The sequence below is a fragment of the Mesorhizobium sp. AR07 genome, from assembly GCF_024746815.1.
Classification (GTDB): domain Bacteria; phylum Pseudomonadota; class Alphaproteobacteria; order Rhizobiales; family Rhizobiaceae; genus Mesorhizobium.
Window position 1 is genome coordinate 171,135 of sequence record NZ_CP080527.1, and the last position, 115,343, is coordinate 286,477.

Annotated in this window: 98 protein-coding genes and 13 pseudogenes (2 of these 111 cut by a window edge); 72 read left to right on the plus strand and 39 right to left on the minus strand. The window is 58.2% G+C overall.

Going from position 1 to position 115,343, the window contains the following annotated elements; genetic code table 11:
* From BPNPMPFG_RS35325 to glyA, 5 genes and pseudogenes are all read left to right on the plus strand, one after another.
* Window positions 1–670, plus strand: partial view of an ABC transporter permease gene (locus tag BPNPMPFG_RS35325; protein WP_258598189.1) — the 3' portion only. Its footprint begins 155 nt before the window's first position; the window shows 670 of its 825 coding nt (coding positions 156–825); the start codon falls outside the window, past its left edge; it ends in the stop codon at window positions 668–670.
* Complete coding sequence (locus BPNPMPFG_RS35330; RefSeq protein ID WP_258598190.1) at window positions 667–1,497, plus strand: ABC transporter ATP-binding protein; 831 nt, start codon at window positions 667–669, stop codon at window positions 1,495–1,497. Before BPNPMPFG_RS35325 ends, BPNPMPFG_RS35330 begins: the two co-directional genes overlap by 4 nt.
* Before the next feature lie 273 nt (window positions 1,498–1,770).
* Complete coding sequence (locus tag BPNPMPFG_RS35335) at window positions 1,771–3,219, plus strand: CYTH and CHAD domain-containing protein (protein WP_258598192.1); 1,449 nt, start codon at window positions 1,771–1,773, stop codon at window positions 3,217–3,219.
* Window positions 3,220–3,768: 549 nt separating this feature from the next.
* Window positions 3,769–4,230 carry a phasin gene (locus BPNPMPFG_RS35340; RefSeq protein ID WP_183454834.1) on the plus strand — a complete coding sequence of 154 codons (462 nt, stop codon included), beginning with the start codon at window positions 3,769–3,771 and terminating at the stop codon, window positions 4,228–4,230.
* A gap of 153 nt (window positions 4,231–4,383) precedes the next feature.
* Window positions 4,384–4,613, plus strand: a pseudogene (glyA, locus tag BPNPMPFG_RS35345) (serine hydroxymethyltransferase); the annotation flags it as partial.
* Window positions 4,614–4,654: 41 nt separating this feature from the next.
* Here glyA and BPNPMPFG_RS35350 read toward each other — a convergent pair.
* From BPNPMPFG_RS35350 to BPNPMPFG_RS35370, 5 genes are all read right to left on the minus strand, one after another.
* Window positions 4,655–5,998 (minus strand): DUF7986 domain-containing protein, encoded by a 1,344-nt coding sequence (locus BPNPMPFG_RS35350; RefSeq protein ID WP_258597717.1) that lies wholly within the window; start codon window positions 5,996–5,998, stop codon window positions 4,655–4,657.
* 71 nt (window positions 5,999–6,069) lie between these two features.
* Window positions 6,070–6,594 (minus strand): recombinase family protein, encoded by a 525-nt coding sequence (locus BPNPMPFG_RS43320; RefSeq protein WP_413776915.1) that lies wholly within the window; start codon window positions 6,592–6,594, stop codon window positions 6,070–6,072.
* Window positions 6,595–6,707: 113 nt separating this feature from the next.
* Window positions 6,708–7,583 carry a sensor histidine kinase gene (locus BPNPMPFG_RS35360; protein WP_258597719.1) on the minus strand — a complete coding sequence of 292 codons (876 nt, stop codon included), beginning with the start codon at window positions 7,581–7,583 and terminating at the stop codon, window positions 6,708–6,710.
* Window positions 7,565–8,023: a hypothetical protein gene (locus BPNPMPFG_RS35365; RefSeq protein WP_258597721.1), complete on the minus strand. Its 459-nt coding sequence runs from the start codon at window positions 8,021–8,023 to the stop codon at window positions 7,565–7,567. The genes BPNPMPFG_RS35360 and BPNPMPFG_RS35365 overlap by 19 nt, the downstream gene beginning before the upstream one ends.
* Before the next feature lie 46 nt (window positions 8,024–8,069).
* Window positions 8,070–8,753: a response regulator transcription factor gene (locus tag BPNPMPFG_RS35370; protein ID WP_258589733.1), complete on the minus strand. Its 684-nt coding sequence runs from the start codon at window positions 8,751–8,753 to the stop codon at window positions 8,070–8,072.
* 350 nt (window positions 8,754–9,103) lie between these two features.
* Here BPNPMPFG_RS35370 and BPNPMPFG_RS35375 point away from each other — a divergent pair, with 350 nt between their 5' ends.
* The 3 genes from BPNPMPFG_RS35375 (at window position 9,104) to BPNPMPFG_RS35385 (ending at window position 14,368) form a co-directional block, all read left to right on the plus strand.
* Window positions 9,104–9,784, plus strand: a complete 681-nt coding sequence (locus BPNPMPFG_RS35375; protein ID WP_258597725.1) for a response regulator transcription factor — start codon at window positions 9,104–9,106, stop codon at window positions 9,782–9,784.
* 241 nt (window positions 9,785–10,025) lie between these two features.
* Window positions 10,026–11,267, plus strand: a complete 1,242-nt coding sequence (locus BPNPMPFG_RS35380; protein ID WP_258597734.1) for an efflux RND transporter periplasmic adaptor subunit — start codon at window positions 10,026–10,028, stop codon at window positions 11,265–11,267.
* Window positions 11,267–14,368 carry an efflux RND transporter permease subunit gene (locus BPNPMPFG_RS35385; protein WP_258598208.1) on the plus strand — a complete coding sequence of 1,034 codons (3,102 nt, stop codon included), beginning with the start codon at window positions 11,267–11,269 and terminating at the stop codon, window positions 14,366–14,368. The genes BPNPMPFG_RS35380 and BPNPMPFG_RS35385 overlap by 1 nt, the downstream gene beginning before the upstream one ends.
* A gap of 488 nt (window positions 14,369–14,856) precedes the next feature.
* On the opposite strand, the gene BPNPMPFG_RS35390 is transcribed toward BPNPMPFG_RS35385, so the two are convergent.
* Together BPNPMPFG_RS35390 and BPNPMPFG_RS35395 are read right to left on the minus strand one after the other, a co-directional pair.
* Window positions 14,857–15,879 (minus strand): IS110 family RNA-guided transposase, encoded by a 1,023-nt coding sequence (locus BPNPMPFG_RS35390; protein WP_258597736.1) that lies wholly within the window; start codon window positions 15,877–15,879, stop codon window positions 14,857–14,859.
* A 508-nt stretch (window positions 15,880–16,387) separates the two neighbouring features.
* The gene (locus tag BPNPMPFG_RS35395; RefSeq protein WP_258597738.1) at window positions 16,388–16,783 is read right to left on the minus strand and encodes a hypothetical protein; all 396 of its coding nucleotides are present in this window, start codon (window positions 16,781–16,783) and stop codon (window positions 16,388–16,390) included.
* A gap of 306 nt (window positions 16,784–17,089) precedes the next feature.
* Between BPNPMPFG_RS35395 and BPNPMPFG_RS35400 the strand changes: the two genes are divergently transcribed.
* Window positions 17,090–17,530, plus strand: a complete 441-nt coding sequence (locus BPNPMPFG_RS35400) for a pseudoazurin (RefSeq protein ID WP_258597740.1) — start codon at window positions 17,090–17,092, stop codon at window positions 17,528–17,530.
* A 297-nt stretch (window positions 17,531–17,827) separates the two neighbouring features.
* On the opposite strand, the gene BPNPMPFG_RS35405 is transcribed toward BPNPMPFG_RS35400, so the two are convergent.
* A complete protein-coding gene (locus BPNPMPFG_RS35405; protein ID WP_413776911.1) occupies window positions 17,828–18,622 on the minus strand; it encodes a LysR family transcriptional regulator in 795 nt (264 codons plus the stop codon).
* Window positions 18,623–19,159: 537 nt separating this feature from the next.
* Here BPNPMPFG_RS35405 and BPNPMPFG_RS35410 point away from each other — a divergent pair.
* The 8 genes and pseudogenes from BPNPMPFG_RS35410 to BPNPMPFG_RS35445 form a co-directional block, all read left to right on the plus strand.
* A complete protein-coding gene (locus tag BPNPMPFG_RS35410; protein ID WP_413776916.1) occupies window positions 19,160–19,963 on the plus strand; it encodes an ABC transporter ATP-binding protein in 804 nt (267 codons plus the stop codon).
* A 16-nt stretch (window positions 19,964–19,979) separates the two neighbouring features.
* Window positions 19,980–20,645: an ABC transporter permease gene (locus BPNPMPFG_RS35415; protein ID WP_258597742.1), complete on the plus strand. Its 666-nt coding sequence runs from the start codon at window positions 19,980–19,982 to the stop codon at window positions 20,643–20,645.
* A gap of 10 nt (window positions 20,646–20,655) precedes the next feature.
* Window positions 20,656–21,384, plus strand: a complete 729-nt coding sequence (locus BPNPMPFG_RS35420) for an ABC transporter permease (protein WP_258597744.1) — start codon at window positions 20,656–20,658, stop codon at window positions 21,382–21,384.
* A pseudogene (locus BPNPMPFG_RS35425) lies at window positions 21,381–22,012 on the plus strand (alanine racemase); the annotation flags it as partial. The gene BPNPMPFG_RS35420 and the pseudogene BPNPMPFG_RS35425, both read left to right, overlap by 4 nt.
* A 192-nt stretch (window positions 22,013–22,204) precedes the next feature.
* Window positions 22,205–22,504 (plus strand): alanine racemase C-terminal domain-containing protein, encoded by a 300-nt coding sequence (locus tag BPNPMPFG_RS35430; RefSeq protein WP_258598211.1) that lies wholly within the window; start codon window positions 22,205–22,207, stop codon window positions 22,502–22,504.
* Between the two features lie 81 nt (window positions 22,505–22,585).
* The gene (locus BPNPMPFG_RS35435) at window positions 22,586–23,395 is read left to right on the plus strand and encodes a transporter substrate-binding domain-containing protein (RefSeq protein ID WP_413776917.1); all 810 of its coding nucleotides are present in this window, start codon (window positions 22,586–22,588) and stop codon (window positions 23,393–23,395) included.
* 101 nt (window positions 23,396–23,496) lie between these two features.
* A complete protein-coding gene (locus tag BPNPMPFG_RS35440) occupies window positions 23,497–24,693 on the plus strand; it encodes a CapA family protein (RefSeq protein ID WP_258597748.1) in 1,197 nt (398 codons plus the stop codon).
* A 168-nt stretch (window positions 24,694–24,861) separates the two neighbouring features.
* Window positions 24,862–25,524: pseudogene (locus BPNPMPFG_RS35445) on the plus strand (transposase); the annotation flags it as partial.
* Here BPNPMPFG_RS35445 and BPNPMPFG_RS35450 read toward each other — a convergent pair.
* From BPNPMPFG_RS35450 to BPNPMPFG_RS35470, 5 genes are all read right to left on the minus strand, one after another.
* On the minus strand, window positions 25,439–25,807 hold the full coding sequence (locus BPNPMPFG_RS35450) for a DUF4158 domain-containing protein (RefSeq protein ID WP_258598212.1): 369 nt from the start codon (window positions 25,805–25,807) through the stop codon (window positions 25,439–25,441). The pseudogene BPNPMPFG_RS35445 and the gene BPNPMPFG_RS35450 overlap by 86 nt on opposite strands.
* Window positions 25,808–26,163: 356 nt before the next feature.
* A complete protein-coding gene (locus tag BPNPMPFG_RS35455) occupies window positions 26,164–27,195 on the minus strand; it encodes an IS110 family RNA-guided transposase (protein WP_258597750.1) in 1,032 nt (343 codons plus the stop codon).
* A 94-nt stretch (window positions 27,196–27,289) separates the two neighbouring features.
* Window positions 27,290–27,613 (minus strand): NIPSNAP family protein, encoded by a 324-nt coding sequence (locus BPNPMPFG_RS35460; RefSeq protein WP_258597752.1) that lies wholly within the window; start codon window positions 27,611–27,613, stop codon window positions 27,290–27,292.
* A gap of 7 nt (window positions 27,614–27,620) precedes the next feature.
* Window positions 27,621–28,622 carry a 4-hydroxyproline epimerase gene (locus BPNPMPFG_RS35465; protein WP_258597758.1) on the minus strand — a complete coding sequence of 334 codons (1,002 nt, stop codon included), beginning with the start codon at window positions 28,620–28,622 and terminating at the stop codon, window positions 27,621–27,623.
* Between the two features lie 14 nt (window positions 28,623–28,636).
* Window positions 28,637–28,837: an NAD(P)/FAD-dependent oxidoreductase gene (locus tag BPNPMPFG_RS35470; RefSeq protein WP_258597761.1), complete on the minus strand. Its 201-nt coding sequence runs from the start codon at window positions 28,835–28,837 to the stop codon at window positions 28,637–28,639.
* A 352-nt stretch (window positions 28,838–29,189) separates the two neighbouring features.
* Between BPNPMPFG_RS35470 and BPNPMPFG_RS35475 the strand changes: the two are divergent.
* The 9 genes and pseudogenes from BPNPMPFG_RS35475 to BPNPMPFG_RS35515 all read left to right on the plus strand — a co-directional run.
* Window positions 29,190–29,495 (plus strand): annotated as a pseudogene (locus BPNPMPFG_RS35475) (DDE-type integrase/transposase/recombinase); the annotation flags it as partial.
* Window positions 29,496–29,782: 287 nt separating this feature from the next.
* On the plus strand, window positions 29,783–31,045 hold the full coding sequence (locus tag BPNPMPFG_RS35480; RefSeq protein ID WP_258597763.1) for an ATP-grasp domain-containing protein: 1,263 nt from the start codon (window positions 29,783–29,785) through the stop codon (window positions 31,043–31,045).
* 235 nt (window positions 31,046–31,280) lie between these two features.
* Window positions 31,281–32,288 (plus strand): hypothetical protein, encoded by a 1,008-nt coding sequence (locus tag BPNPMPFG_RS35485; RefSeq protein WP_258597764.1) that lies wholly within the window; start codon window positions 31,281–31,283, stop codon window positions 32,286–32,288.
* Window positions 32,289–32,503: 215 nt separating this feature from the next.
* A pseudogene (locus BPNPMPFG_RS35490) lies at window positions 32,504–32,649 on the plus strand (IS6 family transposase); the annotation flags it as partial.
* Between the two features lie 227 nt (window positions 32,650–32,876).
* Entirely contained in the window at window positions 32,877–34,094 is a 1,218-nt protein-coding gene (locus tag BPNPMPFG_RS35495) for an ATP-grasp domain-containing protein (protein ID WP_258597766.1), read from the plus strand.
* A 42-nt stretch (window positions 34,095–34,136) separates the two neighbouring features.
* Window positions 34,137–34,943, plus strand: a complete 807-nt coding sequence (locus tag BPNPMPFG_RS35500) for an SDR family NAD(P)-dependent oxidoreductase (protein WP_258597768.1) — start codon at window positions 34,137–34,139, stop codon at window positions 34,941–34,943.
* Window positions 34,944–34,988: 45 nt separating this feature from the next.
* A complete protein-coding gene (locus BPNPMPFG_RS35505) occupies window positions 34,989–36,011 on the plus strand; it encodes a hydroxymethylglutaryl-CoA lyase-like TIM-barrel protein (RefSeq protein ID WP_258597770.1) in 1,023 nt (340 codons plus the stop codon).
* A gap of 347 nt (window positions 36,012–36,358) precedes the next feature.
* Window positions 36,359–38,236, plus strand: a complete 1,878-nt coding sequence (locus tag BPNPMPFG_RS35510; RefSeq protein WP_258597772.1) for an HAD-IA family hydrolase — start codon at window positions 36,359–36,361, stop codon at window positions 38,234–38,236.
* 302 nt (window positions 38,237–38,538) lie between these two features.
* Window positions 38,539–39,369 (plus strand): pyrroline-5-carboxylate reductase, encoded by an 831-nt coding sequence (locus BPNPMPFG_RS35515; RefSeq protein ID WP_258597774.1) that lies wholly within the window; start codon window positions 38,539–38,541, stop codon window positions 39,367–39,369.
* Here BPNPMPFG_RS35515 and BPNPMPFG_RS35520 read toward each other — a convergent pair.
* Window positions 39,341–39,622, minus strand: a pseudogene (locus BPNPMPFG_RS35520) (cupin domain-containing protein); the annotation flags it as partial. The gene BPNPMPFG_RS35515 and the pseudogene BPNPMPFG_RS35520 sit on opposite strands and share 29 nt — an antisense overlap.
* A gap of 218 nt (window positions 39,623–39,840) precedes the next feature.
* Entirely contained in the window at window positions 39,841–41,274 is a 1,434-nt protein-coding gene (locus BPNPMPFG_RS35525) for an aminotransferase-like domain-containing protein (protein WP_258597775.1), read from the minus strand.
* A 339-nt stretch (window positions 41,275–41,613) separates the two neighbouring features.
* Between BPNPMPFG_RS35525 and BPNPMPFG_RS35530 the strand changes: the two genes are divergently transcribed.
* From BPNPMPFG_RS35530 to BPNPMPFG_RS35585, 12 genes are all read left to right on the plus strand, one after another.
* Window positions 41,614–42,831 (plus strand): NAD(P)/FAD-dependent oxidoreductase, encoded by a 1,218-nt coding sequence (locus BPNPMPFG_RS35530; RefSeq protein WP_258597776.1) that lies wholly within the window; start codon window positions 41,614–41,616, stop codon window positions 42,829–42,831.
* Window positions 42,832–42,852: 21 nt separating this feature from the next.
* A complete protein-coding gene (locus BPNPMPFG_RS35535; RefSeq protein ID WP_258597777.1) occupies window positions 42,853–43,209 on the plus strand; it encodes a non-heme iron oxygenase ferredoxin subunit in 357 nt (118 codons plus the stop codon).
* A 785-nt stretch (window positions 43,210–43,994) separates the two neighbouring features.
* Window positions 43,995–45,446 (plus strand): aldehyde dehydrogenase family protein, encoded by a 1,452-nt coding sequence (locus BPNPMPFG_RS35540; RefSeq protein ID WP_258597782.1) that lies wholly within the window; start codon window positions 43,995–43,997, stop codon window positions 45,444–45,446.
* A gap of 310 nt (window positions 45,447–45,756) precedes the next feature.
* Complete coding sequence (locus tag BPNPMPFG_RS35545; RefSeq protein ID WP_258597787.1) at window positions 45,757–47,784, plus strand: CocE/NonD family hydrolase; 2,028 nt, start codon at window positions 45,757–45,759, stop codon at window positions 47,782–47,784.
* Window positions 47,785–48,378: 594 nt separating this feature from the next.
* Window positions 48,379–48,792: a Rieske (2Fe-2S) protein gene (locus BPNPMPFG_RS35550; protein WP_258597789.1), complete on the plus strand. Its 414-nt coding sequence runs from the start codon at window positions 48,379–48,381 to the stop codon at window positions 48,790–48,792.
* 24 nt (window positions 48,793–48,816) lie between these two features.
* Window positions 48,817–49,923 carry an amidohydrolase family protein gene (locus BPNPMPFG_RS35555; protein ID WP_258597791.1) on the plus strand — a complete coding sequence of 369 codons (1,107 nt, stop codon included), beginning with the start codon at window positions 48,817–48,819 and terminating at the stop codon, window positions 49,921–49,923.
* Window positions 49,920–51,023 (plus strand): amidohydrolase family protein, encoded by a 1,104-nt coding sequence (locus BPNPMPFG_RS35560; RefSeq protein ID WP_258597794.1) that lies wholly within the window; start codon window positions 49,920–49,922, stop codon window positions 51,021–51,023. The genes BPNPMPFG_RS35555 and BPNPMPFG_RS35560 overlap by 4 nt, the downstream gene beginning before the upstream one ends.
* Before the next feature lie 390 nt (window positions 51,024–51,413).
* On the plus strand, window positions 51,414–53,282 hold the full coding sequence (locus BPNPMPFG_RS35565) for an ABC transporter ATP-binding protein (RefSeq protein ID WP_258597796.1): 1,869 nt from the start codon (window positions 51,414–51,416) through the stop codon (window positions 53,280–53,282).
* A gap of 11 nt (window positions 53,283–53,293) precedes the next feature.
* Window positions 53,294–54,895, plus strand: coding sequence for an ABC transporter substrate-binding protein (locus tag BPNPMPFG_RS35570; protein WP_258597798.1), 1,602 nt, complete (start codon window positions 53,294–53,296; stop codon window positions 54,893–54,895).
* Between the two features lie 30 nt (window positions 54,896–54,925).
* The gene (locus tag BPNPMPFG_RS35575) at window positions 54,926–55,870 is read left to right on the plus strand and encodes an ABC transporter permease (protein ID WP_258597803.1); all 945 of its coding nucleotides are present in this window, start codon (window positions 54,926–54,928) and stop codon (window positions 55,868–55,870) included.
* A 13-nt stretch (window positions 55,871–55,883) separates the two neighbouring features.
* Entirely contained in the window at window positions 55,884–56,726 is an 843-nt protein-coding gene (locus BPNPMPFG_RS35580) for an ABC transporter permease (RefSeq protein ID WP_258597805.1), read from the plus strand.
* 368 nt (window positions 56,727–57,094) lie between these two features.
* On the plus strand, window positions 57,095–58,525 hold the full coding sequence (locus BPNPMPFG_RS35585) for a M20 family metallopeptidase (RefSeq protein WP_258597811.1): 1,431 nt from the start codon (window positions 57,095–57,097) through the stop codon (window positions 58,523–58,525).
* A 202-nt stretch (window positions 58,526–58,727) separates the two neighbouring features.
* Here the strand turns inward: BPNPMPFG_RS35585 and BPNPMPFG_RS42970 are convergent, their stop codons facing one another.
* Window positions 58,728–59,069, minus strand: a complete 342-nt coding sequence (locus tag BPNPMPFG_RS42970) for a hypothetical protein (RefSeq protein WP_319946023.1) — start codon at window positions 59,067–59,069, stop codon at window positions 58,728–58,730.
* A 362-nt stretch (window positions 59,070–59,431) separates the two neighbouring features.
* Here BPNPMPFG_RS42970 and BPNPMPFG_RS35595 point away from each other — a divergent pair.
* The 9 genes and pseudogenes from BPNPMPFG_RS35595 to BPNPMPFG_RS35635 all read left to right on the plus strand — a co-directional run bounded on the left by BPNPMPFG_RS35595 (window position 59,432) and on the right by BPNPMPFG_RS35635 (window position 69,352).
* Window positions 59,432–59,846 (plus strand): annotated as a pseudogene (locus BPNPMPFG_RS35595) (Rieske (2Fe-2S) protein).
* Between the two features lie 24 nt (window positions 59,847–59,870).
* Entirely contained in the window at window positions 59,871–60,977 is a 1,107-nt protein-coding gene (locus tag BPNPMPFG_RS35600) for an amidohydrolase family protein (RefSeq protein WP_258597818.1), read from the plus strand.
* Window positions 60,974–62,080 carry an amidohydrolase family protein gene (locus BPNPMPFG_RS35605; RefSeq protein ID WP_258597819.1) on the plus strand — a complete coding sequence of 369 codons (1,107 nt, stop codon included), beginning with the start codon at window positions 60,974–60,976 and terminating at the stop codon, window positions 62,078–62,080. The genes BPNPMPFG_RS35600 and BPNPMPFG_RS35605 overlap by 4 nt, the downstream gene beginning before the upstream one ends.
* Before the next feature lie 242 nt (window positions 62,081–62,322).
* A complete protein-coding gene (locus BPNPMPFG_RS35610; protein WP_258597826.1) occupies window positions 62,323–63,906 on the plus strand; it encodes an ABC transporter substrate-binding protein in 1,584 nt (527 codons plus the stop codon).
* Between the two features lie 12 nt (window positions 63,907–63,918).
* Complete coding sequence (locus BPNPMPFG_RS35615; protein ID WP_258597827.1) at window positions 63,919–64,869, plus strand: ABC transporter permease; 951 nt, start codon at window positions 63,919–63,921, stop codon at window positions 64,867–64,869.
* A gap of 8 nt (window positions 64,870–64,877) precedes the next feature.
* On the plus strand, window positions 64,878–65,696 hold the full coding sequence (locus BPNPMPFG_RS35620) for an ABC transporter permease (protein ID WP_258597828.1): 819 nt from the start codon (window positions 64,878–64,880) through the stop codon (window positions 65,694–65,696).
* Window positions 65,696–67,351, plus strand: coding sequence for an ABC transporter ATP-binding protein (locus tag BPNPMPFG_RS35625; protein WP_258597829.1), 1,656 nt, complete (start codon window positions 65,696–65,698; stop codon window positions 67,349–67,351). Before BPNPMPFG_RS35620 ends, BPNPMPFG_RS35625 begins: the two co-directional genes overlap by 1 nt.
* 434 nt (window positions 67,352–67,785) lie before the next feature.
* Window positions 67,786–68,559 carry an HpcH/HpaI aldolase family protein gene (locus BPNPMPFG_RS35630; protein WP_258597830.1) on the plus strand — a complete coding sequence of 258 codons (774 nt, stop codon included), beginning with the start codon at window positions 67,786–67,788 and terminating at the stop codon, window positions 68,557–68,559.
* Between the two features lie 127 nt (window positions 68,560–68,686).
* On the plus strand, window positions 68,687–69,352 hold the full coding sequence (locus BPNPMPFG_RS35635; RefSeq protein WP_258597832.1) for an RraA family protein: 666 nt from the start codon (window positions 68,687–68,689) through the stop codon (window positions 69,350–69,352).
* A gap of 441 nt (window positions 69,353–69,793) precedes the next feature.
* Here the strand turns inward: BPNPMPFG_RS35635 and BPNPMPFG_RS35640 are convergent, their stop codons facing one another.
* Window positions 69,794–70,744 carry a GlxA family transcriptional regulator gene (locus BPNPMPFG_RS35640; RefSeq protein WP_258597837.1) on the minus strand — a complete coding sequence of 317 codons (951 nt, stop codon included), beginning with the start codon at window positions 70,742–70,744 and terminating at the stop codon, window positions 69,794–69,796.
* A gap of 90 nt (window positions 70,745–70,834) precedes the next feature.
* On the opposite strand from BPNPMPFG_RS35640, the gene BPNPMPFG_RS35645 reads away from it, so the two are divergent.
* From BPNPMPFG_RS35645 to purU (BPNPMPFG_RS35665), 5 genes and pseudogenes are all read left to right on the plus strand, one after another.
* Complete coding sequence (locus BPNPMPFG_RS35645) at window positions 70,835–72,085, plus strand: sarcosine oxidase subunit beta family protein (RefSeq protein WP_258598216.1); 1,251 nt, start codon at window positions 70,835–70,837, stop codon at window positions 72,083–72,085.
* A 22-nt stretch (window positions 72,086–72,107) separates the two neighbouring features.
* The gene (locus tag BPNPMPFG_RS35650; RefSeq protein WP_258597839.1) at window positions 72,108–72,398 is read left to right on the plus strand and encodes a sarcosine oxidase subunit delta; all 291 of its coding nucleotides are present in this window, start codon (window positions 72,108–72,110) and stop codon (window positions 72,396–72,398) included.
* Window positions 72,395–75,358, plus strand: coding sequence for a sarcosine oxidase subunit alpha (locus BPNPMPFG_RS35655; RefSeq protein WP_258597841.1), 2,964 nt, complete (start codon window positions 72,395–72,397; stop codon window positions 75,356–75,358). Before BPNPMPFG_RS35650 ends, BPNPMPFG_RS35655 begins: the two co-directional genes overlap by 4 nt.
* A complete protein-coding gene (locus tag BPNPMPFG_RS35660; protein WP_258597842.1) occupies window positions 75,351–75,875 on the plus strand; it encodes a sarcosine oxidase subunit gamma in 525 nt (174 codons plus the stop codon). Before BPNPMPFG_RS35655 ends, BPNPMPFG_RS35660 begins: the two co-directional genes overlap by 8 nt.
* 61 nt (window positions 75,876–75,936) lie before the next feature.
* Window positions 75,937–76,823: pseudogene (gene purU / locus BPNPMPFG_RS35665) on the plus strand (formyltetrahydrofolate deformylase).
* A gap of 46 nt (window positions 76,824–76,869) precedes the next feature.
* Here the strand turns inward: purU (BPNPMPFG_RS35665) and BPNPMPFG_RS35670 are convergent.
* Window positions 76,870–77,061 carry a hypothetical protein gene (locus tag BPNPMPFG_RS35670; protein WP_258597843.1) on the minus strand — a complete coding sequence of 64 codons (192 nt, stop codon included), beginning with the start codon at window positions 77,059–77,061 and terminating at the stop codon, window positions 76,870–76,872.
* 113 nt (window positions 77,062–77,174) lie between these two features.
* Here BPNPMPFG_RS35670 and BPNPMPFG_RS35675 point away from each other — a divergent pair, with 113 nt between their 5' ends.
* The 3 genes and pseudogenes from BPNPMPFG_RS35675 to BPNPMPFG_RS35685 form a co-directional block, all read left to right on the plus strand.
* Window positions 77,175–77,399 (plus strand): hypothetical protein, encoded by a 225-nt coding sequence (locus BPNPMPFG_RS35675; RefSeq protein WP_413776912.1) that lies wholly within the window; start codon window positions 77,175–77,177, stop codon window positions 77,397–77,399.
* A 522-nt stretch (window positions 77,400–77,921) separates the two neighbouring features.
* Window positions 77,922–79,172, plus strand: coding sequence for a group II intron reverse transcriptase/maturase (gene ltrA, locus BPNPMPFG_RS35680; RefSeq protein ID WP_258597844.1), 1,251 nt, complete (start codon window positions 77,922–77,924; stop codon window positions 79,170–79,172).
* A 73-nt stretch (window positions 79,173–79,245) separates the two neighbouring features.
* A pseudogene (locus BPNPMPFG_RS35685) lies at window positions 79,246–79,519 on the plus strand (DDE-type integrase/transposase/recombinase); the annotation flags it as partial.
* 136 nt (window positions 79,520–79,655) lie between these two features.
* Here BPNPMPFG_RS35685 and BPNPMPFG_RS35690 read toward each other — a convergent pair.
* Both BPNPMPFG_RS35690 and BPNPMPFG_RS35695 read right to left on the minus strand, forming a co-directional pair.
* Window positions 79,656–80,351 carry a GntR family transcriptional regulator gene (locus tag BPNPMPFG_RS35690; protein WP_258597845.1) on the minus strand — a complete coding sequence of 232 codons (696 nt, stop codon included), beginning with the start codon at window positions 80,349–80,351 and terminating at the stop codon, window positions 79,656–79,658.
* Window positions 80,351–81,124 (minus strand): maleate cis-trans isomerase family protein, encoded by a 774-nt coding sequence (locus BPNPMPFG_RS35695; RefSeq protein ID WP_258597847.1) that lies wholly within the window; start codon window positions 81,122–81,124, stop codon window positions 80,351–80,353. The genes BPNPMPFG_RS35690 and BPNPMPFG_RS35695 overlap by 1 nt, the downstream gene beginning before the upstream one ends.
* Window positions 81,125–81,286: 162 nt before the next feature.
* Here BPNPMPFG_RS35695 and BPNPMPFG_RS35700 point away from each other — a divergent pair, with 162 nt between their 5' ends.
* From BPNPMPFG_RS35700 to BPNPMPFG_RS35730, 7 genes are all read left to right on the plus strand, one after another.
* A complete protein-coding gene (locus BPNPMPFG_RS35700; RefSeq protein ID WP_258597848.1) occupies window positions 81,287–82,432 on the plus strand; it encodes a M24 family metallopeptidase in 1,146 nt (381 codons plus the stop codon).
* Between the two features lie 9 nt (window positions 82,433–82,441).
* The gene (locus BPNPMPFG_RS35705; protein WP_258597850.1) at window positions 82,442–82,654 is read left to right on the plus strand and encodes a hypothetical protein; all 213 of its coding nucleotides are present in this window, start codon (window positions 82,442–82,444) and stop codon (window positions 82,652–82,654) included.
* Window positions 82,647–83,987 carry an amidase gene (locus tag BPNPMPFG_RS35710; protein ID WP_258597852.1) on the plus strand — a complete coding sequence of 447 codons (1,341 nt, stop codon included), beginning with the start codon at window positions 82,647–82,649 and terminating at the stop codon, window positions 83,985–83,987. The genes BPNPMPFG_RS35705 and BPNPMPFG_RS35710 overlap by 8 nt, the downstream gene beginning before the upstream one ends.
* Before the next feature lie 59 nt (window positions 83,988–84,046).
* Window positions 84,047–85,120 (plus strand): ABC transporter substrate-binding protein, encoded by a 1,074-nt coding sequence (locus BPNPMPFG_RS35715; protein ID WP_258597854.1) that lies wholly within the window; start codon window positions 84,047–84,049, stop codon window positions 85,118–85,120.
* 103 nt (window positions 85,121–85,223) lie between these two features.
* Window positions 85,224–86,333: an ABC transporter ATP-binding protein gene (locus tag BPNPMPFG_RS35720; protein WP_258597856.1), complete on the plus strand. Its 1,110-nt coding sequence runs from the start codon at window positions 85,224–85,226 to the stop codon at window positions 86,331–86,333.
* A complete protein-coding gene (locus BPNPMPFG_RS35725) occupies window positions 86,326–87,576 on the plus strand; it encodes an ABC transporter permease (protein ID WP_258597857.1) in 1,251 nt (416 codons plus the stop codon). Before BPNPMPFG_RS35720 ends, BPNPMPFG_RS35725 begins: the two co-directional genes overlap by 8 nt.
* A 10-nt stretch (window positions 87,577–87,586) precedes the next feature.
* Window positions 87,587–88,426, plus strand: coding sequence for an ABC transporter permease (locus BPNPMPFG_RS35730; RefSeq protein WP_258597858.1), 840 nt, complete (start codon window positions 87,587–87,589; stop codon window positions 88,424–88,426).
* A 690-nt stretch (window positions 88,427–89,116) separates the two neighbouring features.
* Here BPNPMPFG_RS35730 and BPNPMPFG_RS35735 read toward each other — a convergent pair.
* Window positions 89,117–89,797, minus strand: coding sequence for a hypothetical protein (locus BPNPMPFG_RS35735; protein ID WP_258597859.1), 681 nt, complete (start codon window positions 89,795–89,797; stop codon window positions 89,117–89,119).
* Between the two features lie 206 nt (window positions 89,798–90,003).
* A pseudogene (locus BPNPMPFG_RS35740) lies at window positions 90,004–90,105 on the minus strand (DDE-type integrase/transposase/recombinase); the annotation flags it as partial.
* A 21-nt stretch (window positions 90,106–90,126) separates the two neighbouring features.
* Here BPNPMPFG_RS35740 and BPNPMPFG_RS42975 point away from each other — a divergent pair.
* Window positions 90,127–90,523 (plus strand): annotated as a pseudogene (locus tag BPNPMPFG_RS42975) (LysR substrate-binding domain-containing protein); the annotation flags it as partial.
* On the opposite strand, the pseudogene BPNPMPFG_RS35745 reads toward BPNPMPFG_RS42975, so the two are convergent.
* Window positions 90,520–90,738: pseudogene (locus BPNPMPFG_RS35745) on the minus strand (IS6 family transposase); the annotation flags it as partial. The pseudogenes BPNPMPFG_RS42975 and BPNPMPFG_RS35745 sit on opposite strands and share 4 nt — an antisense overlap.
* 45 nt (window positions 90,739–90,783) lie before the next feature.
* Between BPNPMPFG_RS35745 and BPNPMPFG_RS35750 the strand changes: the two are divergent.
* Window positions 90,784–90,945: pseudogene (locus BPNPMPFG_RS35750) on the plus strand (ISKra4 family transposase); the annotation flags it as partial.
* 388 nt (window positions 90,946–91,333) lie between these two features.
* Here the strand turns inward: BPNPMPFG_RS35750 and BPNPMPFG_RS35755 are convergent.
* From BPNPMPFG_RS35755 to BPNPMPFG_RS35815, 13 genes are all read right to left on the minus strand, one after another.
* Window positions 91,334–92,041: a GntR family transcriptional regulator gene (locus BPNPMPFG_RS35755; protein ID WP_258597860.1), complete on the minus strand. Its 708-nt coding sequence runs from the start codon at window positions 92,039–92,041 to the stop codon at window positions 91,334–91,336.
* A 631-nt stretch (window positions 92,042–92,672) separates the two neighbouring features.
* The gene (locus tag BPNPMPFG_RS35760; RefSeq protein ID WP_258597861.1) at window positions 92,673–93,680 is read right to left on the minus strand and encodes an isopenicillin N synthase family dioxygenase; all 1,008 of its coding nucleotides are present in this window, start codon (window positions 93,678–93,680) and stop codon (window positions 92,673–92,675) included.
* A gap of 410 nt (window positions 93,681–94,090) precedes the next feature.
* Window positions 94,091–94,945, minus strand: a complete 855-nt coding sequence (locus BPNPMPFG_RS35765; protein ID WP_258597862.1) for a hypothetical protein — start codon at window positions 94,943–94,945, stop codon at window positions 94,091–94,093.
* Between the two features lie 671 nt (window positions 94,946–95,616).
* Complete coding sequence (purU, locus tag BPNPMPFG_RS35770; protein ID WP_258597863.1) at window positions 95,617–96,501, minus strand: formyltetrahydrofolate deformylase; 885 nt, start codon at window positions 96,499–96,501, stop codon at window positions 95,617–95,619.
* 156 nt (window positions 96,502–96,657) lie between these two features.
* Window positions 96,658–97,623 (minus strand): threonine/serine dehydratase family protein, encoded by a 966-nt coding sequence (locus BPNPMPFG_RS35775; RefSeq protein WP_258597864.1) that lies wholly within the window; start codon window positions 97,621–97,623, stop codon window positions 96,658–96,660.
* A gap of 90 nt (window positions 97,624–97,713) precedes the next feature.
* A complete protein-coding gene (locus BPNPMPFG_RS35780) occupies window positions 97,714–98,838 on the minus strand; it encodes a threonine aldolase family protein (RefSeq protein ID WP_258597865.1) in 1,125 nt (374 codons plus the stop codon).
* Entirely contained in the window at window positions 98,787–99,395 is a 609-nt protein-coding gene (locus tag BPNPMPFG_RS35785; protein WP_258597866.1) for a sarcosine oxidase subunit gamma family protein, read from the minus strand. Before BPNPMPFG_RS35785 ends, BPNPMPFG_RS35780 begins: the two co-directional genes overlap by 52 nt.
* A gap of 1 nt (window position 99,396) precedes the next feature.
* Window positions 99,397–102,282 (minus strand): 2Fe-2S iron-sulfur cluster-binding protein, encoded by a 2,886-nt coding sequence (locus BPNPMPFG_RS35790; RefSeq protein ID WP_258597867.1) that lies wholly within the window; start codon window positions 102,280–102,282, stop codon window positions 99,397–99,399.
* Window positions 102,279–102,554 (minus strand): sarcosine oxidase subunit delta, encoded by a 276-nt coding sequence (locus BPNPMPFG_RS35795; protein WP_258597868.1) that lies wholly within the window; start codon window positions 102,552–102,554, stop codon window positions 102,279–102,281. Before BPNPMPFG_RS35795 ends, BPNPMPFG_RS35790 begins: the two co-directional genes overlap by 4 nt.
* Before the next feature lie 11 nt (window positions 102,555–102,565).
* Entirely contained in the window at window positions 102,566–103,804 is a 1,239-nt protein-coding gene (locus tag BPNPMPFG_RS35800; RefSeq protein ID WP_258597869.1) for an FAD-dependent oxidoreductase, read from the minus strand.
* Between the two features lie 167 nt (window positions 103,805–103,971).
* Window positions 103,972–105,378 carry an amidase gene (locus BPNPMPFG_RS35805; protein WP_258597870.1) on the minus strand — a complete coding sequence of 469 codons (1,407 nt, stop codon included), beginning with the start codon at window positions 105,376–105,378 and terminating at the stop codon, window positions 103,972–103,974.
* A complete protein-coding gene (locus tag BPNPMPFG_RS35810) occupies window positions 105,371–105,586 on the minus strand; it encodes a hypothetical protein (protein ID WP_258597871.1) in 216 nt (71 codons plus the stop codon). Before BPNPMPFG_RS35810 ends, BPNPMPFG_RS35805 begins: the two co-directional genes overlap by 8 nt.
* A gap of 69 nt (window positions 105,587–105,655) precedes the next feature.
* Window positions 105,656–106,813, minus strand: coding sequence for a M24 family metallopeptidase (locus BPNPMPFG_RS35815; protein WP_258597872.1), 1,158 nt, complete (start codon window positions 106,811–106,813; stop codon window positions 105,656–105,658).
* A gap of 227 nt (window positions 106,814–107,040) precedes the next feature.
* On the opposite strand from BPNPMPFG_RS35815, the gene ehuB reads away from it, so the two are divergent.
* From ehuB to BPNPMPFG_RS43325, 8 genes are all read left to right on the plus strand, one after another.
* On the plus strand, window positions 107,041–107,880 hold the full coding sequence (ehuB, locus tag BPNPMPFG_RS35820; protein WP_258597873.1) for an ectoine/hydroxyectoine ABC transporter substrate-binding protein EhuB: 840 nt from the start codon (window positions 107,041–107,043) through the stop codon (window positions 107,878–107,880).
* Between the two features lie 60 nt (window positions 107,881–107,940).
* Window positions 107,941–108,606 carry an ectoine/hydroxyectoine ABC transporter permease subunit EhuC gene (gene ehuC, locus BPNPMPFG_RS35825; protein WP_258597874.1) on the plus strand — a complete coding sequence of 222 codons (666 nt, stop codon included), beginning with the start codon at window positions 107,941–107,943 and terminating at the stop codon, window positions 108,604–108,606.
* A gap of 3 nt (window positions 108,607–108,609) precedes the next feature.
* Window positions 108,610–109,275 (plus strand): ectoine/hydroxyectoine ABC transporter permease subunit EhuD, encoded by a 666-nt coding sequence (gene ehuD / locus BPNPMPFG_RS35830; RefSeq protein ID WP_258598217.1) that lies wholly within the window; start codon window positions 108,610–108,612, stop codon window positions 109,273–109,275.
* Window positions 109,275–110,090 (plus strand): ectoine/hydroxyectoine ABC transporter ATP-binding protein EhuA, encoded by an 816-nt coding sequence (gene ehuA, locus BPNPMPFG_RS35835; protein WP_319946030.1) that lies wholly within the window; start codon window positions 109,275–109,277, stop codon window positions 110,088–110,090. Before ehuD ends, ehuA begins: the two co-directional genes overlap by 1 nt.
* 14 nt (window positions 110,091–110,104) lie before the next feature.
* The gene (locus BPNPMPFG_RS35840; protein ID WP_258597875.1) at window positions 110,105–110,908 is read left to right on the plus strand and encodes an aspartate dehydrogenase; all 804 of its coding nucleotides are present in this window, start codon (window positions 110,105–110,107) and stop codon (window positions 110,906–110,908) included.
* Window positions 110,909–110,942: 34 nt separating this feature from the next.
* Window positions 110,943–111,680, plus strand: a complete 738-nt coding sequence (locus tag BPNPMPFG_RS35845) for a GntR family transcriptional regulator (RefSeq protein WP_258597876.1) — start codon at window positions 110,943–110,945, stop codon at window positions 111,678–111,680.
* Between the two features lie 223 nt (window positions 111,681–111,903).
* Window positions 111,904–112,725, plus strand: coding sequence for an NAD(P)-binding domain-containing protein (locus tag BPNPMPFG_RS35850; protein WP_258597877.1), 822 nt, complete (start codon window positions 111,904–111,906; stop codon window positions 112,723–112,725).
* 182 nt (window positions 112,726–112,907) lie between these two features.
* Window positions 112,908–113,165: a LysR family transcriptional regulator gene (locus BPNPMPFG_RS43325; protein ID WP_413776918.1), complete on the plus strand. Its 258-nt coding sequence runs from the start codon at window positions 112,908–112,910 to the stop codon at window positions 113,163–113,165.
* Between the two features lie 304 nt (window positions 113,166–113,469).
* Here BPNPMPFG_RS43325 and BPNPMPFG_RS35855 read toward each other — a convergent pair whose 3' ends face one another.
* The 3 genes from BPNPMPFG_RS35855 to BPNPMPFG_RS35865 all read right to left on the minus strand — a co-directional run.
* Window positions 113,470–114,339: an IS3 family transposase gene (locus BPNPMPFG_RS35855; RefSeq protein ID WP_258597878.1), complete on the minus strand. Its 870-nt coding sequence runs from the start codon at window positions 114,337–114,339 to the stop codon at window positions 113,470–113,472.
* Entirely contained in the window at window positions 114,336–114,755 is a 420-nt protein-coding gene (locus BPNPMPFG_RS35860; protein WP_258597879.1) for a helix-turn-helix domain-containing protein, read from the minus strand. The genes BPNPMPFG_RS35855 and BPNPMPFG_RS35860 overlap by 4 nt, the downstream gene beginning before the upstream one ends.
* Window positions 114,756–115,213: 458 nt before the next feature.
* Window positions 115,214–115,343 carry the final stretch of an IS91 family transposase gene (locus BPNPMPFG_RS35865; RefSeq protein ID WP_258597880.1) on the minus strand. 1,058 nt of this gene lie beyond the right edge of the window, so 130 of the gene's 1,188 nt are visible here — the last part of the coding sequence; its start codon lies off the right edge, out of view; the stop codon is at window positions 115,214–115,216.

Genomic DNA, 115,343 nt, shown 5'->3' on the forward strand with positions numbered 1-115,343 from the left:
TGACCCGCGTTTTCTACCGCCACTGGAAGAGGTGGTGGCCCGCGGCGTTGCAGAGTTCAGCCACGGTGGCCTCGGCTTCAATCTACTGGCGAGCCTGGAGCGCGACCTGATCGGTTTCGCGTGTGGCAGTGTGGCCGGGATCGTGCTTGGTCTGGCGATCGGATTTTCCCGCCTCGTCGAACGCCTGCTCGGGCCGGTGCTGCTGGTACACCGCCAGATCGCCCTCTTCGCTTGGGTGCCCCTCATCTCGATGTGGTTCGGCGGAGGCGAGACCGGAAAGGTCGTCTTCATCGCGCTGGCAGCGTTCCAGCCGACCTTGATCAACACGTGGCAGGGCGTGTCCGGCATCCCGCGCAGCTATCGCGAGCTTGCCGACGTGCTGACCTTCGGCTGGTTCGACTTCGCCCGGATCATCGCCATTCCGGGTGCGCTGCCGCAAATCTTCACGGGCCTTCATGCCGCTTTGATCTACGCCTGGACCGCGACGGTGGGGGCCGAGCTTCTGCTCAACATCGCACCAGGTATCGGCGGGCGCATGAACGAGGGCCAGCAGCTGTTCCACATGGATCTATTGCTGCTGTACGTACTCCTCCTCGGTGGCGTCGGCGTGGTCTTCAATGTCATCGCCGGCTCCCTGGAGCACCGCTTTCTGCACTGGAGGAACCCATGAGCGGCCCTGTCGCCATTTCTGAGCGGGGACGTGGGCAAAGCCACGCTTTGGAGATTATTGACGTCAGCAAGAGGTTCAGTGTCGCCGGCCATCAGGTCCAGGCTCTATCCCATATTCATCTTGCAGTCGACGAGGGCGAGTTCGTCAGCATCGTGGGATCCTCCGGTTGCGGCAAATCCACCTTGCTGCGGCTCGTGCTTGGCCTCGACACTGACTATGACGGCGACATCCGGGTCGATGGGCGCAGGGTGGAACGGCCGGGTCTCGACCGCTCGATCGTTTTCCAGGAGCACAGGCTTTTGCCCTGGCTCAATGTCGAGGCTAATGTCGCGGCTGCGCTGCGTCAAAGCCGATTAAGCGCTGCCGAACGTAGCGAACTGGTTCGCGACCATCTGCATCTCGTCGGCCTCGATCAATTCGCCAAAGCGTATCCCGCCCAATTGTCGGGCGGCATGGCGCAACGTGTGGCGATCGCCCGCGCGCTTGTTACCAAGCCGCGCTTTCTGCTCCTCGACGAGCCTCTGGGAGCCCTCGACGCGCTGACCCGGCTGCGCTTGCAGGACGAGCTTCAAAGGATCGTCCGGCATGAGAGCACGACCGCCGTGCTCGTCACGCACGACGTCGATGAAGCAGTCTATCTCGGAGATCGGATCGTCATCATGCATCCCCAACCTGGGCGGATCGCCACGATTCTGCCAGTGACCGACACAGTGTCGCGCGACCGCTCCGATCCGAATTTCATTCGGCTTCGCGACGAGGTGTTATCCTGGCTTGGCGTGTCGCGGATTGGAAACGATGCTGACGCCGAAGCTCGCCGCAGCGCCTGACCGCCGACATGGCTTAAAGTCATGTCCGCGCTCGATGAGCCACCACGCGGCTCGCCTCCTTCTTTTCTTTGGTAGCCATCTCTGTGTCCTTTCCTGCTTCATCGGATGAACGAGGACTGAGAAGTGTGGTTCCGGCTCGCGGATTGTCTGCCGGCTTGAGGTCCGGCCGCTTTTGGTCGAGGCGGGCGGTTGATTGTGACAGTCTCGTGACGCACCATGCGGGTTGGCGTTCCTTCGATTGCCGTGAAGCGACGCTGCGCCGAGGACATCATCATGCAGGAAACGGAACTGAAGCTCGAGCTTTCGCGGTCGGGTGCGGGGTCGCTCCTGAAGAAAAATCCGTTCGGATCCTCGCCCACCATTCTTCAGCAGAGATCCATCTATTTCGACACCCCCGGATGGGATCTGTCCAAGCGCGGCCTGTCGCTTCGCATTCGGCAATCGGGAAATGAACGGATACAAACCGTCAGAGCCGGCGATGGCGCCGAGGTCGGATCGTTCACACGCGAGCAATGGGAGCGACCGGTCGCCGGCGATACACCGATACTTGACGATCCGCAGATCCGAGACCTGCTTGCAGGGGCTGGCCCAAAAGTGGCGCCCCTGTTCGAGGTTCACGTCAAACGGCATCGTTGGAATGTGATGGATGGCGACGCCACGATCGAAGTCGCTTTGGATCTTGGCAAGGTCGTTGCAGCCGATCGCGAGGCCCCGCTCTGCGAGATCGAGTTGGAGAAGAAGGCGGGCCCACCGACAGCGCTGTATGCCCTCGCCCGGAAAGTCGCCCTGATCACGCCGGCGCATCTCGGGGTGCTGAGCAAAGCGGAACGGGGCTATCGTCTGCTTGGCTCGGCGCCCGGTGCTGTGAAAGCGGCTTCGACCCCGCTCACGTCCAAGACGAGCGCGGCAACGGCTTTCGCGCACATCGCCGCGGCCTGTCTCAGACAGTTTCGCCTCAATGAAACGGCGCTGGCCTGGCCCCGCGATGCCGAGGCCGTGCATCAGGCTCGCGTGTCGCTGCGACGGCTGCGCTCCCTTTGCTCGATCTGCAAGTCGCTGTTCGACGACAGCCGTTTCGACCACCTGCGAGAAGAATTGACATGGCTCGCCTCGGAATTTGGCGATGCGCGCAATATCGACGTGATGATCGACCGCGCTTCGAGCGAGGCTCTTTCAAGCCGTCTTCAAGACGCGCGCGACGACGCCTATGCGGCGGTCGAAGCATCGCTCTCCTCGGTGCGCGCCCGCTCCTTGCTGATCGATGCCGCCGAGTGGATTTCCGTCAGGGACTGGCGAACCCAATCGGACGAAATGTTATACGAGCAGTCGTCAAGGGATTTCGCCTCCGGTGTATTTGATAAACTTTGGAAAAAGGTGGCGAAGGGCGGCAACAATCTCATCGATGCCGATGACGAAACCCGCCATAAAGTGCGCATCGCGGCAAAGAAACTGCGCTACGCGGCGGAGTTCTTCGAGCCGCTTTACCAGAGCAAGGCGGAAGCCAAACGCCATCGACGGTTCATCATGGTGATGGAGGACCTGCAGGATCAGCTCGGTGGCCTCAACGATCTCGCCACCGCCCCCGATATGCTGGCAGGCCTGGAGCTTTCGGACGTGGCTGGTGCGAAGGATCTCTTCAGCGCCGAAGACAAGGCCAAGTTTCTTGTGGGCGCCGCGGAAGCGCACGACGCCTTTGTCAACACAAGGCGCTTCTGGCGTTGAGGCAGCATGCAGGACCACAGGGAGCGATAAGCACCTTGGTGATCGGCAGATTCGACGTCAACTAACAAACAATGCCTGATCCCATATGGTGTCGGGATACCTTCATGCATTGGCTTTGCTGGTTGACGGCGCGGCGGTGTTGGTCTTTCCGCAGGCGCTGCCAACGTTCCGGGCAGCCGGCGTCACGACGTTGAATTGACGAACGCGACATGGCGCCACCGCAAGCGCGCCGGAAGGTGCCCGTGGCGCCTTCTAGTGACTTAAAGAGAAGGCCAGCTGTATCGGTCGAGCGTCCGAAACACCGTAACACCGAGCGATGTGGAAGGAAGCGCGAATAATATAAAAAAGCTCCGAGCTTCGCGTGCTGTAATAGGTCGGCTGATTAAAAGCCCTGAGCCTGCCGGCAGCCTTCATTGGCGACCCCTATTGGCGCAACGCCGGCGCAGCCCGCTCGCAAAATTCATGTGGGCTTCATAAATCCGTTGCGACGACTCCGTACGTGAAGGGGACGGCTTTGTTTTGAGGCCGCCCTGGAACAGGATGGAAAAAATGTCCAAGCTCCCCGGCAAGACCGAAACGATCGAAAACGTCGAATTCCCTGCCTTCGACCCATCCAAGGCTACCGAGCAAGTTCACGCTGTTGTCGACCAGGGCCTTGAGCAGTCGAAGCAGGCATTTTCCAAATTGAGTTCGGACGCCGAAACGACACAAAGGGCTTTTCAGTCGACCTTTGAAACGGCCAAGACCACCGGCAACGAGGTGTCCCTGAAGATGCTTGACGCTCTGCGAGCCAATGCCGAAGCCGGCTTCACGCACCTTGAAGCACTAGTTGCCGTGAAGTCGCCGTCCGAGTTCATCGAACTGCAGACCGCTTTCCTGCGCAAACAGGTCGAAAAGTCCGCAGAGCAGGCCAAGGGCCTCCAGGTCGTGATGATGAGGGCTAGCGAGGACATGTCCAAGCCGATCAGGGATGCCTTTGAGAAAGCGTTGAAGGAACGCAAGGCTGCCTGATTGCTTAAGGCAACCGAGACCGAAGCTCAGTATCTCGTCTATTAGGGACCTGATGCCGGTGCTGTTCAATTGGTCGGGCGGCTTTATCTGCCCGACCGCATAGAAGTGAGAGCCGTCACAGATTTCAGGCTCGCCCGCCTCAGGCTGTCTATCGCGCTTTTGAGCCCCGGTGACGAGGTCATGGGCTTGCCCATTCCGGAAGGGGGCCATCTGACTCACGGTTGGGCATCAACTTTTCGGGACCGATCATCAGTGCGTCTCCTATGGGATGCACGAAAAGACGCAGCAATGACTATGACCGCGAGCGCGAGACGGCTACGCGGGAACGGCCGAAGCTCATTTGGGTCGGCCGAACTGCTTATCCGCTTGTCTTTGACTACGCATGGGCCTCAGTACATTACGGGACACAGATATAGAGTAGCGGTTACTGGCGAAGATCGAAGACGCCAAGTTCGTGCCACATCCATTCGAAACTATATGTGGCCATCGGGTCCACCGGATCGGGTTGCCTTGAGGACTGGTTTTCGAGATATTTGAGCCACTCGGCGACTTTTTGGCGGCCGGCTGCTGATTTTGCAGCCTGACGTGGCGTCTTGTTGCCGAGCATGCCGACCGGCTGATCAAGGGTATCACGATATTGGCGGTCCAGGAACTGATGGACGACCTGCTCGGCGATTTCGGGCGGTATATCGGATGTGGCGCGTGCCTGAATGCGGGAAGGAGGATCAGCCATCATCTGCTCAACGGTGCGGATTTCGGTGAGGGGCGTTCGGACGAGATCACCCAGAGCTTGCCGGATCAGGGCTGCTCCCTTCTCCGCGCGCTCTGCTGAATTTGTCGCCAGGTGCAGGAAGCGTCCCTTCATCTCGACATTTCCCAGCACGCGAGAACCGTTATCCATCGTGGTGTCGAGAGAAAGCGTGCCGCCGAGTCTCCCCTTGGATTTCTCTTCTAGCCAGTTCCAGGATTTTGCGTTTTCCTGCGACATGCCGGGAATGGCGTTCATCTGCAAGGCAATGTCCTTCTGCGCTACCCCTGCTGCCAGCGGAAACCTGACATCGTGGAATACGAGATCGTCACCGTCCGCATTCTGGACTGACGGCATCCCCATCGTCCGCTCAAACGTGTCGAACAGCCATGAAAGAGTGAACATAGAGGCCGCTGCCTGCAGGTCTTCATCGCTGATGGCCGGCAGCTTCTTCGCATTCTTTTTGCCGAACAGCCGGCGCAGGCCATCGAACAGCGCGTCGGCGGCCTGCGGTGTGAACGGTAACAATCCCCCTGCAAAGACATTCTTACCCACCACGGGCACGATGCGAGCGGCGATCCTGTCCCACTGCTTCAGCGTTTTCGTGGCCGTCCCCTCGCTAACGGCGATCGGCTCGCCGCCGCGAATAAGGTCGCGCGCCATGAGCGACTTCCCCGGGACCACCTCGCTGACTTCGTACAAGCTCATGATGGAGGTTCGCAGCGCTTTGATATAGGCCTTCGATTGGGCGGTTTCCTTCCAGCCGCGACGCTTGAGATATACATCGACAATGTTGCCGCCCTGGACCTCGAAGTCCTGGGTCAGGAAATCCTCGAAGGCGCAGCCCCACAGCGTCATGGCCCAATCGTCGCCGAGGATTTCGGCGACGTCCTCGAATTCCATGTCTCCTGCATCGAGGGCCGGCCCGAAATGATCCTCAAACACCTCCTCGAAATACTTGCGCCATTCATCGCGGGCGAGGAATTTCATCAGACCCTTGAGGTCATGACTGGTCGGCATGGAGGATCTCCAGTTTATGGCGGTGTTCGGCGACGATACGTGAGACAGTCGGTCCGCTCACGTCGTAAAGTCTAGCCATTTCGGCGCAGCTTTTGCGGCCCGACAAGACACTTTCGGCGATTTCCAGGCGTTTTTTCGGATCGACTGCGCCGTCCCCCGATCCTGCCTTCGGCTCGTGCCTTGGCGAGAGCGGTCGTGGTCCTTTCCCGGATCATGGCACGTTCGAATTCCGTGAAGGAGCCGACCATCTGCGTCATCATGCGACCTGCGGTCGTGTCGATCGCCCCGCTGAGTGACCAGAACCCGGCACCTTCACTTGTGATCTTGTCCATCAGATGAACGGGGTCTTTTAGCGAACGCGACAGACGATCCAGTTTCCAGACGACGACCGTATGCCATCGCGCAAGTGATCGAGCACACGCTGCAGCTCGAGCCGGTCCCCAGCGCCCGCCCGATGCCTTCTGTTCGAGCCCCGTCATCTGCGACAGGACCTGGGGTATGCCATTGGGACAACGAAAGGACCTAATGGATCCTGATGCGCAATTCGCTTGGTATCGATCAGCCCGGTCACGGTACCGCGACGCCACGCCGACCATCTGCACGAAAAGATCGCTGAAACGGGGGCCGAAATCGCGTCACTACGTCCTGGTTCGGCAACCGAACAACCGGCTGTTTTTGGATGCGCTACAGCGCTCAGCGAAGCAGGCTCTCAATTCTCGACTATGTGCGACAGCGTCTCGGATCGGTTGCGGGTCAAGGCTATCCGGCAACCGGGTGGTCCTTCGATCACCATATCCATGTCATGTAAGCGCGCGATCGCCGCCACCAGACTGAGGCCGAGGCCGTTGCCGGGTTCGTGACGGCTCGGCTCCGCGCGGTAGAACCGCTTCAGAACTATGGTTCGGTCGGCCTCGGAAATACCGGGGCCGGTGTCGCTGACAGAGACGATGTCGGCCGCGCCGCTGCGGGCAAACCGGACCTCGACGGAGCCGCCTGCCGGCGTGAATTTAATCGCATTGTCGATCAGGTTGGCGAAAGCCTCGAAGAGCAGGCTCGGGTCACCGCGCGAGGGTCTGGCGGGCTCGCCCTCGAAATAGGATCTGAGCGTGATGTTCTTGTCCTCGGCCAGCGGCTCGTAGAACTCGACGGCATCGGTGACGATGGCGCCAAGGTCGACGTCGATGAAACCGGCCCGCCGCGCGCCGTCCTCGATTTCGGAAATGCGCAACAGCGCGCCGAAGGTCTTCAAGATGCCTTGCGTTTCGGCAATCGCCTCGTCGACGCTTTCGGCATAGTCGGCAGTGGATGACGACCGTCTTCGCGAACGGTCGAGACCGGCAAGCAGGCGGGTCAGCGGCGTGCGCATTTCATGGGCGATGTTGTCGCAGACGCCTTTCACCTCGTTCATCAGCCGCTGCAATTCGTCCAACATCTCGTTGACCACGGCGACAAGCCGCCCCACGTCTCCGCTGCCTCGCGTCGGCAGGCGGCCGGAGAGGTCGCCCTTGACGATGCTGCGGGTCGCCTTGGTGATGTCGTCCAGTTGCCGGACGGCACCGGCGCCGATCAGGATCGCTCCAACCAATCCAGAACCGTCGTCACGCCGCCGGCGAGCAACATTGCGCCGAGCAGGACGTCGCCGAATTCGTTCAATTCGTCGACGCTTTGCGCAACTAGTAGGGTTTGGCCTGTCGGCAATCGCCAGGTCAGCCCGCGAAAGGGCGCCATGGGAAGATGGCTTCCGTGGCCGAACTCGAACGGGGCGGTGGCATTGTCATGTCCGGCGGGGAAGGGTAGCGGGTTGCCGGCGAGGACCTTGCCGGTCGCATCGTAAAGGGTAATCGGCCGCTCGGTGGTGGCGTCGTCGCGCTGGCGGTTATCCAGCCTCTGTGCCAGCGCGGTCGCATCCAGACGCGATAGCACCTTGCCCTCGCGCTGCACCCATTCGTCGACCCTGTTCGAGAGAAAGCCTTTCACCTCCCATGAGATGAAGGCGAAAAGTGTCAGCGACGCCAGGCCGAACAAAGCCAGGAACGCGATCGCTAGCCTGAAGCTGGTTGTCCTGGAGAGCTCAACCAGCCGCATTGAGGACGTAACCCGAGCCGCGCACCGTCTGGATGACCGACGGCTCGCCGGCCGTGTCGATCTTGCGCCGCAGCTTGCTGACATGCACATCGATGAGATTGGTTGGCTCGTCGTAGCGGTAGTGCCATATCTCCTCGAACAACATGGTGCGCGTCACCACCTGTCCGGCATTGCGGACAAGATATTCCAGGAGCCGGTATTCCCTCGGCAACAGGTCGACGAGCTGGCCGTGACGGCGAACGGTGTGCGTCAGAAGGTCCACCTCCAGCGGGCCGGCCCGCAGCACGGATTCGGTTATCGGTGCATTGCGCCGGCGAAGCAGGACATCCAGCCTTGCCGTCAGCTCAAGGAAATCGAAAGGCTTGGTCAAATAGTCATCGCCGCCGGCCTTCAGTCCGCGAACGCGTTCGTCGACGGCCGTCAAGGCGCTGAGGATCAGCACCGGCGCATGGATGCCGGCTGCACGCAGCGCCGCCAGGACGCCCAGTCCGTCGAGGTCGCCTGGCAGCATGCGATCGAGAACGATGGCATCGTAGGGATCGCTGATCGCTTTCACCAGACCATCACGACCGGTGAAAGCTGTCCGTGTCTCATATCCATAGTCGACAAGCGCCGCCTCGATCTCGCGCGAGGTCTGCACATCGTCCTCTATCACCAGTATGGTTGTCACACTGCACTCCGACGCCGGGCAAGATCATGCCGCTGCTTGCATTTGGTATTCCTGTATTCCTTTAGACGCATCCGACCTAGATCGGTTTCGCGCCAACATTAAATCGGATTCATGTTTGCTTCCGGAAAGCCCAGCGGAAGCTCCACAGCGGCGGCGAACTGGCGAGCCTTGGCGAAACTGAACAAATCTGGTCATGGTGGCCTCTCGCTCCTATGTTTTGCGGGAGATGGGTGCGTTTGGCGTCAGCCTGATCCTGCGAAACTCGGTTTCTCCATACAGATCCTGTGATCCGGCAATTTCGCCATATCATGAGAGCGGGTTAATCTTCCGGCGGCGAGAATGGCGGTCCGATGCGTATCCTGATTGTCGAAGACGATGAAAAGACGGCGAGTTACCTGAAGCGCGGTCTTTCGGAAGCCGGCCATGTCGTCGACCGCGCCCGCGACGGCGCCACGGGCCTGGCCATGGCGCTGGAAGACATCTACGACGTTCTGGTCCTCGACAGGATGCTTCCGCAGATGGACGGCATCGAATTGGTCAAAGGCATCCGGGCCCACGGCAACCAGGTGCCGGCGTTGATGTTGAGCGCCCGCGCCAGCACGCAAGACAGGATCGAAGGCTTGCAGGCGGGATGCGACGACTACATCGCCAAGCCCTATGCCTTCGCGGAGATCCTGGCGCGGCTCGACGCGCTGGCAAGGCGCGTCCAGCCGACACGGCGGCAGGCGGTGCTGAAGGTCGGCGAGCTGGAGCTTGATCTGCTTGGCCGGCGCGCGGTGCGCGGCGCACGCCACATCGATCTCCAGTACCGGGAATTCCTGTTGCTGGAGCTGCTGATGCGCCACGCCGGCCAGATCGTGACGCGTTCGATGCTGCTCGAAACGGCATGGCCCTATGATTTCGAACCGCGCGGCAACGTCGTCGACATGCATATCCACCGCTTGCGCGGCAAGGTGGATGAGGGGTTCGCCGCCCCGCTGATCCACACGGTGCAGGGCTCGGGCTACGTTCTCAGTCCGCAGCGGCCCTAGCGTATTTTCCTACCTGAACGATATTTCATGTTCGGGCGAACGGCCCGACATGAACGCGACCCCATGGTGATTGTGCAATGCAGCATTTGCGCTGCGCTGCCTGTCGAGAAGCGGAACATCGGCCCGAAAATTCTCTCCAGTTCGAAGTGTTGCTCCCCGCATTTGATACGGGCACGTCCTCGAAACAGAGAATGCCATCCGCCTCTTCGCCGCAACGGCAGCCGAACCCATGGAGACCCCTGTGCGCGACGACCCTGAAAACCAAGACAACCAGACGGATGCCGGCCTGCCGACAGACAGTCGGACGACGGGCAGTCTGGCTTCCACTTCCGGTACTGTACGGTGGCTGGCGATCGGCGCCATCCTCATCGTGGCGGCGGGTGCCGGAGCCCTGACGCTTCGCCAGGGGGACACCGCGCCGCTTGCCAAGATCGCCGCCGCGCCGATTCCGGTCACCGCCGCCATTGCCTCTGTACGCGACCTGCCGATCGCGCGCACCGGGCTCGGCACCGTGCTTCCGCTGAACCAGGTCGACGTCAAGGCCAGGGTCGACGGACAGATACAGCGCATCTTCTTCAGCGAGGGACAGGAGGTGAAGGCGGGCGATATCCTTGCCCAGATCGATCCGCGGGCCTATGCCGCGCTGCTCGCGCAGGCGCAGGCCACTTTGCAGAAGGATGTCGCGCAGCTCGCCAATGCGCGCGCCGATGAAGCGCGGGCGACGAAGCTCACCCAGTCCGGGGCCGGCACCACGCAGGCGGCCGATACGGCCCGCGCCCAGGTTGCGGTCATGCAGGCGACGGTTGATGGCGATCAGGCCGCGGTCGATACCGCCAAGCTCAATCTCGACTATGCTACGATCACCGCGCCGATCTCCGGGCGTGTAGGCCTGAAGCAGGCCAATGAAGGGTCGCTGGTGCATGCCAATGATGCCGTGGGTATCGTCACCATCACCCAGATGCAACCGATCTCCGTGCAGTTCTCGCTGCCCCAGGACCAGTTGCCCGACCTTCAGTCCGGTCAGTCCGCTGGCTTGATTCCGGTTGCCGCCGACACTAGGGACGGTTCCACGAAGATCGCTGACGGCAGGCTGACGGCCATCGACAGCCAGATCGACGCGACGACCGGCATGATCAAGCTGAAAGCTGAATTCGACAACAACGACAAGGCGCTCTGGCCGGGGGCACTGGTGACGGTTCAGGTCGGTGTGCGTACCGAGCATAACGCCGTCGTGCTGCCTTCCGCCGCGGTGCAGAGCGGCCAGAGCGGCCCCTATGTCTTCGTCGTCAAGCCGGACAACACCGTTACCATCGCCAAGGTGACCACAGGCGATGTGGTCGGCGACGTCACCATGCTGACCTCCGGCGCGGTGGCCGGCGACAACATTGTGGTGTCGGGCCAGTCCCGCCTGACCGAGGGGACGAGCGTGAAGGTGACGCAGGCCGACGACCCGTCCCAGAAGGTGGCGCTGGAGACGAAATGATGAGCATCTCGGAACTCTTCATCCGGCGCCGTGTCGGCACCTGCCTGCTGGCGCTCGGCGTCCTGATGCTGGGCGCGGTGGCTTATTTTAGCCTGCCGGTGGCGCCGTTGCCGCAGATCGACTTCCCGACGATCGAGGTTGAGGCGCAAGTTCCGGGCGCCAGCGCCGACACGATGGCGAACACGGTTGCGACACCGCTGGAAAACTCGCTGTCGAGCGTTTCCGGCGTGACCCAGATGACATCGTCCAGTGCGTCGGGCCGCACCACGATCGTCATGCAGTTCGACCTGACGCGCGACATCAATGCCGCAGCGCAGGATGTGCAAGCGGCGATCTCGGCGACCAGCGGCTTGCTGCCCAAGAGCATGACCAGCCCGCCGACATACCACAAGGTCAATCCGGCGGAGGCGACGCTGCTGACGCTTTCGCTGAGTTCCGACATCATGGCGACGACCGAGCTCGACCACTATGCCGAGGACGTCATCGCCCAGCAGCTGTCGCAGATGACGGGCGTTGGCCTCGTCGACTTTCACGGGCCGCAACGCCCATCAGTGCGCATCCGGCTAGATCCTGACAAGGTCGCCGCGCGCGGCCTGACGCTGGAGGACGTGCGCACCGTCATCGGCCAGCAGACGGTCAATGCGCCCAAAGGCTCGCTCAGCGGCGATGGGCGCACCGTCGTGCTCGGCGCCACCGATCAGCTTGTCGATGTGCCGGCCTATCAGGGAATGGTGGTGGCCTATCGCAACGGCGCACCGATCCTGCTTGGCGACCTCGGCACGGTACTCACCGCGCCCCAGGATACGCACCAGGCGGCCTGGCTGCAGGGCACGCGCTCGGTAATGATCGATATCCACAAGCAGGCCGGCTTCAATGTGCTGAGCACCATCCAGTCGATCAAGGACCGACTGCCGGCGCTGTCACAAAGCCTGCCGGCATCGGTCAAGCTGACGGTGGTGGGCGACCGCACCCAGATCATCCAGGCATCCCTCGCCGATGTGCAATACACGATGCTCATTACCATCGCGCTGGTGGTCGGCGTGATCTTTGTGTTCCTGCGCAATTTCTGGGCGACGGTGATTCCGAGCATCACGATTCCGCTGTCGCTGTTCGGCACGTTCTGCGTGATGTATCTGCTCGGCTACAGCCTGGACAACCTCTCGCTGATGGGCCTGGTCATCGCGGTGGGTTTCGTGGTCGACGACGCCATCGTCGTCATCGAGAACATCACCCGCCATCTCGAAATGGGCAAGTCGAAGATCACGGCGGCGATAGACGGCGCACGCGAGGTAACCTTCACCATCATCTCGATGACCATCTCACTGATTGCCGTCTTCATCCCCATCCTGTTGATGAGGGGTGTGGTCGGCCGCCTGTTCCGCGAATTCGCGGTGACGGTTAGCATCGCCATCCTGATATCGGGCCTGGTTTCGCTGACCGTGACGCCGATGCTGTGCGCCTGGCTGATCAAACCTGACCACGACCGGCAGCATGGACCGTTCTATCGATGGTCGGAGCGGGGATTCCAGGCCGTGACCAACGGCTATGCGCGTTGCCTGGACGTCGTGCTGGCGCATCGCGCACTGATGCTGCTGGTCACGGTGGGCACGCTGGCGCTGACGCTGTGGCTCTACACGATCACACCGAAGGGATTCCTGCCCGAGCAGGATACTGGATACATCCAGGGGCAGGCACAGGCGGCCACCGACATTTCCTTCGAGGCGATGTCGACGAAGATGCAACAGCTCGGCGCCATCGTGCAGAAGGATCCCGATGTCGACAACGTCGGCTTCTGGATCAACCCCAGCCCGTCGGTCAGCGTTGGACAGATCCAGGTCAACCTCAAGCCTTTTGGACAACGCAAGGCCAGCGCCAGGCAGGTGATGGCACGACTCAAGTCGGCCGCGGCCAACATCGAGGGCCTGACGCTGAACATGCTGATCCGCCAGGACATCCAGATCGGTGGGCGCCAGGGCGCGGCGCAATACCAATACACGCTGCAAAGCGGCGACACCGCCGAGCTCGACAAATGGGCGGCGACCATGAAAAAGGCGATTGCGGCGCTGCCTGGCCTGCTCGACGTGTCGTCGGACGCGCGGCCGGCGGCGACCAGCGCGACGCTCGATATCGACCGCCCGACGGCGGCGCGGCTCGGCGTCAGCGTGCAGGCGATCGACGACGTCCTCTATGACGCCTTCGGCCAGCGGCAGGTCGCCACGCTGTTCACGCAGGTCAGCCAGTACCATGTGGTGCTGGAGCTCGATCCGAGCTTCCAGCTCAACACGGATGCGCTGAGCCGCCTGTATGTCCGCTCCTCAACAACGCAGAAGCTGATCCCGTTGAGCATGCTGGCGAGTGTGAAGAACGGCGTCCTGCCGGTGACGGTGAACCACCAGGGCTCGCTACCGGCGACGACGCTGTCGTTCAACCTGGCGCCCGGCGTGTCGCTCAGCGATGCGGTGACGGCGATCCACGCCGCCGAGATCAATGCTGGAATGCCGGTCAGCGTCACCGGTTCCTTCCAGGGCACCGCGCAGGCCTTCCAGGATTCGCTGGCCAGCCAGCCCTGGTTGATCCTGGCGGCGGTGATCGCCGTCTATATCGTGCTCGGTGTCCTCTACGAGAGCGCGATCCACCCGTTGACCATCATTTCGACGCTGCCGTCGGCGGGGCTTGGCGCCTTGCTGGCGCTGCTGCTGTTCGGGCAGGACCTGTCGATCATGGGCATGATCGGCATCATCCTGTTGATCGGCATCGTCAAGAAGAATGCGATCATGATGATCGACTTCGCGCTGGAGGCGGAGCGCGAGGAGGGACTCAGTCCGACCGAATCGATCCGGCAGGCATGTCTGATGCGCTTCCGGCCGATCATGATGACGACACTGGCCGCGCTGCTTGGCACCTTGCCGCTGGCGCTAGGCCATGGACCCGGCGCCGAACTTCGCGTGCCTCTGGGAATAGCGATCGTCGGCGGACTGGTAATCTCGCAGATACTGACCCTGTTCACGACACCGGTCATCTACCTGATCTTCGACCGGTTCACTGGTCAGCGAAGAAAGCCGGCGGTTAAGGCTGCGCCAATTCAAATCGCCCTCGAATGACGCCGGGCACGATGTGGCTGCATGTTGCACGGTTGAATCGAAAGAGCCCCAATTGGGGTTGGGTTGCTTTGCGATGGCCAGCTTGAAGCCGGCAAACTGCGATCGGTGTGGGCCTTTCCCGCGCCGACAAAAACCTCGCCAGCCGACGGTTTCGGAATTGTGACAGCCGGCGCGCCGCCTGCTGAGGCTGCCCAAAGGCACCATGAAAGGGCCAAGCTATCCCGACGACACATTGCTGATTCATATGTGGACGCCCCTATGGCAAGGGCTTTTTATCGGGACGGGTGTGATCGGTTGCTTTCATATGTCCGGCCTGTTTGTGCGGCGCTGTGATTGCCGCTGGCCATGATGGAAATCCGCCGGTGAGGTCCCTGATCAAGTTGGCGCGCTTATAAAGCGCATTGAATCAGACGGGTTGGTTTCACCATTGGCTCGATCGTTACACATCATCGACTGCCGTTACCAATTCGGATTGCCTGGGCCTGTGCTCAAGCTGTCAGTTCATAGGGCCGGTAGGTTTCCTTTCGTGTCAGCACGACCCATGCGATCCGGGCGAGCTTGTTGGCCAGCGCGACGGAGACGAGCCTGAACGGCTTTTTCTCCATTAGCTTTCTGATCCAGTTCGCCATGGGCGTTGGCTTGTCCTTTATGTGGCGGATTACGGCGGTGGCGCCGACGACGAGCAAGCGGCGCAAGTACCGGTCTCCCTGCTTGGAGATGCCGCCGAGCCGGGTCTTGCCGCCGGTGGAATGCTGCTGCGGCGTCAGGCCGAGCCAGGCAGCGAACTGCCTGCCCGATCGGAACTGATCGGGATCGGTGACGGTGGCAGCGAGAGCCGTGGCCGTGATCACGCCGAGGCCGGGGATCCCGGCGAGCCGGCGACTGGCCTCGCTTTCGGTGTGCCAGGCGATGAGCTGCCGATCCAGCGCCGCGACCTCATCGTTGAGCGCCATGATCTGGCGGACAAGAATCCCCAGAGAAGTGCGGGCATAAGCTGGCAAAGCGTCATCGTCGGACAGTGCTTGTTCGGCCAGCTTCGCCAGATTGGCGATGCCGGGATTGGCGATAAGACCGAGTTCGGCTAGATGTGCGCGCAAGGCATTGGCGATCATGGTGCGTTGTCGAACGAGCAACGACCGGGCGCGATGGGCCATGAGAACGCTCTGCTGCTCGACCGTCTTCACCGGCACGAACCGCATCGTCGGACGCTGTACGGCTTCGCAGATCGCTTCGGCGTCGAGTGCATCGCTCTTGCCGCGCTTGACATAGGCCTTCACGTAAGACGGTGGGATGAGCCGAACCTCGTGCCCCATGGCGGCGAGGGTGCGAGCCCAGTAATGCGCCGTTCCGCACGCCTCCACCCCGATAAGACAGGGCGAAAGCTTCGAGAAGAACGGCAACATCTGTTTGCGGTGCAGACGCTTCACCAAAATCGTCGCGCCGCTCTCATCAACGCCGTGCGCTTGAAACACGCTCTTCGCCAAATCCAGCCCAATCGTCGTAATCGTCATCGTAAACGCTCCTCTTCCTGCTTCGTGTCCGGTCAGCAGCATAGCGGCTGCCGGTCGGTGCAGGGGCGTCCACATCATCAAGCTGCCGGCACGGGTCAAGGTCTCGCAGTAGTACGCGACGTTTCCGCAAACGACGCCTTGGCGTCGGGAAAAATAGTCATCGCGATCGACAATTCCGTGCCTACCCAAGATGGGTATTACGCCATCGCCCCCACCGAAAAAGCGCGTATTGCGAAGGCTAAGAGCTTTCGCGACTGGATTTTGAGTGAGGCAAGCGAGACGCAGAGACGTTTGAGTGTTTGAAGGCGGCCGCCAAGGCGAAGAAAAATCAGAGCTGCACGATCACCGTAAAAGTGGGGGGGTAGTGCAGACCGGTTGGAACCTGATCCGAAAAAAATGGGCGCGGCGACCAATGCTTACTGACGGATCGAGGCCGGCACGCCGGCATCGCAGATCGGCGCTGTTGGCGCGGCGGTGTCATCACCATGCGCCATAGACCTGCGGTGCTCTACCTTCCCGGGCCGGTGTGCTCACCGTACCGATGTTCCCGACTCTCGCATCGCGCTCGGGCAGCGCGCTGGCCGGCTCGCATCACTAGCCTCGCCATCCAGTAGGGGAAGCTTCCCTGACATTCGTCACGATGCGATGGGGCAACTTCCTCAGCCCTGCTCGGATTTGATTGATCCCGCGGCAAGGCCAGGGAAACGTGGCGACAAATCCGGCCAAACGGCGTTCGGCCAAACCGAGACCACGCAGTCGACCGCGGCAATTGCGCTCGCTGGATAAGTCGGTCTGCTGGGCGCCGCGGCGACGGCGGATATGCGTCTTCGCTAATGTAGTGGGCGATGACATGACGGCCGTCGGGTGCGATCCGCACGACGCGAACATGCCCTGTAAGCACCACATAGACTGAGCGCGCCTCGGACTCCGGCTCGAAGATCGGCGACTCCTTCGCAAACCGTACGGACCGGGGGTCTTGAGAACGCTGTCGAGTTCCGCGGAGTTTAGGCCCCCGAACAGCGACAGTCGCGCGATAACCGAGCGGTCAAGCGGCAAACTTAGCTCCTCGCTGCCTCATGACTCCACGGCGGCCGCCAGGCGGCCCAGCTATATTTCGCGCACCAGCTGCGCCAGCGCAAATCGCTAGCCCGCGCCTTGGCTAGAAAGTTGCAGCGGTCGAAGCCGTGACGCACTCAAGAAAGGACTTTCAATGAAACTTCGCCTGATTACCGCCGCCGCCGCCCTGCTCGCTCTTGCCGGCGCCGCAAATGCCGAGGAACACATTGTCCAGTTGCTGACAAAGGGAGACAAGGGTTCCATGGTCTTCCAGCCCAATTTCATCAAAGCGGCAGCGGGCGACGCGGTCAAGTTTGTGCCTGGCGACAAGACCCACAATGTCGAAACCATCCAGGGAATGATCCCCGACGGCGCCCAGGAGTTCAAGGGCAAGGTTGGTGAAACGATCACCGTGACCCTGACGCAAGAGGGCGTCTACGGCGTGAAATGCAATCCGCATTACGGCATGGGCATGGTGGCGCTGATCGTCTTCGGCAAGCCCGTGAATCTCGACGCGGCGCAGACCGTCAAGCAGGTCGGCAAGGCCAAGACCGTATTCCCTGACCTGTTCAGCCAGGTGACGAAGGCGAACTGATCCCAGCCGAAGGCCGGACGACCGAGAGGTCCGTCCGGCCTTCGCCAAAGCCGGAAGGCTCCGGGGATCCATCGGTCTTTTCAGCACCGCATCCTTTCCACCCTTGACATCGGGGCGACCGAGAGTTTGTCAGGGCCAGAAAAGAAGGTCCGCCTACTGCCGATAGGCCGGAAAAACCGCGACGACAGCCAGCTTCAACTTCGGAAAATGCGTAGCAGGGTGTCGCCTCCAGGCACGGGATACTTCCCAGATCGGCCACGTCAACCTCTCCGAGGCGTCCTCGCTTCGGTTTGCCCGTTATGCGGGATCCCGCAGCGCATCGGCGAGCCGTTCCCTTGCCAGCCGCAGTTGGCCGCTTAACTGGCGCCCCCGCTGCCAGAACACGACGTAGTGATAAATTGCGCTGGGCTCAAAAGGCCGGAATCGGAGGCCAAAGAGCGCGCATTCCTTCGCGACGACACTGTTTGTCACCGAAATCCCAACACCGGCCGCAATGAATGCAGCCTCGTGCCCGTTGGCGTCCACCTCGACGGCGATGTTCGGCTCGACGCCCATGTAGCGCAGCGCGTTCAAATCCATCTGGTGAGTATTCTGCCGGGGCTCGATATCGATCAGTGGCTCGCCCCGCAAATCTTCCGGCGTGACCAGGTCCTTTTCGGCTAACCGATGCCCCGCCGGAAAGAGACAGACATTGGTCGCGGTTGTGACGGGCATCCAGTCAAAGAGTCTCTCGTCGAGGGGCAGACGCGAGACCCCCAGATCAGCGCGCCCGTTGAGTACATGCTCCGCGACGTCCTGGTAACTGCCTGACTTGACGTGGAAGACACAGGATCGGTCATGGACACGGATCTGCCTGACAGCCCGCGGGACAAGGGTGAAGCAAAAGATGTCTGGCGCCGCGATGCCGATTGCATGACCCTCAATCCCCTTGAGCGCCGCGATCGACTTTCCAACCCTGTCGAGGCTTAAAAACGTCCCGTCGATCTCGCGAAGCAGCTCCCAGGCCTGCGCCGTGGCGACCAGCCGGTTTCCCTCGCGCCGAAACAGCGGCACACCAAGCGCCGTCTCCAATTGCGCGACCTGTTGGCTCACCGCCGATTGGGTGACGCGAAGGACCTTGGCGGCCTGACGTTTCGCACGACCTCCCGGAAAATCTGCAGCTGGCGGAGCGTTACACCCGTGTTCGCAATCTCCACCAAGTCTGGCCTCCGTTGGTCGTCTCTGCCGGCGCCTTTACGTCTATTGCCGTGACCCGGAGCAAGCGAAGACAACTTATCATGCGGCGGCGTGACCTGTTGAGCAAGCACGAATAATGGGCCGAAAACGCGCATTTTCTGCGTAAGCCCCTCATTAGCTATATTAGCTCAGCTGATAAGAAAAGAATCTGACTTATAAATTGACCGGCCCGCCTCCCTGGCCGATTGTTGTGGCAGATCAGGGTCAAGCCTGGTCGCCGGCTGAGACGAGCTCTCGGGCGTCGCGTCGCCATTGCCGGGTTTCAACGCAGATGGGGGATGATGAATGATGCGACCTTGGTCGGCAGCAGTGCGAAGCTTTTTGCCCAGTTCCGGGAAGGCCCGATTGCCGAACCGGTTGGCGCGCATCGCATGTACGGCGGAAGACCTTTCGTTGGCACCCCCCGATCCCGATAAGTCAGGCTGCGATGACGTGGCGGCTCTCAGGGTAGAAGGACTTGAAAAATCGTTCGGCAATTACCCCGTTCTACGCGGCGTTACGCTCACCGCCCACCGGCACGAGGTCATCTGCATCCTGGGGAGCAGCGGCTCCGGCAAGAGCACGCTGTTGCGCTGCCTCAACCTGCTCGACGTGCCGGACCGCGGGCGCATGTGGGCCTTGGGTGAGCGGTTGAAGCTTCGCGAGGCGGTAAACGGCCGTGGCGGCACCATTCTTGACCAACGCCAGCTTCAACGGGTCAGGGCATCCCTCGGGATGGTTTTTCAGAGCTTCAACTTGTGGCCGCACAGAACGATCCTTGAGAATGTAGCGGAAGGCCCAACGCACGTCCTGCGACAGCCACGGCGGGAAGCGATCGGGGTCGCGGAGCACTATCTCGCACAGGTCGGCCTTGCGGACAGGCGCCATCACTATCCGCGCCACCTTTCGGGCGGGCAGCAGCAACGCGCTGGGATCGCCCGGGCTCTCGCCATGGAGCCTGCCGTCATGTTGTTCGACGAGCCAACCTCGGCGCTTGATCCAGAGTTGACCGGCGAGGTGCTCAAGGTCATCCGGTCGCTGGCCGAGGAGGGGCGCACCATGCTCCTGGTAACCCATGAGATCGCCTTCGCCAGGGAGGTCTCTACGCGCGCGGCGTTCATGCATGACGGCAAAATCGAGGAAGAGGGCCCATCGCAGCGGCTATTCCTTGACCCCGCTTCCGAACGGCTCCGCCGGTTCCTTCAATCGCATTATTGATGGGGCGACCTGCGTCATGAACGGCTTCGCCATACAATTCCTGCACGGACTCAGCATGACCATGCTGGCTGCAGCCATCAGCGGTGCCCTCGGAACGGCCGTGGGCCTCGCCGGCGCCGCGTCGAAGCTGTCAGCTTATCGGATTCCGATGTGGCTGGCCGAAATCTATACGACCGTTATCAGGGGCGTGCCCGAACTGCTTGTGATCCTCCTCATTTATTTCGGGGGAACGGCGGCGATCACCTTCATGATCGGCCGATATGTCGAAATCAGCGCCCTCTCGGCAGGTGTCATCGCGCTGACCGTCATTTTTGGCGCCTACTCCACCGAGATATTCCGTGGCGCGATCTTGAGTATCCCACATGGACAACGGGAGGCCGCATCATCGATCGGCCTGAAATCTTGGCAGATTTGGTTACTCGTGATCTTGCCGCAGATGGTGCGCGTGGCATTGCCGGCCTTCTGCAACCTCTGGATCTCACTCCTCAAAGACACAGCGCTGATTTCTGTGGTCGGCCTGACAGACATTATGCGTGTCGCCTTCGTCGGTGCGGGCTCCATGCGTGCGCCACTGACGTTCTATCTGGCCGCCTCCGCGCTCTACCTGTTGCTCACGAGCCTCTCGCTGTTGGCATTCAGAATGCTCGAGCAACACTTCGTTGTACCAGGCCAGTTGCGCTGAGGGAATCCAGATGCATCTCGACATCTTCCTCCAGAGTATCGCGACACTGGCGAACGCAGCGTTCCTTACGATAGCGCTGACGGTTCCGTCGCTGATGATCGGGTTCGTCATCTCCGTGCCCTTGGCCTTCATGCGGGCATCTGACAGTCGATATCTTTCGTCGGCCATACTGACCTACACCTACGTGTTCCGCGGTACGCCGTTGCTGGTGCAGCTCTTTCTTATCTATTACGGCCTCGGCCAGATCGAAATGATCCGCCACAGCCCGCTCTGGGTGTTGTTGCGCGACCCCTTCTGGTGCGCGCTGCTCGCGTTCTCGCTGAACAGCGCCGCCTACACGACGGAACTCTTCCGGGGCGCAATCAAGGCGGTACCGCGCGGATTGGTCGAAGCTGCGGAAGCCATCGGCATGTCGCGTTTGCAGCGGGCCCGGCTCACCGTGTTTCCAATCGCGTTCCGTGCCGCATTGCCGTCCTATACGAACGAGGTGATCGGCTTGCTGAAAGCCAGTTCCCTGGCCAGCACGGTGACGCTTCTCGAAATCACCGGTGTAGCGCGCCGGCTCGTTTCCGAAACTTTCGCGCCCTATGAAATATTTCTCGCCGCCGGCGTGATCTATCTCGCTCTCACATACCTCGTAACCTCGGTCTTCCGCCTACTGGAGAGGTACCTCGCAGGCGCTGAGCCGAAGGTAGCGCGAAACACGGCGATGCTCTCGTTGCGGCGGGTTTCGCCATGACGAATGCCACGTCCCTGTTAGCGTCCGCAGCCGCAGCGTCGTGTTGGCGGGAGATCAGCCTGTCGGCGATCGTCCACAACTATCGCGCCGTCAGGTCGGCCGTGGGACCCGCCGTCAAGATCTTTGCTTGTCTCAAAAACGATGCGTATGGGTGTGGCGCCGCCGAGGTCGCGGCTGTACTGGCGGCCGAGGGGGTGGACGGATTCGGCGTTGCCTCCGCGCGAGACGCCCATCGCGTCCGCTCGCGGGCTCCCCGAACGCCAATTCTGCTCTATCCTGGCATAAGTCCCCAATGGGCCAGCGACGTCTCGGAGCAGGACCTCACAATCACCCTTTCGAGCATATCCGAGCTGGAGGCCTGGGCGCGACATCCGAAATTTTGTCCGCATTCGTCAAGGTCGACCTCGGTTTCTGGCGCGCGGGCGCACTTCCGGCCGAGGTAGAAGGATTGCTCGATAGGGCCGCCGCTACATCCAATATCGACATCAAGGGCATATACGCGCATTTGAACGAACTTCCAGGCACCGGGCCAACAGCTAGTGAGCAGTGGAGCCGCCTGAAGAACCTCTTGGCAACCATCACCCGGCGACCCGCTATCGTCATGTTGTCCAGCAGCGACGGTGTGCTGCGCCACCCCGAGATGGATCTCGACGCGGTCGACCCCGGGGCAATGTTGTTCGGCATCGCCGACACTGCGAGGGCGGTACGCCCACTCACCCTCAGGCCAGCCCTTCACGCGATTAAGGCCCGGCTCGTCTCCGTCAAACAGGCTGATGCCAGCATTGGCCCTGCACCTGATCTGCCTGGTTATAGCCCCGAAATGCGGATCGGTGTGCTTGGCATCGGCTGGGGACACGGGCTGCCGAGGGATTTGCCGTTTGGCGCCAGCGCGATCATCCGTGGGAAGCGGGTCCCGCTGCTTGCTCCCCTGCACCTGGAGCATGTGCGTGTCGATCTGACCCGCGTCCCGGACGCGGCCCTCGGCGACGAGGCGGTCCTGCTCGGATCAGCCGGTGGCGAACACATCGATCTGGCCGAACTGGCCACGCATTGGCGCACCGACAGCGTCGGCATCTGCTGCGGGCTGCAGCCGGACCTGGTGCGTGTCTATGCGCCCTGAACCCATCAACGGACAACTCAACCAAAAAAGGGGAATCAAACCATGCCTAAACATCTTTTGCGGATCGCCCTCGCCGCGGTCATGCTGTCGACGATAAGCGCGCACGCCGGCACTCGAACCGCGATTACGATCGCCTCCGAGGGTGCGTCTCCGCCATGGGACTCGATCGATGCCAATGGCCAACTCGTCGGCTACGACATCGACGTTGGCAAGGAATTGTGCCGCCGCATGAACATCGAATGCAAATTTGTGGCGCAGGATTGGGACGGGATCATCCCTGCGCTCACCGTTGGAAAGTACGACGCGATTATTTCCGGGATGTCCATCACCAAAAAACGGAAGAAGACCATAGCCTTCTCGGAGCCTTACGCTATCGGCACCAACCAGATTGTCATGCGTCGGGATCTGAACTTGCCGCCAACAGACATAAAGTTGAAGCTCGACCTCACGGGAATGGACGCTGGCAAACAAGCGATCCTTGACCAGCTCAAGGAAGCCTTGACCGGGAAAACCCTTGGTGTGCTGCGCTCCTCCAATTCCGAGGCAGTCTTGACCGACCTGTTTGGCAAGGTGGCGACGATCCGGAGCTACGACTCCCTGGAGAACCTGAAGCTTGATCTCGCCGCCGACCGGATCGACGGTGGGTTGGCGGATTACTCCAACTGGAAGCTGTTTCTGGACAGCCCGGACGGCCAGAACGCATCTTTCTATGGTCCGCAACTCTTTGGGGGGACGTGGGGACCCGGTATCGGCATCGGCATCAGAAAGGACGATGGCGACCTGGTGGAGGCATTCGACAAGGCGATTGTCGGCGCGGTCAATGACGGCACGTTGAAGAAGCTCAGCCTGCAATGGTTCGGCTTCGACCTCTCTCCACCCCCGACGCGTTGAATGACGTGGCGTAAGTTCTCCGAATTGCGGCATGGCGGAGGAACGGGATTCGCCTTGCTGTCGCCCCATGCTTGCCCATGCCGAAAAGAAGTTCGCAAAAAATGACATCGCCCTTCACCGTCGCAATGACCGGCCAATCCCTGATTCACCACGATATCCGTGCGTCGCCCGACAGCGGCTTCCACGATATTGTGCAGATGTTGAAAACTGCCGATGTCGCCTTCACCAATCTGGAGACGACCGTAACGGGACGCCACCCTGGCTGGCCGATGAAGGGATCGTTTTTCGGCTGTTCCGATCCGTTTGTCCTCGACGTTCTGAAGGATATGGGCTTCAGCACTCTCTCCCTGGCGAACAACCACGCATTTGATTTAGGTCCAGGTGGGGTCCTGTCCACTCTCGAGGAGGTGGAGGCCCGCGGGTTTCTGTACGCCCGCACAGGCCGTGACCGTGCCATCGCGATGACATCTCGTTCGAAGAAGTTGGGAGCGAGGACGGTCGCATTGGCCGCCATGGACGCCGGGCCTGGACCAACGACAATGTATGCCGACGACGCAGCTTCGGGCAGACCCGCTCGGCCGGGCGTTAACAGGCTAGAGGTTCGCCGGCTCTTCACTGTTGATCCTGAAAAGTTCGACATGCTGACCGCTATACAGTCGACATTCAAGAGCGGCGGGTTAGAGAGGGCAAACTATTACCAACCAGACGATCCACCAGTCGTGAGCGACTCTCGCGACATCGACTTCTACGGGACGGTGTTCCGACGGTCGGCGCAGAACCGGCGGCACATTCTTGTTGACCAAACCAGTGCGTCCAGTCAGCTTGCCACGATAAACGAGGCCGCCCGCCGTGGCGAGTTCGTCATAGCCTATCTGCACCACCACCACTGGGAGCCCGACTGGCGCGAAGTCCCCGAGTGGGTGAGGGTATTCGCCAGAAGGTGCGTCGATGCAGGTGCGCGGATATTTGCCTGCCATGGCGCGCCCGTGCTGCAGCCGGTTGAGATTTACAAATCGGCGCCACTGTTTTTTGGGCTCGGCAATTTCATCTTTCACGTTCCAGAGCACGAAGCTGAGTGGAACTCGGCCGACGTCTGGAAAAGCGTGGTGGCCCTGTGCTCCTTCAATGAAGACGGAGCACTCTGTGGCATGTCACTGGACCCGATCATCCTGGGTGGAGAGAAACCCCTTGAGACGGGGCTACCTCACACGAGGCGCGTGCCGGTACTCGCCAGGAGCGAGATGGGCCGCTCGATCATCGAGGATCTTGCCCGGCGGTCGGCGTCATATGGCACGTAGATCGAAGCGGACCGCTGGTCGGGAAGGCTAGTCCTTTAAGCGCTACTAGGCGGGATTCGATTTCGTGCCCCAAAATCGTAGGCGGCCTTTATCAACCAAAGACAGCGACAGGTTTGTGATCAAGGCCTTCCCACGCGATTCTGAGGATGTGATCTGAAGGAGATGGGAATGTCTGAAACGATGCTCGCAGCGCTTTCCAGCATCCGGACCGTTGAAGAAATGATCGCGGCCTTCCGGGATGAGCAGCATTGCCGTCGGTTGCTGGAAAGCATGGTGTGGCCGGATGGCCGGATCTGCCCCGCCTGCGGATACAAACGCTCGATTGCGCTTGCCGGTCGCGATACCGGCAAGCGGCGCGCCCGACCAGGTCTTTATCAATGTTCCAGCGGCGATTGCCGGTTGCAGTTCACGGTGACGACACACACGCCTCTGCACTCCACGAAGCTTCCCTTGCGTTTTTGGCTGAAGGCAATGTGGCTGTTACTGCAATCCGACAAGGGCTTGTCGTCGGTGCGCCTGGCCGAGGCGCTCGGGGTGAGCCAGCCAACCTGGCGGATGGAACATGCACTGCGTCTCCATGGTGGCGCGGGAGAACATGCTCGCCGGCACGGTGGAGATCGACTATTTCCATCTCGGTGGAAGGCCCAGAAAGAATCCCGACGACCCGCCTCCGGGCCGCGGCCGGAAAGGCCAGGCGAATACGGACAAACGCCAGTCATGGCAATGCTGCAGCGGCCGACTGACGTCATGCCTGGCACTCTGGCCGGTGACGCGCGTGCGGCCCCCACGCAAGTGCGGCTCGATCCGCCCGCTTCATCCGGTGAAAACCAAGATGGCGCAAAATCTCGGCGCAATGGCGCCGCCCTGAACGCCCCGAAAAATCATACTGGCAGAGATCTATCTTGCGGACGCCAAGCCGCTCGGCCAGATACGAAACCGCCTCGTCGGGAGCCTCAGCCGCCGCAGTGGCGAAATATCCGTACGCGGCGAAGAACTTCAGTTGAACCGCCAGTCCAAGCCTCGACCCGGCCGGCTTGACGTTCAAAAAGTCGATGTCGGCAAAAGAGAGGCTCCACTGCCCGGTCAACACCTCGAGCGAAACACGCAAACCCATACATCCACTCCCTCTGCCAAGAGTGAATTCTCAAGCGACGACGCCATACCGGTCAATCCGTTCCGGCAACGTTCCACAACTTGGCCAAAATCGCATATGTGGAACGGCCCGCTTGGCAAGATCTTTCGTCGTGCATTTCCCAAATAAGGACGGTGCGGTCATATGTCCGGCCTATTTTCAGGCCTTTCAGCCATGGCCACGATGAGGTCCGCGGAGCAAATCGCCTAATCAGCTTCTCGCGCTGTAACGCGCTTGCGATTTTGCGGTCTGATTTGCTTCGGGATGTCGTCCCGTTGGGTCATCACAATTGGCACCTTGCCTCTCTCTCCGACTGGTTGGCCGGAAAGTTCGTATGCCTAAGCCTGGACGATCATCTTCGCTTCCCGATAGGTATCGCCACGAACGAGAAGAGCCCAGATGATGCGCGCGATCTTGTTTGCGAGTGCGACAGCGACAACCTTGAACGGGCGGCGCAACATCATGGCCGCTATCCATTGTGATGCCTGGAGGCCACGACGAGCGAGCTTGAGGATCGACGTCGCTCCAGCGACAAGTAGCGTTCGCAGTTGCTGGTTTCCACGCTTTGAGATCGAACCGATCCGTTCTTTTCCTCCGCTGGAATGCGCGCGTGGAGTCAACCCAATCCAGGCAGCGAAATCTCGACCGGTTCGGAAGCCAGCGGGATCCGGTACAACTGCTCGAATGGTCGCGGCAATGATCGGCCCCACGCCGGGAATCGCTGTCAGGCGTCGAGCGCTGTCGTCTTTTCTAACCGCATCAAGGATTTTTCGATCAAGCCTTTCAATGCGTGCCGTCACGGTCTCGATTTGCTCGACGAGCTCTTCCAAAGCCATTCGCGCTTCACCCGGCAATCTCAGGTCACTCTCGTCGCGCACAATGGCGGCGAGGCTAATGATTCCGACCAGACCGGTCGCCCTGACAATGCCCAGTTCGGCAAGATGAGCTCTCAAAGCATTGATTGCTTGAGTACGCTGACGGATGAGCAAATCTCGTGCTTTGAGCACCATTCCGGCCGCCTGCTCGTCCTGTGTTTTTGCCGGCACGTAGCGCATGGTCGGTCGGGTGACTGCCTCGCAAATTGCCTCGGCGTCTGCGGCGTCAGTTTTATTGCGTTTGACGTAGGCCTTCACGTATGCGGGTGGCATCATCCGAACCGTGTGCCCCAGGGCCTGAATTTCCCGAGCCCAATAATGCGCGCTACCACAGGCTTCCATCCCTACGAGGCAAGGCTGCAATGTGCGAAAGAAGTCCAGCACCTGCGATCGACGCAGTGCGCGACGTACGATCACGACTCCTTCTTCGGCTATGCCATGAACCTGAAAAACGGATTTGGCCAGATCGAGCCCGACTGTGGTAATCTTCTTCATGGAGCGGTCCTTCTTTGTGGCGTTTCAACACGACCACGTTAGGCATTTGATGCCGTTTGAGAAGGGCCGTTCCACCTCATCAGCTTCGGGCCGATTAAGCCTTCATCGCTACACCATCGGCGATATTGCAGCTTAAGGATGGCGTATCGACTTGACGATCGATCATGCCTTTGATTCTATCGAGATATCCCTGCCAACCAGGATGCGCGAGCATTCTGGCTCGTTTTTCTTCCCGCTCGCCTTTGTTCCGTAGCGCCAAAACGCTGACGTGATTCAATTCGCCAATATCGCACACGAAATGTCCTACGAACCCTCCGAGAATCTCTTTCTGGATAGCAAGGTCGAGTTTTTTGCATGTCTCGATGAACTCGGCAGTGCGACCTGGGCGGATACGGTAGTCGCGTTCTTCGAGGATCATGGCTTCCTTACTTTACCTGAAACCCGAAGGCGAGTGGGTCGCGCTCATCGACGAGAATGGTATTATAACCGGTGACACGCGCCCATCCGCCGATGCTCGGAAGAATGGCAGGACGTCCTGCAACTTCCGCCACATTCTCCACACGACCATGGAATAGCGTGCCGATGAAAGACTCGTGGACAAACGTTTCGCCGACGTTCAGCAACCCCTTTGCAACACGCTGTGCCATACGAGACGAGGTGCCGGTGCCACAGGGCGAGCGGTCGATACCGCGTTCACCGAAAAACACGGCGTTGCGTGCATTTGCTTCCGGGTGCTTGGCCTTGTCAGCCCACATGACATGGCTCACCCCAGAAATCAGATCGTCCTCTGGATGCACCGGCCCCACGGCATCCTGTACCAATTTGCGGACAACCGGGCTATTCTTGAGGATATCGTCGGCCGTCATGCTGTCGAGACCGGTCCAGTTCTTCTGAGGTTCCACAATGGCATAGAAGTTGCCGCCGTAGGAGACGTCCACAATAAGTTCTCCAATGCCTGGAACGTCGATTTTTGCGTCACTTGCATGAAGATAGGCCGGCACATTGTAGATGCGGACCTCATCAATGAAACGACCGTTTCGTGTGTACTCTACCTCGACGCGACCGGCGGGCACCTCAAGCGCCAGCCGTCCTTCGGTCTTCGGCACCACGAAACCCTGTTCCAGTGCGGCGGTTACCGTACCGATGGTGCCATGGCCGCACATGGGAAGGCAGCCGGAAACCTCGATGAACAGCACACCGATATCGCAATCCTCACGTGACGAGGGATAGAGAATGGAGCCCGACATGACATCATGGCCGCGAGGCTCGAACATCAACGCCTGGCGCACCCAGTCATGGTCGCGCAGGAATATCTGACGCTTTTCGGCCATGCTGACGTTGGGCAGTATAGGAGCTCCGCCGGCAACAACGCGAACGGGGCTGCCACATGTATGGGCATCGATGCATATGAAGATATGGGGATTCATGATTTTCCTCCAGATCAGGAAAAACGGCTGACGGAAAAGGGTGTAAGATTGATCGTTGGCGCTCTTTCGGCAACCATGTCCGCGACTAGCCGCCCGGCCGTCGGCCCAAGCGTTAGACCACAATGACTGTGACCATAGGCGTGGATGACGTCATTGCGAGGCGCCGAGAAACTGATCACCGGAAGTGTGTCGGGAGTCGTTGGACGATGCCCCATCCATCGTGTGCCCTCTGTTGATAAAGATCCGGGTGTAGCGCGACAATTACGGAGGCCGGTCGGCGGCGACTATGATGGCCAATAGGGGGCCGCGCCGAGTTGTGGATTTTGCTATCACGCGTCGGCGGGGTGTGGCAACTGGCCAGCATAGAATTGCCCTGAGTGTAATTATTGCTGAGCGTGGCGGTAAGGCGGTTCGGTCTGGCCACAAAGGGTGCCTTTGATAATTGTCGCCAGCGACAATTATGATGGCCGGTCGTGCGGTGCCTCGGGCGGATAATTGTTGCTGGGGCTTTCCATGGCGGAGATGCGGGCGACAGCGGAGCGCTTGCGGCAGCTTTCGCCGTTCATCTCGAAGGCCGCCAGGCGCCTGCTGACGCGACTTCTGAAGAAGCAGGGCCTGCCGCCAAAGCGTATGATTCACCGAACCAATTGCGCTCCTACGGGGCGGCCCAACGCCGGGTCATGCCGAACGTGGAACACCAACGGGGCGGAGAACTCTCACCTGCCGTTCCGAAAACGGGAGCGAACGCGACAGGGTTTCCGGTCGGTCGGCGCATTGCAGCATTCCGTGTCGATTTTCTCCGCCCCATCGCAGACCAACCGCTCAGATGCACAAATTCGAACCCATCGACCCCAGGCAATAGCCGCGTGGTAACCGTGAGTACACGGCCTGCCTGAAAAGCGCGGCGTTGGCCTCACGCGACCACATTTCAAACAGCGTCACAACGCCCTGTCCGGCTTTGCAAAGACGCACAAAAAAGTTTGAAGGCACCCGTTGCAACAAAACCTGCAACAAAACTCGAAAAAAATTCGCAGAGTCTTAACGCCGCAAACTCGTTGACGATGGTAGCCTCGGGGCGAGGTCTGAGGTCAAGCGCGGCTACAAAGATGCCGACAATCTTCAGACCGCCGCACGGCACGCACCGAAGGAGTCCACAGCCAATGGCAAGAGCGCTGATCCTGATTGGAGGCACGATAATGGGCTCGGGTCTGCTATACCTCCAGGCTGCTCAGCGTCTTGGCCTTCAGCCAATTGCCCTTTCGGACGATCCAACTCGGTATGACCATTTCGCGGCGAAAGAGGTTGAGTCAATCCGTGTAGATACAGACGATCTGGATGCGCTGATCCGTGAATGTTCCCGGCTGCGAGCGACTTATGACATCGCTGGCATAACGGGCGCTGCCGATTCGTTTTGTGCGATAGCCAGCAAGCTCTGTCGGCACTTCAATCTACCTGGACCAAATCCGGGAGCTATTGAACAATGCCTCGATAAGTACACTCAACGTCAACTTCTCGCGGCCTCAGGCGTTCCGATGCCTGCTTATCGCTTGGCGGCCAATGCGGCGGAAGTAAGGGATTCTGCCGCAGAAATCGGGCTGCCGGTGATAGTTAAGCCTGCGGTGGGCCACAGCAGCGTCGGTGTCCGATTGTGCCGCACTGCCGATGAGATAGTCGAACATACGACCCATCTGTTGGGCGGGAAGCACATATGGCGCTCTTCGCCTAGGATATTGGTCGAAGAATTCGCGCAAGGCCCCTATTATACCGCTGAGATAATGGGGAATGAGGTCGTTGCAATTGGCACCGGTGACTTCGGCTGCCCGCCGCATTTCGTTTGTCGTGAGTTCACCTTTCCGGCCCTGCTGACTGATGACGAGCATGAGCGTATCGTAGATGTTTCGCTGAGCTGTTTGCGCGCTCTCGAACTTGGCTGGGGGCCAACAAACATTGAATTCCGGTGGACGAAGCGTGGCCCGGTCGTTATTGAAGTCAATCCGCGCCTTGCTGGCTCGCCCTTTCCTCAACTCGTTCGGCTGGCTTACGGTGTCGATCTCATCACCGAGCACATAAACCTTATTATCGGCAATGAATGGAATTTGCGCAGAAGGGATTCGCACATTGCGGCCGCGCGGCACCTGATTGCTGATCGCGATGGCACCCTTGATTGGATCGATGGGGACAGCCAAGCGGCCGCAGTATCAGGTGTTGCTGAGGTCAAGTTCTATGTTGAACCCAAGACGCCGATTGTCAGAAAAGGCGATTATCGAGACTGTATGGGACATGTCATCGCCGCTTCATCCAGTCGTCCTCGCACCGAGGCGATACTTCAGCGTGCCGTGGACTTGATCGGTTGGTCGATCATACCATTTCCGATCATTGACAAACAAAACCAATGTGCGGCCCCTCACCTTCCGGGCTCATGAAAAGAAAGCGGTTAACGGAAAAGCATCATCATCACGATACCGCGCGAGTATGAGACGGGGACGAAGGCGGGTAATCTGGCCCTGCAAGCGCGGGTCTCGGAGCCGACGCTTTACAATTGACAGCCGACCGTGAGAGTTCAGTGGCAGGCACGAGTCATTGCCAAAGCTGAACCAGTTGCCAATCGTGATGTTAGCGACAGTCCTTCAATGAATGAATATGCCCCGCTGCAGGTAGATGGCTGCCCGATTGGTACCCGTCAGGTTGTCGAGTACGCGCCACGGTGATGTTCCTTTTGATGTGCAGAACATCGCTTTTATGGCCTCTCCTCAGCCTGGCACGATTTTTGAACCGCCTCTCGTGGGTGAGATTGTGATCATTGGAGCGAAGAAGGGAAGCAGCATGTCAGGTCAGGCAGCACGTGCAGAGCGCGGCAGAATTCAGGGGGCGAAGCACGATTTCACGGCAAGCTACAATGGCAGATGGCCGCACGCCTATTTTCGGGCTTGTTTGGCCGTGGACTATATGCTTCCAGATCGGGCCAAGCCGATCTTCGAAAGGATCTTCGCCGATTATCGACGCATTCGAAACAAGACTAAGTTGAAGATAATCGATGTCGGTTGCTCGTATGGTGTCAACGCCGCCTTGCTGCGAACCGATCTCGACCTCGATGATCTGTATGCTGCCTATCTGGAACCCAGCGGATCGCTGTCGCGCGAAGAGGAGATCGAGCATCGCGCCTTTTTTCGCAATCAGGGTCTCCGTGACGACATCCAGTTCGTCGGCGTGGATCCATCGTTCCGCGCTGTTCGCTATGCGCTGGATCTGGGCCTGTTGGAGGCTGGCGTCGCGGCTGATCTGGAAACTCGTGACTTAACGATCAAGGAACGTAGCGCACTCGCGGATGCCGACATCCTTATCAGCACAGGCTGCGTGGGCTACGCTACCGAGCGAACCTTTGCACGCGTGTATGAGGCGTCGGCGACGTCACGCCCGTGGGTCGTCGCCTTCGTAATGCACCGCTTCAGTTATGACGACATCGCGGCGGCCCTTCGGGCTTTCTCGTTGGAAACTCGGCCCTTAGAACGGTTCAGACAGCGCCAGAGCCGCTTCTCCACGTCGAAGGAACTGCGGGCGATCCTGAAGGCTATGGCCAAACTCGGCATAGAGGATCGCCTAGAGCGCACGACGGGCTACATCTATGCGTCCTGCTACATTTCCGCACCCCCAGGTGAAGCGCTCTGACCGTTGTCATGGACGGACACATCTCTAGGAGAAAGCGAGTTGCTCGCTGCAGCGCAACGATCAGGTTGTCGCGCACCTTCTCCCAGATTGGTGCGCGGACGACGATGATGCTGGCCTCGAGCAATGGATCGCCGATGACACCGGCGCAAGCGTAGCATAACCGGGTCTCGGCGACACAGTCGAATTCTCGTTCAGCGAGCAGCGACCTGCCCTCGCGCATCAAACGCCGCATCCGGTCAATGCTCGGCTTCAAATCACAGCATCTGCCGCGATCATCCTAAACGGCATCGAAATGGTTCACATGATGCGTAAGCAACGGGCGAGGTTCGCCTTGAATCTGAACCCATCCCTGGCCGGGCAGTCCAAATCCTTGCCGCGTGATTGGCCTCGTGTCAGACCTTTCTACAATCCCATTCAGCCGTTGCAACAAAACCTGCAACAAAACTCGAAAAAAATTCGCAGAGTCTTAACGCCGCAAACTCGTTGACGATGGTAGCCTCGGGGCGAGGTCTGAGGTCAAGCGCGGCTACAAAGATGCCGACAATCTTCAGACCGCCGCACGGCACGCACCGAAGGAGTCCACAGCCAATGGCAAGAGCGCTGATCCTGATTGGAGGCACGATAATGGGCTCGGGTCTGCTATACCTCCAGGCTGCTCAGCGTCTTGGCCTTCAGCCAATTGCCCTTTCGGACGATCCAACTCGGTATGACCATTTCGCGGCGAAAGAGGTTGAGTCAATCCGTGTAGATACAGACGATCTGGATGCGCTGATCCGCGAATGTTCCCGGCTCCGAGCGACCTATGACATTGCTGGCATAACGGGTGCTGCGGATTCGTTCTATGCGACAGCCAGCAAGCTCTGTCGGCACTTCAATCTACCTGGACCAAATCCGGAAGCTATTGAACAATGTCTCGATAAGCACACTCAACGTCAACTTCTCGCGGCCTCAGGCGTTCCGATGCCTGCTTATCGCTTGGCGGCCAACGCGGCGGAGGTAAAGGATTCTGCCGCGGAAATCGGGCTGCCGGTGATAGTTAAGCCTGCGGTGGGCAGCAACAGCGAGGGTGTCCGATTATGCCGCAACGTCGATGAATTGGCCGAACATACGACCTATTTGTTGGGCAGGAAGCACATATGGCGGTCGCCGAAGATACTGGTCGAAGAATTCGCACAAGGACCCTATTATGCTGCTGAGATAATGGGAAATGAGGTCATTGGGATTGGCGCCGGTGACTTCGGCCCTCCACCGTATTTCGTCTATCGTGAGTTCACCTTTCCGGCCCTGCTGAGCGATGACGAGCATGAGCGTATCGCCGATGTTTCGCTGAGCTGTTTGCGAGCACTCGGCCTTGGCTGGGGGCCAACGGGCATTGAATTCCGGTGGACGAAGCGTGGCCCGGTCGTCATTGAAGTCAATCCGCGGCTTCATGGCTCGCCCACTCCACAAATGGTTCATCTGGCTTACGGTGTCGATCTCATCACCGAGCACATCAAGCTTGTCATCGGCGGCAAATGCGATTTGCGCAGAAGGCATTCGCACTTTGCGGCCACGCGGATTCTAGTTGCTGATCGCGATGGCAAGCTTGATTGGATCGATGGGGACCGTCAAGCGGCCGCAGTATCAGGTGTTGCCGAGGTCAAGTTCTATGTTGAACCCAAGGCGCAGATTGTCAGAAAAGGCGATTTTCGAGACTGTATGGGACATGTCGTCGCCGCTTCATCCAGTTTTCCTCGCACCGAGGCGATACTTCAGCATGCCGTCGACTTGATCAGTTGGTCGATCACACCATTTCCGCCCACTTGATCTAAACTAAACCAAGATAATGGCTAGAGCGGGTAATCTATTATGTCCGATACAAATCGTAATTCTGCAATTGGCGCAGAAGGATACCAGGAGCTCTTCGGAGTCGATAGCAAGGTAGTCTGCATTTCAGGGTCGAGCCGCGGTCTAGGGAAGTCGCTCGCCACCTGCTTTGGGCGGTTGGGTGCGAAGATAGTCCTTTCCTCGCACAATATTGAAGAGCTGACCGAAGCGGAGGCCGAACTTGCGGGCCAAGGAATCAACGTGACGGCTATCCGCGCTGATGTGCGGTCGCACGACGATTGCAAGGCACTGATCAGTGGCACCGTCGACCGGTTTGGGCAGATCGATGTGATGGTCTGCAATGCAGGTACCGACATCATTAAGCCAGCGCATTCATATGAAGAGCCGGAATGGGACGAAATCGTCGATACCAATCTGCGTGGCTATTACTATTGTGCCAAGTTTGCCGCCCAAGCAATGCTGGATCAGGGCGGCGGCAGCATCATCATGACTTCCTCGGTCGCCAGTTCGCTCGGCATACCGGGCCTGGCTGTCTATGCTGCGAGCAAGGGTGGCGTCAATCAACTGACGCGCACCATGGCGGTAGAATGGGCCAATAAGGGTATTCGTGTAAACGCCGTCGCACCCGGATTCATCAACAACTTCATGGATGGGGTGCATCCTAATCTCGATAGCCCTTATCAGCGCCGCGCAATGGAACTCACTCCGATGCGACGCCGCGGTAATTTGTCCGAATATTTCGGGCCTTATATTTTCCTCGCGAGCCCGGCTGCATCGTTCGTAACAGGCGAGATTCTCTATGTCGATGGGGGCTACGCAGCGAGCTGATGCAGGATGCTTCGATGTCGTGGCGGTATTTGGAGGGGCTGGGCAATGTTAAACACAATACCAGACGAATTGAACTTCCTAGATTGCACCTTGCGCGACGGTGGCTACTACACAGGTTGGGACTTCGCGCCGGAACTGGTATCGGACTATATTTCTACTATCAACACTCTCCCGGTGGGCATGGTCGAGCTGGGGCTCGCCGGAAAGCCTGAGAGCCACGGATATTTCGCCAGTGTGACGAGCTCTAAGGCCGAAGAGGTGGCTGCTGGTCTCCTGGTCAAGGCATGCGTGATGATCGATGCCAAGGATGTGCTTGCGAGCGAACTGCCTATACCCCTTGCCGTGATCCGCCTGACAGAAGGACTAGTGCCAGGCCATATCACCACCGTCCGCGTGGCGGTGCATTACAGCAACTTGGCTGCCTGCCGGAACGCTTTCGCTGAGTTGTCTCGGAAGGGCTTCCGTGTGTTTGTGAATCTTATGCAGATCGATGCGGCAAATGCTGCAGAAGTTGAGATGTGCCTGAAGGAGGTAAAGCAGATCGACACCATCGACGTGCTATATATTGCCGATTCCTTTGGCTCTATGAAGCCGACCCGCGTTCAGGAATTAATCAGCCGGTTTGCAGACCGAATTGAGCCTGACATTGGATTCCACGGCCATGACAACCGCGGATATGCGCTGGTCAATTCAGTGGCCGCCGCGATGGCCGGAGCGACCTGGATTGACTGCACCATGGGGGGAATGGGCCGGGGCGCAGGAAATACGGCTAGTGAGCAGCTCCTACCGCTTCTCACTCGCCTCGAAACATCCAAGGAACGGGCACTCCTCGAGCACGTCTTGCGTCACTTCGATCCGCTTCGCAAACGGTATGGCTGGGGCAGCGGCGCGGCGTATCAATTCGCGGGCTCAAACTTCATCCATCCGTCCTACGTTCAAAAGCTTTGTGAAGGCGGGGCTTTGTCTGACGCCGCAATTATCAGGCGCCTTTCCGACCTTCGCGCCGATGAACGGATGAGTTTTTCCGATGACAAGCTGTCGGCGCTGATGGCGCAGGACATCGCCTGATCGAAGACATCTCTGTCGAGGTGCCTCTTTTTCCCAACTTGGAGGAAGCCATGACTCTGCCAAATGCGGTAGTGAAACCATCGGTCCTCCCGTCCGATCCACGGTTTTCATCAGGCCCTTGCCGTAAACATCCCGGTTGGAGCGTGCACCCAACTATGCTGCGCTATGTTGGACGAAGTCACCGGAGCTCCGAGGGAGCAGGAAGGCTGCGAGAGGTAATCAGGCGCATGGCCTCTTTGCTAGCGCTGCCTGATAGCTGGCTCTGCGGAATCGTGCCCGGCTCAGGCACTGGGGCCTGCAGCATGGCCTTACAAAATCTACTCGGCCCGTCTCCAGTCGAGACATTCTTGTCAGACAACTTCTCGCAGTATTGGGCAAATGAGATCGATACGTTAGGGCTTGCCCCCCAAAATCGGCACATTTGTGCTTACGGAGATTTTCCGAACACGAGCAGGATCGATCCCAATCACGACATTGTTCTAGTGCTAAACGGCACCAACAGCGGCGTCTGTCCACCGGATCTTGACTGGATTCTTCCTGACCGTGCCGGGCTTGTGATCGCAGATGCCGTCTCGGCGGCTTTTACGAGGCCCATCGACTACGATCGGATCGATGTTCTGTGCTGGTCATGGCAGAAGGCGCTTGGGGGCGAAGGCGGCCATGGCATGATCGCACTCTCGCCTCGGGCCCAGGCACGGCTGAAGGTCGGCGGACGTAAGCCTGTAGCCAGGCTCATGAGACTGCACAACGCCGACGGATCTGTAAACAAGGCGTTCTTTGGCGGCCGGACGATCTCGACCCCCAGCATGTTCGCCGTCGCGGATATCCACTCTGCGCTCGACTGGGCCGAAGCGTGCGGCGGACTACCAGGGCTTCTGAAAAGGGTTGCCAATAATTATGCTGTGATGGACGACTGGGTGAACTCTACTGCCTGGATTGATTGGACTTGCACCAATCCCGCAGCACGCTCCACCTGTTCAATTACTCTTCGGCTTGTGCGAGAGCACGCTGCCGGCGAGAAAGAGGACGACGGCAAAATCGTGGCGGAGATGATCCGTCTACTCGAAGCCGAAGGCGCGGCTTTTGACATTTGGAGCTACGGTGACGCGCCGCCGGGATTTCGGATATGGGCGGGCCCGACGATCGAGGCAGATGACTTGGCGATCTTATGCAAGTGGCTGGCCTGGGCGTATAGCGAGACGTGCGCGGCCAGCATACCGCCCGAAGCGAGGGTCGTGCGTCACGGCTACTTTCCGCCCTCTAAGGCGCGCGCGGTTCAGCCAAGCACGGAATCGGCTTGTCCTCAAACCGCGGCCCTCGAAAGCCCACCTCCCCAGACACTGGCAGATTGCTATGACGCGATACTTTTCGACGCGACGGGGGTCCTGATCAGCCAAAATGACGCCCTGCCTGGCGCTGCTGATATCTTGGCCAGACTTGATACGTCCGGTCAGCCATACTACATCGTGACGAATATCAGCAGTGGATCGGACGAAACGATATTAGCACGTCTCCGCGGCGCGGGACTTCCGATTCCGGCGGTCGACCGTATCGTGTCAGCGGGAGGTGTTGCGCGGCATCGCGTACTCGAAGAGCTGGCGGCCGGGCGGTTAGTTTCGTATGTGGGCAGTGCACAGGCCGCGCATGACATCTTCGGCAAGCATCCAAATCTTCATTGCGCTGACACGGTCGAGACATTCGACACGCTCGTAGTGCTCGATGACGAAGGTTTCGATTTTAAACGAGGGGCCGATCACATCCTTTCCACTTTTCGACGCAGACTGATCGAGACGGGCGAAATGCCCCGTATTATAGCGGCAAACGCGGACATCATTTATCCTAGCAAAAACGGCACACTCGTCTTTGGACCAGGCATAATAGGGCCAATGCTTCAAGCTGGACTAGCGCCCTTCGGTGCTCCTCCAATCTCGGTAGAGATAATGGGCAAGCCAGGAAGAGCGATTTTCGAAGAGTGCATCGCTCGGGCCGGTACCGACCGTCTTTTGATGGTTGGCGATCAGGTTGATACCGATATCAAGGGCGCAAAGGCGGCTGGGCTCGACGCACTTCTCGTAACCACTGGCCTCAACAGCTGCGGCGAGTTGCGTCAAGACGAGAACGGCGCTGCCGATTTCGTCGCAAAGAACCTCAATCAAATTTTCGACGGCAGTTTGTCTCCACACCTTCGATCGGCGATGCATTCCAGCAGAACAAATCAGGTTTGAGCAGCTTGGAGCGAGAAGCGCGGATTGGAAGACGTGCATCTGCGCAGTGATAGGGCTGCGGCTCATTTTTTGGGGCGGCAACACGCGCCCTCTAATGAGCGCGCGGGTTGCTGTTCCAGCGAGGAGGAGATTCAGGATGCAGAGGCAATCGAGCGCTCCATGCCGGATGGAAGGAAAGTGATGACTAAGAAAGAGGCCGTTCGCAACAACATCAGCATACGCGCCAGTTCCAGGCGAACTTCCCGCGCGAAAACTATGCGACCGAGGTCACCCTCGGCCTTTTTTTGGCGGGGGACTAGGCCATGACTGGTCGGAAAGTCGGTTTCATCGGTACAGGCACCATCACCGATGCCATCGTGCGAGGATTGCTCCGGGAACCGGCGGCTCTGTCGCGCGTCCTGGTCTCCCCACGCAACGCCGAGGTCGCCGCGAAACTCGCCACGGATTTCTCATCGGTAACGGTTGCAGCCGACAATCACTCAATCGTCAAAGGCTGCGACACTGTTGTTCTCGCGGTTCGCCCTCAGATCGCGAAGGATGTCGTCCGCTCCCTCCCCTTTCGAAATGGCCAAACCGTGATCAGCGTGATGGCTGCGACTGACCGAGCTACACTCATCGACTGGATCGGCTCGAATGTGCGCCTGACGCAGGCTATTCCCCTCCCCTTCGTCGCCGAGCGCAGAGGCATCACCGCAGTCTATCCACGGGATCCCGAGACAGCGGCGATCTTCAAGGTGCTGGGCGGCGTGGTGCAATGTGACTCAGGCAAGGAGTACGAGTTGCTTGCCGCCGCCAGTTCCCTGATGGCAACCTATTTCGGTATCATGCATGGGGCATCCGAATGGCTGGCCTGGAAGGGGCTGTCCAGAGACAAGGCGAGATCCTATCTCGCGCCCCTATTCACCGAACTATCGAGAGTCGCCCTGGATGCACCCTCCGGAGTTCCCTTCGCCGAACTCAGTCGCGCATTCGCGACCAGAGGCGGACTGAACGAACAAGTCCTTGGCGACTTTGAAAAACATGGCGGAGCCGATGCACTGAAGACGGCGCTCGATCACGTACTCGCCAGGATCGAAAAAGGCTTCCCACCGGAGCACGTCAAACTTAAAAGGTCGGCCGCGTGCACGCAATGATCACCTCGCATCGGGCTGCGCCAGCGTCAAGGCGACCCGACAACACGATGCCGCCTTCCTCACCTTCGTCCAGGAGCGGCACCTTGCCGATGTCGGCGCCAGGTTGATAGCATTCCTTCAGATATGCAGGTATACAGGCTCCTGCCAAAGAGGCTCTCGCCGACCTGGCCGTAGGAGATCGGCCGCTTGCGATTTCGACCTTCGACCAGCTCGGAATTCCATCCAATGCCCTCTTGAGCGCGCTCACTGAAGGGCCCCCATATCGAATAGTTGTCGAACTTAGCACTGCCAATGAACAGCTTCGGCAAGGCAAGAGCGAACAGCATCTCAGACTCTATAATTTGCTTCTGCTCGGCACGTCTTTTATCGACCGGTTAACCACGATAACTCCAACCTCCGACGGCGCGCCGTGAAAGATGGTCGAGGATCCACGTGACTGCACAGCCTCAAACGATTCAATCTGATGGAGCATCACCGGCCAGCCGACCTGTGCATCATCTCACCCAATTTCGCCAGATAAGTTTCGCTCTGAGTGGTCCACGGGAACGAGAAGTTAAGCGCAACGAAGTTTCGGAAGGACGCCTCGATCGAGAAGATAGGGCCTGGGAGGAAACTGAAGTCGGATTCTATCGCCTGAAGCAAAGCGCCAGTAGCATCGAAGGTGACTGGACCTCGTACCCAGCACATAAACCCGCCGGCGGGAGGCGATACAACACATTCACTGGGAAAATGTTCTGCGATTAGCTCGAGACCCCGTTGCATCCTCGCTGCAAGTGTGCTGCGCAATCGCCTCAAATGTCGGTCCTGACTACGGATTGCCAGAAACGTGGCGATCGCGCGCTGGACAATACCGTCACCGCTGTTCAGTCCGTGTGTATACTGGTGTGTCATCAAACGCCGTGTGTGGGTGCCGGCAATGATCCAACCCAATCCATACGCTGGCGGGAGCGAGGCCATGAAACTCCCGAATTGCACCACGATATCGGACGGATCGTGTTGTTTAAACGAAGGCTGCCTGCTGCCATGGTAGTTCAAGTCGCTGAACATGTCATTTTCAAGGATAAGCACTTGGTGTTGGCGGGCAATTTCCACGACACGGCGCATGGTTTGCTCGGAATAGGTCACGCCTGTGGGATAATGATGGGAGCCCATAAGCAATGCTACGCGAACGGAATTCGAGCGGACAAGATGCAGGAATTGTTCGGGATTAATGCCAGAGCGCGGGTGGGAGTAAATTTCCACCACGGAGAGGCTCTTACGGTTCAATCCGGCCAGCATTGGAAAATAAGAAGGACTTTCGACAAGGACTACGTCTCCTGGCTTGGTAAATGCATTGAGGCACATGTCGAAGCACGACATGCCCGTGTTACCGACGATTATCTCCCCGTGTGCTACGACGCATCCTCGCTTTGATACGCGGCGCGAAATTTCGTGTCGCAACTGCACGTCGCCTTGTGGTGAATCGCACCCAACAAGCCTAGTCTCGCCTTGCCGCAAGAGCTGGCGCAAAAGCCGGTCTATTTCGCTGCGGTCGAATAAGTCCGGACTTGGGTAGAAGCTGCCGAATGCGCCAAGCTCATTTGAATAACAAATATGTAGCAAAGCCTCAGGCAGATTTTTAACAGTCTCTCCATCGCCATCGTGGCCCCCTGAGCCTGTGACTGGCGCGGGCAAACCGACGACATAGAAACCTGACCGCGGCCGGGCCTCGCAAACACCCTCAGCCTCCAGGAGCTCGTACGCATGATGCACCGTCATCGGGCTGTAACCGGTATCCTCGCTTAACTGCCGGACAGACGGCAGGCGATCACCGACCCTCAGAGTCCCCGTGCGAATGCGGCGCTTTATGAGGTCAACGACAAATTCGTAGCGGCGCATGGCCGATGTCTGGGTACCATGGGTCATAGGATTGGACTTCCTATCGCAACTGGCACCTGCTGTGTCTGCACAAGAAAGCCGTTCCACCGTTAGACGAACAATGGGTCGCAGTCAGATTGTTGCAGCACTTGAGCCTTCTGCACCGCCATAGACCCATCAATATCAATCCTTTCTGACCGTTAAAATGCACAAAAGCCACCAATTCCGCGGAGCACAGTTTCTGGCGAGGACGCGCTTCGAGGTTTGGAAACTGGGCCGTCTGTGCTGAACGAATTCGCAGGAATTTGACACTAGCGCGCCTCCATATTTTTGTTTCTTTTTGTCATGTTGGTAACGTTCAAAGTCGCGAGGCGCTGAGGAAGGTTTATGGAAACGGTCGTTATCATCGGAGGAGGACTAGCAGGACATCGTGCTGCCACAACGCTCGCCGAGCTATGTCCTGAGCAGCGCACGGTCCTGATTCATAGCGAAAGCGGGACACCCTATGACAGGCCGCCGCTCTCCAAGGACTTTCTCTTGGGGGGCAAGAGGCCGACTCTGAAAGGGTCTGACCTGTATGCAGACCGTGTCGTTTTGCGGGATGGGACGAAGGCCACCCTAGTCGACCCTCTTCGACGCATCGTCCATACTGATATCGGTGAACCGGAACACTACGACAAGCTGTTGATCGCAACGGGATCTCGAGCACGGCTCTTCGAGAACTCCAGTGTGGACCCGGCACAAATTCATTATTTGCGCACTGAACCAGACGCTTTGCGATTACGCGCGGCTCTTGTGCCTGGCCGGCGGCTGGCAGTTGTAGGCGGTGGTTTTATCGGGCTGGAGGTATCAGGGATGGCTCGCCGCTTGGGCTGTCAAACAACGGTCATTGAGTTAGCGCCACGACTGCTGCCGCGCAGCGCCTCACTCTCTTTGTCAGAATGGGTCGCGACGCGTCACACGAGCGAAGGTGGTGAGTTCCGTTTGAACTGTGCGAATCTGCGTATGTCGAATAATTCAAAGGGCGAGGTCGTTCTGACTTGGAATGGAGGGTCGGTCGTTGCTGACATGGTCCTTATTGGCATCGGGATTGGGCCTAATGCGCAAATCGCCGCTGACGCTGGCATCGACACCGCTGACGGGATCGTTGTGAACGCTCGCTGCGAAACGTCCGTTCCGGGAATATATGCTGCCGGGGAAGTGACGAACTATCCTGTGCCCGCGCTTGGCCGGCGGCTACGCAGTGAGAGCTGGACCGTGGCCGGCGATCAGGCCGTCGTGGCCGCACAAGTTATGTGCGGTCTGGATGCACAGTATCAGGACCTACCTTGGTTCTGGTCCGATCAGTGCGGCGTAACCATCCAGTCACTCGGGCTGCCAGCGCTCGCGACGCGCCTGTATCGCATCGGAGACGTCGCGAGCGAACGGTGGCTGGAGATTGGCGCCGATGACCAGGGACGTTTTGTCAGTGCCGTGGGGGTCAACCCCGGTCGTGACATGATGCAGCTCCGGCGAGACGCAAAGGCTGGCAGGCCTATATCGCCTGATATAATGAGCCGAGCCGAGGAAGTCGATCCGTCCGATATATACCTCGCAACTGGCTAATCGTGGCAATCGGAGTGAACTGTGACAACAGTAGAAAAGAACATAGGTACAGCGCCGCAGAACTATGAATGGATCGTTCTTTGCGCCATTTCCGATCTTCAAGACGAGGCCGTAACGCCGTTCGAGATCGACGATAACAAAATTGCCATCTACTTGATCGGCGGCAAAGTACACGCGACCGACAACGTTTGTTCACACGCATTCGCTCTCCTTTCTGATGGCTGGCTGGAGGGGACTCTTATCGAGTGCCCTTTGCATGGTGCTCAATTTGAGATCACCTCCGGGGAAGTGGTTCAAGGCCCGGCTGACTGCCCAATCACCGTGTTCAAGACGAAGGTGGAAGACGGCCAGGTCCTGGTGCGACTTCCCGTAGAGTGAACAAAGCAGTTTCTGCTTAAGCTTTCTGCAGCAAGAACATCATTACTGGCGACCAAACAGGCCGCCAGCGACCTCGCGCCGACGACAATTTTTCAGTGTGAACAAAGGACCATGAAACTATCGGCGAGGCATTGAACCCTCTCGTGCGACGGCACGGTCCAAGATACGCAGCGGTGAGCAGAGCGGGGCGTCAGGGCCGACTGTGCGCGCGGGTTTCGGGCAAGCCGGCATGCCGTTGCGGACAAGCTCTCGGGCCGCGTCGGAGCCAGCCATTATTCTCAACGAAGAATGCGTCATTACTGTCGAGTTCGGCACAGTTGTGGAGATGGACGCTCGGATTTGGCGCGCGGGGCTTGTTGGACTCCGGCGGCTCGCTGGACGAAAGCAAAGAAAGATTGGCGCAGACACGCCCCTCGCATCGCTCTGTGTATCAGGCTGCCGTCGTCACTAAGGCACCTGATGGTGGCGTTGTGCTGGTGCAATTTGCCGTCATCTGCATCTAGAAATGCGGAGCTTGGCGCTTACTTTCCCTGGCGGAGCGAGTCAGCGAGACAAACTGGATCCAGAGAACCCGAGCCAGGACAAATCAGAAAGATCGTGGAAGATATTATTGTTATCCGAAGCATTGCCGCGGGGTCACGCTGCTGCCTCCGAGGTTCAGCCATGTGCGCCCAGGCTCCGATACTCAATTTCACCGCAGCAAAGACAGGCACCCTCACCGGTGAAATATTAAGTACTCCGCCAACATCAAGATTGAACAGCGTGTCGAGTAGGGAAAGAATTCGATGAGCGATGCAAGCAGCACGTTTGAAAGCTATGAGAGTGATAGCCATATGGCGGATTCAAGAAATTTCTACTCACTGGTTGACGGCTCTCTTGTCCGTGACGGCCTGAAATTCAACGTCATAAACCCGGCGACGCAAGGCACTGTCGGAACCGCAATAGTACCCGGAGCGAAAGTTCTGCAGCAGGCGATCGACGCTGCTGACCGGGCTTTTGTGACTTGGCGGGCCGAACGCTGGACGGTGCGCAGTGGCCTCCTCCTTGCTCTGGCGGACGTTATCCGGAAGAACGTTGAAGAACTTGCACGCCTTCTGACCCTGGAGCAGGGAAAACCGCTCCAGCAAGCTCGAAACGAAACCATTTCGTGCGCCGAATTTCTTGAGCACTGTTCAGGCCTGGAGTTGCGGCCTATCGTACTGAATAATAAGCCGGAGGCATACGCGGAGCAATTCTTTGTACCGTACGGTATCGTCGCAGGAATAGTTCCGTGGAATTTTCCACTTGAGGCTGCAATATCCAAAATCGGGCCAGCAATCATTACAGGAAATTCCATAATCATTAAGCCGGCACCGACCACTCCATTAACGACCCTGCGCTTCGGTGAACTTATTAGGGATGTTGTTCCGGCAGGGCTTATTCAGATCATCGCGGACGATGGATCCCTTGGTCCACAGCTCGTAAGCCACCCCAGTATTGCAAAAATTTCTTTTACGGGATCCACCGCATCCGGCAAAGCAGTCATGACGTCTGCTGCTCAAGGCTTAAAGCGTCTCTCTTTGGAATTGGGTGGCAATGATCCGGCAATCGTGTTCGACGACGTCGACCGGAAGAGTGTAGCGCAAGCCATTTTCAACGCGGCATTTCTCAATAGTGGACAGGTCTGTACTGCAATCAAGCGGGTTTACGTTCATGCGGCTATTGCAGATCGATTCTGCGAATGCCTGGCTGCTCTGGCGCGGAATGCAGTTGTGGGCGACGGTTTGGACGACAATGTCACCGTAGGTCCTCTGCAGAATAAAGCCCAGTTCGATAAAGTTCTTCAATACTTGGACGAAGCGGAGAAAGTCGGCCGCATTGTCGCGGGGGGGAAAGCGCCAGCTCTTGCCGGCTATTTCATCAACCCTACCATCGTGACGGACATCTCCGACGAAGCCTCGCTCGTCAAAGATGAGCAGTTCGGCCCGATTCTTCCAGTCCTGACATTTACGGATGTCGATGACGTTGTGCGCCGGGCCAACGCCACGCCTTATGGTCTTACTGCTTCCGTATGGTCGGCCGACAGAGATCGAGCGGCGCGGATCGCTCGGCGGTTGGACTTCGGAACAATATGGGTGAACAAGCATCTGGAGTTCAATTTAGATTATCCGTTCAGTCCTTGTAAGGAATCCGGCTTTGGGACCGAAGGAGGTATCGAGGGATTGAAGGAATATGCTCAGCCTCGCCTGCTGAGCTGACATATTGGGACCATATTGTGGATCGATGGCGCGAACGACGGTGGTTCCGGCCCAAATTGGCGCAGATATCAATCCGTTCAGTGGCGCCAATGTCTGAACCGGTGCTGCTTAGACACCACCGATGCTGGATTTTAAAGCCATCACTGTTCTTGACGCTCGATGTGTCAAGATTGTCTCGCGTCGTCCTCCGGGGTGCGAGTTCCACGGCCGCTACCCGTTTGCAAGAGACCTGCGCAACGCAGGCGCCTGCACCGTTGCTCGGATCGAATAACCCGAGACAACTGCCACAAGTTAAGAAGAGATCCGTCCAATGAAAGATATCCGCGTGGTCACCGATTTCCCGCGCAAGGTTCGTGAGATCGAGAACCTGTGGATCCCGATGCCAGATGGCGTTAAACTCGCTGCCCGCATCTGGCTCCCCGAAGACGCCGAGGCCGATCCGGTCCCTGCCATCCTCGAATACCTGCCCTACCGCAAACGCGACGGAACCGTGGAGCGCGATGCACTTACGCATCCCTATTTCGCCGGTCATGGCTACGCCGGCGTACGTGTCGACATGCGTGGCACCGGCGACAGCGAAGGCGTTTGCAAGGGTGAATATTTGAAGCAGGAACAGGACGACTGCGTGGCGGTAATAGAGTGGCTGGCGAAGCAAGCCTGGTGCTCCGGCGCGGTTGGCATGATCGGCATTAGCTGGGGCGGCTTCAACGGGCTCCAGGTCGCCGCCCGCCGCCCGCCGGCGCTCAAAACCTTGATCTCACTGTGCTCTACCGACGACCGCTATAATGACGACATCCATTATCTCGGCGGCGCGCAGATGTGCGACAATCTGGACTGGGGCACTACCGCCTGGGCGATCGCCATGACGCCGCCCGACCCACTGATCGTCGGCGACCGCTGGCGCCAGCTTTGGGAAGGCCGCCTCAACGGCAACGGCATTTGGATGCAGGACTGGTTCGAGCACCAGCGCCGCGACGAGTTCTACAAGCACGGGTCGATCTGCGAGGGTTATTCCGATGTCGAGATCCCCGTTTACCTCGTCGGTGGCTGGGCCGACAGCTATCCGAACCCGATCTTCCGCATGCTCGAAAGCCTGCCTGGCATCCGGAAAGGCCTGATTGGTCCTTGGGGTCACAAATATCCACATTTCGCCATGCCAGGACCGCGCATCGGCTTTCTCAAGGAATGCCTGCGCTGGTGGGACCAATATCTCAAGGGCATCGACACCGGCATTACCCACGAACCGATGCTGCGTGCCTGGATGCAGGACCCGTGTCCGCCAGCCGCTATTTATGATGAGCGGCCAGGCCGCTGGGTTGCAGAGCCGTCATGGCCGGCACCCGGTCTAGGCGAGCGCTCGTTGGCCCTTTCGCCGGGGCTCCTTGCCGAGGGCGCCGGCAGCGACGACGTGCTGAGAATCTGTTCGCCTTCGACGGCGGGGCTCTCCTCGGGCGCATGGTGCGGCTACGGCGTGGATCCGACCTTGCCGGTCGATCAGCGCATGGAAGCCGGCAACGCACTCGTCTTCGAAACGAAGCCTTTGGAAGAAGCCGTGGAGATTCTCGGCTTTCCTGAATTCGAGGTCACGCTCGCCGCGGACAAGCCGGTTGCTCTGATCTCGGCGACGTTGTCGCTGGTGCTCGAGGACGGCGCGGCATTACGCGTCAGCTACGGCATTCTCAACCTCACGCATAGGCATGACGACCTCGAACTGCAGCCGATGAAGCCGGGCGAGACCGAGATTGTGCGCATCAAATTGCGTTGCTGTGGCCAGCGGTTCGAGAAGGGTCAGCGTATCCGCCTTGCCGTCGCAACGGGGCATTGGCCAATTGTCTTCCCGGGGCCGGAGAAGGCGACGCTGTCGATCCATTGCGCCGGCAGCAGGCTGATCCTGCCTGTGCGCAAGCCGCAGCCACTGGATGCAGCACTTGCGGCGTTTGACCGACCGGAGAGCGCAATGCCGATGCTGCAGGAAGTGATCAAGGAGGGTGAGCCTTTCCGGCGCGAGGTGACAACCAACCAGATCACCGGGGAAGCCACTTACACCGTCGTCAGCGACGGCGGAAGCGTGCGTCATCCACACGCCGGCATCACTCTGTCAGCCAGGCAGACAAACGTCTTCGTCGTCCATCCGGACGATCCGAATTCGGCACGGGGAACCGTGACCTGGGAGAAGTGCTACGCCCGAGGCGATTGGGACGCCAGAGTTATTGTTTCTGCAACGATGCACGCGCTGCGTCATGTCTGGCGCATGGAAACTCATCTCGTCGCGCGTTCCGGCGACGAGACCATTGTTGACCGCGAAGAGGTCAAGGAGTTTCCCCGCGATCTGAACTGAGAAGATGAACCCGGCGGCCTCGCCGCAGATCGAATCAGGTGTTAGTTTCGGCCGATTCCATAGTCATCTGCGCGTCAGAGTACGTCTTCATGAGGACTACGCGACGAATTCTATCGCGCAATCAATGCTAGAAACCGAAGAAGAGTGCACCGGGCGCGGCGCCCGTAGACGCGCCCGCCGGCGTCGGCGGCTTCGTCGCTGGATTTAGATCCCGGTCGAGGCCCATCAGCAGCGTGTCGGCTGCCGCACCAGCCGCTTCGGTGGGCGCTGCGAACGTAGCCACCGCGCAGAGCGGCCCAAGCGAGCAACACTGATCCCGATGCCGCGGCCTCGGTTGGTCTCAACTCAGATGTCCGACCTTTGCCACGACCACCCGATTCTTCAGCGGCATCCGCCTCCGATGACATCAGCGGTCGCCGTAACCGGACCTCCTCAGGCAGTCGTGGCTGCGCGCGCGTCTTCAGGTTCGGTTCTGCTTTCGCCCTGTGGTGGTGCATTTTGATCCAATCTGTCTATTCCGCAGATGGAGCGAGGTTATTAGGTTTAACATGGCTTCTCGGATCAGTTCCGTCTCGCTTTTGCCAGGGAGGAAAAATGGCTAAGCACGTGGTGGGCAAGGCAGAGGATGTCGGCCCGGGCATGCGCAAGGTCTTCGAGGTGCGTGGCCGGCCGATCGTCATCTTCAATGTCGATGGCGACTACTTCGCCCTCCTCAATCGTTGCCCTCACCAGAGCGCTGAACTGTCGATGGGCTTGATCTCAGGTATTGCAACGGCAGATGAGCCCGGACATGTCCAGTGTTCGCGTCGCGGGGAGTTCATCCGCTGCCCTTGGCACGGCTGGGAATTTGATATTCGCACCGGTCAGTCATGGTGTGATCCGGGGCGAATATCAGTGAAACAATACCCGGTATCGATAGCTGCGGGAGCGGAATTGGTCGAGGGTCCGTATAAAGCGGAAACCTTCCCTGTGAGTATCGAAGACTCATACTTGGTCGTCGATCTCTGAACGATCGACCCGATCCATCGTGAGATGGCAGAGTTTCTTGGAAGCGAGGCATTTATGCTCCACAAGCCGACATCGGTAATCGATTGCGATATTCATCCCGCAGTGCCGGGAAACGATGCTCTGATCCCCTATATGGACGAGTATTGGCAGGAACAATTTATCAGCCGCGCGATCGGCGAGATGGATCTGGCTAGCTATCCGCCGAGCGTACCGCTGTCATGTCGCCCGGACTGGCGGCAAGATGGTGAAAAGCCGGGCGTCAGCCTCGATCGCTGCCGGGAACAGGCGCTCGATAAATTCAATTGCGAGATCGCAATCTGTAATCCGCTCTATGGCGGTCAAGTCGCGGCAAGCGGTTTGATGGGAGCAGAAGTATGCACCGCGACCAACAAATGGTTGGCTCGGGAGTGGCTGGATGCTGAGCCCCGTTTGCGCGGTTCGATCGTCGTGGGCTCGCAGCTTCCCGAGCGGGCTGCGGAGGAAATCCATAGATGTGCCTCCGACAAAAGGTTCGTTCAGGTCCTGTTGCTGGCCGGCAACGAGATGCTTCTGGGCCGGAGCCATTTTTGGCCGATCTATGAAGCGGCCCAAAAGCATGGGCTGCCTGTCGGCATCCATGCCGGGACGATGTATCGCTATCCCACGGCGAGCGGCGGCATGGGGTGGCCGTCGACCTACCTCCAGGACTATGCCAGCGGAACTCACATTTTCGCGGCGCAGCTCCAGAGCCTGATCATGGAGGGCGTATTCGCCAAGTTTCCGGACCTCACCTTCGTGATGATCGAGGCGGGCATCAGTTGGGTGCCCAGTTTTATCTGGAAGAGCAAGAAGGACTGGCATGGTACCCGCGGCGAGGTCCCGTGGGTGAAGCGCTCTCCCGCAGTGGAAATCCGGGATCGTGTCCGGTTTACAATCCAGCCATTCGATACGTCGAAGGATCCGGTGCACGTCGAGAAGCTGATAGAGCATCTCGGCTCCGAAGACATGCTGCTCTTCTCTTCCGACTACCCGCATTGGCAGTTCGACGGAGATGATCCGATGCCACCCGGTTTTCCAGCGCGGCTTCGCCAGAAGATTGCACAGGAGAACCCGCTGCGGACATACCCACGGCTGAAGGAGACGGTATCATGAACGATACGATAGCCAGCCCGAAGCAGCCGGTGCGTTCCACATCTTCGGTAGGCATTGCCGATTGCGATATCCATCCGGCGCTCAAAGACCGCTATGGCCTCCATCCGTATCTTTCCAAGCGATGGCGCGATCATCTCGATCAGTATGGAGAGTTGGGATTCGAGGCGTTTGCCAGCGGCTACAACTATGACGGATCCAATCCAATGTCGTGCCGTCGTGACGCCTGGCCGGATGGCGGGCTACCCGGTTCGGACCTGGCGCTCATGAGGAAGCAGCACCTCGATCCCAACAATGTCGTCTTCGGTGTGCTCCAACCCATGGTAGGGCTGCCCAATGGCGGGCGCAATCTCGATCTCAGCAACGCGTTGTCCACGGCGATCAACGATTGGCAGATCACCGAGTTCGTCGAGCCAGAGGACCGGCTGAGAGCATCCGTTGTGGTCGTTCCAGACGATGTCGTTGCCTCGGTCGCAGAAATCGAAAAGCGGGCTCTGGATGCGCGATTTGTCCAGGTGGAGATATTCGCAGGGACAACCGAACCATTGGGCCACCGGCGCTACAGGCCTATCCTGGAAGCCGCGGGTCATCATGGCTTTCCGATAGGCATGCACATCGGAGGCCGAGCCGGCGCACGGACTGCCAGCGGCTGGCCGTCCTACTACTGTGAGGACCATTTGGATCTCACCTTCGCTGCGCAGTCGCAGATTATGAGTCTCATTCTCGATGGCGTGTTCGATCAGCTGCCATCTCTCAAGGTGGTCATCGTCGAGTGCGGCTGTACCTGGTCGATCGGACTTGGACACCGGCTCGACATGTTGTGGCGGCGCATGGGCTCGGAAGTGGCGAGCCTGAAGCACCCGCCTTCGCAGTATCTTCGCAAGCATTTCTACTTTTCCACACAGCCGGTGGAAGAGCCGGACAATCCCGAGGAACTGAACTACCTGTTTGATCAGATCGGCTGGGACAAGCTGCTGTATGCAAGCGACTATCCCCACTGGGACTTTGACGACCCCCGCTATGCCTTCAAGGCTCGGATATCCGAGGAACACAAGGCGCTGCTGTTTCGAGAGAACGCCAGAAACGTTTACCGGGGCCTGTAACGCGAACCCGAATATCAGCATGCGCATAATGCGCCAGGCACTACGCCAAGATACAGCAGCGTAGCCACTTCATACGTGGCCCACAGGAAGGATTTCGATGGCTGGGCAACCGACGGCGCAACGGACTGGTCCTGACGAGACGTGTTGTCCTGTTTCACGCGAACGGAGACTTGAGAGGGCCGACGAGAAAGCGAACTGCGCGGCGGACACGGACCGATCCGTGCGGCCCGACAAACTGGATCTGTTGAGCCTGCTCAACGAAGCGGAAGATTTCTGGGCCAGAACCTTGTCCGGTCTTCAGCGAAAATTGGTCGTAGGTCTTGGGGTGGTATCGTGGTTTCCGACCTGGTAGATTTGTGCAAGCCTGAGTCAAGAGTGCGTAGACACGGGATGACCCAGCCGGTCCTTTCGGTTTCGCAGTTGGTGACCTCCTTCCGTGTCGGAGGGCGCTGGGCGCCCGTCGTGGACGGTATATCGTTTGACATCGGCGCAAGAGAGACAGTCGCCGTCGTGGGCGAATCCGGCTCAGGAAAGAGCGTGACGGCTCTCTCGATCATGCGGCTCAACTCGCCAGCGTCGAGCAGGGTCAAAGGGTCGATCAAGCTTGACGGGCAGGAGCTGCTCACACTGCCGGAAGCCGAGATGCGGCGTATCCGCGGCAACGACATTGCCATGATTTTTCAGGAGCCGATGACCTCGCTGAACCCGGTACTCACAATCGGGTTCCAAATAGCGGAATCGCTGATTCTGCACCGCAGCCTGTCGCGATCCGAGGCTGAGTTGGAAACGATTAGGCTGTTGGAGAAGGTACGGATCCCGGCGGCTAAGTCGCGCTTCCACGAATATCCACACCACTTCTCGGGCGGCATGCGCCAACGCGTGATGATTGCGATGGCGTTGGCCGGCAAGCCAAAGCTGCTGATTGCCGATGAGCCGACGACGGCGCTGGACGTGACGATCCAGGCGCAAATCCTGGAGCTGATCAAGGAGCTGCAGAAAGAGGAGGCCATGTCCGTCCTCTTCATCACGCACGACATGGGCGTCGTCGCCGAGATCGCCAACCGCACGGTGGTCATGTATAATGGCCAGGTGGTCGAGGCTGCGCCGACCGAGGAGATCTTCAAACGCCCCGAACACCCCTACACGCGTTCGCTGCTTGCAGCCGTCCCAAAGCTTGGCTCGATGAAGGGCCGAAGGCGGCCAATGCGTTTCCCTATTGTCGACCGCACGACTGGCCAATCCGACGTGCCGGCCGAGGTGCCGGATACCGTAAAGGAGGCGGAGCGCCCGGTGCTGGAGGTTGCGGGCTTGACGAAGCGCTTCGAAATCCGGTCGGGCATGTTTTCTTCGGTCAAAGGCCGGGTCTACGCGGTCGAGAATGTCTCCTTCAGCGTCAAGAGCGGCGAAACCTTGGCACTGGTCGGCGAATCAGGCTGTGGTAAATCGACGACTGGCCGGACGGTGATGCGGTTGACCGAGGCCCTCTCGGGGTCGATTTTGCTCGATGGTGTTGACCTTGTAAAACTTGGTCAATCCGAGTTGCGCAAGCAGCGTAATCGCATTCAGATGATCTTCCAGGATCCGTTCGCATCGCTCAATCCGCGCATGGATGTCGGCACAGCGATCATCGAACCGCTGCTGATCAACAATCTCGCCAGCCGTTCGGAAGCACGCGATAAGGTCGCCGACCTCCTGCAGCGGGTGGGTCTTTCGCCTGACATAGTCAACCGCTTTCCGCATGAGTTCTCGGGTGGCCAGCGCCAGCGCATCTGTATTGCGCGTGCGCTTGCACTCGAACCGCGGCTCATCGTGGCGGACGAAGCCGTCTCGGCACTGGATGTTTCTGTGAAGGCGCAAGTCGTCAACCTTATGCTGGATCTTCAGGCCCGCATGGGCCTTGCCTATCTTTTCATTTCGCACGACATGGCAGTGGTCGAACGTGTTAGCCACCGCGTGGCTGTGATGTATCTCGGCGAGATCGTCGAGATCGGCCCGCGCGAGGCGATTTTTCAGAATCCGCAGCATCCGTATACCAAACGGCTGCTTGCGGCAGTGCCGATCGCAGATCCGGCACGGCGCCTGCAGAAACGCCCGGTCTCAAATGACGAAATCAAGAGTCCGGTCCGGCCTGCGGACTACGTCCCACCTGTGCGCCAGTATCGTGAAGTCTCGCCTGGCCACGCAGTCATGATTTGGGGCGAGGAATGGGAGCAGGAGAACCTAATGGGCACTACAGCCTATTGGTCTTTAAACAACTAGAGGGAACGAAAATGAAGATCAAACTTATTACATGGACGTCCAGAACAACTGCAGTGCGTCGGTTAGTAACAACTGCCGCTGTCGGCGTTTTATCCGTCGGTGCGGCGAATGCGGACACGCTGCGCGTAATAGAGGGAAGCGCCCTGAAAATTGTTGACCCCATTGTGACAACATCGGGGGACACACAGATGCACGGATATCTCATTTACGATAAATTGTTCGAATTCGACAGCAGCGGCACACCTCGTCCCCAAATGGCCGACAAAGTTGAAGTGAGCTCAGACAAGAAGACCTACACAATCACGCTTCGCGACGGCCTGAAATTCTCCGACGGAGCTCCAATCACCACTGACGACGTGATCCAGTCATTGAAGCGCTGGGAGTCTCAGGATGTGGTTGGTGGACTCCTCGGATCCCGGACCAAGGAGATGGTCAAGGTCGACGATCTGACGTTTCGGATTGAGCTTAGCGAGTCGTTCGACGTTCCCTCGGCGCTTGCCAATACTGAGGGTAATGTCCCTTTCATAATGCCCAAGCGGGTCGCCTCCCTGCCACCCACAGAACAACTCACCGATACAACCGGTTCTGGTCCGTATAAGTTCGATTACTCCACCTGGAAGCCGGGGCAAACACCCGTTTACACCAAGAACCCCTTCTACAATTCGCGGAACGACCCACCGAGCTTCTATTGGGGTAAGAAAGAGGCAACTTTCGATAAGATCGAAGTTTCTTACATTCCTGACCCAAACACCGCAATGGCGGCGATGCTGACCGGCAAACAAGATATCTGGATAAATCCTGCGATCGACAACGCTTTGGCGCTGCGAAAAGATCCGAAGCTCGTGGTCTCGAAAGGTTATTTCGTGCAGAGCCTTTTTGTGGTGAATCACGAGGTGCCACCGTTCAACAACATAAAGGCGACTGAGGCTCTTACCTACCTGATCGACCAAAAGGAGGTCATGCAGATCTCTGTGGGTGACCCGCAATTCTGGCATCCCTGCTACGCTTATCTCACCTGCGAGGGAAAGTATGGCGACGAGTCCGCCTATAGCGGTCACCGGGGTGCTGCGGACCTTGACAAGGCTAAGGAGCTCTTCAAAGAAGCCGGTTACGATGGAAAGCCGATTGTGATCTTCGATCTAACCGATTGGGCAGAGGCCCACGCGAGATCGTTGTACTTGGCGCAGCAGTTGAGAAAGAGTGGCGTCCAAGTAGACCTTCAAGCAATGGACTGGGCTACCGTGACGTCGCGCCGCACGTCGAAAGCGCCTGCTTCGGAAGGCGGGTGGAACCTGTTCCCTACCTACATGGAAGTGGGACCTGCCAGTTCTCCTATCACCCATCTGATGCTAGCTGCGAACTGCGATAAGGCTTGGTTTGGTTGGCCTTGCGACGAAAAACTCGAGAAACTGAGAACTGCCTTCGCCAGCACAGTCGACGAGAGTGAGAAAAAGAAAATTACTTTTGACCTCCAAGCCCGCGCGTCAGTCTATTTTCCCTTTGTCATGACGGGAGAGTACGGCATTCCGAATGTTTATGGAGCCGACCTTGAAGGGTTCAATGCCGAGGCACCTTATGCCTATTTCTGGAATATCCGGCGGAAGGGCCAGTAGCGCAACGCGTCTACGGTTTGTGAGGTAAGTATGATCAGGTATCTCATCACCAGGGTCCTTTCCGTCATTCCGGTGGTGGGGATCGTGACCGCCATAGTTTTCGGTCTGACGTATCTGAGCCCTGGAGATGCCGCGGCCATGCTGGCGGGCGACTACGCGACGCCCGCCCAGATCGCCGCTATTCGGGAGAGACTTCATCTCGGTGATCCTCTGGTGGTCCAGTATCTTCATTGGTTGGCGAATATCATCCGGGGAAACTTGGGAAACTCGCTTTTTTCTAAACAGCCGGTATTGAATCTCATTCTGTCGCGAGTAGAACCAACGATTATTCTCGCAACCGCAGCAACTGTGGTTCAAATAACCGTCTCGCTGCCGTTGGGATTGTTGGCAGCACAAAAGAGGGGGGGCATCGCCGATCGCTTAGTATCACTGTTCGGGGTTGCCGGGACAGCGATACCCCCCTTTCTGATCGGGTATGTGCTGATATACACGTTCGGTGTGTACTATGGGTCAATGCCGGTCTCCGGGTTCCCAGGATTCGACAGCGGTGTGACGGAAGTCTTGCGGCATGTGCTTCTCCCCGCAACCATGTTGGGATTTGCGCAAACGGCACTCATCACTCGAATCACAAGAGCGAGCGCGATCGAAGTGCTGAATCAGGACTTTATTCGTGTCGCGCGAGCGAAAGGGCTCGACGAGTTCACGATCCTCGTTCGACACTGCCTTAGGCTGATCGCCGTACCTCTGGTCACCGTAGTTGGAATGTCGTTCGCCGGAATGCTTGGTGGTGTGGTCATAACAGAGGCGGTCTTCGCAATTCCCGGGGTCGGCAGCCTCCTCGTGGAGGCCATCCAGCACCGGGATGTTCCGGTCATTCAGGGGGTCCTGCTGATAAGTGCGTGTGTGTATGTCATGGTAAATCTGCTGGTGGACCTGTCGTACCCCTTAATGGACCCGAGAATTAAATATACTTGAGGAGTTAGGCCGTATGACGTTTTCCCTGTTGTGGCCGCATATGACGCGCCTGCCGGCGTCGGTGCGTGTCGCCGTGATTTTCATGCTTGTGGTTGTACTCGTGTCGTATCTCGGTCCTGTATTAGCCAATCTTGATCCCTTGTCGATAAGTCCGGAGTTGAGACTCAATCCGCCCAGTAGCGCCCATTTGCTGGGCACCGATATGTTCGGGCGGGACATCTTCACGCGTGTGCTTTACGGCGGGCGGGTCTCGCTCGCAATTGGACTGGCCACTGCGGTTCTGGCGACAACAGCCGGAACAATCTTGGGTCTTGTGGCAGGTGCCGGACAGGCATCAGACAAGATCTTGATGAGGGTGATGGACGGCATCATGGCGATACCGGGGATTCTGCTCGCCATTGCCTTGGCAACGATCTTCGGTGGCGGGATCTCGACCGTAATCCTGGCTTTGGCGATACCGGAAGTGCCCGGTGTTGCAAGATTGGTTAGAAGCTTAACGCTGACGCTCCGGGAGCAGGTCTTCATAGAGGCGGCTCGGTCATACGGCGCTAGTCCTCGGCGGCTATTATTCAAGTACATTTTGCCGAACGCGTTGGCCCCAATCACCGTGCAGGCGACATATATCTGTGGCCTGGCTATTCTTTATGAAGCCTATCTGAGCTTTGTGGGTGTTGGGGTTCCTCCTGAGCACCCGAGTTGGGGCAATATCGTCGCCGAAGGCCGGTCGTTTGCTCTGATCGCACCTTACCTAATATTGTATCCAAGCCTAGTAATTGTGGCTGTAGTATTGGCTATCAATTTGATTGGTGATGGCCTGCGTGACATGCTCGACCCTCGCTTCGCGCTACCCGACTAGGTCGTTGCGCAAGATCGCCGGCCGCCGCTCGTCGAGTGGTATATGAGGATCGAAGGGCCAAACGGCCGAGGATATTTAGAACCTCGACGCAAATCGATTGCAACTTGCTGGCGTGTCCCACCTGCGCGCTTAGCTGACAGGGTATTGAATCATGGCGACGAGCTATCAGTCTCCATCGAAAGTTAACGTGACCACACCGGTTGGGGACATTCCCAATCTCTAAAATGCACTGCGTGCTAGAACGGCCTACTCTTCGCCCGCGTACCTCGGCGAGGTCGCCGGAAAGCCCGAGAAATGCCCAAGAATTTAAACGCTTCCGGATACGGCCATCCGAACAGTTAGCCATGACCTCAAGGGACATAGAAATTATGCAAAACGATCCTCTTAGCCTTGATGAAATCGTCCGCCGCGTGAATGCGAAAGCCGCCGACTACTGCGCCTTAAGTGACCGCATCTGGGCGATGCCAGAATTAGCATTTGAGGAGCATCGCTCGGTTGCAGAGCACATCGCTATGCTCGAGCGCGAAGGTTTTCGCATCACCAGGAATGTCGGTGGCATCGCTACCGCCTTCATCGCCGAGTTCGGCAAGGGCAGCCCCATCATTGGCATCCTCGGCGAATACGATGCGCTTCCCGATCTTGCTCAAGTCTCGAGTGCAACAGAACCCAGCTCGACCGAGGGTGGACCAGGTCATGGCTGCGGGCACAATCTTCTCGGCGCTGGCTCAGCGCTTGCAGCAGTTGCATTAAAGGGTGCGCTCGCAGCCGAACGTATTGAAGGTAGAGTGCGCTTTTACGGCTGCCCGGCAGAAGAAGCTGGAGGGGGTAAGGCCTTTATGGCTCGAGCCGGCGCTTTTAACGATCTTGATGTTGCCTTCTGCTGGCACCCAGCAGTGGTGAACGAAGTTTTAACAAAATCCTGCAACGCTGCAAAGTGGGCTCGTTTCTCCTTTACCGGTCGCGCGGCGCACGCGGCGTCGGATCCACATTTGGGGCGCAGCGCGCTCGACGCAGTCGAGTTAATGAATGTTGGCGTCAACTACATGCGCGAGCACATGCCCTCAAACGCTCGCGTTCACTATGCCATTACAAACGCCGGCGGTGAGTTCCCTAACGTCGTGCAGGCGTATGCCGAGTCCTCGTATTCTATTCGTTCTCCGAACTGGCAAGATGCTGAGCGGGTGTTCGCGCGCGTGCAAAAGATTGCAGAGGGTGCTGCGCTTATGACCGAGACATCTGTTAAGATGCAAATCACTGGCGGCTACTCCAACCTTTTGCCCAACAAAGCGCTGTATGATGTCATGTATGAGAACATGCGCCGTGTCGGCCCACCCTCCTTTGACAGAGCTGACTATGAGTTCGCCGAGGAGCTTCGCAAGATGGCGCTGACGGATGAAGGCGCGCTGGCCAGCGTCGCGGGGCGCGATGTCTCGTTGAAGGACAAGGTCCTCCACGACAGCCTCCTTCCGTTGGGGACAGACCAATTCGAGATGGGATCGACAGATGTGGGCGACGTCAGCTGGATCGTGCCCACTGCACAGTGTCAGACAGCCTGTTTCGCCATTGGCACGTCCTTCCACAGTTGGCAGCTCGTCACCCAAGGCGATATGCCTGCCGCCCACAAGGGGATGATATTGGCTGCCAAGGTCATGGCTTCTACGGCGGCAGATTGCATCCGCAATCCAGAAATCATCGCTCGTGCAAAGGCGGAGTTGAAGCAACAAACGGGGGGGCGCCCATACCTCTGCCCAATACCATTGGACGTCACACCCAGTGATTTGCGTGGGAAGGCGCTATAAAGCGCCGCTCCCAACTCGCTGACGCGCGAAAGCATGGCAGGCTCGCTTCGCTTGTATGACCCATCCGGTCAAGCCTCACCGGAGTCGTACCTCCGCTTTTATTCCGTGAAAGGCTAATAGGTTCGGCATGCGACCGATCAGTCCGTAGCCAGCCGGTAACCGGTAAACACCGCAGAGGTTTTGGCTTGACCGGGAATAATGATCAGTCGGTTTGATCGCGATGCGATGAGTCCGGCAACTGCTCGATGCCGAAGTCGGTGAAAGCAATCGTCTTTTCGTCACCCGGACCATAGACGCAGATTAATCTGGATTCGGGCTTCATCTCGCCGGCGATATCCGAGAGCCATTTTTCGTCTTCGCCCAGCTCCGCGGCAACGCGGGCGATCGTGGTGACGCGGTATACTTTATTGATGAGCATATCAGGTGGCCGGGGCGTCGAGCCCCTCGCGGCGCCAGTTCCAAGAGAAGAGTTTGTCGATCTGCCGACGTAGCACTCGGGTACGAAGTCCTCTTTTTCACCGAGCATTTCGGCCGAATATTTCACGTATCCCAGGTCAGCGCTTTCCGTCCCTGTCGCCCAATTTGCCTGGAGAGACTTACACCCCGCCACCGCGCAGAACTTCTGATCCCGATGCCGCGGCCTCGGTTGGTCTCAACTCAGATGTCCGACCTTTGCCACGACCACCCGATTCTTCAGCGGCATCCGCCTCCGATGACATCAGCGGTCGCCGTAACCGGACCTCCTCAGGCAGTCGTGGCTGCGCGCGCGTCTTCAGGTTCGGTTCTGCTTTCGCCCTGTGGTGGTGCATTTTGATCCAATCTGTCTATTCCGCAGATGGAGCGAGGTTATTAGGTTTAACATGGCTTCTCGGATCAGTTCCGTCTCGCTTTTGCCAGGGAGGAAAAATGGCTAAGCACGTGGTGGGCAAGGCAGAGGATGTCGGCCCGGGCATGCGCAAGGTCTTCGAGGTGCGTGGCCGGCCGATCGTCATCTTCAATGTCGATGGCGACTACTTCGCCCTCCTCAATCGTTGCCCTCACCAGAGCGCTGAACTGTCGATGGGCTTGATCTCAGGTATTGCAACGGCAGATGAGCCCGGACATGTCCAGTGTTCGCGTCGCGGGGAGTTCATCCGCTGCCCTTGGCACGGCTGGGGAATTTGATATTCGCACCGGTCAGTCATGGTGTGATCCGGGGCGAATATCAGTGAAACAATACCCGGTATCGATAGCTGCGGGAGCGGAATTGGTCGAGGGTCCGTATAAAGCGGAAACCTTCCCTGTGAGTATCGAAGACTCATACTTGGTCGTCGATCTCTGAACGATCGACCCGATCCATCGTGAGATGGCAGAGTTTCTTGGAAGCGAGGCATTTATGCTCCACAAGCCGACATCGGTAATCGATTGCGATATTCATCCCGCAGTGCCGGGAAACGATGCTCTGATCCCCTATATGGACGAGTATTGGCAGGAACAATTTATCAGCCGCGCGATCGGCGAGATGGATCTGGCTAGCTATCCGCCGAGCGTACCGCTGTCATGTCGCCCGGACTGGCGGCAAGATGGTGAAAAGCCGGGCGTCAGCCTCGATCGCTGCCGGGAACAGGCGCTCGATAAATTCAATTGCGAGATCGCAATCTGTAATCCGCTCTATGGCGGTCAAGTCGCGGCAAGCGGTTTGATGGGAGCAGAAGTATGCACCGCGACCAACAAATGGTTGGCTCGGGAGTGGCTGGATGCTGAGCCCCGTTTGCGCGGTTCGATCGTCGTGGGCTCGCAGCTTCCCGAGCGGGCTGCGGAGGAAATCCATAGATGTGCCTCCGACAAAAGGTTCGTTCAGGTCCTGTTGCTGGCCGGCAACGAGATGCTTCTGGGCCGGAGCCATTTTTGGCCGATCTATGAAGCGGCCCAAAAGCATGGGCTGCCTGTCGGCATCCATGCCGGGACGATGTATCGCTATCCCACGGCGAGCGGCGGCATGGGGTGGCCGTCGACCTACCTCCAGGACTATGCCAGCGGAACTCACATTTTCGCGGCGCAGCTCCAGAGCCTGATCATGGAGGGCGTATTCGCCAAGTTTCCGGACCTCACCTTCGTGATGATCGAGGCGGGCATCGGTTGGTTGCCGAGTTTTATCTGGCGGATTACGAAGTACTGGCGTGGTACTCGCGGCGAGGTTCCGTGGGTGAAGCGCTCTCCCGCAGTGGAAATCCGGGATCGTGTCCGGTTTACAATCCAGCCATTCGATACGTCGAAGGATCCGGTGCACGTCGAGAAGCTGATAGAGCATCTCGGCTCCGAAGACATGCTGCTCTTCTCTTCCGACTACCCGCATTGGCAGTTCGACGGAGATGATCCGATGCCACCCGGTTTTCCAGCGCGGCTTCGCCAGAAGATTGCACAGGAGAACCCGCTGCGGACATACCCACGGCTGAAGGAGACGGTATCATGAACGATACGATAGCCAGCCCGAAGCAGCCGGTGCGTTCCACATCTTCGGTAGGCATTGCCGATTGCGATATCCATCCGGCGCTCAAAGACCGCTATGGCCTCCATCCGTATCTTTCCAAGCGATGGCGCGATCATCTCGATCAGTATGGAGAGTTGGGATTTGAGGTGTTTGCCGACAGTATTACCTATAACGGCTACACTAATAACGGATACCGTAGCGATGCCTTGCCGCCGGGTGGCGGGCCGCCCGGTTCGGACCTTGCGTTCCTTAGGAGGCAGCACCTCGATCCGAACAATGTCGTCTTCGGCGTTCTACAGCCCATGGTGGCGCTGGGCAATGGTGGTCGCAATCTCGATCTCAGCAACGCGTTGTCCACGGCGATCAACGATTGGCAGATCGCCGAATTCGTCGAGCCGGAGGACCGGCTGAGGGCATCCGTCCTGGTCGTTCCGGACGATGCCGTTTCCGCGATCACAGAAATCGAAAAGCGGGCTCTGGATGCGCGATTTGTTCAGGTGGAGATATTCACCGGGACAACCGAGCCATTGGGGCACCGGCGCTACAGGCCCATCCTGGAAGCCGCGGCTCATCATGGCTTTCCGATAGGCATGCACATCGGAGGCCGAGTCGGCGCACGGACTGCCAGCGGCTGGCCGTCCTACTACTGTGAGAGCCATATAGACCTCACCTTCGCAGCACAGACGCAGATTATGAGTCTCATTCTTGATGGCGTGTTCGATCAGTTGCCAACTCTCAAGGTAATCATTGTCGAGTGCGGTTGTGCCTGGTCGATCGAACTTGGACACCGGCTAGATATGTTGTGGCAGCGGATGGGCTCGGAGGTGCCGACCCTGAAACACCCGCCTTCCCACTATCTTCGCAAGCATTTCTACTTCTCAACACAGCCGGTAGAAGAACCAGACAATCCGGAGGAACTGAACTACCTGTTTGATCAGATCGGCTGGGACAAGCTGCTGTATGCAAGCGACTATCCCCACTGGGACTTCGACGACCCCCGCTATGCCTTCAAGGCTCGGATATCCGAGGAACACAAGGCGATGCTGTTTCGGGAGAACGCCAGAAACGTTTACCGCATCCTCTGAGACGCAGCCCCGGGGAAGCGTTTGAGATCGGCGTGAGAGAGAGCCCTCATCGTCGGTGAATCCGATCAAAACGAAAAGAAACGTCGCCGATGGCGGAAATCTTTGGAGCAGCTTCACTCTGGGGCCTGAAAGGCCTCTGTCAAAGAATGGACCGGTCCTATGAATCGCATAATAGCGGCAATTGGGCGTTTCATGTGGTTAGCAGTGAATAAACAAGAAATCACAAAGAAAGGGGAATTAAGATGAATGATGAGATTCGGTTTCTAAGTGAACGTGTCGCGAAAGGTAAGCTATCCCGCCGTGACTTTTTAGGTCGTGCAGCGGCGCTCGGCGTCAGTGCAGTTCTGGCCAACAACCTGCTTGCTGATGCCGCAAGGGCGGAGGGGCCCGTCAAGGGCGGTATGCTCAAGGCCGGAATAATGGGTGGACAGGCGACGGATAATCTCGATCCAGCGGCCCTAACAAATGATGTCCAGTTTATCTTCAGCCGCGCGTGGGGCGAACAACTCGTTGAGCTGGACGCAAATCAAGTACTTCAGCCGGTACTTGCCGAGGAATGGGGCGCATCAAAAGACGCCAAGGTCTGGACGTTTAAGATACGCAAGGGCGTGCAGTTTCATAATGGCAAGGAGATGACGCCCGCCGATGTGCTCGCAACAATGGAACGCCACTCCGACGCTAACTCGAAGTCGATTATGCTCGCCTTCATGCAGGGGATCGACAAAATCGCCGTCGACGGCCAAAACCTTGTCTTCAGCCTAAAAGAAAGCAATGCCGACTTCCCATCCATTATGAACGATGTCCACTTGATGATTCAGCCAGATGGCGGCAAGGACAACCCGAACGCAGGCATCGGTACGGGTCCGTACAAGGTCACGGTAAACGAAGCTGGTGTTCGACTTGGCGGGGAGAGGTTCGCCGGTTACTGGCGCGATGATCGCGGCTTTGCCGACCAGATCGAAATTATCGTCATCAATGACGCGACCGCGCGCACTTCCGCTCTGCAGAGCGGGCAGGTTGACATGATTAACCGGGTCGATCCGAAGGTGGTTGAACTCCTCAAGCGCTTCCCTGATATCAGCGTCCGCAACGTTGGTGGCCGTGGCCACTCCTATTTTGTTTGCCAGCTCGACGCGGCCCCCTTCAACAACAACGACCTGCGGCTCGCGCTTAAATATGCCATTGACCGCGAAGAGATGGTCCAAAGGATCCTCGGGGGCTACGGCTCCGTCGGCAATGACACGTATGTAAACAAGTTCTGTCCACTTTTCACCGAAATAGAGCAACGCAAATACGATTCGGACAAAGCTGCCTTTCATTACAGGAAGTCCGGACACTCGGGATCGCTGCTCCTTCATACATCCGATGGTGCGTTCACGGGCGCGGTGGATGCAGCTCAGCTATTTCAGCAAAGCGCGGCTAAAGCGGGGATCACCATCGACGTTAAACGCGAACCGGCCGACGGCTACTGGACAAACGTGTGGCAAAAGCAGCCGTTCGTGGCATCTTCTAGTCCGGGCCGTCCGACTCAAGACATGGTGTATTCTCTCTTCCTCCAGTCTAAAGCGGTATGGAACGAAACTCACTTCTTCAACGAGAAGTTCGACCAGATGATTGTCCAGGCACGTGGCGAACTCGATGCCGATAAGCGCAAGAAGCTTTATGCCGATATGGGCCAGATCATTCACGACGAAGGCGGCCTGATCATCCCGATGTTCAGTGATTACATCGACGCCACGGGCTCGCGTGTCGGGGGCTGGGCTAAGAATGGCAACGATCGATTCATGAATGGCTACGCGCTGACCAAGTGCTGGCTGCAGGCCTGAGGCCCTGAGACGATGGTTCTCAAGCTTATTGCCCAGCGCGTCGCGCTGGGCATCCTCCTGCTGCTCGCCGTTTCGGTCCTCATTTTTGTTGGCACGAATCTTCTGCCCGGCGACGTCGCGCAATCCATTCTCGGCCAGTCGGCGACGCCACTGGCGCTCGCCAATCTTCGCGAGCAGCTGGGGCTGAACGACCCGGCCTACGTCAGATATTGCCGCTGGCTTTTCGGAATGCTGCAAGGCGACTTAGGCGCTGCTCTCACCAGTGGGCTCGATATCGCCACTTCCATCAAGGAGCGGCTGTGGAACACGCTATTCCTGGCCTTCTGGGCAGCGATTGTCTCCGTCCCGCTCGCGATTGTGTTCGGGCTGACGGCAGTACGGTATCGCGACGGCCTCATCGATAAACTGATCACCGGCGTGGCACTCGCCTCGACATCGGTGCCGGAATTCTTCATTGGCTATCTGTTGGTGTATTTCTTGGCAGTGAAGTTCCAGATCTTCCCTGGCATTTCGATGGTCTATGAGGGCATGCCCTTTCTCGATAAGATGAAGGCAATCGCGCTGCCCTGCACGACACTCACGCTGGGCATCCTGGCCCATATGATGCGTATGACGCGGGCGGCGATCCTCAACGTCATGCAGTCCGCCTATATCGAGACGGCCGAACTGAAAGGACTCACCGCCTTCGAGATCATCCGCAGGCACGCTTTCCCCAATGCCATCGCCCCGATCATCAATGTGATCATGCTCAACCTCGCCTATCTCGTGGTGGGCGTGGTGGTGATCGAGGTAATCTTCGTCTATCCCGGCATGGGCCAGTATCTGGTCGACCATGTCGCCAAGCGCGACGTGCCGGTCGTGCAGGCCGTTGGGCTGATCTTCGCCGCCGTTTATATCTCCCTCAATGTCGTGGCCGACGTGGCATCCATTCTCGCCAATCCGCGCCTCAGGCATCCGAGGTAAGGAGCACCATGATAAGACATATTCCCATCGTCGCCCTGATCGGTCTTGTTACCACCACCCTCTTCTTCCTCGTCGCGATCTTTGCACAGTGGATCGCCCCCTACGGCCTCGGCGACATCGCCGGCGGAGTTTGGGAGCCGATATCGGCGAAATTTCTCTTCGGCACCGACAATCTTGGCCGCGACCTACTCTCGCGCATGATCTATGGCGCCCAGACGACGATTCTGATCGCGGTGCTGGCTACACTGCTTTCCTTCTCGATGGGCGCAATACTCGGTTTCACCGCTGCGGTGGTCGGCGGCTGGTTCGATATGTTGATGTCCCGTTTCGTCGACCTGCTGATGGCGATCCCGACGCTGATCTTCGGTCTCGTGGTGCTCTCCGCGCTGCCGTCCAATGTCGTGACGCTGATCCTGGTCATGGGCGTTCTCGACTCAACCCGGGTCTTTCGCCTGTCGCGGGCGGTGGCGGTCGACCTCAATGCGATGGATTTTGTAGAGGCTGCGAAGCTGCGGGGTGAAGGCAAATGGTGGGTGATCTTCGCCGAAATCCTGCCCAATGCTCTGTCGCCGCTGGTCTCCGAATTGGGCCTGCGCTTCATCTATGCGGTTCTGTTCCTGTCGACACTGTCCTTCCTCGGCCTTGGCGTGCAGCCGCCGGATGCCGACTGGGGCGGCATGGTCAAGGAAAACAAGGACGGCATCGTCTTCGGCATAGGAGCAGCACTCATCCCGGCGGCGGCGATCGCCATGCTGGCGATTTCGGTCAATCTCGTCGCGGACTGGGTGCTCAACCGTACGACAAGCCTTAAGGGAGGACGCGGGTGATGGCCGACAGCAAAGCAAAGCCTGGCCTGCTGCTCGACATCCGCAATCTGCGCATCGAGGCTACCGTCTACCCGCCCGGCGAGCTGCCGAAGAACATCGTACTGGTGCATGACGTCTCGCTGACACTCGAGAAGGGCAAGGTGCTCGGCCTGATCGGCGAATCCGGCGCCGGCAAGTCGACCATCGGCCTGTCGTCGATGGGCTATGGCCGCGGCGGGGTGCGCATCACGTGTGGCGAGGTGATCCTAAACGGCCGCGATATCCTCAAGGGCGGCAAGGAAGGCTTCCGCAAATTGCGCGGCCGCGAGGTCTGCTATGTCGCGCAATCTGCGGCGGCGGCCTTCAATCCCGCCCGGCGGTTGATGGACCAGGTGGTGGAAAGCTCGCTCAAGCACGGCTTAGCCAACCGCGCCGAAGCCGAACGTCGGGCGGTGGCACTGTTCCGCAAGCTCAGCCTTCCCGACCCGGAAAATATCGGCCGGCGCTATCCGCACCAGGTGTCGGGCGGGCAACTGCAGCGCGTGATGACGGCCATGGCGCTCTGTCCGGAGCCGGACCTCATCATTTTCGACGAGCCGACCACTGCGCTCGACGTCACGACCCAGATCGACGTGCTCGCCGCGATCAAGGAAGCGATCCGCGCCACGAGTGTTGCAGCTCTTTACATTACCCATGACCTCGCCGTTGTCGCTCAGGTAGCCGACGACATCATGGTGTTGCGTCACGGCAAGATGGTCGAGAAGGGCACGACTCACCAGATCATCAAGGAGCCGAAGCAGGACTATACGCAGGCGTTGGTTTCGGTGCATCACATCGACCATCAGGAGAAGCAGCCGACGCCGAAGCCGGTCCTGTCGGTGAAGAATGTCACGGCGGCTTATGGCAACGGCATCGTCAAGGTGCTGAAGAATGTCTCGCTCGACATCCATCCCGGCCAGACATTGGCGGTCGTGGGCGAATCCGGTTCCGGCAAGTCGACGCTTGCGCGCGCCATCACCGGCCTCCTGTCGCCTTCGGCGGGCGAGATCACCTTCGATGGGCGCACGCCCTCGAACCAGCTTGCCGACCGGACGAAGGAAGATCTGCAGCAATTGCAGATGATCTACCAGATGGCCGACGTGGCCATGAACCCGCGCCATACGGTCGGCACGATCATCGGCCGGCCGCTGACATTCTATTTTGGCCTCCGAGGCGAGAAACGGGACCGGCGGGTGAAAGAGTTGCTCGAAGAGATCGAAATGGGCAATGGCTTCATCGATCGCTATCCGGCCGAACTCTCCGGCGGTCAGAAGCAGCGCGTCTGCATCGCCCGGGCGCTGGCGGCCAAGCCCAAGCTCATCATCTGCGATGAGGTAACTTCGGCCCTCGACCCGTTGGTGGCCAACGGCATCCTGAAGCTGTTGCTTAATCTCCAGCAGATCGAGCAGGTGGCTTACCTCTTCATCACCCACGATCTCGCGACGGTGAAGTCGATCGCCGATTCCATCGCCGTCATGTATCGCGGCGAGGTCGTGCGCTATGGGGCAAAGAGCCAGGTGCTGACGCCGCCGTTCGACGACTATACCGATCTCTTGCTGTCGTCGGTGCCGGAGATGGAACTTGGCTGGCTGGAGAAGGCAGTTGCCGGGCGAAAGATGGCGAGCGCGGGGTATTAGCGATGTGAGTCATCGCGAGACCGTCAGTTCAATGAGGTTCTTCTGCCCCGGTGGCTCCTATCACCAGCAAGCTTGCTTGCGCCTTCGTGGCGGCCTGTCTATCGAATTTGCACGCGTCACAATGCCGGTCGGAGGCCACAGACACAAGTCGGCGCGCCTGAAAACATATTGCGCGGCCTATGCAGCGGGCGGCTGATCTTGAAGACGGGCATTCTCGCGGCGGTGTGATAGCCAACTTCTTGGCAAACTGTATATTTTGGGTAACTAACAAACCTGCCATCGTCGCTTGGGAATTCGATTGCGCAGTAGCGCAAATTTATGGCTCCCTCCGACTCTAAGGTAAGCTTCCTTCCCTGCTTGGAACGAAGGCGTTCCGGGTGGGGCGGTTGCCGCTAAACGCAGTCACGGTTCAGGCTACGCAAAGGATTGTTAAAATGGCAGGACACGCATTCGCCGAAACCATTAGGTCGGGAAAACCGCAAATTGGAGGCTGGATGCAGATTCCACACGTGATGGTCGCAGAGACACTTGCACAGACAAACCTAGATTTTCTATTGGTCGACGGTGAGCATTCACCTATCCCACCAAACTCACTTTTAGAAATCCTTCCTGCGACCGAACGATACGGAATGCCTGTAATGTATAGAGTCGCTTGGAACAGGATTGAACTTATAAAAGCGGCGCTAGATCATGGTGCGAACGGCATCATGGTACCAATGGTAAATTCGGGTGCCGAAGCCATCGATGCTGTCTCGTCCGCAAAATATCCTCCTGCAGGAAAGCGCGGGTCTGGAGCGTGGCGAGCATCAAATTATTACCAAAATGATTCAGAGTATCGGAAAAATGCGAACTCTAGCCTGGCTGTGGTACTCCAAATAGAGACACGAGAGGCTCTCAACAATCTTGATGACATAGCCTCGACACCTGGTGTTGACGCGCTCTTCATCGGTCCGGCAGACCTTGCTCTTTCGTTTGGCATGGAACCAGGAAGGCTCGCACCTGAGTTGATGGATGCCTGCCAGGCAGTCGCGGATGCCGCTAAGAAGTATGGTATCGCATCGGGTATTGACGTGGCATCCATAGACTATTTGCCCCGACTCCGACAAATGGGCCTCAGCTTGTTCACCTACGGATCGGACCTCGATTTTGTTTTGCAGGGCGGCCGCGCTGTGGCGAAAGATTTCCATCACGTCTTTCTCACTAAGTAAACTGTTCATTTAACCGATAAAGCCGATGGGTGATCCGATCGCTGTCCGCGTTTCAGTTCAGCGAACGCTTCTCCCGTCCAACTATCCTTAAAGGCCCACCCGCACACTGCCTGAATAGGAAATCTATATGACTGATTACCGCATTAATCCCATGCCAGAACCCTTGTGGCCCGAACTCGTTCTAAAGCTGCAACTGGTCCAAACAGCGACTGTCGGCCATTTTCGCCAGTGGGGCTTTATGGATCGTCGAATCCGACCGCTTCTTCGCGGTAGACGCGTTGCTGGTGTTGCAGTTACTGTGGCAATTCCCGGACCGGATTCGACGCTACTTGGTCATGCGCTAGGACTTCTTCGTCCAGGCGATTTTGTGGTAGTGGACCGCCTTGGAGATGATAGGTATGCCTGCTGGGGCGGAGGGGTCACCGCTTCGGCCAAGGCAGCCGGCGCAGTAGGCGCCATCGTCGACGGTCCATGCACGGACTTACTGGAAATCGAAGAAGCGGATTTCCCGATGTGGTGCCGCGGACTTTCGTCGATCACCGCCGGGTGGTACAACCTTGGCGGGACGATGAACCATCCCGTTGCTTGCGGGAATGTTCCCGTTCTTGCCGGCGACGTTATCCTCGCGGACGAGGAGGGAGTGGTCATATTGCCTCGCGAAGAGGCCAACGAGATCGCCGATTCAGCTATCGCCCTCCAGGATTTGGAAGAGGCTGCGCGACTAGAGATGCCGGCTGGGGAAACATCAGAAGCGACTAAAATGGTGCTTAAAGCAATTAACAAGCAATCCTAGAAGAGATGTGGGCGATGAGCACCGGCATCGCTCAAGGCGCTTGAGAAGGCCGGCTGGTCGATCGAGCGCCGAGTGCCAGCTCGAACCCGCCGCCCACGGCAGCGCGCTTTCTCTCCTGTGTGACGCTGGAAAGGGTCCGGGCGCCTTCCGGCGCAACGTGGAAATGACTGCGGCATCTTGGTCAATGGCCTGGTTGTGGCCGCCTACCAAGCGATGCGCGGCGTTGCGTTCATTGACAGGACAGCGATCTCGCGAGCCATCCAGCCGCCCCAATAATCCCTATTCGTCTTGGAATTGTCACGCTGATCACGTGTTACCCTTTCAATTTTGACCACAAACAGCAGAGGCGGGACTGGTCTTCCAGTGCTCGATTCCAAGCACACACGAAACTTCGGGATTTATCTGGCGGCAGCTTGATCCAGCGTTCTAACGAAATCGAAGTCAAGCCCGGTCCTTTTTCGGGCTTCGTCCAAACAATCCAGAATAGCAGCGAGAAAGGTGAGCCGCACTCGAAAAACCGGTGGCGAATGCGATTTCAGAAATTGATAAGGGGCTCTGCTGCAATAGGCGGCGCGCATGGGTCAGGCGAAATTTCCGATACGCGTCGGAGTAGCTAGCGTTAAGATGCTCGGAGAACAGACGGTCGAGGTGGCGCTTGCTGACGCCGGCATAGACCGCCATCTGGGAACGGTCCAATGGTTGCTCGATGGCAGCTTCCATCTTCTCCAGCATGTTCAACAGTACCGGGTGGCTCACCCCAAAGCGTTCAGCGGTGGAGGCCCGTTGTGGCGCCAATGGCTCCGCAACCGCTGTGTGGAGGTACCAATCACTTACGCGGCGAGCAAAATCCGCTCCCATCCGCTCGGAGATAAGGGCATGCATCATATCCAGAGGCGCAACCCCACCTCCGCAGCTAATGCGGTTTCCGTCGAGCACAAATCTGGCCTGGCGTGGACTGAGCTGAGGAAACGCTTCAACAATTGCCGCTGCATGCTCCCAATGGACGGTAAAGTCCCGGCCATCGAGCAAGCCGGCAGCGGCCAAAAGATAAGGTCCGCCTGAAATTCCGCCGATGCGAACCCCGTTGCGAGACAACCGGCGCAGGGCTGCGGAAAGCGCGGGCGAGCCTTGGCTCGCTGGATTTCCACCAGCGCAGACGAAGATGATGTTCAGCACAGAACGATCCAGCCGCTGGCAGGGGATGATGGCGCCGGAAGAGCTGACCACAGCTGTTCCGTCAACCGAGATGGGTCTCACGTCGTAGAGTGCTTGGCCGGCAAGAAGATTTGCAGCGCGCAGCGGCTCCGTCGCAGACGCATACGACATGAGTGAAAAGCCTGGCAGCAATAAGAACCCAATTATTTGCGTAACCCGGCTGGTTTGGTCAATCATGGCTCTCCCATGTCATTTTTTGGCTCTTCCAAGATAAGAATAATCTCCGTGACCAGATATACAAGATGAAATGACATGGAACCAAATCCTATGCGCTACTCTGCACTTTCCATCTTTTTCAACGGACTTCGCGGCAACAAAGGCTGGACTCTCGCCTGGCGCCAGCCCGAGCCCAAGCCGCGTTACGACGTGATCATCGTCGGTGGCGGCGGACACGGTCTTGCCACGGCTTACTATCTCGCCAAGGAGTTCGGCATCACCAACGTCGCGGTGCTGGAGAAGGCCTATATCGGCTCCGGCAATGTCGGCCGCAACACCACCATCATCCGCTCCAACTACCTACTGCCCGGTAACAATCCCTTCTATGAACTGTCCATGAAGCTGTGGGAAGGGCTGGAGCAGGATTTCAACTTCAACGCCATGGTCTCGCAGCGCGGGGTACTCAACCTCTTCCACTCGGACGCCCAGCGCGATGCTTACACAAGGCGCGGCAACGCCATGCGCCTGCACGGCGTCGACGCCGACCTGCTCGACCGTGCCGCGGTGCGAAAGGTGCTGCCCTTCCTCGATTACGACAATGCTCGTTTCCCGATCCAAGGCGGCCTGTTGCAGAAGCGCGGCGGCACCGTGCGCCACGATGCGGTCGCCTGGGGCTATGCGCGCGGCGCCGACAGTCGCGGCGTCGATATCATCCAGGGCTGCGAAGTGACCAGCATCCGCCGCGAGAACGGCCGCGTCACCGGGGTAGAGACCTCGCGCGGCTTCATCGGCTGCGGCAAGCTGGCGCTGGCGGCGGCCGGCAATTCGTCTGAGGTCGCCCGCATGGCGGATCTGAAGCTGCCGCTGGAAAGTCATGTGCTGCAGGCTTTCGTTTCGGAGGGGCTGAAACCGTTCATCGACGGCGTCGTCACCTTCGGCGCCGGTCATTTCTACGTGTCGCAGTCCGACAAGGGCGGCCTCGTCTTCGGCGGCGACATCGACGGCTACAATTCCTATGCTCAGCGCGGCAACCTGGCGACGGTCGAGCACGTTGCGGAGGCCGGCAAGGCGATGATACCGGCGCTGTCGCGGGTCAGGGTGCTGCGCTCCTGGGGCGGCATCATGGACATGTCGATGGACGGATCGCCGATCATCGACCGCACGCCAATCGACAACCTCTATCTGAATGCCGGCTGGTGCTATGGCGGCTTCAAGGCGACGCCTGCCTCGGGCTTCTGCTTTGCCCATTTGCTGGCGCGCGGCACGCCGCAGGAAACGGCGACGGCTTTCCGCCTCGACCGCTTCCGGCGCGGTTACCTCATCGACGAAAAGGGCCAGGGCGCCCAGCCCAACCTTCACTGAACTTGGATCAAGGACATTTGAAATGGCAAGTCTCCTGCCCTGCCCGCATTGCGGGCCTCGACCAAAAGAGGAATTCACCATCAAGGGCGCAGCGCTTGCGCGCCCGGTGGCCAATGCCGGCGCTGATGCCTGGTTCGACTATGTTTATCTGCGCGACAATCCCCGCGGCGCCTACGAGGAATACTGGCACCATACCTCCGGCTGCCGCCGCTGGCTGGTCGTCGCGCGCGACACCGTGACCCATGAAATCGCCGCTTGCCGCGACGCTGCATGCGTCGAGCAAACCGTCGTCCGGCAAGGAGCTGGCGCATGACCTCCTACCGTTTGCCCAAGGGCGGATTGATTGACCGCTCCAAGCCCTTGTCGTTCACCTTCGACGGCAAGTCGATGCAGGGGCTCGACGGTGACAGCCTGGCCTCGGCACTGCTGGCCAACGGCTGCCGCCTCATCGGCCGCAGTTTCAAATATCACCGGCCGCGCGGCATCCTGACGGCCGGGGCTGCCGAGCCGAACGCATTGATGACCATCGGCAGTGGCGGCCGCACAGAGCCCAATACCCGAGCCACCATGCAGGAGCTCTATGCCGGTCTGGAAGCAAAAAGCCAGAACCGCTGGCCGTCGCTTAACCTCGACATCGGCGCGCTGAACAGCCTGTTGTCGCCCTTCCTCGGCGCTGGCTTCTACTACAAGACCTTCATGTGGCCCGCCCCCTTCTGGGAAAAGGTCTACGAGCCCTTCATCCGCAAGGCGGCGGGTCTCGGCAAGGCGGCCTACGAGGCCGATCCCGACGTCTATGACAAAAGCTGGGCCCATTGCGACCTGCTCGTTATTGGCGCCGGAGCGGCCGGCCTGGCCGCAGCACTGTCGGCCGGCCGCGCCGGCGTCAGCGTCATTCTGCTCGACGAACATCCGCGTGCCGGTGGCGCGCTTCTTAGCGAGACCGCAACAGTCGATGGCCGGCCGGCCGCCGAGTTTGCCAGCGGCTGCGTCGCAGAACTTGAATCCCTGCCGAATGTCACCTTGCTCGCCCGCACCACCGCCTTCGGCTGGTATGACGGCAATGTCTTCGGCGCCGTCGAGCGGGTGCAGAAGCATGTTGCCCAGCCGAAGCCCAACATGCCGGTGGAGCGCCTCTGGCGTATCGCCACCAAGCGCGCGGTACTGGCGACGGGGGCGGAAGAGCGGCCGCTGGTGTTCGGCGGCAATGACATTCCGGGTGTGATGATGGCAGGAGCGATGCGCCATTACCTCAACCGCTATGCGGTTGCCCCCGGTAAGACGACGGCGATCTTCACCACCAATGACAGCGGCTATGCGCTCGCCCGCGACCTCGAAGCGCAAGGTATCCAGCTAGCGGCCATCATCGATAGCCGCGAGAACGGCGGCAGTTTCTATGCTGGCAAGGCGCGCCTCATCAGGGGTGCCGTGGTAACGGATGCCAAGGGCGGCAAGACGCTGAGCGCAATCGATATCCGCGCGAACGGCGGCAGCGAAATCCTCGCTGTCGATGCACTCGCCATGGCCGGCGGGTTCAGCCCGATCATCCATCTTGCCTGCCACCGCGGCGGCAAGCCAGCCTGGTCGGACGAACACGCGGCCTTCCTCGCCCCCGGTAATCTCAAGGGGCTCATTCTCGCTGGGGCCGTCAGCGCTGCAGGCGGTCTTGCCGCCTGCCTAGCCGACGGCGCGCAAAAGGGCGCTGCCATGGCGGCGGAGCTTGGGTTCACGGCGGCAGCCGCCGATTTCGGCACGGTCGAAGACGATATCGTCGTTCCACCAGCCAGGCCCCTGTGGTCGATCGCGGGCGCCAAGGGCAAGGCCTTCGTCGATTACCAGAACGACGTGCACCGCAAGGATCTCGGCCTTGCCGTCAGCGAAGGCTACGGCCATGTCGAGCTTGCCAAGCGCTACACCACCAACGGCATGGCGACCGACCAGGGCAAGCTATCCAACGTCAATGCCATCGGCCTGCTGGCCGAGACGCGCGGCATCTCGCCGGCCGATGTTGGCACGACAACGTTCCGGCCGTTCTACACGCCGGTCTCCTTCGGCGCGCTGACAGGCCCGTATCACGGCCACCATTTTCAGCCGGTGCGCAAATCGCCGCTGCACGGCTGGGCAGAAAAGCACGGCGCCGTCTTCGTCGAGACCGGTCTTTGGTACCGCTCCTCTTGGTTCCCCCGTGCGGGCGAGCGGTCTTGGCGCGACAGTGTTGACCGCGAAGTGCTGAACGTACGCCGCAATGCCGGAATCTGCGACGTCTCCATGCTCGGCAAGATCGAGGTCTGCGGGGCAGACGCAGCCGAATTCCTCAACCGCGTCTATTCCAACGCCTTTCTGAAGCTGCCCGTCGGCAAGGCCCGCTACGGCCTGATGCTGCGCGAGGACGGCATGATCTACGACGATGGCACGACCAGCCGACTGGAGGAAAACCGCTTCTTCATGACGACGACCACGGCCTACGCCGCCGGTGTCCTGACCCACCTGGAATTCTGCGCCCAGGTGCTGTGGCCCGATCTCGACGTGCGCCTCGCCTCGGTTACCGACCAGTGGGCGCAGATGGCAATCGCCGGTCCGAAAGCCCGCACCATCCTGGAGAAGATCGTCGATGACGACGTCTCCGACGCGGCCTTCCCCTTCCTCGCAGCAAAAGAGGTCTCGCTGTTTGCTGGCCAGTTGCATGCCCGTCTATTCCGCATCTCGTTTTCGGGCGAACTCGCCTATGAGCTTGCGGTGCCGGCCGGCTACGGCGAAAGCGTCGCCGACGCGCTGATGGACGCCGGCATGTCCGACGCCATCATGCCTTATGGCGTCGAGGCGCTCGGCGTGATGCGCATCGAAAAGGGCCACGTCACCCACAATGAGATCAACGGCACCGTCGTACCGGCCGATCTCGGCTTTGCGAAAATGGTCTCGGGCGCAAAGTCCGATTTCATAGGCAAGGCGATGGTGGATCGCGAAGGCCTCGCCGCTGCCGACCGGCCGCGCCTGGTCGGCGTCATGCCGCTCGATGCGAAGCAAACCTTTAGCACCGGTTCTCACATCCTGGCCAAGGATGCCGTGGCGACGCTCGAAAACGACCAGGGCTATATCACCTCTAGCGCCTATTCACCCCATGTCGGCTCCACCATCGGTCTTGCGCTTGTCAAGCACGGACCGGAACGGCACGGCGAGGAAGTGGTGGTATGGAACGGCCTGCGAGGCGAGTTCACCGCCGCGCGACTGTGCAATCCGGTTTTCGTCGATCCGCAGAACGAGAGGCTACATGTCTGATTTCCGCCCGATCCTTCGCCCGGTGCTTGCCGCCAAGACCGCCATCTCCTCCGCTCACGTCAAACTCTCGGCCCTGCCGGAAGGCGCGATCGTGCATGTGCTTGGCCAACCCGGCGAACAGGACATGGCATCCTTTTTGAGCGGTCTCGACAAGGGCGCCGTCCGCAACGTTTCGCCCGGACAATGGTTCATCGTCGGCAATGAGCCGATGATGCACTGGGATATGAAAGCCCTGTTAGAGACGCTTGAACCGCGTGCCACCGGAATTGACCAGAGCGGTGGCCGCGTCCGTATCCGCATCGAAGGCAGTCACGCCGCGCGCGTCCTGTCAAAGGGCACGGCCGTCGACCTTTCCGCCGGCTCCTTTCCCATCGGGCAATCGGCAACGACCCTGATCGGTCACATTGCGGTGCATCTCACTCGCATCTTGCAAGACGATTTCGAGCTGATGGTACTCAGAGGTTTCGCAGAGAGCCTTTGGGACGATCTTATAAGGATGAGCGCTGAATATCGATAGTTCAGGCTGGCGCCAGCGCTGCAAGGGTTGCGGTTGGCTTGCCGCTAATGAGGGAGTAGCTATGCCTAGCAACTTGATTTTGACCGTAAAATGTAAGTCCACGCGCGGGATCGTCGCAGCGATCTCAACCTTCTTGGCGGATAGCGGCTGCAACATCGTCGATAGCTGGCAGTTCGACGACCTCGATACGAGCAAATTCTTCACCCGCATCAGCTTCATTTCCGAAGAAGGCGCCACGCTGCCGGCCCTGAAGGAAGGCTTCGCGCCGATCGCCGAGAAGTTCGGCATGGAGGTGCAAATTCATGATGGCGCCAGCCGCATGAAGGTTCTCCTGATGGTTTGCGCTTCGGTCATTGCCTCAACGACCTGCTCTACCGCTGGAAAATCGGCGCGCTGCCAATCGACATTGTCGGCGTCATCTCCAACCACTTCGACTACCAGAAGGTCGTGGCCAACCACGATATCCCCTTCCACCACATCAAGGTGACCAAGGAGAACAAGCCACAGGCCGAAGCACAGATCATGGCGGTGGTTGAACAGACTGGCACCGAGCTGATCGTTCTCGCCCGCTACATGCAGATCCTGTCGGACGAGATGTCTCAGAAGATGTCCGGCAAGATCATCAACATCCACCACTCCTTCCTGCCAAGCTTCAAGGGCGCCAACCCCTACAAGCAAGCCTATGAGCGCGGCGTCAAGCTGATTGGCGCGACGGCGCACTACGTCACCGCCGATCTCGACGAAGGTCCAATCATCGAGCAGGACATCGCCCGTATCACCCATGCCCAGAGCGCAGAGGACTATGTCTCGATCGGCCGTGATGTTGAAAGCCAGGTTTTAGCCAGAGCTATACACGCGCACATTCACCATAGGACGTTCATCAACGGCAACAGGACCATCGTGTTTCCGGCCAGCCCAGGTTCTTATGCCTCCGAGCGGATGGGCTAAGCATGGGCACGGTCGACAAAGGTTGCTGCTTCCGTACACGACAGGGTCAAGTCAAGTTGGCCCACACTTGGGGAAAGCTTTCGAACCAATCAGGTCTGCGCGCACGGTTCACGATTAAGTAGGCTCCGGGAAACACGATGTCCAATGTCCTGATCGACCAGATATTGAACTTGTAGCCCGGGCGGATTTCGAGCGTCGGCTGGACATCGATGTTCTTGGAGATCGTCCGCTCGGCCACGCGCCCGAAAGTTTCCTCGAAGGATCGCCTTGCCGAATTTTCGGCAGTGTTTTCGGTGCTCTCACATTGATTGAGCGGTAAGGAAATTTGAGATAGCAGCGCGCTTGTGACCCGTGAGCGCACCGACCTATACGAACCACCTCTATCCGATCGAAATCGTAGCGCGTGCTGTCTGGCTCTCCTTCCGCTTCAATCTGAGCCTGCGCGAGGAAATGCGCCGATGGTGCCGAAAGCACGGCCCTGATTATGCGCGCCGCATACGCCGCGAGGCGCCGACGAAGACGATGTCTGGCACCTCGACGAAGGTGCGCCACGAAGGCGCGAAGGAGGAGCTATGATTTAGGCACTTCCCAAGCAGCCATGCTGCACAGGAGATGAGGGCTGGCCCCTCGAAGCCGGCTTGCAGGAGCGGGTTTCAAACCACCTCAAGCTGCTGTCGTAAAGAGCGATGGTGGTGAGCGTTGAGGAAAAGGCCGGACTTGATCCGGTCAGGTAAGATGCAAGGAGACGAGCGTGAGCGAACCGCTGACGACGTGTCGAAAAGTGCATAGATGGCGTCAAAACCGGGTGGGCTTCGTTAACCCGGGAGAAGTCTGGGAGATACCTGTCTACTGCCCAGATGGCGTCCGGCATGAAGGCGGCGTGACCTTGCTTCAGGCTCTTGTGTGGAACGTGGGAACCTGTCGCCCCGATGCGAAGGGAGACATCCAAGTGGAAGCACCATGAGGATCCGAGTACCGATGCGGGGCACAGGGACGGAGTTGCGTGTAGTAGTGAAGAAGGTGCTGTAATGGCGTTGGAGCGAAGGCGCAACACTGTCCAGCTTTATCGAAAGGTCAACCGTCATGCGGGAGGAGCCTTTGGGTAAAGCAAAGCCGTTCGATATTCCTAAACGGGCTGTTTGGGAGGCTTATCAACGGGTAAAGGCGAACCGGGGTGCAGCCGGGGTCGATGATCAGTCGATCGAAGATTTTGAGCGGGATGTGAAGAACAACCTGTTCAAGCTCTGGAACCGATTGTCATCTGGCAGCTACTTTCCGCCGCCAGTCAAACGGGTCGCGATCAAAAAGCGGCAAGGTGGTACAAGGCCGTTGGGCATTCCCACGGTCTCAGACCGGATTGCGCAAGGGGTGGTGAAGGCATACCTGGAACCGGAACTGGAAAGACATTTCCATCCCGATTCCTATGGGTATAGGCCCGGCAAGTCGGCACTCGAGGCCGTGGGTATGGCAAGGCAGAGATGCTGGCGCCATGACTGGGTTCTCGATCTCGACATTCAGGCCTTCTTCGACACCATTCCACACGACCTGTTGCTACGGGCGGTGCGAAAGCACACCGACTGCACGTGGGTGTTGTTGTACATTGAACGGTGGCTGACGGCTCCCGTGCAACTGGAGAACGGCACTTTGGAACCTCGGGAGAGGGGAACTCCGCAGGGGTCAGTTATCTCACCCTTGCTGGCGAACCTCTTTTTGCACTATGCGTTCGATCGGTGGATGGCCAAACACCATCCTGAGATTCCGTTTGAACGCTTTGCCGATGATGCCGTTTGTCATTGCAGCAGCGAGCGTCAGGCCCAAAAGTTGCAAACGGATCTTGAGCAACGGTTTGCTGAATGCGGACTGAAGTTACATCCAAACAAGACACAGATCGTGTATTGCAAGGATAACGTTCGGCGGGGGCATTGCCCCAATCAGAAGTTCGACTTTCTCGGCTACACCTTTCGACCGAGACTGGCAATGAACCGATGGGGCAAGACCTTCGTCAATTTCAGTCCGGGTATCAGCAACCGAGCCGCGAAAGCCATCCGTCAGACAATGCGGGACTGGCAGCTTGACCGCCGTATCGACAAGCGCATCAATGATCTGGCCAAGATGTTCAATCCGATCCTTCGTGGTTGGATGAACTACTATGGTCGTTACCACAAATCGGCACTTTCCCGAGCATTGATGCACCTCGATCTGCGCCTGGCACGCTGGGCCATGTCGAAATATCGACGCCTGAGACGCCATCGTCGGCGTGCGCGGTACTGGGTCCAGGACGTAAGGCGTCGGGAGCCAGCGCTGTTTGCACATTGGCGATTGCTGTATCGGGCAACGGCTGGACGGTAGGAGCCGGATGAGTGGAGACGCTCACGTCCGGATCTGTGAGAGCCTGGGGGTGAAATTCCCCCGGGCCACTCGACTGGTGGTGCGCATCAACGGTCAGAAATGCTGGTTGTGGAGAGCGGTTGATCAGGACGGATATGCGCTCGACGAGATTGTCCAGACGCGCCGCACGGGAGCGAACGCAACAGGGTTTCCGCTCGATCGGCACATTGCAGCATTTCGCGTCGATCTTCTCCGCCGTCCGAAACCTCTTCGTCCAACCGCAGACCAACCGCTCCGCAGCACAAATTCGAACCCATCGACGCCAGGCAATGGCCGCGTGGGAAGCCGTGAATGCACGACCTGCCTGAAAAGCGCGGGGTCGGCCTCACGCGGCCACATTTCACACAACGTGACAACTGCCTGCGGGGTAGATGGCCGCAGACTGGGGCGGGGGAACACAGATCCCGCGCGGATTGACGTGACGGATGACGGACGGGATCCTAGTTAGCCGGTGGAGATGTATCTCGCGACGCGCGATAGGCCGTATGAGATGAAGTTTCTCTGCACGAATCCGACCGCTCTCAGATCTCCAGCACGCAACGCACGGCAGTGTTCATCAACTTCCTCCTTGAGGAACCTGACTTCATCCTCCCACATTCTATCTACCAAGCTGTACCACACACGTGACGCCTGAAAGTACAGCCGGTCGTGGCTCTCCCTCATCGCGGAATTGTTGATCAGCGCATTGACCGCGAAATGAAGCTCGTGGTTGATCTGCCAGAATTGCTCAAAATCCCTTGACTGAAGAAGGGCTTCCACCCGCGGGACAAGCGCCTCGACCTCCTCAAGTGCTTTGGGGGTTCGGTCCGGTCTGCTGAAATCGCCGATCATTTCACTCAGTCTTAGACGGAAAGCGTAGACATCCTTGAATTCTTTAAAATCCACTCCGGTGACTGTCGTACCGACGCCATTCTTGGTTTCAACGAGACCTTCGTAGTCAAGACGCTGCAACGCCTGCCGGACCGGTGTACGACTGACATTGAACTCCGCAGCCAATTCTGTCTCGACAAGCAGTTCTCCCGGCCGATATTGCAACAGGCAGATCCGGTCTCGAAGAACACGATGGATCTCGATTGACTGGCCCCTGGGAGGCGCAGCTCGTGGCGCCTCTCGCTTAAATGCTGTCGCGGCTTTAGACATCAGTTCTCTTTGAAAAGTCGGCCATATTTGTCGCTCCGGTCATTCACCCCCGCCAACCGCAAGCAATCCCACATCATCGCCTGGTTGCTAGTGATCACCGGCTTACCCGATTCTGCTTCAAGTGCCTGGATAATGTCCACCGAGCGAAGGGCGCCGCAACTGATAAAAATGGCATCGGAATCTGCCCGATCGACCTGCTTCGCGAATTCGTAGATGTAGTCAGGGGTCACCCGCACCATGTCTTCATCATTTTCAATGTTCAAACCCTGGATATTCAGGATCTCAAATCCCCGTTCTTCCATATAAACCCGCTCGATCTCGTTGACTGGATCGACATACGGGGTCGCTATGGTGATCTTCCTCGCATTCACGGCCTTCAGGGCGCGCATGACGCCTGAGATTATAGACGTCGGCTTGGCGCCGGGTGCACCGCGGGTGAGCTCGGCGAACACGTTGTCTTCGCCGATCACGACGCTTCCAGAAGTGCATGCGTAGCAAATGACGTCGAGTTGCACCTCCGGAACGATCAGAGCAGCAGCGTCACCGATCCCCGAAGCCATGGCAGACAAAGTTTCGACGGCCACCTTATTTGCCATCGGGGCTCTCTGGAAGTGAACGCCGACCCCATTCGGAGCCAGGTTGAACATGTCCTCTTCGATGGTCTGCTCCATTGCCAGAAGAACGAAACCCAGCTTGGCCTTGTGATGGCGTCCCGCGTCGAACCGGATGACTCCGCGACCGAGTGAATTTTCTAATTGTCCAGTCTGTTGCATTTGCCGTCTGCTCCCATAGCGTTTTCTTACCTGTACACAGCCAATGCAAATGCGCAAGATTTGTTACCAAAAAAAACACCAATGCAACACCATTGACAGATATTTAACACCAATTTAACATTCGGAAATCCAACCTGCATACAGCTTGAGAGGCCCGAGACCATGAGACCAGGCAAGCAACGGACCGAGAAACTGAAGAAGGCGCTCCGGGCGGGCGGCTTCGAAAGCGCCATTCTGACCAACCCGGATTCCATCGCCTACTTCGGCGAGTATCTGGACTACCTCGGCATAGACTTCGGTCGCCCTACCTTGATGACGGTTCCTGTCGACGGCGAGCCGACCATTGTCACTCCCCTGATGGAGTCGGAGATGTGCGGACGGATGAGCTGGGTGGCTGATATCCGTCCATGGAGCGACGGCATCAACGACGAGTGGCGCAGCGTCCTCAAGTCGGCGGTCGAAGGAAAGGCGCGCCGAGTTGCAATCGAGAAGCGGTCCATCCCGGCGCTCGTGGCCAATGATCTGCTCCCCATGCTTCATGGAGCCGAAGTCGGCGATGCCGGACCTGTCATCTCGGAGATCCGGATGATCAAGTCGGCCGATGAGATCGGAATTATGCGCAAGGCCGGCGAAGTTGCCGTCGCGATGGTGAAAGGCGCGCGCGAAGTCATCGCCGAGGGCGTGCCGGAGTACGAGGTCGCGCTGGCAGTCATCGCAGCGGGCACCAGGAAGGCAGCGTCATTCCTCGATGATAAGACGGATCGCTTCGTCTCTCCCACCATCTACAATCTTCAGATCCTTCAGTCGGGCACCGACGTGTGCCTGGTACACCGACGTTCGTCGGTTCGTGAAATCCGGAAGGGAGATCCAGTTTATCTCTGCTTCTGCGGGATCGCCAACTTCCGCAACTACAAGCTCGGCTTCGACCGCGAATTCTTCGTCGGCGGAGCGACAGACGAGCAGGCACGCGTCTATGAGACTGCCGTGGCCGCTCAGCAGGCGGCGCTCGCGGCAATCAAGCCGGGCATCGCATGCGAGGAAATCAACGCCGCTGCAGAAGCAGTCTACACGGAGGCAGGCTTCGCGGCTGGATATCGTACCGGTCGTTCGGTCGGTCAGTCATTCCTGGAATCCCCAGAACTCAAGCGCGGAGAGAAGCGTCTGCTCGAAGCCGGCATGACCTTCGCGGTCGACGGGGGAATCACGATCGAAGGAAGCTTCGGCGGCCGCATTGGCGACTCGATCGTGGTGACCGATACCGGATTTGAGTACCTGACGAACTATCCGCGTGAACTCGCAGTCGTTTGAGGTAGGTCAATGAGCCGGCCCACTTTTGCGACATTGAAAGCCATGAACGCCGAATTCTTCGGCAGCCGCTGGGACGAGAAGGACGTGGAGCAGCTTGTCGCGCCAACATTCGGCGTCGTCTCCAGCTTCGAAAAGGTCATTTCGGACCTTCAGCGCATTGTCAGTAAAGATCTGGGCCAGGTGTCCCCCGATGACCACTGCTCGGGGCTCACCAATGACTAACAGGAAATCCGTCAAACAGATCGCGGCAGAAATTCGGAGCGGCCGCTCGGTTGTCGAAGTCGTCGAGGAGAGCTTGGCTGCTGCCGAACGGCTGAACCCCGAGCATCGCAGCTTCATAACAATCATGCGAGATCCCGCACTCTCGCAAGCGGCAAAAGCAGACGCCAGAAGAAAAGACGGCAAGAACGGCGGGCTGCTCGACGGCGTGCCGTTTGCGGTAAAGGACATGTTCCAGACCGCCGGCGTTCTCACGACGGGCGGTAGTGCAGTGCTTAAGCACAACGTGCCTGACACATCGGCTCTGGTCGTCACGCGTCTGGAGGAGGCTGGCTCTGTACTGATCGGCAAGGCGAACCAGCACGAGTTCGCGTATGGCGCGACGGGGGAGAACGGCTGGAGCGGTACGACACGCAATCCGTTCGATACCACCCGGTTGGCCGGAGGATCTAGCGGAGGGTCGGCGGCCGCGGTTGCGGCTGGGATCGTGCCCTACGCCCTGGGAACGGACACTGGCGGGTCGGTCCGCGTTCCAGCCGCACTTTGTGGAGTAGTTGGTTTCAAACCCAGCTTCGGGCGCATGAGCCTTCAAGGCGTTATTCCATACTGCTGGTCTCTCGATCATGCCGGGATCTTCGCCAATAACGTCGAAGACGTGGCCCTCGTTCTCGATCAGACGACAGCTATTGGTCACGCGGCGGTACCCCGGAACTTGAAGGTCGGAATCGTAAAGGGTTGGGCCGAAAGAAGTGACGCGCCCGTCCGACAGGCCTTCCTCACAGCCAAATCGGCCCTCGAACAAATGGGGGCCTCGTTCACGGAAATCGAACTCCCGGATCAAGCGGAAGCAAGAACAGTTTCGCTGACGATACAGTTGGCAGAGACGCTGGCCTATCATGGCCCCAACCTCGTTCGTGCGCGCTCATCGTTCGGGGAGGACATGCTGAGCGGGATGGCGCTCGGACAGTTCCTTTCGGCAGAAAGCTACATCCAGTGCAAGCGCATGCTTGAGGTCTACAACCGGGCATTCTCAGAGACGATGAGCACCCTGGACGTTCTCCTGACGCCGGGCTGCCCGATTACGGCCCCAAAAGTTGGTGCGGTGCATGTCGAGGTGGGAGGTGACAGCCTGCCCGTAGGGAACGCGCTGACACTGTTCACGTCGTTCTTCAACCTCGTGGGGACACCAGCTATCGCGCTCCCCGTCCACGCGGAGAGATCCTACCTTCCTGTGTCAGCGCAGCTAGTCGGCGGACGCAATCGCGACTCCGAGCTTCTGGCGGTAGCACACGCTTTTGAGGAAACACTTCGAGGAACAAACAAGATCGCGGCCTAGCCGCTTCCGAATTCAATCGAGCCGGCGAGAAGATCGGTCAATCCAGAGGAGTAACAAGAATGAATAAGTTTCTTTATCTAGTGGCAGGCACTGCGATTGCTAGCATCTTTACCGTATCTTCCACAGCCTTCGCGGCGGACCAACTGGTCGTCGCGTCGTTCGGCGGTGCCTATACGGCCAGCCAATCGAAGGCTTTTATTGAGCCGTACATGGCCGAGAAAGGCGCGAAGGTACTCACCGCCGATTATAACGGCGGTCTCGCAGAACTTCGATCCCAGGTTCAATCCGGCAACGGCGCCTGGGATGTGATCGACCTCGAGCTTCAGGATGCGCTCAGAGCTTGCGATGACGGCCTCATCGAAAAGATCGACGCATCCCAGCTTGCTCCGGCTGCCGATGGAACCGCCGCTAAGGACGACTTCCTGCCAGGCACCCTGATGGATTGCGGCGTCGGAACTATCATGTGGTCGAACATCATCGCCTACGACAAGACCAAGTTCCCGAACGGCGGTCCCAAGACCATTGCAGACTTCTTCGATCTTGCGAAGTTTCCGGGCAAGCGCGGCCTGAGCAACAAGCCGAATGTCAATCTCGAGTGGGCGCTCATGGCCGACGGCGTGCCGAACGACAAGGTTTACGAAACGCTCGCGACCAAAGAAGGTCTCGATAGGGCGTTTGCCAAGCTCGACTCCATCAAGAAGGACGTCGTGTTCTGGGGGGCACATGCTCAGGCACCGCAGCTTCTCGCTGACGGCGAAGTCGTCATGACCGCGGCCGCGAATGGCCGTATCTACGACGCAATCTCGAAGGAGAACAAGCCATTCGAGATCGTTTGGGATGGGCAGATCTGGAACCTTGACGTCTGGGCGATCTCGAAGGCCAGCAAGAACAAGGACGCGGCTCTGGACTTTGTGAAGTTCTCGACGACAGGCCAGCGCCTTGCCGACGTGACGAAGTATATCAGCTACGGCCCGGTCAGAAAATCTTCGCAGTCGTTGATCCCTGAGGCGATCCGGACCAGCCTGCCGACGTACGAAGCCAACTTCAAGACGTCTCTTGCGAACGATCTCGAGTTCTGGGCAGATCATCAGGACGAGATCAACCAGCGCTGGGCGACTTGGATGGCGAAGTAATTCGTTCGCGAATTGCTTTCCCGCTGAGATGGTCGGAGCGTTGCTCCGGCCATCGGATCTGACGCGGTGGCTGCGCCAGTACCACGAGCCAGAACGAGAGATCATGAATAGCGACACCAGAGCGTTCGTGAATTTCCACGAAGTGCAAAAAAGCTACGACGGCTCTTCCCTCGTCGTGCAGTCCCTTTCCCTTGCTATAGCAAAGGGAGAATTTCTCACGATGCTAGGCCCATCAGGGTCGGGGAAGACAACGTCGCTAATGATGCTTGCAGGTTTCGAGCGGCCCACCGGCGGCAAGATCACCGTAGCAGGCCGGGACCTAACGAACGTTCCTCCTCACCGGAGGGATATCGGCATGGTCTTTCAAAACTATGCTTTGTTTCCTCACATGACAATCGAGGAGAACGTGGCGTTCCCCCTTGTGGCGCGCAAGATGCCGAAGCCGGAGATTGCATCCCGCGTAAGCGGCGCGCTGGAACGGATCCGCATGGGCGCATTGGCGCACCGTCGCCCCGCCCAGCTTTCGGGTGGACAGCAGCAGAGAGTGGCCCTTGCCCGCGCTCTGGTGTTCGAGCCTTCGCTTGTGCTGATGGATGAACCCCTGGGCGCGCTCGACAAGCAGCTTCGCGAACACATGCAGATGGAGATCAAGCATCTGCACGAGGAGCTCGGCCTTACCGTGGTGTATGTCACGCATAACCAGGACGAAGCCTTGGCTATGTCCGACCGCGTGGCGGTATTCAACAACGGCATTATTGAGCAGGTCGGCCCTGCCCGCGCGATTTATGAATCCCCTGAAACGGCATTCGTCTCGTCATTCGTGGGTGAGAATAACCACCTGAGCGGCGTGATCTCTTCGGCTGCTCGCAACGTGTGCGTCGTGACGGTCGGAAAAGTCGACATGCAATGCGTAGCCGTCGGATCCTTGAAGCGGGGTGATAGCGCGGTGGTCTCGCTTCGTCCTGAGCGCGTGTCGTTGGTACATGATGGTGCGGTTTTCGCCAACACCGCCAAAGCTATCGCAAAGGAAGTGGTCTACTTCGGAGATCATCTGCGCCTGTCGTGTCAGCTCGAAGACGGGCAGACCGTGACGATGAAACAGCCGAACAGGGACGGGATCGCACAAATCTCCGTCGGTCAGGCCGTGCTGCTCGGTTGGCAAGCAACCGACGCGCGGACCTTTTCATCCGATGGAGTGCCTGGCCATGGCTGATGGGGCTGCGGCTGTCTTCGTGACACCTAAAGAAATCGCCCGGCAGGTCGCGCGTTCTCGACGGAGCGAAACGCGGAAGGGCCTTCTCCTTCTGGCGCCTGCGTTGCTGTTCCTGTTCTTCACCTTTCTCCTTCCGCTCGGCTACATTTTCCGCTTGAGCGTTTACGATCCGACCATTCACGATGGACTGCCTCGGACCGTAGAGGCACTTCAGAACTGGAGTGGACGCGGTGCCCCCGACGAGCAGACGTTTCAGGCTCTCGCACACGATCTGATCGAAGCCCGGCAGGCGGATACAGTCGGCTCCATAGCCAATCGACTGAACGTCGAGGCCGCTGGGCTTCGTAGTGCTCTCACAAGAACGGCGCGGCGCCTCGGGCAGAACCCTCCCACCGATCACTATTCAGAATGGTTCTTACGAGCGGATCCTGTGTGGGGTGAACAATCGACCTGGCAGGCCATCAATCAGTTGCGTAGCTCTGTGAGCGCCAACTATTACCTGGCAGCGGTGGATCTCCGCCGGAGCGCGTCAGGCGCCGTCGAACGCGTTCCTGAAGAGAACCGTATCCACACCACGCTCTTCGCGAGAACCTTTCTCGTTGCGTTTTCAGTGACAGCACTCTGCATCCTTCTTGGCTATCCCGTGGCCTATCTGATCGCGACGTCGTCGAAGCTTCTCGGCTCGATTATGATTGTCTTCGTCCTTTTGCCATTCTGGACATCCCTGCTTGTTCGTACCACCGGCTGGATCGTGCTTTTGCAATCTCAGGGCGTTCTAAACGACCTGCTCGTTTACCTCGGGGTCATCTCGGACGAGCACAGGGTGAGGATGATCTACAACCTTGCCGGCACCCTGATCGCCATGACGCACATCCTTCTGCCCTTCTTCATCCTCCCGCTTTACAGCGTGATGGTTTCAATATCTCCGATGTACATGCGTGCTGCCCAATCGCTGGGTGCCCATCGGTTCTACGCCTTCTGGAAGGTCTACTTTCCAAACACACTGCCGGGCGTTGGCTCAGGGGCCCTTCTCGTCTTTATCCTTGCCGTTGGATACTACATCACGCCCGCTCTTGTCGGCGGACAATCCGGTCAGATGATCTCCAACATAATCGCGTTCCATGTTCAGTCGTCGCTTAACTGGGGTCTAGCCGCGGCTCTGGGCATGATACTCCTGTCCGTCGTCCTGGTCCTCTACGCCGTCTACCACCGATATTTCGGCGCCAACCGACTGGTGACCTGAGGAACGCGATATGAACAGCTACACCATTGAGATAGTTTGGTCGGTTCTCTTCCGCGTCATTTGCTGGGCGATCCTGATCTTTCTCATTACGCCGATATTCATCATCGTGCCGCTCTCCTTCAATGCGGAGCCCTACTTCACATTCACCAACGGTATGCTGCACTTTCAGTCGGACGCGTTCTCGATGCGATGGTACGAAGCATTCATTTCAGATGCAGGCTGGATAGTCGCCGTCCGCAACAGCTTCTTCGTCGGGACTCTTTCGACGCTTCTAGCGACGGCGCTTGGTACCCTTGCTGCTTTGGGGCTCAACAAGCACCTTCCCATGCGCAGCCTGCTCGTGAGCCTTCTCCTGGCCCCGATGATCGTCCCGATTGTGGTGCTGGCTACCGGAACCTATTTTGTCTTTGCCAAGGTAGGTCTCGTTGACAGCTATCTCGGGCTGGTGCTCGCTCATTCTACCTTGGGACTGCCGTTCGTCGTCGTGACAGTGCTGGCCAGCCTCTCGAACTTCGATCAGGGCCTCGTGCGTGCAGGTCTCATTTCGGGAGCGCATCCGACGATGGTCTTTCGTCGCGTCACACTGCCCCTTATCGCACCGGGCGTCCTTTCCGGCGCGGCGCTGGCCTTCGTGACATCGTTCGACGAAGCCGTGATCACGCTCTTCCTGTCCCCAAGTCCGGGATACTACACGGTTCCCCGCAAAATGTGGTCCGGGTTGCGTGAACAGATCAGCCCCACCATCCTGGCCGTCGCCACCACCTGGATCGTTCTCTCGTTGGTGCTGATGATCCTGATGGGAATGCTGCGGCGCCAGTCCGCCAAGCGCTCGGCGAAACCAGTTCGGTAGCTGAACAGAAGAAGCTCCGGCCCGCTCCTGGGACAGGAATTCATGAACGATTACGTTGGGGACGAGCCGCTATTCATCCTGTCGGCAACAAACGAAGTGGGTGTCGCAGGTTCAAGTTGGCAGGCTGATGCACTCCGTGCGGTGCCCAAAAGAGTTGGCGAGATCCACCATTCTGTGGGAAGTCATCCCTTCCACGGCCAAGGTGAAAGTTGCCCTGAGCCAATGAGCAATCCTTCCAGAATTTGCCGAGTACTTCGCTGTTGCGCGTCCTCTCGCCCCGCACGCTCTGACCCCTCCTTGCTCGCATCCGGGAGGGTGTCCCCGATGACACGATCCGCGCGGAGCGCATGTAGACCTTTGGTTTTCGGATCGAGCGATGCGCCGGGCACCGTCACAAGATCTTCGGCCGCCGCTGTGGCACCGCTTAACTCGGCGACCAGATCGCCCCTTGTATGTTCCAATGTCATGGCTCGAAAAAGTCAATGTACATCGGCCTATTGCAAGGTTCGTTGGCGCATCGCTTACCGCTGATGCGCGGGAGCGCGATTAGCACCGCTTACGGCGACTACGCCCGGCTTTCCGCACCTTCCCGCGGCGGCCGTCCAAGATTAAATAGGCCAACGGTTTGCTCGCTGAAAGGTGACGTGTTGCGGCGGTCAATTTTCACCGGGAGATGCCTGTTGGCAGGGCTCAGACCAATTCGCCCGGCGGTGCAGAAACGTGGCAGGATGCGTAAATATAGCCAGTCGTGCGCTCCAAGCAATCCTCCATGCCGAGCTTGGTCATCGCGGTTAGGATAGCCCGCCGTTCCTTCACTGTCGAGAAGCGGCGCTGGCGCTGTCTGAAGCGGTCTACAAGCCTGGTTTCCAGTCCGAAATCCCGAAGGGCCATTGCGATATTGTCATAGCTGAAGGGATGCATTGCCAAGGCAACGACCCACGGGCGACACGTTGCAGACGCATCATATACTCGTGCAAATGTTGGCTCTGTGGCGTAACCCACACAGCCTGTACTGATGACGACATCCGCACCCGCGAGATCGCAGCGTTCCTCGACCGTCAAGTCACGGGTTTCCAGATCAGCCATGATACCGGCTTTCAGCAGGCCCAGAACTCGCGCATAGCGAACAGCCCGGAACGACGGGTCCACGCCGACGAACTGGATGTCGTCTCGGAGGCCGCGATTGCGAAAGAAGGCACGATGCTCGATCTCGTGTCGGCGCGAGAGCGATCCGCTAGGTCTCAGATAGGCAGCATACAGATCGTCGAGACTGAGATCGGTGCGGAGTAAGGCGGCGTTAATGCCATAGGAGAAACCGACGTCGATAATCTTCAATCTGGTTTTCTTTTCGAACGCGTCGATAATCGGCAAATATCCTTTCGAAAACCGGCTTGGCCCGATCGGGGATCACATTCTCTAAGGACAGATGCGCGCGAAAATAAGCGTGCGGCCGCCTGGAATTATAGGCTGCCGCGAAATCATGCTTCGCCCCCTGAATGTTGGCGCGCCCTGCACCCGATAGCGCCATCGTGCCCCTCACTGCCCAGTCGCTCCAGGGCCTTCCGGGAGAAGCGCTAGGCTGCCGGCAGGTCGCGATGTTCGCTGAAGAAGAACTCGACCGTGTCGCCGACGCCGTCGACGGCACGATAGAGATACATCCATTGGCCGCGTATCTTGATGGATGGATGTCTCGTCCATGTGCGCAATCGCACCCGTCGATCGCGGTTGACGTCACCATCGACCAGAGCAGCAATCTGCGCCGGCGCATGGATGACCGCGCCCTCGACATCACGCTGCTCACCAGCTCCTTTAAGACCGGTACACTCGGTGCCGAGGTCCTGCTCACCGAGCCGAGCCAAGGGCGGCTGCGCACATCTGCGCGAGCCGCTACCGGTGTCGCTGTGGGAAGAAGGCTGCGCCTGGCGGGCTGGCGCCCTGGAGGCGCTTGGCCGCGAGGGCCGCAACTGCCGCATTGCCTATATCAGTGCACACACGGCCGGCCAGCGCGCCGCGATCATGGCGGATCTTGCAGTCGCGCCGCTTCCGAAATCGTTCCTCGGCAGCGACATGGTCGAGCTGTGCCCGAAGGACGGCATGTGCCACTTGCCGGTGACGGCGCGCTTGCGCCCGTTGAAGCGCTCCATAAGCTGGGGCGAGAAGTGAACGACCCAACGGTGCACAGTCGAATGGTCGACGTTCAGGCCGCGTTCGGCCATCATCTCCTCCAGATCGCGCAGGATGAGATCGTAGGCCAGATACCAGCGCGCGCACAGCAAGATCACTGATCGGTCGAAATGACGGCCTTTGAACATAGCAAGCGAGCCCAAGATAGGGGTTGCCATTCCGTTTGCGACAGGGAAGAAGTCCGCTCGCTCGCCGAGATGATCGCGCCGGCGAGCGAGCATGTCCTCGACTGGTTCCATATCACCATGCGCATGACGGTCCTTCGTCAGTTCGCTCAAGGGCTCGAAAACCACGACGGGCAGGCCGGACAGGACCTGCTTGAAACCCCGCGCAGGAGCCCGCCGATCAGCAGGCCGCCTGAACTTCACGCAACGCCATCATAGAGCCCGCCGAGCCCACGCGCGTGTGCCAATCGTGCGGCCTTGGTCGTATGCGTACGGCGCGACCGAGCCTTTCTGCTCTTCTTGGCACTGACCGGCGCCCGGGTCTCCGAAGCCACCGGCGTCAACGCAAACGACCCTCCCAGCCAAGGGATGTTACCGCGGAAAACTCCACTTTCGAACGATCCAGTTTTCAGGGATCGGAGCAACCAAGGCGACGCACGATGGCGCTTCTTCTGCTCCACATACGCTTGGTCATTCTTTCGATAGGCGCGAGAAACCAGTCCCGATTCAGTGGTGATTGACAGTACCTGAAGCCACGGCCTTTCATGCGGTGGAGAATTCACTCCCTATCGCTATCCATAGCATCTAATTGCGATAGAACTATTGCCAGATGCGCCTTGTGAATGGTCGCGACCAGCCGCACATCCCGCAAATCAAGTGCGGCGCGGATCATACGAAGCTCAGTCAGCAAATCACTAACCTGTCGCGCGAAATCCATACGTTCGAGCAATTGGAACCAAAATTGTGTCGACTGAAAAAACAAAATGTCACTAAGATTCCTAAGGGGTGCGTTGCTGCTCAGGCCATGGAGGATACCATGCAGGCGAATGATAATGTCGGCGAAGTGCCGCTTATTTCGCTGAGGAAGAAGCGCACGGCAAGATTCCTCTAGTTCGTCGAACTCTCGAAGAATTTCGCTAGTAATAGGAAGCGCTGTGGACTCCGCCATAGCATCCATCAGCCGCATTCGGACGACATATATGTCGCGGATCGAGCTTAGGTCGGTGGACGTAACCTCGGTTCCGGTCCCGTGCTGGCTTACTATAAGGCCCTCGTATTCGAGGCGCTGCAAGACGGTACGCATAGGCGTGCGGCTGACTCCGAATTCAGCCGCGAGCTCCCGCTCGTTCAACCGGCTGCCGGGCTGGTAGTCAAGAAGACAGATGCGGTACCGCAGTGCATGATAAATATCGGTCTTTGTCATTCGGCCGCTGTTCTGGCTCTGATCGGCAAATTCAGGAGCTTCTGTAACGTTGTAGCTGGTCAAACAGTTATCTCCGAAATAAAAGCGCAAACTAGGTCCGAGTTCGTAACACTGCAGCGCTACCGAGCGTGACGGATTCGGTTTTCATTAGGCCTGGCAACATAAAAGCTGATGTGGCTGGCGCAGTTCCTCGCTCGGAACGGCGATGACCTTCTTCCGTAAACCGCTTTCTCTTCACCAGTCCGTCCTTCAATCGAGGTCGAACACTCAATTTAGTTTCAGTCGAAGGAACTACCCATGGCAGGTTAGGCCATCCGCCCGTCATCCCGAATGGAAGGATCATGGGCAACGAGATCCGCTGAATCCTCGCTGACGTCACCTAGCTCTGCTATAACGTGCCGCAGAGTCGATACTTCGAGTCTTCACCAGCGGCTAGAAACGCCGCATCACCCCAGCCATCAAGCGTCAGGTGCACCTCGGCTCCGCCATCGCGCCCGAGATCGGCCACATCAAAAACCGAGCACCGCATGGGCCGCAACTGCCTCGCCGGGCAGCAGAGCGACGTACTCAAGGCATCCTCGCCGTCGCCGGCTGCAACTTGACCATATACGCAGCTGGTTCAGCCAGTAGTGTTTTGTGGCTTCTCGTCGCCGCCATGCAAGGTCTGCCGATAAAGCTCGAAGCCCGCTCCTTCTCATTGTTCGAGGCCGACCCTTTCCAGATGTGGAAAGGTCTTTGCGAACCGTCCGAATTTATGCGCTCCGCAGGTGACGGGTAAATAGCGCGAGGGATTCGATGGAGACACGTACCGCTCAAGCGGCTCGACCACAGTATCATAATCTGCGTCGATAAAGAACGGAATCGAATAACGCTGGCGCCCGGACGTGTTCACCACCCGATGAAAGTTGGCAATGTACAGTTCGTTGGTTAGTATTTGCAAAAGCTCGCCGATGTTGATGACGAAAGTCCCGGCAACAGGCGCTCCTTCAACCCAGACCCCTTCACGATTCATCACCTGGAGTCCTCCGACACTGTCCTGAGCAAGTATCGTGAGACTGCCGTAATCGACGTGCGCGCCAATACCAATAACTTTCTCCTCCACCCGTCCGGATTGCGGCGGGTAGCGAAGCAAACGTTGATAAGTGATCGGATCCGTCACCCTGGAGTCAAAAAAATCCCGGGGTAAGTCGAGGCTCAGCGCGACTCCTCTTAGAAGTTTTGTCGCGAGATCCTTCATTGCCTGGTGAAACGCAAATACAGTCTCACGAAACCCGGGCAGCGCCGACGGCCACTGGTTCGGACCGAAGAAGGGGCGCTCAAGAGTAGATCGTTCAGGGCCGATGTCAAAACACTCCTTCAAATCCTTGGTGTTCATTGGATCTGTGTTTTCACCAAAAAACTCCACGTAACCGCGCAAAGCAACTCCCGAATTGCCCATATGAAGTTTCATCTTCTCTTCAAGCGGCTGGTCGAAGAACGCACGGGCCTGGGCGAACGTGCCGTCCACCAATTGTGCCGACACCCCGTGGTTTTTCACGTACATAAAGCCAACGTTTTCGAATGCCCAGCGGATGTCCTTTGCTACGCCCAGAGCGCCGCTGTCATCAAGAAGGGGTCCTACATCGACAATAGGTATTTTGTCGAAGGATTGGCGCTGCGCACGAAACCTGTCGTCGAGGCCCAAAAGATCGGATTTGGTCATAGACATTCTCCCGTTTTTTTGAGGAGGTACGAACACCGTTTGCAGCGCAAAAGTCGCGCCATATCAAAAAGTTCTTTGATTTGAATTGGTTGCCTTTACCGGTCCATTTCTGAGTGCATGAAGGGCACCAATTGTAGGGCTTCTGACAATAGAGAAGCCAATTGGATTTGCGGAAGGCACCAGCGGTCTTAGGCACAGAGTGCGAAGAGAACCCAGTCAGTCTTCAGCCGATCCGCAAGCACACAGGTGGAGACGTTCGTGAGCCGATGTCTGCAGGCCGCTTTTTACGTCGGTCCCGCTGGTTGCCACGCGATAAGTAGGCCCGGTATGCCCAGCCTGCGCAAGGAGGGCGGCCCGCACGGCAGCGGCGGCCCTGGCGCTTGAGCGCCTTGCGTCGACACCGCGTGGCCTCACTGTGATTTCGCCGCGCTGATCAAAGTTCGACCGTAGAGTACTTCGCCGGGCGGTGCAGAGATGTAGCACGATGCGTAAACATAGCCCGTCGTGCGCTCCAAGCGATCCTCTATGCCGAGCTCGGCCATAGCAGTCAGGATCGCCTGCCGTTCCGTGGTTGTGGAGAAGCGGCGCTGGCGTTGTCTGAACCGGTCTACGAGCCTCGTTTCCAACGCAAATTCCCTGAGTGTGGTAGCGATGTCGTCGTAGCTGAAGGGGTGCATTGCAAACACCACGACCCACGGGCGTGATGCCGCCGACGCTTTGTATACACGTGCAAAGGTTCGCTCAGTAGCGTAGCCCACACAGCCTGTGCTGATGATGATGTCTGCGTCCGCTAGGGCGCAACGTTCCTTCACCGTTAAGTCCCGGGCTTCTAGATCAGCCGGGATGCCACCCTCCAGAAGGCCTTGGTTGCGGGCATAGCGGACAGCGCGGAACGACGGGTCCACGCCGACAAATCGGATATCATCACGAAGGCCGCAACTGTGAAAGAACGCGCTATGCTCGATGTCGAGTCGGCGTGAAAGCGATCCGCTGGATCCCAGATACTCAGCATACAAATCGTCGAGATCGAGATCGCTGCGCAGCAAAGCAGCGTTGACGCCGTAGGAGCAACCGATATCAACGATCTTCAGCTCGGTCTTGTTGCGCAGGCGTCGATAATCGGCGAAGATCCTTTCGAAGACGGGCTTGGCCCGATCTGGAATTGTATAGTCTAAGGCTAGATGCGCACGAAAATAGGCATGCGGCCACTTGCGGTTATACGCTCCGGAGAAGTCGTGCTTCACCCACTGGACGCTGCTGCGCATTACACTCGCCATCATTGTTGTCCTTTTCACTGCCCCTGTTCTCTTTGGGACCACAGGCGACGGCTTCCCGAGTTCGACAGACGCAGCGAGCGAATTCGATCGCGGTCACGCCGCGGCATGAACCTGCCGGCAGCTGTTGCCGTGTCGCAAAGGGTAGCATCAACATTCGTGCCAATTGCATGAAGAGCCATAGAATTGATTTTCCGCATGCCCTTCAAGGACCATTGGGCGCGCAGCAGGAAACCACCGACCATCACCGTGTCGCAGACCCGACTAATCCGACAGGAGGTGCCGCTGTCCGCTTTTGGTTCCCAGAGATGGGCAGGCTGGATCGCGATTTTCTCGCAAACTCTCAGCAGACCGCCACAATGAGGGTTTTTGATTGTCCTTCCGTCAGTTTGACAGGTTTGACAACGGCGACTGCATTATGATGGCGTGTGCATGGTCTGATTGGCATTCCGGCCCTTCACCAACCTGCGAGATCTTCCTTGCCGATCTTGGCGGCAAAGAGGTGCTGCGCCGAGCTGAAGCCGCTCCTTCGCCTTGCGGCGTTGAGATGCAAAGTGTGGCTCGCCAAGTCGAAGCGAGGATGATCACGGCAAGGCTGCTTTTCAAGCGGCGCAGCCCGCCCACTTATCGATTTACGGACCGGCTCCGTCGATATGCTGTGATCATCCCATGCGTTCTGAGGCGTAGCTTCCCGGGCCCGCCGGGAACACGACAGTACGGTTGCCATTCAAGAAGACGCGGTGATGGATGTGGGCATGGACTGCCCGTGCAAGGACTTGACTCTCAACATCCCGGCCTATTGAGACATAATCTTCCGCGCTTTGGGCGTGGGTAACGCGAACCGTGTCCTGCTCGATAATCGGACCCTCATCCAGGTCGGTGGTGACATAGTGAGCCGTCGCCCCGATCAGCTTCACGCCGCGCTCATGGGCCTGCTTGTAGGGATTGGCGCCCTTGAAGCTCGGCAGGAACGAGTGGTGGATGTTGATAATCTTGCCCGACATCTTCTGGCACATAGCATCCGACAGCACCTGCATGTAGCGGGCAAGCACGATCAGTTCGGCGCCCGAGCTTTCAACCAGTTGCATGATCTGAGCTTCGGCCTGCGCCTTGTTTTCCTTGGTCACTTTGATGTGGTGAAAGGGAATATCGTGGTTCACCACGACCTTCTGGTAGTCGAAATGATTTGAGACGACGCCGACGATGTCGATCGGCAGAGCACCAATCCGCCAGCGATACAGAAGGTCGTTGAGGCAATGGCCAAAGCGCGAGACCATCAGAAGCGTCTTCATTCTTTGCGTTTGTGTGTGAAGCTCTGCTTCCATTTGAAATTTTTCGGCGATTGGCATCAGCCCTTCGGAAAGTGCTTCGGCTCCTTTCCCGTCCTCGGATATGAATGAGACGCGCATAAAGAAGCGGCCAGTGCTGAGATCGTCGAATTGCGAACTATCGACGATATTGCAACCCATTTCGCAAAGAAAACCGGAGATCGCGGCTACTATTCCTCGGGTCGATTTACACGTTGCAGTCAGGACATAAGTGGTCATTGGTTTGCCTTTACGTTGGAGGAAACAAAGCCCTCTTCTCTGGGAAGCGAGAAGGTGGCGGCAAAATGCGGCTCAAGGGTTTCGGAGCCCGGCTGTCGTCCTTGGCATGAGGTCGCCCGACCAAGCCAAACGTTGCGACTCGGCAGCGTCAGGAGATCAGCGAAGGAATTCGCGCCACACGCTCAGGTCCACGTTCCCTCCGGAGACCACTGCCACGACAGTCTTGCCGCTCCACATTTCGGGGTGCCGCAGGACCGCGGCAACCCCAGCAGCTCCACCGGGTTCGGCAACGATCTTCATCTCATCGGCCAAAAGTTTCATTGCGAAAATGACGTCAGCTTCCGACGTCGCGTAGCCGTGGGAGACGAGTCTCTGATTGATAGGAAAGGTCTTCTCACCTGGAATTTGCGTTACGATCGAGTCGCAAATCGAGTTGTACCCCGGCTCGTTTCCAATGCGCTTGCCCGCAATCAAGGATCGCCTGGTGTCGTCGAAATGTTCCGGCTCAGCCGCGTAGATAGTGGTCGCCGGGGACAACTCTGCCATCGCGGTGGCTATGCCAGCGATCAGCCCGCCGCCGCCACAAGGGCACACCAAAGCGTCTGCAGACGCTTTCAGTTTCTCCAGTTGATCGGCGATTTCCAGTCCGACGGTTCCCTGCCCCGACATCAAAACGAAATCATCATAGGGGGCAATCAAAGTCGCCCCCGTCTGCTCCGCCAAATCTCTTGCGATCTTGGCCCTGTCGCCGGTTGCCCGATCATATGTGATGACCTTGGCCCCGTAGGCGGCAGTGTTGCGCAGCTTCACGGCGGGCGCATCCTGAGGCATGACTATAGTGGCTGGAACATTCATTTCCGCCGCCGCCGCCGCAACTCCTTGAGCATGATTGCCGGACGAAAACGCCACGACGCCAGCCGCGCGCTCCTCCTTGCTCAAGGAGGCGATCTTAACGTAGGCCCCGCGAATTTTGAAGGATCCGGTGCGCTGCAAACACTCGGCTTTTACAAGAAGACGGAAGCCAAGCCGGCGGTTGAGAAGCTCAGACTCGAGCAAAGGCGTGACTCGGATTACGCCGTCGAGAATCCTCGCGGCATCAACAATCATGTTGTATTCAAGCATGCGGTTCTTCCCAACTGAGATAGGCTGATAAATTCTGGTCTCGGCCCTACGATCAGCTCCGCGATCAGGCGGTAGATCGCGCGGTAAGCTCTACCCTTGGAAGGTCGATGACTCGCGGCAGACCTGTTCAAATCGATGAATTTGCTCTGCGCTGTCGCTGTAGGACATCACAAGACGGCAGCCTTGATCCTTGCGCTGAAAACGCCACGGGCGTAAATGAATACCGCTATTCCTGAGCGCTTCCAGAAGGCTCGGTGGCATGGTGACGAACACCTCGTTTATATGAACGGGGTGCACCAACTCTACACCCGAACACTGTCTTAGAGCAGTCGCCATGCGTGCTGCGTTTCGGTTTGCCTGCAGAGCATTTCGGCGCCACAGGTCATCCTGCAGGTAGCTCAACAGTTGCACCGACATGTAGCGCATCTTCGAGAACAGATGCCCGGCGCGTTTGTGCATGAAGCTCAGGATCGTTGCGATTTCGGGATCGAAGGTGATCACCGCTTCGGCATTCATGGTTCCGTTCTTGGTCGTGCCGAATGTCAGAATATCCACACCAGCCTTCCAGGTTATTTCGGCCGGCGTTGCGCCCAGATGAACCATGGCGTTTGCCAAGCGCGCCCCATCAAGATGGACTTTCATTCCTGCCCTATGCGCAATTGCACTCAGCGCTCGTATCTCATCGAGTTCGTAGACGACGCCTGCCTCTGTGGCTTGGGTGAGGATAAGTGCACTGACTGCCATATGATGCACATTGCCGATGCCGTGGCGTTGTAAGCCCTCCTCGAAAGTGGCCGGCGATATCTTATGGTGCTCACCTTGCAGCAAAGTCATGCGTGCACCTCCGCTATAGAATTCGGGGGCGCCAGCTTCCGTCGTCACGATATGGGCACTCTCGTGACAAAAGATTGTGCCGTACGGTGGGGTGATCGCGCCAAGCGCTAGACCATTGCCGGCGGTCCCGGTGGGCACTGGGAAAACAAAAGTTTGACGTTCAAAGAAATTCGAATAGGCCCCTGGCAAGGCTGCGGTGAACTGATCTGCGCCGTAGGCCGTCTCGGTACCTTGGTTGCAGTTCAACAGCGCAGTCATTACCTGTTCGCAGACAGGCGCGCCGTTGTCTGAATTGAAGTGAAAAGTTGCTATTTTAGATCCTCCCGACGTCAAGCAAAGCCGCCGCCAAATTCGGCGGAAGCATCCTGGAGCACATCCCATAGATAGTCGGCTGAGGCGAAATCAGTCAGCATATGCAGGCCGTAGGGGCCATCCTTCATTTCGCGGATCAAAACCGCGCTGATCCGCGCTACCACCGTTTGTACGACCTCACCTTGGGGAAAACGATCACTGCGCAAATCCACACCGCAAATTTTCGCCAACATCTGCGGAATGAAACTCCCCTTGAGATAGAGCCAACTGTGGCTGTCAGCACGGGGAAGCGGGTACCCTATTCGAAGCTCACCGTTGGCGTCGTCCGCATTCCAGCTTGCCTCCAGGTCGCTGCACACATTACCTATCGCGTCTCGATCAGGCAGGACGAGGTACTCTTCCTTTCCGAGCCGCGCGATGAGAGCGCCATCGGAAAGGGTGATAGCTTTGTTGGGGACATCCGGGACGGCGCTGACCTTCGAGCTCAGCCATTTCGTCGTCCCACTACCCTTGAAGCCGATCCGCGGCAGCGTCGACAGGTCACGGATGACGACGTTCTCGTTCTGCGGAGTCTGACTCAGGCCGGTCAAACGATGAGCGAACGGACTTCTCGCAATGGCGCCCACCTTACATCTCCTGCCGCAGGTTTTCGGGATCGTAGAAATGAGGGGAAACGACTTCCGCCTGATGCTCGCTTCCGTCACTTGAACGCAGCACAATTCGTGTTCCAAGATTGGCGTCCAAGCGATCGGCATAGGCCAGACCGATGATTTTCCCCAACGTCGGCGAAAAAGCGATTGATGTGATGAAACCTGCTATCGAGCCGTTTTTCACGACCAGGTTAGACTCCTGGAGCCCTGTCGTCGGCATGCGATCGAGAGCAAACCCGACAAGTTTGCGGCTAGATAACGTCTTGCTGCGAATTTCTAGACTGCGCTTTCCGATGAAAAAAGGCTTTGAGTTGGCCACCGCCCAACTCATATCCAGCTCTTCGGGCGTGGTCATGCCGTCAGTGTCTTGTCCGACTATTACGTGTCCCTTCTCGAGCCGCATGAGCCTCTGGGCTTCAAGGCCAAACGGGCGAATACCGAAAGCTTTGCCCGCTTCCCCAATCGCACGCCAGAGTTCTGACCCAAAGCGTGAGGGAACATGGATCTCATAACCAAGCTCACCGATGAAACCCACTCGGAATACCCGCGCAGGTATCCCGGCCAGCTTCCCCTCCCGGTAAGCCAAGTATGGGAAGTCCCGTGGTGACAACGCAATGTCGTCGGTAAGGTTTTCAAGCACCATGCGGGCACTTGGCCCCGCGAGGTTAACTCCCGCATAGGCGGCCGTAACATTCGCGATGTCTACGTCGAGGCGCCACTGGGCGTTCCACCACAACATGTTGCGGTAAATTCGGTCCACGCCCGTTGTAGTCGCCGTGACGTAGAAGTAGCTCTCGCCACGGCGACACGCGACACCGTCGTCTATGACCGTGCCTGCCTCATTGGTCATGAGTAGATAGCGGGTCTTGCCGACAGGCAGCTTCGCGTAGGCAAACGTATACATGCGGTTCAGAAATTCGGCCGCATCGGGACCGCGTATGTCTAGTCCGCCCAAAGTGGAGACATCGATCATGCCCACGTTGTTTCGTACGCTGAGAACCTCTTCAGCGCTGATCATCTTGGGATCGTCCTGCCGGCCATAATAGGCGGGGCGCAGCCAATTTCCGGCTAGAAGCCAGGCTGCTCCTTGAGCCTCATGCTGCTCGTGCATTGGAGTTCGGCGCACTGGCGTGAACTTTCGTCCTGCCAAAGTCGCGATCTTCTCCGTCGTAACAGGGGGGCGGGCAGTGGTGACGCCGACCTCACTGATCGTCCGATTTGTGCACTTCGAAACGATCATCGCAGTCGGTAGGGCCGCATGCCGGCCCTGGCTTGCACCCATGCCGACAGTCGAAAATCGCTTTACGAGTTCAAGTTCACGATATCCGTCCGCAATGGCGTTCTTGATGTCCTTGACCTGAAGGTCTTCATCAAAGTCAACGAAATCCATTCCCTCAGGGTGCGGGAAAATCGGCCAGGGATGGTTTGGAGAAATCCGCCCTCGAACCGGAAGCGTGGGGCTACCTTGAACCTTATGACCGCAATTGATCGCAGCCGTTGCGCCCTGCGCAGCCCCATGAGCTATGCAGTCTTCAAGCTCGAAAAATCCGTCGACCGATCCGGCAAGGAGAACGCCTTCATTCTGTCCGGAAATTGTAAAATGCGCCGCCGCGTCATCGTAGGCAAGCGTGCCCCCCGATTGCAGCGGCAATTGATAGGCGGGAATATAACCGACGGACATGCAGACCAGGTCGCAGTCGATCTTCCGACGCCTTTTGCCTGCGGCGCCCCCTGCATCGATCTCCGCCAGTTCCACACCCTGGACATGTACATGGGCCTTTCCCGGACGTGCCTGGTAGATGCACCATCCGTCAAGGACCTCGATCTTGCGATCCAATACTTCTGAACGTATCGGTCCGTCGTGGCCGCGCTTACGAAGATCGCAGATTGCCGCCAGGTCGACGCCTGCTTCAAGAAGGTCAAGCGCAACGCCATATGCATCATCATTGGCAGCGAGTACGACTGCACGATTGCCAGGTTTCACACCGAACAGCCGAATGAGCCTTTGAGCGGCCGTGCCCTGCATGATGCCGGGCAAATCATTGTTGCGAAACTGCGATGGCTGCTCGATGAGTCCGTTTGCAAAAATGACCTGCTTGGCACGCAGTTTGTGCAATCGGTTTCCCCGAATTACGGGCAGCCAGTTATCGGCATACCATGCATTGCAAATCGCGTCGGTCCAGATCGCAATCTTGCTATGGCCTTTCACCTCGCCGATAAGGTCGCGCTCGCTTGATAATCGCGCATAGTTCAGGGCCCCACCGATCTGCGGGTTCTCGTCCACCAGCAATACAGACGCGCCCGCATCAGCCGCGGCGATCGCGGCCGCCATGCCCGCGGGCCCTGCACCCACGACAACCACGTCGTACCAGCCATAGGCCTTGTCGTAATATCCTTCAGTGGGTTTTGTGACGTCGAGCTTACCCAGTCCAGCTTTCGCCCGAATGATGGGTTCCCAGACCTTTTCCCATATCCCTTTAGGTTTATAGAAGGTTCGATAGTAGAAGCCGACTGGCATGAAGCGCGAAAGCTTGTTCATGACGAAGCCGCTATCGCTACGCGCCGAACGTCCAACATTCTGAGCCCGTACTGCGAGACCGTCAGAAATAGGATGGCGATCTGCAAAGACGCTGACATCGTTTCCAATTTGGACGAGAGTGTTCGCGTCCTGAGCAGCCATAGTCAGGATGCCGCGCGGTCGATGATACTTGAAGGACCGTGACAATATCCATTCGTCATTGGCGGCAAGCGCCGAGGCGATTGTATCCCCGGCGACGCCTTCATAATCTCGTCCGTCGAACGTGAACCTGATTTTCGTCGATGCGTCGATGAGCAGGCCCTGCCGTCGTGTCGCGCTGTTCATGACGGTTTCCCCAAAGGCCCATCGGCCGGTACAGGGAATGTGGCCATAATCTCGTCGGTGATTGTGTTGCGCTCCGCCAGGAACCAGAAGTTGGTTGGTGCATGACACCACCACTCACGTACGACGCCCGCCGTGTTGTTGGACATCCAGATGTACTCAGCCCACTCTTTGTCGCTCGCGGCTGACGGATCGGGTTGCTGATGCACCTCTCCGTGGCACTGGAATTCAGTAATGTTGCGTGGCCCGTTCAAAGGGCATGTCATTAACTTCACGGTCCAGTTCCTCAATGGCTCGCGGCGGTCGCGCCCATTTCGTTGACCAGGTCGAAGCGGTCGAACCGATCGAGCTGAAAGGGCCTGATCTCGTCAGGAATGTGATTTTCGGAGATGGCCTTGGCCAGGAAGAACCCGCTGGCCGGCGTTGCCTTAAAACCCCAGGTGCCCCAACCGGCGTCCAACCAATAGTTCGAGAGAGGACTCGGGCCCATGATCGGACTATAATCGGGCGTCATATCGGTGATGCCGGCCCACTGGCGCAAGATCTTTAGTTCTCCAATGAACGGGAACATCTCCAAGGCCGAAGCCGCAAGAGCTTCTTTGACTTCAAGAGTGGAACGAGTGCTATAGAGTTCGTACGGGTCCGATCCGCCGCCGATGACAAGTTCGCCCCTTGCTGACTGCGAGATGTAACAATGCAGGGCGGTGGACGAGACCATCGGATCCAGGAATGGCTTAACAGGATGCGTCACCATTGCCTGAAGCGGGTAGCTGCGGACCGGTAGCTTCAACCCAACCATCTTTGCAACCACTGACGAGTGGCCTGCTACGCACTGCACCACGGTCCCAGCCGAGACATCGCCGCGATTTGTACGAAGGCGTGTTACCTTTCCCCCAGCGACTTCCATTTGCAGGACTTCAGTCCTTTGATGAAGCTCGACACCCCGCTCACAGGCGCGGATAGCATACCCCCATACGACTGCGTCGTGACGCGCGATCGCTGCGTTCGCGTGCCAGAGGCCGCAAAGGATCGGCATTCCATTGATATCGAGATTGAGCGAAGGCACCAGCTTCCTGATCTGCTGGCGATCCACGATCTCGTTCGCCTCGCCGTAAAAGTCGCCGGCGTCCGCGCGCAGGCGAAGCGAGCGCGAAACGCCATCCGAGTGTGACAAGGTGAGCTGTCCCCGGCGGGAATACATCATGTTGTAATCCAACTCATTGGCCAGGGATTCATAAAGTCTCAGCGACTTCGCATAGAACCTGATGGATCGCTGATCTGTGTAGTTCGAGCGGATCACCGTGGTGTTACGGGCGGTATTGCCGCCCCCGAGGTAACCCTTCTCGAGAATTGCTATCTTGGTGATCCCATGATGTTTGGCCAGGTGGTAAGCCAACGAAGCTCCGTGGCCGCCACCTCCGATGATGACGACATCGTAGTGTGACTGCAGATCAGGCGTGCGGGGTATCTCATCGCGTTCGGGATACTGTCGCGAGAAGCCATACCTTAACAGCGCAAACACCATCTCAAAGGTCTCCCTTATGCATTGCGGCTGAAAAGCGCTCGCTTTGCCGTACGGGATATCCAATGTGCTGAGCCGTCCTTTTACCGAAGCGCGGACCGATCAGAGGTGATGCGACGGAGAGACGATCGCCCAAACGTATCGAGCGGTTGCATGACACGGTCGGCATATCAGGCGTCCACTTTCGGTAGCGGGATTGAGAACCGGTCGCATCGCTCTATTGCGTGCGCGGCGCGCAGGACCGTCTGTTCGTCGAAGTACCGGCCTATCAATTGCAGCGCGATCGGGAGGCCTTGCGTGTGCATGGCGCATGGCATCGTAAGCGCTGGGTGGCCGGTCATATTGAAGAATGTCGTGAACCGGGTGATCGCATTGCCAATCGCCTCGTCGACACCGTTTCGTCTGACTTTGACAGTGCCGATTTTTTGCGCGATTTCGGGTGTCGCGGGAGTGAGGATCAGATCGACTTCGTCGAAGAGGCTGTTTGTCTGCTGTCGGTAAACCTCGATGAACCGTTTTGCTCTGACGTAGTGCTCAGCCAGTATGCACTGCCCGAGCGCCAATCCGGCTCTGAAATCCGCTCCATAGAGGTGGCCGCGGTCCTGCAAATAAGCCGAATGCGCGCTGAGCGCTTCAGGCATCTGCACCGTGAGAGAGACTGTACGGCTATGTTCCATATCCGGAAATGTCACCGGCACCAGCCTGGCACCGTTCTCAACCAGATACTCTTTCACGCGTTCAAGAGCCCCCAGGATTTCCTCGTCCGTGCGCTCGCAATAGAAGTTGCTTGGAATGCCGACGCGCAATCCTGAGATGTCTCCATTGAGTGCTTCAGAGTAGTTGTCGATGGGCCGATTGACCGAAGCGGGATCGCTAGGATCGTAGCCTGACACGATGCTCAGCAGATCGGCGCAGTCGGCGATCGTCCGCGTCATCAATCCGACATGATCCAGCGTCCAGCAATAAGGCACCACTCCCGAAGTGGGGACCCGCCCGATCGTGGGCTTAAAGCCGACAAGCCCGTTCAAGGCAGCTGGCGCCCGGACGGAGCCGCCGGTGTCCGTTCCAAGTGCCGCCGGCACAAGACCAAAGGCTACCGCAGCAGCCGAGCCGCTCGAGGAGCCGCCGGCAAGACGCGTCGGATCGTACGCGTTGACGGCCGTGCCATAAACCTCGTTTTCGCCTGTCGCCCCGTATGCGAATTCATGCAGGTTCGTCTTGCCAAGACTAATCGCCTTGGCCGACCGTAGTTTGGCGATGGCAAACGCGTCGGTTTTGGCAATCCTGTCGTGGAACACTCGGGACCCAGCAGAGGTCAGGACACCGCGAACGTCGAACAAGTCCTTGGAAGCGTAAGGTATTGCGGCGAACGGGGAGCTGTCCAAATCATTGCTGGAGAACTGCGACGCTTGTTCTCGCGCATCGTCGATCGTTGTCGTGATGAAGGCTTTCGCTTGTGGATTGTGTTGGCCGATGCGCTGCGCGAACGTATCCACAAGCTCGACCGGAGTTATCTTTCCGTGCTCAAGCATTGACCTCAGCGTCTTGACACTCTGGAATGCGATATCGTCACTCATGCTTGGTTGCGCCTTGGACGCTCATTGCCTGCGGCGTGGTCCCAAGATCAATTTTTCTCAGTTGCTCAAGTTCATCAAGGAGATCTTGGAAGCCGGTGATCATCCCCAACCGAGGATCAACCAACTCGTCTATTTCCGCCTCAGACCAGCTATGCGATGCCATCTGGGTGCATATGCCGGTCAGCGTAGCTTTTGTAAGTCTCTGCATGAGATCCTCCGACAATGGTCGCGAAGAGCGTCCGCTCAAATCTGGCCATTAGCGAACGCCCGCGAGTAATCAGCGCACGATCAGCGTTTCGGGTGTCTTATTTGTCAGGATTTCTCCGCCGTTCTCGGTCACCATCACCGTATTGGAAATGAAATAATCGGCTACTTTCGTGTTGGTGAACCAGGAATGGGCGTGAACGACCATGCCGACCTCTATCTTGCGGGTCGACTTGGGGAAAAGGCTGGTGACCATTGAGCCGCCTGTCCAGCTCGGCGGGAAGCCTATCCCAACGAGGTAGCCGCAGTGATGGCGATGATAGTCGACAAGGCCGGCGCTCGCGGCCACTTCATGCCAGGCTTGATAGGCGTCACCCGCCTTCGCGCCCGGCCGAAGGGCTTCGCAGATTGCCCTCATGCCGCGAATGGCAAGTTCCGCCGACTCTTCAACGCCCTTCGGAGCGCTACCGACATAGACAAGCCTGCCCATGGGAGATTGATACTTGCGGTATGAGGCGCAGGTTTCGAGGAACACGGCATCGCCATTGCGGAACACTTCTCCTCTCCAGGTAGTGTGCTCTTCACCCAAGCGGGTAGTTGGCCGAATGAATGGGCCGAAACCAGGATATTCGCTGCCCTCGAGGATCATCCTGCTGTGGCAAGCCGCTGCAACTTCGTAGTCGGATGCGCCGTCGTGCACCGCTTCGACTGCAGCCAATGTGCCCAGATCCACTGCATGGGCCGCTTTCCGAGTGTATTCCATTTCGAGGGGCGACTTTACAAGACGTAGGTCGTCAAGAATCCCGGATGCGTCCACCCAACTTACGCCGGAACGGTCATCTTGAATGCGCTCAGCATGTCGTGGCGTAAGGAAAAGGCTGCGCTTTTCAATGCCCACGCGGGCACCCAACAGACCAAGATCTTTCATGGCTCGATGAACATAGTCTGAAAGCTCCTCGTGATCCTTGTGCCCGTAGAACCGTGCGTTTCGGACCTGGTTCTCTACCGTTATCTGCTCCATTGCTCGGCAGCAAAGTCCCATCTCTCCGCTTTGATTCAGAACGAGTACATGCGCCGCAAAGAACCCCCAGTGGTCGAGCCCCGTGAGGTAATAAATGTTCTCGGGGACGGCAATTAAGATGCCATCAAGGTTGTTCTCTGAGAGCGCCTTCCGCGCGTTCGATATGCGGCGATCAAGCTCGTCTTTTGGAAAGGGCGAAAGATAGGTCATGGCTTCCCTCAGCTGGTGCTTCCCGTTTTTCATGCGGTAATAGGTATACCTTTGGTACCGATGACCGGAGCAAATGGCAAGACAATTCTACACCGCTGTACCAAAAATGCGCGGTTGTGCCACGAATATCCGGCGATCTGGAACATTCGCTTGCGGCTCTCCAAGGCTAGTGGTATACCTATCGGGCAATTCTGCACAAACTCGAAGAACAGAGGGAACGCATGAAAATGAAAGCTATCCTGGCTACGATCGCCGCGACTGCGGCTCTAATTATCGGCGCCACTTCCGCCAACGCTGACGAGCTGACGGACCGTGCTGCTGCGGGAAGGCCAATCCGCATTGGCTTTGCTCACGAAATCCCCTGGGCTTATCCAGGGGACAAAAACGAACCTCTGGGGTTTGCGAACGCACTGGCGCTCGGTGTCCTAAAGTCTATGGGGTACACTAACATCGAGCCCGTCGTGACCGATTGGGGTGGTTTGATACCGGGGCTTCAGGCAGGCCGCTTCGACATTATTACAGGCGGCATGTACATCACCGGCAAGCGTTGCAAGAACGTCAGCTTCGCCGAGCCGATGGGCAAATTCGGTGACTCCTTCATCGTCAAGAAGGGTAACCCCAAGGCAATCCAGACCTATCAGGACATCAAACAGAAAGATGCCACCATGGTAACAGTGGCCGGCTTCGTAAACGCTGATGCGGCGGTGAAGGAAGGGATCCCGGACAGCAAAATCATGCAGGTGCCGAGCCTTACAGAAGTGCTGGCTGCCGTAAAAGCAGGCCGCGCGGACGCTGGCGCTGGCAACGATTTCGCAATGAAGGACCTAGCCGCCAGCTCTTCTGGCGAAATTGAGGTAACCAACTCTGCGGCGCTTCCTGATTGGACTTTTAATTGGGTGGCGATTGCGTTCAAACCAGAGGACAAGGACTTTCTGAAGGCATACAACGAGGCCCAAGCAAAGTACCTCGGTTCGCCAGAAATGCTTGAGGCAGTAGGGAAGTTTCAATACACGAAAGCTCAGCTTCCAGGCGATGCAAAAACCGAATGGGTCTGCGCCAATCGGTAACAATGAGTTGGCTGACGAACTGCGCATGGCAGCTCGTCAGCACTGCCGAGGCGAGCTTCTATGACATACACCTCGTTCCTTGCGGATTATGGTAGCCGGTTTGTAGACGGTGCGCTCGTAACCGCCATCCAATTCCTTTGCTCTTTGGGTCTGGCCATATTAGTGGCCAACCTCTTCGGCCTGATGATGCTGTCGTCAAGCCCGGCCCTGAGGAGAGTCGCGGTAGGATATGTCGAGTTTTTTCGCGGCACCTCACTGCTGGTTCAGCTTTTTTGGTTATTCTACGTGTTGCCCCTGTTTGGCATCACGTTGGACAATTTTCTTACCGGGTTTCTTGCAGTTGGCCTGAATCTTGGCGCCTACGGCGCTGAGCTTGTGCGGGGCGCCATACAGTCGGTGCCGCGCGGTCAGTGGGAGGCATCTTACGCATTGTCGATGTCGCCAGCCCAACAAATGCGAAAGATTATCATCCCGCAGGCCTTTGTAACTATGCTGCCGGCTTGGGGAAACCTGGTGATCGAGCTGCTCAAAAGCACCGCCCTGGTGGCGCTGATAGCAGTTCCTGATCTTATGTTTGAGGCGCGTCAGCTGAACAATACAACTTATCTCTCTACGTGGACTTTTGGGACCGCGCTGGTCATCTACTACGTTTTCGCTCGCTTTCTCGTCACGCCTTGCATGCGCTGGCTCGAACGCATCATGGCTCGGCGGATAGGAAGGGCTTAAGTGATGCAATGGGACTTCGCATTCACAGCCGAAATTCTGCCCATCATGCTGTGGGCAACCGTCAATACGCTTCTGGCTGCCGGCATTGGATACGCTATTGCCGCTGTCATTGGTCTCTTGTTCGCGCTCGCTCAGCGAACACCGTTTCATTTTGTGACGTATATTACCCGGGAAATCGTCGAATTCATTCGCTCAACTCCCCTCGTCCTGCAGATCTTCTTTGTGTACTACGTTGGACCTGAATACGGGATTTCCTTGAGCCCTTGGGTTGCAGGCATGATCGCTATCGGCCTTCACTATGCTGCCTATCTCTCAGAAGTTTATCGAGGTGGCATTGAATCGGTCCCGAAGGGGCAATGGGAAGCATGCACAGCCATAAATCTAACGACGATGCAGACCTATAGGCGTATTGTTTTGCCGCAGGCTCTCCCCCCGTCAATTGCCGGGATGGGAAACTACCTGGTCAGCATTTTCAAAGATACGCCAATGCTGTCTGTAATTGGTGTTGCCGAATTGATGCAGGCAGCAAACGCCGTAGGCGGGCAAAACTATCGCTACCTTGAGCCTTACACGATTGTGGGCATTATTTTCTTAATTATCTCACTGACCTCCGCCAGCGGCATCCGTTGGTTTGAAGCGACCGTTCGCCGTAAGTTAGGGATGCAATGATGGAAGATCTCTCGTCATATCCTCTTGAGCTCGTCGGTCCAGATATACCGATGGTCCGGTTCATGAAGGTCCGTAAAAGCTATGGCGACCTGATCGTTCTGGACAACCTGAACTTGGACATCGCACCAAGTGAAATGGTCACCATCATTGGCCCATCGGGATCCGGCAAAACGACGGTCCTGCGCATGCTGATGACCCTCGAGACCATCAACGGTGGCGTCATCTATGTCGATGGCAAACCCCTCACCCACATGCCGAAAAACGGCGTGCTGGTGCGGGCAGATGCAAAGTACCTGCGAAAAGCACGCTCCTCGATAGGAATGTGCTTCCAGCATTTCAACTTGTTTCCCCACATGACGGCGCTACAGAACTGCATGGAGGGGCCGGTCTTAGTCTTGGGTCTCTCGCGCCGCGAGGCTCGAGAGCGTGCCGAAGAGCTTCTCCTGATGGTTGGCATGATCGACAAGAAGGACCAACATCCCTCCCGGCTTTCGGGTGGTCAACAACAGCGCGTGGCGATTGCCCGCGCCCTGGCGATGCGGCCCAAGGTTATGTTGTTCGACGAAGTGACCTCCGCCCTTGACCCCGAGGTAATCGGCGAAGTCACGAATGTGATTAAGGATTTGGTGTTCAAGCACAGGCTGACGATGCTTATGGTGACCCATCAAATGGGTTTTGCTCGTGATATTTCCGACCGCGTCTGCTTCTTTTTTGGTGGAAAGATCGAGGAACAAGACAGCCCCGATGAGCTGTTCTCTAACCCCAAAAGCAAACGGACGCAGCAGTTCTTAAGCGCGGTAAAAGCGGCAGATTGAAAATCGGAGTTCATATGAGGATTGGAATAGCCGGGATCGGCGCAATTGGCTCCTCGGTGGCACATGCGTTGGATCGAGGGGAAGTGTCTGGGTGTGAATTAGTCGCTATTTCGGCGCGTAGCCTGGAGCGCGCCGCTGAGTTCAATGCCACCTTGAACAGGAGTGTTCCTTGTGTTTCGCTTGAGGAGTTGGCTACCAAGTGCGATGCAGTTTTGGAGTGCCTCCCACCACACATTTTTGACGCGGTTGCGCTGCCCGTCCTTGGCGCGGGGAAGACCCTGCTAGCTATGTCTGCCAGCCAATTACTAGGTCGAGAAGATCTTGTGGAGCTGGCACGCCGCACTGGAGGGCGGATTGTGATCCCATCCGGCGCGATGCTTGGGCTCGATGCCCTCAAAGCGGTTGCCGTTGGTGAAATCTACGCGGTGAAGATCCACACCCGAAAACCACCAAGGAGCCTTGCAACCGCACCATATGTTATTCGCAACGGGTTGCGCCTGGAAAACCTAGCGGAAGCGGTTTGCGTTTTAAGAGGAACGGTGAGCGAAGTGGCGAAGGAATTTCCCGCCAACGTGAATGTCGCTGCCGCGCTCAGCTTGGCGGGGCTCGGACCGGACCGCACGCAGATGGAAATTTGGGCAGATCCAGATTTGGAGTTCAATACTCACACCGTAAATGTGGAATCCGACAGTTCCAACTTTTCCATGTCGATACAAAATCGGCCCAGCCAAGAGAACCCGGCCACCGGGCGTATCACCTCGCAGAGCGTAATAGCGTACTTACGTCAAGCGCACGCTGTTTTGCGCATCGGAACGTGATGCGACGCCCTGGAGACTCTAGAGAAAGCTTTCGATGACACGCAATAGTTCCCTAGCACCTAGTAGCGAAATCACCCTGACTGTTCCTGAAGGTCGCGACGGGAATTCGGAAGGTGAGAGGCAACTTGTCGGCAAAATGAGCAAACAGGAGATATATCTCGAGTTACGGCGCCGGATATGCCTCCTCGACTACCAGCCAGGTAGCCGCCTCAATGAGAGGGAACTTGCGTCGGAATTTGGTGTCAGTCGGACGCCTCTGCGCACGGTCTTGCAACGCCTGGAGTACGACGGTCTGATCGTAAGCCAGCACGGCAACGGTACTGAAGTCACGTCGATCGACCTGAGCTCTATGCGGGATATATACATCGTTCGTATGCGGTTGATGGACGCCATGGCGGAATCTTCACCACTTCCCGTGACTGACGAGATCCTCTGCGAGTTACAAGACTTGGAGCAAGTGTGCCGCCAACTTCTTGATAGCAAGGATAAACGGCAATTCGCCGAAATAATTATCCGCCTACATGGAATTCTGCATAGTTTGAGCAGCAATGGTCCTCTTAGGAGTTTCAACGATATGTTGTTCTTCCAGTCGGCTAGATTCTGGTTTTTGCTTCTAGAAAAAATGGATTTCCGTCAGCAGGTAGAAGATCTTCTTGATGAGCTGCGCATGATACGAAGGAGCCTTGAGCTCCGGGATGTTCGTTTGGTTGCCACCGTTCATAAATCGCATTTGGCGATGGTGCTATCCCGGCTGGACGCGATGGAGAGCTAGCGCAGACCGATTTGAATTTTAAGACTGGGAATGAGCGTCGTGGCTGTGTCTTCCGATCTCCTCTATATGGATTTTCGCGTGCTGCTGTCGGTAGGGTATCGGTATCTCGTTTTGCAGGCGGCCGGCTCGCAGTTGTAGTGGGTCTACGTGATCACAAAAGCACCCGTTCCATTTCTCGCCTCCACCAACGCTCCATACGGGGCTAACGCTGGATAACATCTTGTTGCGAAAGAAACTGACGGCATTCGATATTGGAGGCCCGTATAGCATGCCGACAATTGGGGTTATTGGAACCGGCGACTTCTCCACCTACCTAATCGCCGCCCTGCGAAAGGGTGGCTTTGGCGGTCGAATTCTGCTCTCGCCCTACAGCCGAGATAAGGCCGAGACGATTGCCGCGACCCACAACTGCACCGTAGCCCCGGATGACGCGAGCATGCTCGCCGAGGCCGACTGGATCCTTCTTGCGGTGCGGCCCGAGCAGCTAGCCAACGCGCTGCCGAGACTGGTCCTGCGTCCAAAGCAGGTGTTAATTTCAGCCGTCGCTGGCGTCACCATTGCAGAACTACGGGCAACAATAGGCGAGGACATATTGGTGGTTCGGATCATGCCGTCGAGTTACATTGATACGATTAGCGAAGGCCTCATTCCAATATTTCCCGCATCTCAGGACATCGAAGCGGTGCTGAATTCGGCAGGTAAGGTCGTAACCTTCGATACCGAAGATCAATTCGAACTTGCAATGATCGGGGCCTGCCTCGCTGGCTGGATGTATCGCTTCGTCGCCACGCTCGAAGCTTGGTTCTTGGACCGCGGACTCACGCCGGCTCAAGCACGGCTGATTGTTGCAGGGAATATCGCAGGATCGACAGGTTACGCCCTGGCGCGGCAGGATGTTTCACTCGAGCTCGTTTCTGACCTGATCGCAACGCAAGGTACCTACACAGAAGCAGGGCTGGACCATCTTTTGAGAAGGCAGGCCGCTTTGCCTTGGGTAGAGGCTCTTGATATCGTCTTCGCAAGATTGAACTTGGTCAAAACCTAATCACGGGGTCTATTGCTTATCTGCCCGGCGAGTATGACCTAGGAAGAGCCGCACTTTTTGCGAACTGGCTCATTTCTCTAAACAATGCGACCGTAGGACTGGGAAGTTCCGACTATCGTCCAGCGACAAACGCTGAAAACTGAAAAGACATAATCGCGGAACGCAGCCTGCGCCTTGGCCCTCTGACGACACCGGCTGATTGCCTTCGCTTTCCTCTCCTGCATGATCGGATACGTACAGACTGGTCAACCGGGTTCGCCGCCTCAGGTGTGAGGCTGCCCAACGGCACCATGAAAGGGCCAAGATATCCCGACGACACATTGCTGATTCAGGCTGCCAGCGCGGGTCAAGGTCTCGCAGTAGTACGCGACGTTTCCGCAAACGACGCCTTGGCGTCAGGAAAAATAGTCATCGCGATCAACATTTCCGTTCCTACCTAAGATGGGTATTATGCCATCGCCCCACCCAAAAAGCGTATTGCGAAGGTTAAGAGCTTTCGCGACTGGATTTTGAGTGAAGCAAGCGAGACGCAGAGACGTTTGAGTGTTTGAACAGCGCCGCTCCGCGATGCCGGCCTGCTGGCCTCGATCCGTTAACAAGTATCAGTCGCCCGCCCACTATTCTCCCGATCAGGTTCCAGCGTGCGTATTCCAATGATTCCGGACAGTGATTCCGAGACTAAACCGGACTGGAGTGCACCCCCAGACTGAGACAAGGAAAATCGCGGACACCTCCCGTGTTAAGCTATGCAGCCTTTTCCATCTGTCGCCCGCGTGAATGCTTCTGTTCGTATTCCTCCGGACTGAGATAGTCGAGCGCCGAATGCAGGCGCCCCGTGTTGTAAACGGTCTCTATGAAAGCACCGATGTGCTTGCGGGCATCATCTGCATCCTTATAGGCGAGCCCTTGCACCTCTTCCTGTTTCAGGGTTTTCATGAAGCTCTCCGCCTTCGCATTGTCGTAAGGATTGCCGACACGGCTCATGCTCGCTTGGATACCGTGAACATGCAGAAGTTCGGAGTAGGCCCCGCAAGCGTATTGAACCCCGCGGTCGGAATGATGGATGAGGCTCCCGGGTACGGGCTGGCGATCAGCGATCGCCATCTCGAGAGCCTCGATGGCAAGGCTTGCTCTAAGATGCGTATCCAGCGCCCATCCGACAACCTTGCGGCTAAACGCGTCAAGGACAACGGCAAGGAAGGCAAACTCCTCGGCCAGATGCAGGAAGGTGATATCGGCAACCCATAGCTGGTTTACGCCATTGAGGATCATTCCCCTCGCGAGGTTTGGCACGACTTGCCAACCATGCCTGGAGTTGGTCGTCACAGGAACAAAGGGTCTAGCGCGCAGGCACAACAGATTGTCTTCACGCATGATCCGTAGAACGCATTTGTGATTGACTTGCCACCCCTCCCGCCGCAGCAGGGCTCCAATCCGGCGGTAGCCGTAGTGTGTGTTGCCGAGAGCCAGTTTCTGAATGAGATCGCGCAAACCCGTCTCGGCCCGACGCGGGGCCGAATCCAGCCAGTGACGGTAATAGCTCGCGCGGCTGACACCAGCGAGCCAGCACATTCTGTCGATGTTGAATTCGCCTTGCGACAGGCCGGTCATCATCTTTTCGATGATTTTGAAGATCCCGTTTCGCCAGGAGCGCTGCTCCGACGCTGATCTTCCTCGAAGTGCCGCAAGGCTTCGCGAAAAAAATCGAGATCGAGCTGCTGCTGCCCGACCTTCTGCTCCAGTTCCCTGATCCGGCGCCTGGCCTTGGTCAATGCCTTTTCCTGAGGTGCCGGCACATTGACTGCACTCTGCAGCTGTGCGGCCCCGTCAACTCCTGCTGTCCTGGCCGGCCGGCCGCGCCGACGCGACTTCAGATTACCATGAAGCCTGAGATGATCACGCCACTCGTAAAGTCGTTGGCGACTGATGCCAACCTCATCTGCCAACTTGCTGACGGTTTCGCCCGCCTCCATGCGCCGGAGAAGCTCCAGCTTTTGGTCATCATCAATAACTCTTTGCCGTCTGGCCATGCCCCAGTTTCCTCTCCTTGCGGGGAAACTGTCCGCGATTTTCCTTGTCTCAGTCTGGGGGTGCACTCCAATCGCGTCCGGTTTTTGATCGGAATGCCGTCCGGTAAATCGTTGGAATCTGGAGGGTTATGTGAGGTCGCATCGGTCGTCGCGGCGAGCTCGAGCGACCTCACATAAGCCGGATTGAAGTAAGGCGCGGGTTGTTAGCCGCTGTTATGGAGATAGTAGGGCACGCTGTTTGACGGCGATAGCGAATTCGTCGCGTGCAGCGGTGGCACGACCGAATTTTGGCTTGATCCGGCGACCTTCGCGAGCAGCTTGGCGGGCGATCGGTGGCGATTTTTGCGCTCTCAATGCACACTGTCGGTCTTTCGGTGTGACCAGGGCCAAGCGGTGTCGCGCGCAGGCGGGGCGCTTGGTTTTGCGGGCATATCGGAGGGGGTGCGGATTGTCGGAGTTCATGATGTATCGCACCAGAAAGATGATGGCCGGGGCGGCGAAACAGGCGCAACAGTGATCCCTGTCCTGTGCATGGGACGCCGGCAGTCGGGGCATTTGTGGGATTGCCCGTGCTGGGATTTGTCAGGC

Bases quoted from the DNA above. Each gene is read 5' to 3' on its own strand.
- BPNPMPFG_RS35465 (WP_258597758.1), bottom strand. From the start codon at position 28,622: ATGAATCCCCATATCTTCATATGCATCGATGCCCATACATGTGGCAGC.
- BPNPMPFG_RS35525 (WP_258597775.1), bottom strand. From the start codon at position 41,274: ATGACCCATGGTACCCAGACATCGGCCATGCGCCGCTACGAATTTGTC.
- BPNPMPFG_RS35620 (WP_258597828.1), top strand. From the start codon at position 64,878: ATGATAAGACATATTCCCATCGTCGCCCTGATCGGTCTTGTTACCACC.
- BPNPMPFG_RS35440 (WP_258597748.1), top strand. From the start codon at position 23,497: ATGACATCGCCCTTCACCGTCGCAATGACCGGCCAATCCCTGATTCAC.
- BPNPMPFG_RS35660 (WP_258597842.1), top strand. From the start codon at position 75,351: ATGTCTGATTTCCGCCCGATCCTTCGCCCGGTGCTTGCCGCCAAGACC.
- ehuA (WP_319946030.1), top strand. From the start codon at position 109,275: ATGGAAGATCTCTCGTCATATCCTCTTGAGCTCGTCGGTCCAGATATA.
- BPNPMPFG_RS35565 (WP_258597796.1), top strand. From the start codon at position 51,414: ATGACCCAGCCGGTCCTTTCGGTTTCGCAGTTGGTGACCTCCTTCCGT.
- BPNPMPFG_RS35330 (WP_258598190.1), top strand. From the start codon at position 667: ATGAGCGGCCCTGTCGCCATTTCTGAGCGGGGACGTGGGCAAAGCCAC.
- BPNPMPFG_RS35780 (WP_258597865.1), bottom strand. From the start codon at position 98,838: ATGGGATGTGCTCCAGGATGCTTCCGCCGAATTTGGCGGCGGCTTTGC.
- BPNPMPFG_RS35435 (WP_413776917.1), top strand. From the start codon at position 22,586: ATGCTGTCGACGATAAGCGCGCACGCCGGCACTCGAACCGCGATTACG.
- BPNPMPFG_RS35545 (WP_258597787.1), top strand. From the start codon at position 45,757: ATGAAAGATATCCGCGTGGTCACCGATTTCCCGCGCAAGGTTCGTGAG.
- BPNPMPFG_RS35845 (WP_258597876.1), top strand. From the start codon at position 110,943: ATGACACGCAATAGTTCCCTAGCACCTAGTAGCGAAATCACCCTGACT.
- BPNPMPFG_RS35710 (WP_258597852.1), top strand. From the start codon at position 82,647: ATGACTAACAGGAAATCCGTCAAACAGATCGCGGCAGAAATTCGGAGC.
- BPNPMPFG_RS35580 (WP_258597805.1), top strand. From the start codon at position 55,884: ATGACGTTTTCCCTGTTGTGGCCGCATATGACGCGCCTGCCGGCGTCG.
- BPNPMPFG_RS35555 (WP_258597791.1), top strand. From the start codon at position 48,817: ATGGCAGAGTTTCTTGGAAGCGAGGCATTTATGCTCCACAAGCCGACA.
- BPNPMPFG_RS35335 (WP_258598192.1), top strand. From the start codon at position 1,771: ATGCAGGAAACGGAACTGAAGCTCGAGCTTTCGCGGTCGGGTGCGGGG.
- BPNPMPFG_RS35470 (WP_258597761.1), bottom strand. From the start codon at position 28,837: ATGGGGCATCGTCCAACGACTCCCGACACACTTCCGGTGATCAGTTTC.
- BPNPMPFG_RS35790 (WP_258597867.1), bottom strand. From the start codon at position 102,282: ATGAACAGCGCGACACGACGGCAGGGCCTGCTCATCGACGCATCGACG.
- BPNPMPFG_RS35560 (WP_258597794.1), top strand. From the start codon at position 49,920: ATGAACGATACGATAGCCAGCCCGAAGCAGCCGGTGCGTTCCACATCT.
- BPNPMPFG_RS35805 (WP_258597870.1), bottom strand. From the start codon at position 105,378: ATGAGTGACGATATCGCATTCCAGAGTGTCAAGACGCTGAGGTCAATG.
- BPNPMPFG_RS35480 (WP_258597763.1), top strand. From the start codon at position 29,783: ATGGCAAGAGCGCTGATCCTGATTGGAGGCACGATAATGGGCTCGGGT.
- BPNPMPFG_RS35650 (WP_258597839.1), top strand. From the start codon at position 72,108: ATGGCAAGTCTCCTGCCCTGCCCGCATTGCGGGCCTCGACCAAAAGAG.
- BPNPMPFG_RS35460 (WP_258597752.1), bottom strand. From the start codon at position 27,613: ATGATCCTCGAAGAACGCGACTACCGTATCCGCCCAGGTCGCACTGCC.
- BPNPMPFG_RS35730 (WP_258597858.1), top strand. From the start codon at position 87,587: ATGAACAGCTACACCATTGAGATAGTTTGGTCGGTTCTCTTCCGCGTC.
- BPNPMPFG_RS35630 (WP_258597830.1), top strand. From the start codon at position 67,786: ATGGCAGGACACGCATTCGCCGAAACCATTAGGTCGGGAAAACCGCAA.
- BPNPMPFG_RS35420 (WP_258597744.1), top strand. From the start codon at position 20,656: ATGCATCTCGACATCTTCCTCCAGAGTATCGCGACACTGGCGAACGCA.
- BPNPMPFG_RS35765 (WP_258597862.1), bottom strand. From the start codon at position 94,945: ATGCGCAGCAGCGTCCAGTGGGTGAAGCACGACTTCTCCGGAGCGTAT.
- ehuB (WP_258597873.1), top strand. From the start codon at position 107,041: ATGAAAGCTATCCTGGCTACGATCGCCGCGACTGCGGCTCTAATTATC.
- BPNPMPFG_RS35840 (WP_258597875.1), top strand. From the start codon at position 110,105: ATGAGGATTGGAATAGCCGGGATCGGCGCAATTGGCTCCTCGGTGGCA.
- BPNPMPFG_RS35495 (WP_258597766.1), top strand. From the start codon at position 32,877: ATGGCAAGAGCGCTGATCCTGATTGGAGGCACGATAATGGGCTCGGGT.
- BPNPMPFG_RS35725 (WP_258597857.1), top strand. From the start codon at position 86,326: ATGGCTGATGGGGCTGCGGCTGTCTTCGTGACACCTAAAGAAATCGCC.
- BPNPMPFG_RS35695 (WP_258597847.1), bottom strand. From the start codon at position 81,124: ATGCAACAGACTGGACAATTAGAAAATTCACTCGGTCGCGGAGTCATC.
- BPNPMPFG_RS35585 (WP_258597811.1), top strand. From the start codon at position 57,095: ATGCAAAACGATCCTCTTAGCCTTGATGAAATCGTCCGCCGCGTGAAT.
- BPNPMPFG_RS35800 (WP_258597869.1), bottom strand. From the start codon at position 103,804: ATGGTGTTTGCGCTGTTAAGGTATGGCTTCTCGCGACAGTATCCCGAA.
- BPNPMPFG_RS35715 (WP_258597854.1), top strand. From the start codon at position 84,047: ATGAATAAGTTTCTTTATCTAGTGGCAGGCACTGCGATTGCTAGCATC.
- BPNPMPFG_RS35340 (WP_183454834.1), top strand. From the start codon at position 3,769: ATGTCCAAGCTCCCCGGCAAGACCGAAACGATCGAAAACGTCGAATTC.
- BPNPMPFG_RS35455 (WP_258597750.1), bottom strand. From the start codon at position 27,195: ATGAAGAAGATTACCACAGTCGGGCTCGATCTGGCCAAATCCGTTTTT.
- BPNPMPFG_RS35810 (WP_258597871.1), bottom strand. From the start codon at position 105,586: ATGCAGAGACTTACAAAAGCTACGCTGACCGGCATATGCACCCAGATG.
- BPNPMPFG_RS35655 (WP_258597841.1), top strand. From the start codon at position 72,395: ATGACCTCCTACCGTTTGCCCAAGGGCGGATTGATTGACCGCTCCAAG.
- BPNPMPFG_RS35640 (WP_258597837.1), bottom strand. From the start codon at position 70,744: ATGATTGACCAAACCAGCCGGGTTACGCAAATAATTGGGTTCTTATTG.
- BPNPMPFG_RS35415 (WP_258597742.1), top strand. From the start codon at position 19,980: ATGAACGGCTTCGCCATACAATTCCTGCACGGACTCAGCATGACCATG.
- BPNPMPFG_RS35530 (WP_258597776.1), top strand. From the start codon at position 41,614: ATGGAAACGGTCGTTATCATCGGAGGAGGACTAGCAGGACATCGTGCT.
- BPNPMPFG_RS35600 (WP_258597818.1), top strand. From the start codon at position 59,871: ATGGCAGAGTTTCTTGGAAGCGAGGCATTTATGCTCCACAAGCCGACA.
- BPNPMPFG_RS35610 (WP_258597826.1), top strand. From the start codon at position 62,323: ATGAATGATGAGATTCGGTTTCTAAGTGAACGTGTCGCGAAAGGTAAG.
- BPNPMPFG_RS35485 (WP_258597764.1), top strand. From the start codon at position 31,281: ATGGCTGCCCGATTGGTACCCGTCAGGTTGTCGAGTACGCGCCACGGT.
- BPNPMPFG_RS35515 (WP_258597774.1), top strand. From the start codon at position 38,539: ATGACTGGTCGGAAAGTCGGTTTCATCGGTACAGGCACCATCACCGAT.
- BPNPMPFG_RS35570 (WP_258597798.1), top strand. From the start codon at position 53,294: ATGAAGATCAAACTTATTACATGGACGTCCAGAACAACTGCAGTGCGT.
- BPNPMPFG_RS35700 (WP_258597848.1), top strand. From the start codon at position 81,287: ATGAGACCAGGCAAGCAACGGACCGAGAAACTGAAGAAGGCGCTCCGG.
- BPNPMPFG_RS35375 (WP_258597725.1), top strand. From the start codon at position 9,104: ATGCGTATCCTGATTGTCGAAGACGATGAAAAGACGGCGAGTTACCTG.
- BPNPMPFG_RS35575 (WP_258597803.1), top strand. From the start codon at position 54,926: ATGATCAGGTATCTCATCACCAGGGTCCTTTCCGTCATTCCGGTGGTG.
- BPNPMPFG_RS35645 (WP_258598216.1), top strand. From the start codon at position 70,835: ATGCGCTACTCTGCACTTTCCATCTTTTTCAACGGACTTCGCGGCAAC.
- BPNPMPFG_RS35390 (WP_258597736.1), bottom strand. From the start codon at position 15,879: ATGACGATTACGACGATTGGGCTGGATTTGGCGAAGAGCGTGTTTCAA.
- BPNPMPFG_RS35635 (WP_258597832.1), top strand. From the start codon at position 68,687: ATGACTGATTACCGCATTAATCCCATGCCAGAACCCTTGTGGCCCGAA.
- BPNPMPFG_RS35385 (WP_258598208.1), top strand. From the start codon at position 11,267: ATGAGCATCTCGGAACTCTTCATCCGGCGCCGTGTCGGCACCTGCCTG.
- BPNPMPFG_RS35615 (WP_258597827.1), top strand. From the start codon at position 63,919: ATGGTTCTCAAGCTTATTGCCCAGCGCGTCGCGCTGGGCATCCTCCTG.
- BPNPMPFG_RS35760 (WP_258597861.1), bottom strand. From the start codon at position 93,680: ATGACCAAATCCGATCTTTTGGGCCTCGACGACAGGTTTCGTGCGCAG.
- BPNPMPFG_RS35540 (WP_258597782.1), top strand. From the start codon at position 43,995: ATGAGCGATGCAAGCAGCACGTTTGAAAGCTATGAGAGTGATAGCCAT.
- BPNPMPFG_RS35625 (WP_258597829.1), top strand. From the start codon at position 65,696: ATGGCCGACAGCAAAGCAAAGCCTGGCCTGCTGCTCGACATCCGCAAT.
- BPNPMPFG_RS35855 (WP_258597878.1), bottom strand. From the start codon at position 114,339: ATGATGACCGGCCTGTCGCAAGGCGAATTCAACATCGACAGAATGTGC.
- BPNPMPFG_RS35775 (WP_258597864.1), bottom strand. From the start codon at position 97,623: ATGCTTGAATACAACATGATTGTTGATGCCGCGAGGATTCTCGACGGC.
- BPNPMPFG_RS35350 (WP_258597717.1), bottom strand. From the start codon at position 5,998: ATGCCGACCAGTCATGACCTCAAGGGTCTGATGAAATTCCTCGCCCGC.
- BPNPMPFG_RS35550 (WP_258597789.1), top strand. From the start codon at position 48,379: ATGGCTAAGCACGTGGTGGGCAAGGCAGAGGATGTCGGCCCGGGCATG.
- BPNPMPFG_RS35505 (WP_258597770.1), top strand. From the start codon at position 34,989: ATGTTAAACACAATACCAGACGAATTGAACTTCCTAGATTGCACCTTG.
- ehuC (WP_258597874.1), top strand. From the start codon at position 107,941: ATGACATACACCTCGTTCCTTGCGGATTATGGTAGCCGGTTTGTAGAC.
- ehuD (WP_258598217.1), top strand. From the start codon at position 108,610: ATGCAATGGGACTTCGCATTCACAGCCGAAATTCTGCCCATCATGCTG.
- BPNPMPFG_RS35430 (WP_258598211.1), top strand. From the start codon at position 22,205: ATGCGGATCGGTGTGCTTGGCATCGGCTGGGGACACGGGCTGCCGAGG.
- BPNPMPFG_RS35400 (WP_258597740.1), top strand. From the start codon at position 17,090: ATGAAACTTCGCCTGATTACCGCCGCCGCCGCCCTGCTCGCTCTTGCC.
- BPNPMPFG_RS35500 (WP_258597768.1), top strand. From the start codon at position 34,137: ATGTCCGATACAAATCGTAATTCTGCAATTGGCGCAGAAGGATACCAG.
- BPNPMPFG_RS35720 (WP_258597856.1), top strand. From the start codon at position 85,224: ATGAATAGCGACACCAGAGCGTTCGTGAATTTCCACGAAGTGCAAAAA.
- BPNPMPFG_RS35860 (WP_258597879.1), bottom strand. From the start codon at position 114,755: ATGGCCAGACGGCAAAGAGTTATTGATGATGACCAAAAGCTGGAGCTT.
- BPNPMPFG_RS35450 (WP_258598212.1), bottom strand. From the start codon at position 25,807: ATGGGTTTGCGTGTTTCGCTCGAGGTGTTGACCGGGCAGTGGAGCCTC.
- purU (WP_258597863.1), bottom strand. From the start codon at position 96,501: ATGACCACTTATGTCCTGACTGCAACGTGTAAATCGACCCGAGGAATA.
- BPNPMPFG_RS43320 (WP_413776915.1), bottom strand. From the start codon at position 6,594: ATGGTCGGCGTGGCGTCGCGGTACCGTGACCGGGCTGATCGATACCAA.
- BPNPMPFG_RS35815 (WP_258597872.1), bottom strand. From the start codon at position 106,813: ATGACCTATCTTTCGCCCTTTCCAAAAGACGAGCTTGATCGCCGCATA.
- BPNPMPFG_RS35690 (WP_258597845.1), bottom strand. From the start codon at position 80,351: ATGTCTAAAGCCGCGACAGCATTTAAGCGAGAGGCGCCACGAGCTGCG.
- BPNPMPFG_RS35605 (WP_258597819.1), top strand. From the start codon at position 60,974: ATGAACGATACGATAGCCAGCCCGAAGCAGCCGGTGCGTTCCACATCT.
- BPNPMPFG_RS35705 (WP_258597850.1), top strand. From the start codon at position 82,442: ATGAGCCGGCCCACTTTTGCGACATTGAAAGCCATGAACGCCGAATTC.